The 111,584-nt window shown below is 72.8% G+C and carries 113 protein-coding genes and 3 tRNA genes (2 of these 116 running past the window's edge); 60 read left to right on the top strand and 56 right to left on the bottom strand.

The window, feature by feature from the left end:
* The 8 genes in view from PVK74_RS22335 to PVK74_RS22300 are tightly spaced (at most 23 nt apart) and all read left to right on the top strand, a layout consistent with a single transcriptional unit that may run on beyond the window.
* Positions 1 to 1,380 carry the 3' portion of a TadA family conjugal transfer-associated ATPase gene (locus tag PVK74_RS22335; protein WP_274477136.1) on the top strand. 159 nt of this gene lie to the left of the window's left edge, so 1,380 of the gene's 1,539 nt are visible here — the last part of the coding sequence; the start codon falls outside the window, past its left edge; it ends in the stop codon at positions 1,378 to 1,380.
* Entirely contained in the window at positions 1,323 to 2,276 is a 954-nt protein-coding gene (locus PVK74_RS22330; protein ID WP_420800504.1) for a type II secretion system F family protein, read from the top strand. The genes PVK74_RS22335 and PVK74_RS22330 overlap by 58 nt, the downstream gene beginning before the upstream one ends.
* Positions 2,277 to 2,290: 14 nt before the next feature.
* Positions 2,291 to 3,136 carry a type II secretion system F family protein gene (locus tag PVK74_RS22325; RefSeq protein WP_124779077.1) on the top strand — a complete coding sequence of 282 codons (846 nt, stop codon included), beginning with the start codon at positions 2,291 to 2,293 and terminating at the stop codon, positions 3,134 to 3,136.
* Positions 3,137 to 3,159: 23 nt separating this feature from the next.
* A complete protein-coding gene (locus tag PVK74_RS22320; RefSeq protein WP_013283462.1) occupies positions 3,160 to 3,369 on the top strand; it encodes a hypothetical protein in 210 nt (69 codons plus the stop codon).
* Entirely contained in the window at positions 3,369 to 3,851 is a 483-nt protein-coding gene (locus PVK74_RS22315; protein ID WP_069088178.1) for a TadE/TadG family type IV pilus assembly protein, read from the top strand. Before PVK74_RS22320 ends, PVK74_RS22315 begins: the two co-directional genes overlap by 1 nt.
* A complete protein-coding gene (locus PVK74_RS22310) occupies positions 3,848 to 4,321 on the top strand; it encodes a TadE/TadG family type IV pilus assembly protein (RefSeq protein WP_274477134.1) in 474 nt (157 codons plus the stop codon). Before PVK74_RS22315 ends, PVK74_RS22310 begins: the two co-directional genes overlap by 4 nt.
* Positions 4,318 to 4,749 carry a hypothetical protein gene (locus PVK74_RS22305; protein WP_274477133.1) on the top strand — a complete coding sequence of 144 codons (432 nt, stop codon included), beginning with the start codon at positions 4,318 to 4,320 and terminating at the stop codon, positions 4,747 to 4,749. The genes PVK74_RS22310 and PVK74_RS22305 overlap by 4 nt, the downstream gene beginning before the upstream one ends.
* A 15-nt stretch (positions 4,750 to 4,764) precedes the next feature.
* Positions 4,765 to 5,775, top strand: a complete 1,011-nt coding sequence (locus tag PVK74_RS22300; protein WP_274477132.1) for a LysM peptidoglycan-binding domain-containing protein — start codon at positions 4,765 to 4,767, stop codon at positions 5,773 to 5,775.
* A 1-nt stretch (position 5,776) separates the two neighbouring features.
* Here PVK74_RS22300 and PVK74_RS22295 read toward each other — a convergent pair whose 3' ends face one another.
* Complete coding sequence (locus PVK74_RS22295; protein WP_274477131.1) at positions 5,777 to 6,628, bottom strand: Rieske (2Fe-2S) protein; 852 nt, start codon at positions 6,626 to 6,628, stop codon at positions 5,777 to 5,779.
* 110 nt (positions 6,629 to 6,738) lie between these two features.
* On the opposite strand from PVK74_RS22295, the gene PVK74_RS22290 reads away from it, so the two are divergent.
* The 3 genes from PVK74_RS22290 to PVK74_RS22280 are packed head-to-tail and all read left to right on the top strand — an operon-like array spanning position 6,739 to position 8,175.
* Positions 6,739 to 6,948: a type II toxin-antitoxin system VapB family antitoxin gene (locus PVK74_RS22290; protein WP_030500628.1), complete on the top strand. Its 210-nt coding sequence runs from the start codon at positions 6,739 to 6,741 to the stop codon at positions 6,946 to 6,948.
* Positions 6,945 to 7,370, top strand: a complete 426-nt coding sequence (locus PVK74_RS22285; RefSeq protein WP_274477130.1) for a PIN domain nuclease — start codon at positions 6,945 to 6,947, stop codon at positions 7,368 to 7,370. The genes PVK74_RS22290 and PVK74_RS22285 overlap by 4 nt, the downstream gene beginning before the upstream one ends.
* A gap of 40 nt (positions 7,371 to 7,410) precedes the next feature.
* Positions 7,411 to 8,175 carry a crotonase/enoyl-CoA hydratase family protein gene (locus PVK74_RS22280; RefSeq protein ID WP_274477129.1) on the top strand — a complete coding sequence of 255 codons (765 nt, stop codon included), beginning with the start codon at positions 7,411 to 7,413 and terminating at the stop codon, positions 8,173 to 8,175.
* 4 nt (positions 8,176 to 8,179) lie between these two features.
* Here PVK74_RS22280 and PVK74_RS22275 read toward each other — a convergent pair whose 3' ends face one another.
* Entirely contained in the window at positions 8,180 to 9,664 is a 1,485-nt protein-coding gene (locus PVK74_RS22275) for a dihydrolipoyl dehydrogenase family protein (RefSeq protein ID WP_274477128.1), read from the bottom strand.
* A 92-nt stretch (positions 9,665 to 9,756) separates the two neighbouring features.
* Here PVK74_RS22275 and PVK74_RS22270 point away from each other — a divergent pair, with 92 nt between their 5' ends.
* Entirely contained in the window at positions 9,757 to 10,857 is a 1,101-nt protein-coding gene (locus tag PVK74_RS22270; protein ID WP_274477127.1) for a serine hydrolase domain-containing protein, read from the top strand.
* Positions 10,858 to 11,219: 362 nt separating this feature from the next.
* On the opposite strand, the gene PVK74_RS22265 is transcribed toward PVK74_RS22270, so the two are convergent.
* Positions 11,220 to 12,542: a cryptochrome/photolyase family protein gene (locus PVK74_RS22265; RefSeq protein ID WP_274477126.1), complete on the bottom strand. Its 1,323-nt coding sequence runs from the start codon at positions 12,540 to 12,542 to the stop codon at positions 11,220 to 11,222.
* Positions 12,539 to 13,465 carry a phytoene/squalene synthase family protein gene (locus PVK74_RS22260; protein WP_043327518.1) on the bottom strand — a complete coding sequence of 309 codons (927 nt, stop codon included), beginning with the start codon at positions 13,463 to 13,465 and terminating at the stop codon, positions 12,539 to 12,541. Before PVK74_RS22260 ends, PVK74_RS22265 begins: the two co-directional genes overlap by 4 nt.
* Before the next feature lie 64 nt (positions 13,466 to 13,529).
* Between PVK74_RS22260 and PVK74_RS22255 the strand changes: the two genes are divergently transcribed.
* The 8 genes from PVK74_RS22255 (at position 13,530) to PVK74_RS22220 (ending at position 19,056) form a co-directional block, all read left to right on the top strand.
* Positions 13,530 to 14,684: a polyprenyl synthetase family protein gene (locus PVK74_RS22255; RefSeq protein WP_274477125.1), complete on the top strand. Its 1,155-nt coding sequence runs from the start codon at positions 13,530 to 13,532 to the stop codon at positions 14,682 to 14,684.
* Between the two features lie 29 nt (positions 14,685 to 14,713).
* The gene (gene crtI / locus PVK74_RS22250; RefSeq protein WP_274477124.1) at positions 14,714 to 16,195 is read left to right on the top strand and encodes a phytoene desaturase family protein; all 1,482 of its coding nucleotides are present in this window, start codon (positions 14,714 to 14,716) and stop codon (positions 16,193 to 16,195) included.
* The gene (gene idi / locus PVK74_RS22245) at positions 16,192 to 16,785 is read left to right on the top strand and encodes an isopentenyl-diphosphate Delta-isomerase (protein ID WP_274477123.1); all 594 of its coding nucleotides are present in this window, start codon (positions 16,192 to 16,194) and stop codon (positions 16,783 to 16,785) included. Before crtI ends, idi begins: the two co-directional genes overlap by 4 nt.
* Entirely contained in the window at positions 16,775 to 17,722 is a 948-nt protein-coding gene (locus PVK74_RS22240) for a MerR family transcriptional regulator (protein ID WP_064448346.1), read from the top strand. The genes idi and PVK74_RS22240 overlap by 11 nt, the downstream gene beginning before the upstream one ends.
* Positions 17,723 to 17,797: 75 nt before the next feature.
* Positions 17,798 to 18,583, top strand: a complete 786-nt coding sequence (locus PVK74_RS22235) for a polysaccharide deacetylase family protein (protein ID WP_043327523.1) — start codon at positions 17,798 to 17,800, stop codon at positions 18,581 to 18,583.
* Between the two features lie 143 nt (positions 18,584 to 18,726).
* A tRNA-Glu gene (locus tag PVK74_RS22230) sits at positions 18,727 to 18,799 on the top strand.
* 33 nt (positions 18,800 to 18,832) lie between these two features.
* Positions 18,833 to 18,906, top strand: a tRNA-Asp gene (locus PVK74_RS22225).
* A 76-nt stretch (positions 18,907 to 18,982) separates the two neighbouring features.
* Positions 18,983 to 19,056 (top strand) — tRNA-Phe (locus tag PVK74_RS22220).
* A gap of 63 nt (positions 19,057 to 19,119) precedes the next feature.
* Here the strand turns inward: PVK74_RS22220 and PVK74_RS22215 are convergent.
* On the bottom strand, positions 19,120 to 20,016 hold the full coding sequence (locus PVK74_RS22215) for a LysR family transcriptional regulator (protein WP_113972254.1): 897 nt from the start codon (positions 20,014 to 20,016) through the stop codon (positions 19,120 to 19,122).
* Positions 20,017 to 20,096: 80 nt separating this feature from the next.
* On the opposite strand from PVK74_RS22215, the gene PVK74_RS22210 reads away from it, so the two are divergent.
* From PVK74_RS22210 to PVK74_RS22200, 3 genes are all read left to right on the top strand, one after another.
* Positions 20,097 to 21,332, top strand: a complete 1,236-nt coding sequence (locus tag PVK74_RS22210) for an NAD(P)-binding domain-containing protein (protein ID WP_274477121.1) — start codon at positions 20,097 to 20,099, stop codon at positions 21,330 to 21,332.
* Between the two features lie 168 nt (positions 21,333 to 21,500).
* Complete coding sequence (locus PVK74_RS22205; protein ID WP_064448465.1) at positions 21,501 to 22,466, top strand: TolB-like translocation protein; 966 nt, start codon at positions 21,501 to 21,503, stop codon at positions 22,464 to 22,466.
* Between the two features lie 51 nt (positions 22,467 to 22,517).
* The gene (locus tag PVK74_RS22200) at positions 22,518 to 23,102 is read left to right on the top strand and encodes a GNAT family N-acetyltransferase (RefSeq protein ID WP_209959598.1); all 585 of its coding nucleotides are present in this window, start codon (positions 22,518 to 22,520) and stop codon (positions 23,100 to 23,102) included.
* A gap of 50 nt (positions 23,103 to 23,152) precedes the next feature.
* On the opposite strand, the gene PVK74_RS22195 is transcribed toward PVK74_RS22200, so the two are convergent.
* Entirely contained in the window at positions 23,153 to 23,590 is a 438-nt protein-coding gene (locus PVK74_RS22195) for an ArsI/CadI family heavy metal resistance metalloenzyme (RefSeq protein WP_274477120.1), read from the bottom strand.
* Between the two features lie 297 nt (positions 23,591 to 23,887).
* On the opposite strand from PVK74_RS22195, the gene PVK74_RS22190 reads away from it, so the two are divergent.
* Positions 23,888 to 24,400 (top strand): SRPBCC family protein, encoded by a 513-nt coding sequence (locus tag PVK74_RS22190; RefSeq protein ID WP_043327527.1) that lies wholly within the window; start codon positions 23,888 to 23,890, stop codon positions 24,398 to 24,400.
* A 20-nt stretch (positions 24,401 to 24,420) separates the two neighbouring features.
* Here the strand turns inward: PVK74_RS22190 and PVK74_RS22185 are convergent, their stop codons facing one another.
* Positions 24,421 to 25,125: a DUF2786 domain-containing protein gene (locus PVK74_RS22185; RefSeq protein ID WP_043327528.1), complete on the bottom strand. Its 705-nt coding sequence runs from the start codon at positions 25,123 to 25,125 to the stop codon at positions 24,421 to 24,423.
* Between the two features lie 44 nt (positions 25,126 to 25,169).
* The gene (locus tag PVK74_RS22180; protein WP_043327529.1) at positions 25,170 to 25,559 is read right to left on the bottom strand and encodes a hypothetical protein; all 390 of its coding nucleotides are present in this window, start codon (positions 25,557 to 25,559) and stop codon (positions 25,170 to 25,172) included.
* Between the two features lie 166 nt (positions 25,560 to 25,725).
* Here PVK74_RS22180 and PVK74_RS22175 point away from each other — a divergent pair, with 166 nt between their 5' ends.
* Positions 25,726 to 27,063, top strand: coding sequence for an ABC transporter substrate-binding protein (locus PVK74_RS22175; RefSeq protein ID WP_043327530.1), 1,338 nt, complete (start codon positions 25,726 to 25,728; stop codon positions 27,061 to 27,063).
* Between the two features lie 60 nt (positions 27,064 to 27,123).
* Here PVK74_RS22175 and PVK74_RS22170 read toward each other — a convergent pair whose 3' ends face one another.
* A complete protein-coding gene (locus tag PVK74_RS22170; RefSeq protein ID WP_274477119.1) occupies positions 27,124 to 27,867 on the bottom strand; it encodes an enoyl-CoA hydratase/isomerase family protein in 744 nt (247 codons plus the stop codon).
* Entirely contained in the window at positions 27,864 to 28,721 is an 858-nt protein-coding gene (locus tag PVK74_RS22165) for a 3-hydroxyacyl-CoA dehydrogenase family protein (RefSeq protein ID WP_274477117.1), read from the bottom strand. Before PVK74_RS22165 ends, PVK74_RS22170 begins: the two co-directional genes overlap by 4 nt.
* A gap of 162 nt (positions 28,722 to 28,883) precedes the next feature.
* On the opposite strand from PVK74_RS22165, the gene PVK74_RS22160 reads away from it, so the two are divergent.
* Positions 28,884 to 29,171 carry a hypothetical protein gene (locus PVK74_RS22160; protein ID WP_043327533.1) on the top strand — a complete coding sequence of 96 codons (288 nt, stop codon included), beginning with the start codon at positions 28,884 to 28,886 and terminating at the stop codon, positions 29,169 to 29,171.
* Between the two features lie 53 nt (positions 29,172 to 29,224).
* Here the strand turns inward: PVK74_RS22160 and PVK74_RS22155 are convergent, their stop codons facing one another.
* Positions 29,225 to 30,004, bottom strand: coding sequence for a class I SAM-dependent methyltransferase (locus tag PVK74_RS22155; protein ID WP_210886005.1), 780 nt, complete (start codon positions 30,002 to 30,004; stop codon positions 29,225 to 29,227).
* Positions 30,005 to 30,059: 55 nt separating this feature from the next.
* Between PVK74_RS22155 and PVK74_RS22150 the strand changes: the two genes are divergently transcribed.
* On the top strand, positions 30,060 to 30,458 hold the full coding sequence (locus tag PVK74_RS22150) for a PPOX class F420-dependent oxidoreductase (RefSeq protein WP_043327535.1): 399 nt from the start codon (positions 30,060 to 30,062) through the stop codon (positions 30,456 to 30,458).
* A gap of 71 nt (positions 30,459 to 30,529) precedes the next feature.
* Here PVK74_RS22150 and PVK74_RS22145 read toward each other — a convergent pair whose 3' ends face one another.
* A complete protein-coding gene (locus tag PVK74_RS22145; RefSeq protein ID WP_007073996.1) occupies positions 30,530 to 30,739 on the bottom strand; it encodes a BldC family transcriptional regulator in 210 nt (69 codons plus the stop codon).
* A 256-nt stretch (positions 30,740 to 30,995) separates the two neighbouring features.
* Entirely contained in the window at positions 30,996 to 31,835 is an 840-nt protein-coding gene (locus PVK74_RS22140) for a DUF8083 family protein (RefSeq protein WP_030500602.1), read from the bottom strand.
* Positions 31,836 to 32,009: 174 nt separating this feature from the next.
* Between PVK74_RS22140 and PVK74_RS22135 the strand changes: the two genes are divergently transcribed.
* Together PVK74_RS22135 and PVK74_RS22130 are read left to right on the top strand one after the other, a co-directional pair.
* Positions 32,010 to 33,092 carry a Glu/Leu/Phe/Val family dehydrogenase gene (locus PVK74_RS22135; protein WP_069088136.1) on the top strand — a complete coding sequence of 361 codons (1,083 nt, stop codon included), beginning with the start codon at positions 32,010 to 32,012 and terminating at the stop codon, positions 33,090 to 33,092.
* 292 nt (positions 33,093 to 33,384) lie between these two features.
* Positions 33,385 to 33,600, top strand: coding sequence for a DUF3073 domain-containing protein (locus PVK74_RS22130; protein ID WP_013283429.1), 216 nt, complete (start codon positions 33,385 to 33,387; stop codon positions 33,598 to 33,600).
* Between the two features lie 146 nt (positions 33,601 to 33,746).
* On the opposite strand, the gene amcA is transcribed toward PVK74_RS22130, so the two are convergent.
* From amcA to PVK74_RS22105, 5 genes are all read right to left on the bottom strand, one after another.
* On the bottom strand, positions 33,747 to 33,959 hold the full coding sequence (gene amcA / locus PVK74_RS22125) for a multiple cyclophane-containing RiPP AmcA (RefSeq protein WP_030500600.1): 213 nt from the start codon (positions 33,957 to 33,959) through the stop codon (positions 33,747 to 33,749).
* Positions 33,940 to 35,031, bottom strand: a complete 1,092-nt coding sequence (amcB, locus tag PVK74_RS22120; RefSeq protein ID WP_176722793.1) for a cyclophane-forming radical SAM peptide maturase AmcB — start codon at positions 35,029 to 35,031, stop codon at positions 33,940 to 33,942. The genes amcA and amcB overlap by 20 nt, the downstream gene beginning before the upstream one ends.
* Before the next feature lie 127 nt (positions 35,032 to 35,158).
* A complete protein-coding gene (gene purM / locus PVK74_RS22115; protein WP_043327537.1) occupies positions 35,159 to 36,313 on the bottom strand; it encodes a phosphoribosylformylglycinamidine cyclo-ligase in 1,155 nt (384 codons plus the stop codon).
* A 57-nt stretch (positions 36,314 to 36,370) separates the two neighbouring features.
* Positions 36,371 to 37,888, bottom strand: a complete 1,518-nt coding sequence (gene purF, locus PVK74_RS22110; protein ID WP_030500597.1) for an amidophosphoribosyltransferase — start codon at positions 37,886 to 37,888, stop codon at positions 36,371 to 36,373.
* A 169-nt stretch (positions 37,889 to 38,057) separates the two neighbouring features.
* Positions 38,058 to 38,411 carry a sterol carrier family protein gene (locus PVK74_RS22105; protein ID WP_043327538.1) on the bottom strand — a complete coding sequence of 118 codons (354 nt, stop codon included), beginning with the start codon at positions 38,409 to 38,411 and terminating at the stop codon, positions 38,058 to 38,060.
* Between the two features lie 160 nt (positions 38,412 to 38,571).
* Here PVK74_RS22105 and PVK74_RS22100 point away from each other — a divergent pair, with 160 nt between their 5' ends.
* Positions 38,572 to 40,857 (top strand): carboxypeptidase-like regulatory domain-containing protein, encoded by a 2,286-nt coding sequence (locus PVK74_RS22100; protein ID WP_274477116.1) that lies wholly within the window; start codon positions 38,572 to 38,574, stop codon positions 40,855 to 40,857.
* Positions 40,858 to 40,951: 94 nt separating this feature from the next.
* Here PVK74_RS22100 and PVK74_RS22095 read toward each other — a convergent pair whose 3' ends face one another.
* The 4 genes from PVK74_RS22095 to purS form a co-directional block, all read right to left on the bottom strand.
* Positions 40,952 to 41,701 carry a 2-phosphosulfolactate phosphatase gene (locus PVK74_RS22095; protein ID WP_064448462.1) on the bottom strand — a complete coding sequence of 250 codons (750 nt, stop codon included), beginning with the start codon at positions 41,699 to 41,701 and terminating at the stop codon, positions 40,952 to 40,954.
* Positions 41,702 to 41,711: 10 nt separating this feature from the next.
* Positions 41,712 to 44,384: a phosphoribosylformylglycinamidine synthase subunit PurL gene (gene purL / locus PVK74_RS22090; protein ID WP_187692731.1), complete on the bottom strand. Its 2,673-nt coding sequence runs from the start codon at positions 44,382 to 44,384 to the stop codon at positions 41,712 to 41,714.
* Between the two features lie 64 nt (positions 44,385 to 44,448).
* The gene (purQ, locus tag PVK74_RS22085) at positions 44,449 to 45,132 is read right to left on the bottom strand and encodes a phosphoribosylformylglycinamidine synthase subunit PurQ (protein WP_043327540.1); all 684 of its coding nucleotides are present in this window, start codon (positions 45,130 to 45,132) and stop codon (positions 44,449 to 44,451) included.
* Positions 45,129 to 45,392: a phosphoribosylformylglycinamidine synthase subunit PurS gene (purS, locus tag PVK74_RS22080; RefSeq protein ID WP_043327541.1), complete on the bottom strand. Its 264-nt coding sequence runs from the start codon at positions 45,390 to 45,392 to the stop codon at positions 45,129 to 45,131. The genes purQ and purS overlap by 4 nt, the downstream gene beginning before the upstream one ends.
* A gap of 465 nt (positions 45,393 to 45,857) precedes the next feature.
* Here purS and PVK74_RS22075 point away from each other — a divergent pair, with 465 nt between their 5' ends.
* Entirely contained in the window at positions 45,858 to 46,541 is a 684-nt protein-coding gene (locus PVK74_RS22075; RefSeq protein WP_043327542.1) for a S1 family peptidase, read from the top strand.
* Between the two features lie 12 nt (positions 46,542 to 46,553).
* Entirely contained in the window at positions 46,554 to 47,129 is a 576-nt protein-coding gene (locus PVK74_RS22070; protein ID WP_181373706.1) for a YbjQ family protein, read from the top strand.
* A 101-nt stretch (positions 47,130 to 47,230) separates the two neighbouring features.
* Here the strand turns inward: PVK74_RS22070 and purB are convergent, their stop codons facing one another.
* The 4 genes from purB to PVK74_RS22050 all read right to left on the bottom strand — a co-directional run bounded on the left by purB (position 47,231) and on the right by PVK74_RS22050 (position 52,086).
* Positions 47,231 to 48,655 carry an adenylosuccinate lyase gene (purB, locus tag PVK74_RS22065; protein WP_030500589.1) on the bottom strand — a complete coding sequence of 475 codons (1,425 nt, stop codon included), beginning with the start codon at positions 48,653 to 48,655 and terminating at the stop codon, positions 47,231 to 47,233.
* Positions 48,656 to 48,828: 173 nt separating this feature from the next.
* Positions 48,829 to 50,154, bottom strand: a complete 1,326-nt coding sequence (locus PVK74_RS22060) for a hypothetical protein (RefSeq protein ID WP_274477115.1) — start codon at positions 50,152 to 50,154, stop codon at positions 48,829 to 48,831.
* Positions 50,151 to 50,669, bottom strand: coding sequence for a SigE family RNA polymerase sigma factor (locus PVK74_RS22055; RefSeq protein WP_274477114.1), 519 nt, complete (start codon positions 50,667 to 50,669; stop codon positions 50,151 to 50,153). The genes PVK74_RS22060 and PVK74_RS22055 overlap by 4 nt, the downstream gene beginning before the upstream one ends.
* 124 nt (positions 50,670 to 50,793) lie before the next feature.
* Positions 50,794 to 52,086 carry an acetyl-CoA C-acetyltransferase gene (locus tag PVK74_RS22050; RefSeq protein ID WP_069088131.1) on the bottom strand — a complete coding sequence of 431 codons (1,293 nt, stop codon included), beginning with the start codon at positions 52,084 to 52,086 and terminating at the stop codon, positions 50,794 to 50,796.
* Positions 52,087 to 52,141: 55 nt separating this feature from the next.
* Here PVK74_RS22050 and PVK74_RS22045 point away from each other — a divergent pair, with 55 nt between their 5' ends.
* The 7 genes from PVK74_RS22045 (at position 52,142) to PVK74_RS22015 (ending at position 59,260) form a co-directional block, all read left to right on the top strand.
* Complete coding sequence (locus PVK74_RS22045; protein ID WP_104113529.1) at positions 52,142 to 53,500, top strand: 3-oxoacyl-ACP reductase; 1,359 nt, start codon at positions 52,142 to 52,144, stop codon at positions 53,498 to 53,500.
* Between the two features lie 218 nt (positions 53,501 to 53,718).
* Positions 53,719 to 54,567, top strand: a complete 849-nt coding sequence (locus PVK74_RS22040; RefSeq protein WP_274479307.1) for a MaoC/PaaZ C-terminal domain-containing protein — start codon at positions 53,719 to 53,721, stop codon at positions 54,565 to 54,567.
* An 80-nt stretch (positions 54,568 to 54,647) separates the two neighbouring features.
* Positions 54,648 to 55,406, top strand: coding sequence for an NUDIX hydrolase (locus PVK74_RS22035; protein WP_176722790.1), 759 nt, complete (start codon positions 54,648 to 54,650; stop codon positions 55,404 to 55,406).
* The gene (locus PVK74_RS22030; protein ID WP_274477113.1) at positions 55,403 to 56,386 is read left to right on the top strand and encodes a BUD32 family EKC/KEOPS complex subunit; all 984 of its coding nucleotides are present in this window, start codon (positions 55,403 to 55,405) and stop codon (positions 56,384 to 56,386) included. The genes PVK74_RS22035 and PVK74_RS22030 overlap by 4 nt, the downstream gene beginning before the upstream one ends.
* 10 nt (positions 56,387 to 56,396) lie before the next feature.
* The gene (locus PVK74_RS22025) at positions 56,397 to 57,356 is read left to right on the top strand and encodes a hypothetical protein (RefSeq protein WP_064448329.1); all 960 of its coding nucleotides are present in this window, start codon (positions 56,397 to 56,399) and stop codon (positions 57,354 to 57,356) included.
* A complete protein-coding gene (locus PVK74_RS22020; RefSeq protein ID WP_187692864.1) occupies positions 57,353 to 58,612 on the top strand; it encodes an adenylosuccinate synthetase in 1,260 nt (419 codons plus the stop codon). Before PVK74_RS22025 ends, PVK74_RS22020 begins: the two co-directional genes overlap by 4 nt.
* Before the next feature lie 24 nt (positions 58,613 to 58,636).
* Positions 58,637 to 59,260 carry a DedA family protein gene (locus tag PVK74_RS22015; protein WP_274477112.1) on the top strand — a complete coding sequence of 208 codons (624 nt, stop codon included), beginning with the start codon at positions 58,637 to 58,639 and terminating at the stop codon, positions 59,258 to 59,260.
* 45 nt (positions 59,261 to 59,305) lie between these two features.
* Here PVK74_RS22015 and PVK74_RS22010 read toward each other — a convergent pair whose 3' ends face one another.
* Complete coding sequence (locus tag PVK74_RS22010) at positions 59,306 to 59,944, bottom strand: TetR/AcrR family transcriptional regulator (protein ID WP_030500578.1); 639 nt, start codon at positions 59,942 to 59,944, stop codon at positions 59,306 to 59,308.
* A gap of 78 nt (positions 59,945 to 60,022) precedes the next feature.
* Here PVK74_RS22010 and PVK74_RS22005 point away from each other — a divergent pair, with 78 nt between their 5' ends.
* From PVK74_RS22005 to PVK74_RS21995, 3 genes are all read left to right on the top strand, one after another.
* Entirely contained in the window at positions 60,023 to 60,475 is a 453-nt protein-coding gene (locus PVK74_RS22005) for an SCP2 sterol-binding domain-containing protein (RefSeq protein ID WP_043327552.1), read from the top strand.
* Position 60,476: 1 nt separating this feature from the next.
* A complete protein-coding gene (locus tag PVK74_RS22000) occupies positions 60,477 to 61,691 on the top strand; it encodes an acyl-CoA dehydrogenase family protein (protein ID WP_064447943.1) in 1,215 nt (404 codons plus the stop codon).
* Positions 61,692 to 61,858: 167 nt separating this feature from the next.
* Positions 61,859 to 63,424 (top strand): AMP-binding protein, encoded by a 1,566-nt coding sequence (locus tag PVK74_RS21995; protein WP_166457368.1) that lies wholly within the window; start codon positions 61,859 to 61,861, stop codon positions 63,422 to 63,424.
* A 44-nt stretch (positions 63,425 to 63,468) separates the two neighbouring features.
* Here the strand turns inward: PVK74_RS21995 and purD are convergent, their stop codons facing one another.
* The 3 genes from purD to PVK74_RS21980 all read right to left on the bottom strand — a co-directional run bounded on the left by purD (position 63,469) and on the right by PVK74_RS21980 (position 67,207).
* Positions 63,469 to 64,716 carry a phosphoribosylamine--glycine ligase gene (gene purD / locus PVK74_RS21990; RefSeq protein WP_069088124.1) on the bottom strand — a complete coding sequence of 416 codons (1,248 nt, stop codon included), beginning with the start codon at positions 64,714 to 64,716 and terminating at the stop codon, positions 63,469 to 63,471.
* A gap of 85 nt (positions 64,717 to 64,801) precedes the next feature.
* Complete coding sequence (locus PVK74_RS21985) at positions 64,802 to 65,386, bottom strand: endonuclease domain-containing protein (protein ID WP_274477111.1); 585 nt, start codon at positions 65,384 to 65,386, stop codon at positions 64,802 to 64,804.
* A gap of 531 nt (positions 65,387 to 65,917) precedes the next feature.
* Entirely contained in the window at positions 65,918 to 67,207 is a 1,290-nt protein-coding gene (locus PVK74_RS21980) for an adenylosuccinate synthase (protein ID WP_043327554.1), read from the bottom strand.
* Positions 67,208 to 67,329: 122 nt separating this feature from the next.
* Here PVK74_RS21980 and PVK74_RS21975 point away from each other — a divergent pair, with 122 nt between their 5' ends.
* Positions 67,330 to 68,328, top strand: coding sequence for a diacylglycerol kinase family protein (locus tag PVK74_RS21975; RefSeq protein WP_043327555.1), 999 nt, complete (start codon positions 67,330 to 67,332; stop codon positions 68,326 to 68,328).
* A 74-nt stretch (positions 68,329 to 68,402) separates the two neighbouring features.
* A complete protein-coding gene (locus tag PVK74_RS21970; RefSeq protein WP_274477109.1) occupies positions 68,403 to 70,502 on the top strand; it encodes a MinD/ParA family ATP-binding protein in 2,100 nt (699 codons plus the stop codon).
* Positions 70,503 to 70,553: 51 nt separating this feature from the next.
* On the opposite strand, the gene PVK74_RS21965 is transcribed toward PVK74_RS21970, so the two are convergent.
* The gene (locus PVK74_RS21965; RefSeq protein WP_043327556.1) at positions 70,554 to 70,982 is read right to left on the bottom strand and encodes a DUF3151 domain-containing protein; all 429 of its coding nucleotides are present in this window, start codon (positions 70,980 to 70,982) and stop codon (positions 70,554 to 70,556) included.
* 262 nt (positions 70,983 to 71,244) lie between these two features.
* On the opposite strand from PVK74_RS21965, the gene PVK74_RS21960 reads away from it, so the two are divergent.
* Positions 71,245 to 72,456, top strand: a complete 1,212-nt coding sequence (locus tag PVK74_RS21960; RefSeq protein WP_210869622.1) for an LOG family protein — start codon at positions 71,245 to 71,247, stop codon at positions 72,454 to 72,456.
* A 92-nt stretch (positions 72,457 to 72,548) separates the two neighbouring features.
* Here PVK74_RS21960 and fbaA read toward each other — a convergent pair whose 3' ends face one another.
* Together fbaA and PVK74_RS21950 are read right to left on the bottom strand one after the other, a co-directional pair.
* Positions 72,549 to 73,571 carry a class II fructose-bisphosphate aldolase gene (gene fbaA / locus PVK74_RS21955; RefSeq protein ID WP_043327558.1) on the bottom strand — a complete coding sequence of 341 codons (1,023 nt, stop codon included), beginning with the start codon at positions 73,569 to 73,571 and terminating at the stop codon, positions 72,549 to 72,551.
* Between the two features lie 162 nt (positions 73,572 to 73,733).
* Positions 73,734 to 74,117, bottom strand: coding sequence for a phage holin family protein (locus PVK74_RS21950; RefSeq protein WP_043327559.1), 384 nt, complete (start codon positions 74,115 to 74,117; stop codon positions 73,734 to 73,736).
* A gap of 136 nt (positions 74,118 to 74,253) precedes the next feature.
* On the opposite strand from PVK74_RS21950, the gene PVK74_RS21945 reads away from it, so the two are divergent.
* A complete protein-coding gene (locus PVK74_RS21945) occupies positions 74,254 to 74,463 on the top strand; it encodes a hypothetical protein (RefSeq protein ID WP_030500565.1) in 210 nt (69 codons plus the stop codon).
* A gap of 13 nt (positions 74,464 to 74,476) precedes the next feature.
* Here PVK74_RS21945 and PVK74_RS21940 read toward each other — a convergent pair whose 3' ends face one another.
* Positions 74,477 to 75,523, bottom strand: a complete 1,047-nt coding sequence (locus PVK74_RS21940; protein WP_064447949.1) for an LCP family protein — start codon at positions 75,521 to 75,523, stop codon at positions 74,477 to 74,479.
* Complete coding sequence (locus tag PVK74_RS21935) at positions 75,523 to 76,005, bottom strand: SigE family RNA polymerase sigma factor (protein WP_043327561.1); 483 nt, start codon at positions 76,003 to 76,005, stop codon at positions 75,523 to 75,525. Before PVK74_RS21935 ends, PVK74_RS21940 begins: the two co-directional genes overlap by 1 nt.
* A gap of 167 nt (positions 76,006 to 76,172) precedes the next feature.
* Between PVK74_RS21935 and PVK74_RS21930 the strand changes: the two genes are divergently transcribed.
* The 4 genes from PVK74_RS21930 to PVK74_RS21915 all read left to right on the top strand — a co-directional run bounded on the left by PVK74_RS21930 (position 76,173) and on the right by PVK74_RS21915 (position 82,807).
* Entirely contained in the window at positions 76,173 to 77,747 is a 1,575-nt protein-coding gene (locus PVK74_RS21930; protein WP_274477108.1) for an LPXTG cell wall anchor domain-containing protein, read from the top strand.
* A gap of 217 nt (positions 77,748 to 77,964) precedes the next feature.
* Entirely contained in the window at positions 77,965 to 79,431 is a 1,467-nt protein-coding gene (locus tag PVK74_RS21925; protein WP_274477107.1) for a 3' terminal RNA ribose 2'-O-methyltransferase Hen1, read from the top strand.
* A complete protein-coding gene (locus tag PVK74_RS21920; protein ID WP_274477106.1) occupies positions 79,428 to 81,944 on the top strand; it encodes a polynucleotide kinase-phosphatase in 2,517 nt (838 codons plus the stop codon). The genes PVK74_RS21925 and PVK74_RS21920 overlap by 4 nt, the downstream gene beginning before the upstream one ends.
* Positions 81,945 to 81,967: 23 nt before the next feature.
* On the top strand, positions 81,968 to 82,807 hold the full coding sequence (locus PVK74_RS21915; protein WP_104113383.1) for a DedA family protein: 840 nt from the start codon (positions 81,968 to 81,970) through the stop codon (positions 82,805 to 82,807).
* 173 nt (positions 82,808 to 82,980) lie between these two features.
* On the opposite strand, the gene PVK74_RS21910 is transcribed toward PVK74_RS21915, so the two are convergent.
* From PVK74_RS21910 to PVK74_RS21835, 16 genes are all read right to left on the bottom strand, one after another.
* Positions 82,981 to 83,358: an ArsR/SmtB family transcription factor gene (locus PVK74_RS21910; protein ID WP_007454255.1), complete on the bottom strand. Its 378-nt coding sequence runs from the start codon at positions 83,356 to 83,358 to the stop codon at positions 82,981 to 82,983.
* Between the two features lie 57 nt (positions 83,359 to 83,415).
* Entirely contained in the window at positions 83,416 to 83,955 is a 540-nt protein-coding gene (gene pyrE, locus PVK74_RS21905) for an orotate phosphoribosyltransferase (RefSeq protein ID WP_043327566.1), read from the bottom strand.
* Between the two features lie 143 nt (positions 83,956 to 84,098).
* A complete protein-coding gene (locus tag PVK74_RS21900) occupies positions 84,099 to 84,908 on the bottom strand; it encodes an SDR family NAD(P)-dependent oxidoreductase (protein WP_043327567.1) in 810 nt (269 codons plus the stop codon).
* Positions 84,905 to 85,642, bottom strand: a complete 738-nt coding sequence (locus PVK74_RS21895) for a hypothetical protein (RefSeq protein WP_274477103.1) — start codon at positions 85,640 to 85,642, stop codon at positions 84,905 to 84,907. The genes PVK74_RS21900 and PVK74_RS21895 overlap by 4 nt, the downstream gene beginning before the upstream one ends.
* A 71-nt stretch (positions 85,643 to 85,713) precedes the next feature.
* Positions 85,714 to 86,505 carry a hypothetical protein gene (locus tag PVK74_RS21890; RefSeq protein WP_187692853.1) on the bottom strand — a complete coding sequence of 264 codons (792 nt, stop codon included), beginning with the start codon at positions 86,503 to 86,505 and terminating at the stop codon, positions 85,714 to 85,716.
* A 68-nt stretch (positions 86,506 to 86,573) separates the two neighbouring features.
* Positions 86,574 to 87,572: a hypothetical protein gene (locus PVK74_RS21885; RefSeq protein WP_274479306.1), complete on the bottom strand. Its 999-nt coding sequence runs from the start codon at positions 87,570 to 87,572 to the stop codon at positions 86,574 to 86,576.
* Positions 87,573 to 87,636: 64 nt separating this feature from the next.
* Entirely contained in the window at positions 87,637 to 89,205 is a 1,569-nt protein-coding gene (locus PVK74_RS21880; RefSeq protein ID WP_069088112.1) for a polyamine aminopropyltransferase, read from the bottom strand.
* Entirely contained in the window at positions 89,202 to 89,975 is a 774-nt protein-coding gene (locus PVK74_RS21875) for a hypothetical protein (protein WP_274477102.1), read from the bottom strand. The genes PVK74_RS21880 and PVK74_RS21875 overlap by 4 nt, the downstream gene beginning before the upstream one ends.
* A complete protein-coding gene (locus PVK74_RS21870; RefSeq protein WP_043327571.1) occupies positions 89,975 to 90,397 on the bottom strand; it encodes a DUF350 domain-containing protein in 423 nt (140 codons plus the stop codon). Before PVK74_RS21870 ends, PVK74_RS21875 begins: the two co-directional genes overlap by 1 nt.
* Positions 90,398 to 90,428: 31 nt before the next feature.
* The gene (locus PVK74_RS21865; protein ID WP_043327572.1) at positions 90,429 to 90,854 is read right to left on the bottom strand and encodes a DUF4247 domain-containing protein; all 426 of its coding nucleotides are present in this window, start codon (positions 90,852 to 90,854) and stop codon (positions 90,429 to 90,431) included.
* Positions 90,851 to 91,345 (bottom strand): DUF2617 family protein, encoded by a 495-nt coding sequence (locus PVK74_RS21860; RefSeq protein ID WP_274477101.1) that lies wholly within the window; start codon positions 91,343 to 91,345, stop codon positions 90,851 to 90,853. Before PVK74_RS21860 ends, PVK74_RS21865 begins: the two co-directional genes overlap by 4 nt.
* Position 91,346: 1 nt before the next feature.
* Positions 91,347 to 91,985 carry a DUF4178 domain-containing protein gene (locus tag PVK74_RS21855; protein ID WP_187692849.1) on the bottom strand — a complete coding sequence of 213 codons (639 nt, stop codon included), beginning with the start codon at positions 91,983 to 91,985 and terminating at the stop codon, positions 91,347 to 91,349.
* 85 nt (positions 91,986 to 92,070) lie between these two features.
* Positions 92,071 to 92,445, bottom strand: a complete 375-nt coding sequence (locus PVK74_RS21850) for a hypothetical protein (protein WP_113972281.1) — start codon at positions 92,443 to 92,445, stop codon at positions 92,071 to 92,073.
* Positions 92,446 to 92,609: 164 nt separating this feature from the next.
* Positions 92,610 to 95,201 carry an ATP-dependent chaperone ClpB gene (gene clpB, locus PVK74_RS21845; RefSeq protein ID WP_064447961.1) on the bottom strand — a complete coding sequence of 864 codons (2,592 nt, stop codon included), beginning with the start codon at positions 95,199 to 95,201 and terminating at the stop codon, positions 92,610 to 92,612.
* A gap of 160 nt (positions 95,202 to 95,361) precedes the next feature.
* Positions 95,362 to 95,616 carry a hypothetical protein gene (locus PVK74_RS21840; RefSeq protein WP_274477100.1) on the bottom strand — a complete coding sequence of 85 codons (255 nt, stop codon included), beginning with the start codon at positions 95,614 to 95,616 and terminating at the stop codon, positions 95,362 to 95,364.
* On the bottom strand, positions 95,613 to 95,930 hold the full coding sequence (locus tag PVK74_RS21835; protein WP_396796868.1) for a DivIVA domain-containing protein: 318 nt from the start codon (positions 95,928 to 95,930) through the stop codon (positions 95,613 to 95,615). The genes PVK74_RS21840 and PVK74_RS21835 overlap by 4 nt, the downstream gene beginning before the upstream one ends.
* Before the next feature lie 252 nt (positions 95,931 to 96,182).
* Here PVK74_RS21835 and PVK74_RS21830 point away from each other — a divergent pair, with 252 nt between their 5' ends.
* The 4 genes from PVK74_RS21830 to PVK74_RS21815 all read left to right on the top strand — a co-directional run bounded on the left by PVK74_RS21830 (position 96,183) and on the right by PVK74_RS21815 (position 98,798).
* Positions 96,183 to 96,413 (top strand): winged helix-turn-helix domain-containing protein, encoded by a 231-nt coding sequence (locus PVK74_RS21830; RefSeq protein WP_043327577.1) that lies wholly within the window; start codon positions 96,183 to 96,185, stop codon positions 96,411 to 96,413.
* A 68-nt stretch (positions 96,414 to 96,481) separates the two neighbouring features.
* Entirely contained in the window at positions 96,482 to 96,982 is a 501-nt protein-coding gene (locus PVK74_RS21825) for a cation:proton antiporter regulatory subunit (protein WP_064447962.1), read from the top strand.
* A 5-nt stretch (positions 96,983 to 96,987) separates the two neighbouring features.
* Positions 96,988 to 98,205 carry a cation:proton antiporter gene (locus tag PVK74_RS21820; protein ID WP_043327579.1) on the top strand — a complete coding sequence of 406 codons (1,218 nt, stop codon included), beginning with the start codon at positions 96,988 to 96,990 and terminating at the stop codon, positions 98,203 to 98,205.
* A 164-nt stretch (positions 98,206 to 98,369) separates the two neighbouring features.
* Positions 98,370 to 98,798 (top strand): hypothetical protein, encoded by a 429-nt coding sequence (locus PVK74_RS21815; RefSeq protein ID WP_030500541.1) that lies wholly within the window; start codon positions 98,370 to 98,372, stop codon positions 98,796 to 98,798.
* A 70-nt stretch (positions 98,799 to 98,868) separates the two neighbouring features.
* On the opposite strand, the gene PVK74_RS21810 is transcribed toward PVK74_RS21815, so the two are convergent.
* From PVK74_RS21810 to dnaK, 5 genes are all read right to left on the bottom strand, one after another.
* Entirely contained in the window at positions 98,869 to 99,075 is a 207-nt protein-coding gene (locus PVK74_RS21810) for a hypothetical protein (protein ID WP_043327580.1), read from the bottom strand.
* A 186-nt stretch (positions 99,076 to 99,261) separates the two neighbouring features.
* Complete coding sequence (locus PVK74_RS21805; RefSeq protein WP_030500539.1) at positions 99,262 to 99,702, bottom strand: heat shock protein transcriptional repressor HspR; 441 nt, start codon at positions 99,700 to 99,702, stop codon at positions 99,262 to 99,264.
* Positions 99,703 to 99,726: 24 nt separating this feature from the next.
* Positions 99,727 to 100,908, bottom strand: a complete 1,182-nt coding sequence (gene dnaJ / locus PVK74_RS21800) for a molecular chaperone DnaJ (RefSeq protein ID WP_043327581.1) — start codon at positions 100,906 to 100,908, stop codon at positions 99,727 to 99,729.
* 79 nt (positions 100,909 to 100,987) lie between these two features.
* Positions 100,988 to 101,722: a nucleotide exchange factor GrpE gene (gene grpE / locus PVK74_RS21795; protein WP_043327582.1), complete on the bottom strand. Its 735-nt coding sequence runs from the start codon at positions 101,720 to 101,722 to the stop codon at positions 100,988 to 100,990.
* 48 nt (positions 101,723 to 101,770) lie between these two features.
* Complete coding sequence (gene dnaK / locus PVK74_RS21790; protein ID WP_043327583.1) at positions 101,771 to 103,642, bottom strand: molecular chaperone DnaK; 1,872 nt, start codon at positions 103,640 to 103,642, stop codon at positions 101,771 to 101,773.
* A gap of 211 nt (positions 103,643 to 103,853) precedes the next feature.
* Here dnaK and PVK74_RS21785 point away from each other — a divergent pair, with 211 nt between their 5' ends.
* From PVK74_RS21785 to PVK74_RS21760, 6 genes are all read left to right on the top strand, one after another.
* On the top strand, positions 103,854 to 105,671 hold the full coding sequence (locus PVK74_RS21785) for a GTPase family protein (RefSeq protein ID WP_064447964.1): 1,818 nt from the start codon (positions 103,854 to 103,856) through the stop codon (positions 105,669 to 105,671).
* Positions 105,672 to 105,688: 17 nt separating this feature from the next.
* Positions 105,689 to 107,347, top strand: coding sequence for a GTPase (locus PVK74_RS21780; protein WP_209964512.1), 1,659 nt, complete (start codon positions 105,689 to 105,691; stop codon positions 107,345 to 107,347).
* 52 nt (positions 107,348 to 107,399) lie between these two features.
* Positions 107,400 to 108,626 (top strand): hypothetical protein, encoded by a 1,227-nt coding sequence (locus PVK74_RS21775; protein WP_274477099.1) that lies wholly within the window; start codon positions 107,400 to 107,402, stop codon positions 108,624 to 108,626.
* Positions 108,627 to 109,277: 651 nt separating this feature from the next.
* Complete coding sequence (locus tag PVK74_RS21770; RefSeq protein WP_274477098.1) at positions 109,278 to 109,727, top strand: hypothetical protein; 450 nt, start codon at positions 109,278 to 109,280, stop codon at positions 109,725 to 109,727.
* Between the two features lie 613 nt (positions 109,728 to 110,340).
* Positions 110,341 to 111,519 carry a pyruvate dehydrogenase (acetyl-transferring) E1 component subunit alpha gene (gene pdhA, locus PVK74_RS21765; protein WP_030500531.1) on the top strand — a complete coding sequence of 393 codons (1,179 nt, stop codon included), beginning with the start codon at positions 110,341 to 110,343 and terminating at the stop codon, positions 111,517 to 111,519.
* A protein-coding gene (locus PVK74_RS21760) for an alpha-ketoacid dehydrogenase subunit beta (RefSeq protein WP_274477097.1) crosses the window boundary here: on the top strand, positions 111,519 to 111,584 show its 5' portion. Its footprint extends 924 nt past the window's final position; only the first 66 of its 990 coding nucleotides appear in the window; the start codon lies at positions 111,519 to 111,521; its stop codon lies off the right edge, out of view. Before pdhA ends, PVK74_RS21760 begins: the two co-directional genes overlap by 1 nt.

Raw genomic sequence — 111,584 nt, 5'->3', positions numbered from 1 at the left:
GTCCGCGAGCTGCGCCGGGAACTGAGCGAACGGCTCACCCACTGGCAGCGCGGCCGCGAGTTCGACGCCGACGCCGAGGAGGTCGAGCGCGCCCGGCTGGCGGTCACCGTGGTCTCCGCGTACGCCGACTCGGTACGCCGGTCCGGCACGCCGATGGCGGCGGACGAGGAACGGCTGCTGCTCGACCAGGTGACAGCCGAACTCGTCGGGCTGGGCCGGCTCCAGACGCTGCTCGTCGACGACAGCATCGAGGAGGTGCACATCCTCGGCTGCGACCAGGTACGCATCACCCGGCACGGCGGCGGCGTCGACTGGGCCGAGCCGATCGCCGAGACCGACGACGAGCTGGTGGAGATCCTCCAGGCGGCGGCCCGCCGGGCGGGTGCCACCGAACGGTCGCTGTCCACCTCGAAGCCCACGCTCGACCTGCAACTGCCCGACGGCAGCCGCCTGGCCGCCGTGTTCCTGGTCAGCCACCGCCCGTACGCGGTGATCCGCAAGCACAACACGCTCGCGGTGAGCCTGGAGGACATCGCGGGCGGCCGGCCCGACCTGGACGAGATGATCGACCCGCTGCTGCGCGACTTCCTGCGCGCGTCCATGCGGGCCGGGCTGAACATCATGGTCGCCGGGCTCGCCGGGGCCGGGAAGACCACTGTCATCCGGGCGCTGATGGACGAGATCCCGTCCGACGAGCCGTACGTGCTGCTGGAGGAGAGCCGGGAACTGCTGCCGGCCCGGCGTGGGCACAAGCACCGGGCGGTGATGAGCTTCGAGTCCCGGGAGGGGCACGGCGAGCGCGGCGCGGACGGACGGCCGGCGGGTGAGGTCAGCATCGCCGACCTGATCCCGGTGTCGCTGCGGATGGGCGTGCTGCGGATCATCGTCGGCGAGGTGCGGTCCCGGGAGATCGTGCCGATGCTCCAGGCGATGACCACGAGCCGGGGCTCGATGTGCACCATCCACGCGCGTACCCCCTCGGGGGTGAGCGAACGCATCATCGAGCTGGCGCTGTCGCACGGCCGGGAGATGACAGTCGACCAGGCCCGCCGGATGGCCGGCAACGCGCTCGACCTGATCGTCTACGTGACGGTCGAGGACGAGACCGCGATCGGCGGGCGAAAGCACCGGTTCGTGTCGCACGTCGAGGAGGTCATCGGCGTCGGCGAAGGCAACCGGATCACCACGACGACCGTCTTCGGTCCCGGCCCGGACGGCCGCGCGGTCCCCCGTCACCTGCCCGAACGCATCCGCGAGCAGTTGCTGCGCGTCGGCTACGACGCCCGCCTGCTCACCCGGTTCGTCGAGGCCGGCGTGGGCGCGTGGCGGCGGCCCCGGCACACCCGCCTCGGGGCACGGCCGAACGGAGGCCCGGCGTGACGCAGATCGAACTGATCGCCCTGGTCTCCGGCGCGGCCTGCGTGGCCGGGCTGGTGCTGGCGGTGGTCGCGCTCGTCGGCACCCGCCGCCCACCGGGCCCGGCCCCCGGCGCCGGGCCCGGCCTGAGCCGGCTCTGGACCGGTTCCGGCGCGAGCCGCGCCGACCAGCGCCGCTACCAGCTCCTGCTCGGCGCCGCGGTGGTCGCCGGGGCGGCGGCGTTCCTGCTCACCGGGCTGCCGGTGGTCGGCCTGCTGGTGGCGCTCGCGGTGCCGGGCGTGCCGTGGCTGTTCGCGGTGGGCCGGGCCGAGCAGCGGGCCATCGCCCGGGTCGAAGCCGTAGGCGAGTGGACCCGCCGGCTCAAGGACATCTCGGCCACCGGCCAGGGGCTCCAGCAGGCGATCATCGGCACCATCGCCACCGCGCCGGAGGAGATCCAGGAGGAGGTACGCACGCTCGCCGCCCGCCTGCAGGCCGGCTGGCTGGCCCGCTCCGCGCTGCTCGCCTTCGCCGACGAGATCGCCGACCCGGTCGCCGACCAGGTGGTGGCCGCGCTGATCCTGCACCTCACCGACCGGGGTGAGCGCCTCGGCGACGTGCTCGGCTCGATCGCCACCGCCGCCTCGGCCGAGGTGGCGACGCGGCGCGAGGTCGAGGCCAAACGCACCCAGCCCCGGTTCGCGGTCCGCTTCCTCACCGGCATGACGCTGGCGACCCTGGCGTACGGGCTGGTGAACAGCGACTACATCCGTCCCTACGGGACGCTCACCGGTCAGCTCGTGATGGCGGTGCTCGGCGCGGCGTTCGTCGGCCTGCTGGTCTGGGTGCGGTCGATGAGCCAGCCGCCCCGGCCCGCGCGCTTCCTTTCGGCGCCCGATCCGGAGGAGGCAATCGCGTGATCCTCAACTGGCAGATGGCGATCGCGGTCCTCGGCGGGTGCGCGGTCGGGCTCGGGCTGTTCCTCGTCGTACGCGAGGCGCTGCCGGCCACCCCGGCGCTCGGCCCGGCGCTGCGCCGGCTGCACCAGCCGCCCGGCCAGGCCCCGGCCGCCGGCGCCGGACCGGACTGGCTCGGCGGGTTCGCCCGCTGGCTGCGCCCGCCGCACCGGCAGCTCGCGCTGCTCGACCGCACCCCCGAGCAGTACGCGCTGTCGGTGCTGCTCTCCGCGCTCGTCGGGTTCGCCACCCCGGCGGTCGCCTCGGCGGTGCTCTTCGTCGGCGGGGTGGCGCTGCCGCTGGCCGTGCCGGTGGTGGCCAGCCTGGGTCTGGCGCTCGGCGCCGGACTGCTCGCGCACCGCTCGGTCCTCGCCAAGGCCGACGCCGCCCGGGACGAGTTCCGGCAGGCGGTCTGCACCTACCTCGACCTGGTGGCGCTGCAGCTGTCCGCCGCGCACGGCCCGGTGCAGTCGCTGGAACGCGCGGCGGCGGTCTGCGACGGCTGGGTCTTCGACCGGATCCGGGAGGCGCTGCGGCTCGCCCAGCTCCAGATGCACTCGCCCTGGGACGAGTTGCAGGAGCTGGCCGACCGGATCGGCATCCCGGAGCTGGGCGATGTGGGCGCGATCATGCGCTCCTCCGGCAGCGAGGGCGCCCAGGTGCACGAGACGTTGCGGTCCCGTGCCGACTCGCTGCGCGACCAGATCCGTACCGACAACCTGGCCCGGGCCGAGGGGGTCACCAGCAAGTTGGACATCCCCGGCTCGCTGCTGGTGTTCGTCCTGCTCGGCTTCGCCGTCTATCCGTTCCTCGCCCGTCTGTGAACCCCATCGAGAAGGAGACGACCATGCACCTCTACGCCTACCTGTACGTGGCGGTGAGCACCCGCCTCGCCGAGCTGCGCCGGGACTCCGAGCGCGGCGACAGCCCGGTGCCGACCGCGGTGATCATCTTCGGCCTGGTCGCGGTGGCCATGGCGGTCACCGGGCTCGCCCTGGCCAAGGCGAACAACTGGATGAACGCCATCCCGAACAACACGGCGCCGCAGGCCCCGTGATGCCCCGCCCCGCCCGTACGGTCCGGAGCCGGCCGGCGCCCGCCGGCCGGCCCGCCGGTCCGCCCGGTCCGGGGCGGATCGCCGCTGCTCTGCGCGCCCGTCTGGCCGAGGGCGAGCGGGGCGCCAATCCGGTCGAGCTGGCCGTGGTGATGCCGGTGATCCTGGTGATGCTGTTCGGCTCGATCCAGGTCGCCGTCTGGTTCGTGGCCCGGTCCACGGCGCTCAACGCCGCGCAGACCGGTGTGAACGCCCAGCGCACGATCGACGCCGGGCCGGACGCCGGCCGGGAGCGGGCGATCAGCTTCCTGCAGCAGTCCGGGGACTGGCTGGTCGGCTGGGAGCAGACCGGCCCGACGTGCGTCGAGACCGCCACCGCCGTCACCTGCACGGTGCAGGGGCGCTCCCTGTCGGTCATCCCGGGTGTCTCGTTCGCGGTCACGCAGACCGCGCACGGCCCGGCCGAACGCTGGACCACCGGATGAGCGCCGGGCCGCGGCGGGACCGGGGTTCCGTCTCGATCGAGGTGGCGGTGCTCGCGCCCGCCTTCATCGGGCTGATGGTGCTGGCCGGGGTCGCCGGGCGGACCGCGATCGCGGACGAGGCGGTGGAGTCGGCCGCGCACGACGCCGCCCGGGCCGCCTCGCTCGCCCGCAACGCCGACGACGGCGCGGAGGCCGCCGAGGAGGCGGCCCAGGACCAGCTCGGCTGGGCGGGACTGAACTGCACCGGTCCGCCCCAGATCGACCTCGCGGGCTCGGTGGCCGGTACGACGACGAGCTTCGCCGCCGCGTACGCAAGCGCCGCAGGCGTGCCGGCGACCGTGACGGTCACTGTGACCTGCACCGTCTCCTTCGACGACCTGAGCGCGCCCGGCCTGCCCGGCGTGCCCGGCGGCAAGACCGTCTCGGCGAGGTTCACCTCGCCGCTGGACACCTACCGGAGTCGCGGATGACCGGGCGGCGCGCGGCGGAGAACGGCCGGGTGAGTCTCTTCCTGGCCGTGGCGATGACCGGCGTACTGGCGATCATCAGCCTCGCCTACGACGGCGCCGGCCAGCTGCGCACGCTCCAACGCGCGGACAACCTGGCCGCCGAGGCGGCCCGCGCCGGCGGCCAGATGATCGACCGCGCGCGGGCCATCGAGGGCGGCCCGAAGCAGATCGACCAGGTCGCCGCCCGCGCCGCTGTCGCCGCCTACCTCGACGCGGCGGGCGGCGTCCAGGACCACGAGGTCGACTTCCCCGTGGTCGGCGCCGAGACCCAGATCCGGGTGAGCGTGCAGATCACCTACAGCCGGGACCTGCTGAGTCTGTTCGGCGTGCAGAACACCGCCACCGTCACCGGTGAGGCCACCGCTCGGGCGCTCACCGGCCCACCGTAGGAAGGGAAGGCCGCCATGGGCGCACCCCGACGCTCCCCCGTCCGCCGCGCCGGCCAGGTTCTCACCGGCCTCGGCGCCCTCGTCGTGCTCGTCGGCGTGCTGGCCGGCGGGCCGGTCGCGCTGCTGGCGTTCGCCGGCAACCCGCTGCCGGATAACCTGCCCACGTTCGCCGAGATCGGTACGACGCTGACCAGCCGCGACGACGGTCAACTGTTCCTGCGCGCGCTGGCGGTGGTGGGCTGGTTCGGCTGGGCCACGTTCACGTTCTCCGTCGTGGTGGAGTTGCTCGCGGCTGCGGTACGCCGGCCGGCGCCGAAGCTGCCCGGCATGCACCGCCAGCAGAAGGCCGCAGCCGCGCTCGTCGGTTCGGTCGCGCTGATCCTGGCCGCGAGCCCGGCCGCGGCGAGCGCCGCCGCGCTGACCGCCCCGCAGCCGGCGGTCGCCGCTTCTGCCGTCACCGCGCCGAGCCGGGTCGCGCCGCCGGCCCCGGTCGCGTCGAAGGCGGACGACCCGGCCGTGTACCGGGTGGCGAAGGGCGACTACCTGGGCGAGGTGGCCGACCGCTACCTGGACGACTTCGACAGGTACAAGGAGCTGGCCCGGATGAACCGGCTCGCCGACCCGGACCGGATCCGCCCCGGCCAGCTCATCACGCTGCCGGACGGCGCGACGGACTCCGGCGCCCGGCGGCACGCCACCGGACGGCTGGTGGTCACCAAACCGGCCCAGACCGCACCGGTCAAGCCGGGTGGCGGCGGCGCGTCGTCAAGCGCGCCGAAGGCGAAGCCGAAGCCCACCCCGCGGGACGCGACGCCCACCGTGGAGGCGCCGGTCGGTCAGCCGCCGGCCATGTCGGCGGGCGCGTCCCGGCCCACCGCCGAGGAGGGCATCAACCGTCCGCTCGCCATCTCGGCGGTGCTGGCGGTCGCGAGCATCGTGGGCGCGCAGATCGGCGCGCTGCTGGGGTTGCGCAAGCGGCCGGTGCCCGCCCGCGCGGGTTCCAGCGGGCGGCACCGGCGGGACTGAGTCAGGGCAGCCGGGCCTCGACCTGGCCGGACACCACGCGGGTGGGGAGCACGATCTGGTCGTTCGCGGCCGGGCCGTGCACCACCTCGCCGCCGTTGAGCCGGAACGCGCTGCCGTGCCAGGGGCAGACCACGCAGGCGTGGCCGTCGATCTGCTCCACAGTGCCCTCGCCGAGCGGGCCGCTCTGGTGCGGGCAGCGCTCCAGCATCACCGTGACGTCGTCGCCGTCCCGGTAGAGGATCACCGAGACGTCGTCGATCTTCTTGGTGACCAGTTCGTGCCGGGGCAGGCTGCCCAGGTCGCCGACCCGGTGCCAGCCGTCGCTGATCAGGTGCAGCTCGGAGACGCTCTGGCTGGCCTGGGCGCCCTGCTTGTACGCGAGGTGCCCACCCAGGTACGCGCCACCGCTGGCGGCGGACAGACCGAGGTAGGACAGCGCCCGGCCGAGGCCGTGCCGCCCGTTGAGGCGGGCCGCCAGCGAGCCGGCGTACAGCGCCAGGCCGACCGTGTTGGCGGCGGCGTGCACCAGGCCGATCCGGCGCTGGTCGCGGGAGAGCGTGGCCCAGTCGTTGAGCCCGGCGACCGCTGCGGGCAGCGCGCTGACCGTACCGAGGCCCACCAGCGCGGTGGCGGCCCGGCGTTGGCCGGGCAGCAGGTCCACCACGGCGGCGGAGATCCACGCGCCGACCGGCACCTGCACCATCGCGGGGTGCAGCGGATGGCCGAGCCACACGCCGTGCAGCGCGTCGCGTACCCGCTGGGAACGCAGCGTGCCCTGGACGGCGCGCTGCAACCGGTCACCCACCCGGTCGAGACCGGTGGCCTGTTCGATCTTCGTCAGTAGTTCGCGCACCCGTTCCGACTTCCCGGCAGGAGAGCCCCCAAACCGGACGCCCCGGAATTCCCTCGCACAGCCTCCGCGCTGGATATACTCGGGCGGCTGGTCGTATATAGGGAGCCGCGATGACCAAGATCCTGGTGGACGTCGACGACGAGGCGCTGGCGGATGCCGCCGAGGCGTTCGGCACGAAGACCAAGAAGGACACGGTGAACGTCGCTCTCCGCGAGGGCGCGGCGAGACTGCGCCGCGCCCGGGCACTGGCGGAGCTGGCCGAACGCGGGCAGGCCGGTGACTTCGACGAACTGCTCGACAAGGGTGCCTACCGCTCGTGAAGCTGGCCGACTACCTGATCGACACCAGCGCCCTCGTCCGGCTCCTGCGTGATCCCGACGTGCTGGCGCGCTGGGAACAGCAGGTGACAGCGGGTCTGCTCGCCGTGTGCCCGCTGGTCGAGCTGGAATTCCTCTACACCGCCCGGTCGGTCGCCGACCGGACGCGCCTGACCGAGCAGCTCCGGGCCGCCTTCGGCTGGGTGGTCATGCCGGACCGGATCTACGAACGCGCCGCCGAGATCCAGGGCGAGCTGACCGTGCGGGGGACGCACCGCTCGGCGGGCGCGGTCGACCTGCTCATCGCCGCCACCGCCGAGTACCACGGTCTCTCGCTGCTGCACTACGACCGGGACTTCGACCAGGTCGGCGCCGTCACCGGCCAGCCGATGCGCTGGCTGACCCGACCCGGCTCGATCAAATAGGGCGTAGCCACGGCAGCGCCGTCGCGGGCATGCTGAGCCCATGGGGGTACGCGTCGAGCACGCCGGTGCCGTGACCACTGTGATCCTGGACCGGCCCGAGGCCCGTAACGCCGTGGACGGGCCGACCGCACGAGCGCTGGCCGACGCGTTCCGCGCATTCGACGCCGACCCGGACGCGGCGGTCGCGGTGCTCTGGGGCGCGGGCGGCACGTTCTGCTCCGGCGCCGATCTGAAGGCCGTCGGCACGCCGCGCGGCAACCGCGTCGAGCCCGAGGGGGACGGACCGATGGGCCCCACGCGGATGCGGCTGTCCAAGCCGGTGATCGCGGCGATCTCCGGGTACGCGGTGGCGGGCGGGCTGGAGCTGGCGCTCTGGTGCGACCTGCGTATCGCCGAGTCGGACGCGACGCTCGGCGTGTTCTGCCGCCGGTGGGGCGTACCGCTGATCGACGGCGGGACGGTCCGGCTGCCCCGGCTGATCGGCGAGAGCCGGGCGATGGACCTGATCCTCACCGGACGCCCGGTCGGCGCCGACGAGGCGTACGCGATGGGTCTGGTCAACCGGCTCGTCGCGCCGGGTGCGGCCCGCGCGGCGGCCGAGGAGCTGGCCGCCGCTATCGCCCGGTCGCCGCAGACGTGCCTGCGCAACGACCGGGCGGCGGTGCTGGACGGCACGGGGCGGCCGGAGCCGGAGGCGATGGCCACCGAGCTGGCCTACGGCATGGAGTCGCTGGCGGTGGACGGGGTACGCGGCGCCGGCCGGTTCGCCGCCGGGGCCGGCCGGCACGGCGCGCCGGCCGGCTGACGCGTCACTTCAGCGCGCGCAGCGCGTCGGAGATGGCCCGGTGGAACGTCGGGTACGCGTAGATCATGTGCCGGAGCTGGCTGATCGGCACCGCCGCGTGCACCGCCACGACGAGCGCGGAGAGCACCTCGCCGCCGGCCGGTCCGGCCGAGGTGGCCCCGATGAGCACGCCCTGGTCGGCGTCGGCAACCAGCTTGATGAACCCGGCGTTGCCGGTCTTGTGGATCCAGCCCCGGGCCGACGAGGTGAGATCGGCGTATCCGACCTGGACGTTGACGCCGCGCTCGCGGGCCTGCTGCTCGGTGAGGCCGACCGCGCCGACCTCGGGGTCGGTGAACGTGACCCGGGGCAGCGCCCGGTAGTCGGCGACCGGGACGCTGCCCGGCGCGACGCTCGACCCGCCCGCGCTCATCGCGCCGCCGACCGAGCTGACCACACCGGCCGCGCCGCCGACCACGCTCGCGGTGCCGCTGGCGTCCGGGCCGCCCTTGGTACGCCGCATGTGGTCGAGGACGTCGGCCACCACGATGCCGGCCTGGTACATGGCGATGTGGGTGAACGCGCCCTCGCCGGTGAGGTCACCGACCGCCCAGATCCCCTCGGTGACGTGCATCCGGTCGTTCACCGGCAGGTAGCGCTGCCCGGCGTCCACCCCGACCGTGTCCAGGCCCAACTCCTCCAGGTGCGCCTTGCGGCCGGTCACCACGAGCAGCTTCTCGCCGGTGAACTCGGCGCCGTCGGCGTACACGGTGAACGCGCCGCCGTCGTGGCCGACCCGGCCGGCCTTGACCCCGGTGTGGATCTCCACCCCGTCGGCGCGCAGCGCGTCGGCGGCGAGCGCTGACGCCTCCGGCTCCTCGACGGCGAGCACCCGGTCGGCCGCCTCGATGACCGTCACCCGCACGCCGAACCGGGCGAAGACCTGCGCGAGTTCCAGCCCGATCGCGCCGCCGCCGAGCACCAGCAGCGACGCGGGCAGCTCCTCCACCTCGATGGCCTGGTGATTCGTCCAGTACGGCGTGTCGGCCAGCCCGTCGATCGGCGGGACCGAGGGCCGGGTGCCGGTGCCGAGGACCACGCCGTACCGGGCCTGGAACACCTGGTCGCCGACGCGTACCCGGTTCGGGCCGTCGAGCCGCCCGCTGCCCCGGACGAACCGGCCGCCCTTGCCGGTGAAGCGGTCCACCGCCACCTTGTCGTCCCAGGTGTCGGTGGCCTCGGCGCGGATCCGCTTCGCCACCGGCGCCCAGTCCGGCCGCACCTGGGCGGACCCGGCCAACTCGTTGACCCGGTGCGCCTCGGCCAGCGCGTTCGCCGCCCGGATCATCATCTTGCTCGGCACGCACCCCCAGTAGGGGCACTCGCCGCCGACCAGGTCCCGTTCGATGCCGACCACTGTGAGGCCGGCCTCGGCGAGCCGTCCGGCCACCTCCTCGCCGCCGACGCCGAGCCCGACCACTACTACGTCAACCTGTTCCGGCTCCGCCATTCCGCAAGCATTCCGTACCTTCGGGACACCGGCCACCGCACCGGCCCCGAATTCCCGCGCTCGTCACGAACGCGACCGCCTACCGTGGCCGCATGCACACGCGCTTCACCCCGGTCCGGGACTGCTTCCACGACCTGTTCGTCACCGGCCGGGAGACCGGCGCGTCGCTCGCGGTGTGGCACGACGGCGTACCGGTGATCGAGCTGATGGGCGGCACGGCGGCGGCGGTCCCGCCCAGTGCGGTCGCACCGATGGCAGGGGCGGACCGCGCGTGGCGTCCGGACACGCTCGTGGACGTCTACTCGACCGGCAAGCCGGTGGTGGCGCTCTGTCTACTGCTGCTCGTCGACCGGGGCCGGGTCGACCTGGACACGCCGGTGTCGGCGTACTGGCCGGAGTTCCGCACCCCGGCGACCGTCCGGCAGGTCCTCGCCCACACCGCCGGGCTGCCCGCCTTCCCGGTGCCCCGCCCCGCCGCGGCCATCGCCGACTGGGGCCTGCTCTGCGCCGACCTGGCGACGGCCGAGCCGGAGTGGGACCCGGGCGCCGTCGCGGGCGAGCACGCCTGGACGTACGGGCACCTGGTGGGCGAGTTGGTCCGCCGGGTGGACGGGCGGCCGGTGGGCCGGTTCCTGGCCGAGGAGATCGCCGGTCCGTGGCGCCTGGACCTGGCCTTCGGGCTGGGTGAGACCGACCGGCGGCGGTGCGCCGACCTGTCGTACGCCGATCCGGCCTGGCCGGACGCGATGCGCGGCGAGCCGGGTTCGTTGCGGGCGCGGGCGCTGGACAACCCGCCCGGCGGGCGCGACGTCGCGATGGTGAACAGCGACCTCTGGCGGGCCGCCGAGATCCCGGCGGTGAACCTGCACGCCACCGCCGCCGGGCTCGCCCGGCTGTACGCGGGCCTGCTCGCCAGCGGCACCCTGGACGGGGTACGTCTGTTCAGCCCGGAGCTGGTCGCCGAGGCGACGCGGGTGCAGTATTCCGGGCCGGACCTGCTGCTGGACCGGCCGGTGGACTGGACGCTCGGCATGCAGTGGGAGCCGGACGGCAGCTGGGGCATGGGCGGGATCGGCGGCAGCAGCGCCTGGGCCGACCCGGAGCGGGGCTACACCTTCGCGTACGCGACCGCCCGGCTGGCCGACCACGATCGGGTGGAGGAGCTGGTCGAGGCGCTGCACTCCTGCCTCTGACGGTTAGTCACGTTCTGTGATTCCGGCGCGTCGTCACGCAGCGCATTCGGCCGGCAGTCGCGCCTGGCTTCCCCTTTTCCGACTTTGCTCTGCACCCATTGGCGCAGCACCGAGTTGAGCAGCGGATTTCCGCTAGGTCCGAAATCCGCGAGAGGCCCGCACCGGTCACGTTCCGCAACGGGTGCGGATATGGCTGCAGAGCAAAGTCGGCGGAGGTGGATAGGCGCGGGCTAGAGGTGCAGTCACCCGCAGTAATCGTGGGCGCCGTGCTGCGGCCCGCGCGGGCCGCCAGCGACGTTGGGCTCGTGTGACGTTCGCGCTCGTGCGCGGGCGGCGGGCGGCGGGCGGCGAGGGGGAGGGCGTCAGCGGAGCCAGACCGGGTCGGCGCCGGGCACCTCCAGCGGCGGCGGGTAGTCGAGCGTGCGACGCACAGCGTCGGGCAGCCGCCACGGCTGGTGCACCGCCTTGCCCGCCACCGATTCCAGCTCCGGCACCCACCGCCGCACGTACGCGCCGTCGGGGTCGTAGCGCTCGGCCTGCCGTACCGGGTTGAAGCCGCGGTACGGCCGGGTGTCGTTGCCGGTGCCGGCCACCCACTGCCAGTTGCCGGAGTTGTTGACCCGGTCGCCGTCGAGCAACCACCGGAAGAAGACTTCCAGGCCGGGCCGCCAGTCCAGCCCGAGGTGCTTGGTCAGGTAGCCGGCGGTGATCAGGCGGGCCCGGTTGTGCATCCAGCCCTCGGCGCGCATCTGACGCATGCCGGCGTCCACGATCGGCATGCCGGTCCGTCCCTCGGTCCAGGCGTCGAGCGCGTGCTCGTCGTACCGCCAGTCCTCCCGGGCGCCCCGCCGGTAGGCGGCCGTGGACAGGTCCGGGAATCCGGCGACGACCTGGTGGTAGAAGTCGCGCCAGCAGAGCTGCCGGACGAACGGGCCGTCGCGGTCGCCGGCCCGGGTCGCCACCGCCAGCGGGGAGACGCAGCCGAAGCGCAGGTACGGGCTGAGCCGGGAGGTCTCGTCGCCGGCCATGTCGTCGTGGATGTCGTCGTACCGGTCGAGGGTGGGCAGCCAGGCGGTGAGCCGGCGGCGGGCGGCGTTCTCCCCGCCCACGGCGGCGGCCGGGCTGTCGCCCTTCGGCGGGTCGGGCAGGCGGCCCGGGTCGACGCCGTCGGGCAGCCGGACCCGCTTCGGCGCGGCCAGTTCGTCCCGCAGGCGCACGCCCTGCCAGGCGCGGAAGTAGGGGCTGAACACGCGGTAGTGGTCGCCGCCGCTCGGGCGCAGCGCGCCCGGCTCGACGATCGTCAGGCCGGGGAACAACCGCAGGAACATGCGGTGCCGGTCGCACTCGGCGCGCAGGCGGCGTTCCCGGCGGCGGGCGTAGTGGCTCACGTCGGCGGAGAGCCCGACGCCCTCGGCGCCCACCTTCCGGGCCAGCTTCACCGTCTCGGCCACCGGGTCGCCGCGCCTGATCACCAGGTCGCCGCCGCGCTTGCGCAGCGCCTCGCGCAGGTCGGCCAGGCTCTGGTGCAGGAAGCGGGTGCGGTTCGGCGAGAGCTGCTGCAACTCCGGGTCGAGCACGTAGAGCGGCACCACCCGCTCGAACGCGGAACAGGCGGCCGCCAGCGCCGGGTGGTCGTGCACCCGCAGGTCGCGGGTGAACAGCACGACCGCCGTCCGGCCGGTCATCCGGCCAGGGCCGGTTCCAGCGCCGGGCCGGGCACCTGAACCGGCGTGCCGGGCGGGGTGAGCAGCGCCCGCGCGGCCACCGCCATCCGGCGCCGCTGCGGCACCAGGGCCCGGCGGACGAAGACGTCGTAGTCCTGCGCGGCGACCTCGTCCAGGATGCCGCCGTAGAGCGCGTACGCGGTGCGCATGCACGCCTGCGAGGCGGGGTTGAGCAGCGGGATGCCCGGCGCGGCGGCGAGGTAGTGGGCCTGCGCGCGGGTCACCTCGTACTCGATCAGCTCGCGGATGCGCGGCGTGGTGCGACCGGCGGCCTTGGCCGCGACGAGGTCGGCGCGGGTGACGTCGAACTTGGCCAGATCCTCGTCGGGCAGGTAGGTCCGGCCCCGGTCGAGGTCCTCGGCGACGTCCCGGATGAAGTTGGTGAGCTGGAAGGCGAAGCCGAGCTGGCGGGCGGGCTCCCGGGCGGCGGCCGGGTCGGAGCTGCCCAGGATCGGCAGCATCATGGTGCCGATGACGGCGGCCGAGCCCTCCATGTAGTCGAGCAGGTCGTCGTAGGTCGGGTACGACATCACCGTCAGGTCCATCGCCATGCTGCGCAGGAACGACGCGAAGTCGTCGCGGTCCAGGTCGAACACGGCGATGGTGTGCAGCACGGCGGGGAGCAGCGGGTCGTCGACCGACGCGCCGTGCAGCCCGGCCACGAATCGATCCGACCACTCGCGCAGCCGGGCCGCGCGCTCGGCGGGCGGCAGGTCCTCGGTGCGGTCGACGATCTCGTCCGCGTAGCGGGTGAATCCGTACAAGGCGTGCACATGTCGCCGTTTCCAGGCGGGGAGCAGCCGGGTGGCGAGATAGTAGGTACGGCCGTGACGCCGGTGCAGCTCGCGGCAGCGGTCATAGGCGGCGGCCAGATCCACGTCCATCGGCCCTCCTCAGTTTCGACGCAGCAATCGACGCAACTCGTAACCCTAGGGTACGCTCGCCCACATGGCCAACGACGCAGTTGCGGGTAATGCGCTCCGCGTCGCGCCGGCTCAGGCCGGGGCGACGGACGATCCGGTCCGCGGCGTACTGGCCGCGTTCACGAAAGACCTGATCAAAGGGGTCGATGAGACGCTGGTGGCGTTCCTGGCCGCGGAAGTCGATTCGCTGACCGAGATCGACGCAGCGATGGGTGCATTCGCCGCAACCGCGCGCGACTGCGTGCTGGCCGGCGGCAAACGGGTCCGGCCCACGTTCGCGTACTGGGGATGGCGGGGCGCTGTCGGCGGGGAGGAACCGATGTGTTCGGCGCTCCCGGCCCTGTCCGCCCTCGAACTGCTGCACACGTTCGCACTCGTGCACGACGACGTGATGGACGCCTCCGACACCCGGCGCGGGCTGCCGACCGCGCACCGGGCCGCCGCCGCCCGGCACCGCGCCGCCGGGCACGCGGGCGACCCCGACCGGTACGGCGAAGCGGTCGCCGTACTCATCGGCGACCTCTGCATGGTGTGGGCCGACCGGCTCATGGGCCACGCGGCGGTCCCCGCCGAGCGGCTGCTCGACGTGCGCCGCTGCTACGACCAGATGCGGGTGGAGACGGTCGCCGGGCAGTTCCTGGACGTGCTCGGCGAGAACGACGCGGGGAACTGGACGGTCGACCGGGCGCTACGGGTGGCCCGGTACAAGACCGCCAGCTACACCGTCCAGCGGCCGCTGCTCTTCGGCGCCTGCCTGGCCGGCACCGACCCGGACGACCCGCTCATCGCCGCGTACACCCGGTACGGGCTGGCCGTCGGCGAGGCGTTCCAGCTCCGCGACGACCTGCTCGGCGTCTACGGCGACCCGGAGACCACCGGCAAGCCGGCCGGGGACGACCTGCGTACCGGCAAGCCGACCGCGCTGCTGATGCTGGCCCGGCAACTCGCCGACCCGGCGCAGCGCCGGGCGCTGGACCGGGCCGGCTCGGTCACCACGGCACGCGACGTGGACCGGCTTGCCGACGTGGTCCGCGACACCGGCGCCACCGCCCGGGTGGAACGGATGATCGCCGACCGGGTCACCGAGGCGCTCGCCGCGCTCGGCACCGCACCGATCGACGAGACCGCGCGCACCGCGCTGACGGGTCTCGCCACCGCCGCCACCGCGCGGCGGGCATGATGAGCAACTTCGCGAGCAAGGGGGCCGGAATGCGTACCGTCAAGGGACGGACCGACCGGGTGGTGGTGGTCGGCGCCGGGCTGGGTGGACTGGCGTGCGCGCTGCACCTGGCCGGCAGCGGCCGGCAGGTGACGGTGCTGGAGCGCGAGCCGGTGCCCGGCGGGCGCGCCGGGCGGCTCAGCGTCGACGGGTACGAGTTCGACACCGGCCCGACCGTCCTCACCATGCCCGACCTGATCGCCGAGGCGCTCGGCGCGGTCGGCGAGGAGCTGACCGACTGGCTCGACCTGAGCCCGCTCGACCCGGCGTACCGCGCCTACTACCCGGACGGGTCGACGCTCGACGTCATCACCGACACCACCCGGATGGCGGCCGAGATCGCGCGTGTCTGCGGTCCCCGGGAGGCGGACGGCTACCTGCGTTTCGTCGACTACGCCCGCAACCTGTGGCAGTGGGAACGGGCCGACTTCATCGAGCGCAACCTCGACGCGCCGACCGACCTGCTCACCGGCAACCTGCTGAAGTTGTTCGCCAACGGCGCCTTCCGGCGGCTCCAGACGAAGATCAACCAGTTCTTCCGCGACCCGCGTACCCAGCGGATCTTCTCCTTCCAGGCCATGTACGCGGGCCTGTCGCCGCACGACGCGCTGGCGATCTACGCGGTCATCGCGTACCTCGACTCGGTGGCCGGTGTCTGCTTCCCGCGCGGCGGCATCCACGCGGTCTCCCGCGGGATGGCCGGCGCGGCCGAGAAGCACGGCGTGCAGTTCCGGTACGGCACCACGGTGACCCGGGTGGAGACCGCCAACGGCCGCGCCACCGGCGTGATCACCTCCGACGGCGACTTCGTCACCGCCGACACGGTGGTGCTCAACCCCGACCTGCCGGTCGCCTACGAGGACCTGCTGCCGCCCAGCCGGCAACGCAAGCTCACCTACTCGCCGTCCTGCGTGGTGCTGCACATCGGTTCGACGCAGGGCTATGGCAAGATCGCCCACCACAACATCCACTTCGGGCGCTCCTGGAAGGGGACGTTCGACGAGGTGATCCGCCGAGGCGAGCTGATGACCGACCCGTCGCTGCTGGTGACGAACCCGAGCCGCACCGACCCGTCGGTGGCGCCGGCCGGGAAGCACACCTACTACGTGCTGGCGCCGGTGCCGAACCTGGAGCGGGCGCCGTTCGACTGGACGGGCGACCTCACCCAGCGGTACGCCGACCAGCTCGTAGGCACGCTGGAGGAACGCGGATACGTCGGCTTCGGCGACGGCATCGAGGTGATGCGGGCCGTCACCCCGGCCGACTGGGCGGCGCAGGGCATGGCCGCCGGCACGCCGTTCGCCGCCGCGCACAGCCTCTTCCAGACCGGGCCGTTCCGCCCCTCCAACCTGCACCGGAAGCTGGACAACGTGGTCTTCGTCGGCTCCGGCACGCAGCCGGGCGTGGGGGTACCGATGGTGCTGATCAGCGGCAAGCTCGCGGCGGCCCGGATCACCGGGGCGACGGCATGAGCGAGCGGGAGGAACACCTGGTCGAGCTGGTCGGCGACGACGGGCAGGTGCTCGGCGAGACCACCGTGGCGACCGCCCACCAGCCACCCGGCCGGCTGCACCGGGCCTTCTCGGTGCTCCTGGTCGACCCGCAGGGGCGGGTGCTGCTGCAGCAGCGGGCCGCGGTGAAGACGCGGTTTCCGCTGCGCTGGGCGAACTCCTGCTGCGGGCACCCGCTGCCGGGCCAGTCGCTGGCCGAGGCCGCCAACCGGCGGCTCGGCGAGGAACTCGGCGTCGGCCCGGTCGAGCTCACCGAGGTGGGCGTCTACATCTACTACGCCGAGGACCCGGCGACCGGCCGCGTCGAGTTCGAGTACGACCACGTGCTGCGCGCCGACGTACCCGCCGACCTGGTGACGCGGCCCGATCCGGACGAGGTGGCCGAGCTGCGCTGGGCCGACCCCGGCGCGGTGGTGGCCGACCTGGACGCCGACCCCCGCGCGTACGCCCCGTGGCTGGGCGGCGTGGTCAACCGGCTGCTGCATCCGGCGGGCCCGGCCCGGCCGGGCGTCGCGGCCTCCGAGGCACCGGAGCGGTCGGGTGGCCGATGAGGCGCTGAGCGCGGGGGCCGTGGCACGCCGGTTGGGTGTGGCGGTCACCACGCTGCGCACCTGGCACCAGCGGTACGGCCTCGGTCCCAGCGAGCACGTGCCGGGCCACCACCGGCGCTACACGCCCGCCGACCTCGCCCGCCTGGAGATCATGCGCCGGCTGACCACCGAGGGGGTGGCGCCCGCCGAGGCGGCCCGCTGGGCCCGGCAGGCCCCGGCCGTGCCGCCGCCGGACCGGCTCGCGCTCAAGGCACGGACCTCGGCGGTACGCGACGGCGGCGGCACGACCATCCCGGTCGGCCGGGCCGGCCCCGCCGCACGGGGGCTGGCCCGTGCCGCGATGCGCCTGGACTCGGTGACCATCGCGCGGACCATCGCCGAGGCGCTCGCCGCCGACGGGGTGGTGGCGACCTGGGAGGGGCTGCTCCGGCCGGTGCTCACCGGGATCGGGGAACGGCACGCCGCCACCGCCGGCCTGATCGAGGTGGAACACCTGATGTCCCGGTGCGTCTCGGTGGCGTTCGCCACGGTGATCCGGGCCCACCCGAACGGCGGACCGCCCCGGATCCTGCTCTCCTGCGCCGACGAGGAACAGCACTCGTTGCCGCTGGAGGCGCTCGCCGCCGCGCTCGCGGAGGCCGGTGTGAGCTGTCGCATGCTCGGCGCCCGGGTGCCGTTGCCCGCCCTGGTGGAGGCGGTCAACCGGACCGGGCCGGCGGCCGTGGTCCTCTGGTCGCACACCCGCGCGACCGCCGACCCGTGCCAGCTCACCGCGCTGCTGACCGTCCCCCGCCGGCCGCTGCTGGTGCTCGCCGCCGGGCCCGGCTGGCGGGCCGACTCGCTGCCGGCCGGGGTGGTCCGGCCGGTGGATCTGGCCGAGGCGCTCTCCCTCGCCCTGGCGGTACGGGACTCGCTGGACCAGTCGACGAAGGGCTGACGGCCCTTTTCGCTCCGGGGCGCGTCCACTACGGTCGGAAAGTCCGTCTGACCCCGACCCCTCCGGGAGCGACGAATGCGTCCACGCGCCCTGCCGGCGCTCGCCCTGGGCCTGGTGCTCCTCGTCACCGCCTGCGGCGAAGCCGGCAAGTCACCCGATCAGGCGGCGGCCTCGCCGTCGGTCTCGGCGTCGCCGTCGCCCGTGACGAAGCCCTCACCGACCCCGACCGCCACCCCCAGGAAGCCGAAGCTGCGCCCGGTGCCCAAGAAGCTCCCGGCGGGCCTGCACCGGGCCAGCGGGAGCAGCGGGGTGGCGCTCACCTTCGACGACGGACCGGATCCCCGCTACACCCCGCAGATCCTGGCCCAGCTCCGGGCGGCCCGGGTCACCGCGACGTTCTGCGTGGTCGGCCAGCAGGCCAAGCGCTACCCGGAGCTGGTGGCCCGGATCGTCCGCGAGGGTCACCAGCTCTGCAACCACAGCTGGCACCACGACGTGAACCTCGGCCGGCGGTCGGCCACCGAGATCCGGGCCGACCTGGAACGGACCAACGACGCCATCCGCGCCGCCGCGCCCAAGGCGCCGATCACCTGGTTCCGCCAGCCCGGCGGCCGGTGGACCGCCGAGGAGATCGTGGTGGCCCGGCAGATGGGCCTGCGCCCGCTGCACTGGAGCGTGGACCCGCAGGACTGGGACCACCCGCCGGCGAAGACGATCATCAAGCGGGTGAAGGGCGCCACCCGGAACGGCTCGATCGTGCTGATGCACGACGCGGGCGGTGACCGGGCCCAGACGATGGCCGCGTGCCGGCACCTGATCCCGGACCTGAAGCGGCGGTACGGCATCGCGCGACTACCCTGACCTGCGGTTTTGCCCGGCGTCGCGGCCATGCCCATACCGGTTTGGCCGTCCGTGCAGACATGACATATGCTTCTCCTGCCTCCGGCGGGGCCGGATGGGAGCAAGTCCGCTTGAAGTTGCGAGTGTGCAATGATGGCGGGGCCGCCCTCATCGTCTAGCGGCCCAGGACGCCGCCCTTTCAAGGCGGTAGCACGGGTTCGAATCCCGTTGGGGGCACGGTCCGGCTCGCGCCGGATGCAACACCAGCCAGGTCCTGTGGAGCAGTTGGAGTGCTCGCCGCCCTGTCAAGGCGGAGGTCGCGGGTTCAAGTCCCGTCAGGACCGCAAGCGCTGACGCCGCGCAGCTCAATGCGCGGCGTTCTGCGTATCGGCTCATGCGGTAGCATGTGCCGAGCACCACGGCCAGGTAGCTCAGTTGGTACGAGCGTCCGACTGAAAATCGGAAGGTCGGCGGTTCGACCCCGCCCCTGGCCACATAGCCTTTCGCCGGGCTACAGGAACGCCGACCAGCGGATACGCAGGTCGGCGTTCTGCTTTTCAGCCCAGATGGGCCGCCTCCGCCCGCAGGTGCTCCAGGAAATGCGTGACTGCCGGCGGCGGCGTCCTGCCCCGCACGGTCGCCGCGAATATCTGCCGTACCGACTCGTCGTCCGGGTGCAGGCGGAGCAGGGCGATGTCCGGCGGGGTTCCGCGTACCGCCAGGGCCGGAACCAGGGCCACCCCCAACCCGGCGGCGACGCATCCCAGCTTGCCGGTCCACTCGGCCGCGACGATGTCGATGCGCGGCGAGAAACCGCTGGGCAGGCTTGCGCGGAGCAGGCTGTTCTCCGCGGTGGCCGAGCCCACGACGAACGCTTCCGGGGCGAGGTCCGCCAGGCGCACCGAGCGGCGGCGCGCCAGCCGGTGGTCACGCGCGACCGCGACCAGGAGCCGCTCGTCGAGCAGGTGTCGCAGGTCGAATCGTTCGCGGTCCAGCTCGCCCGTGGGCGAGGTGCTGACCACTGCCACATCCGCCTCCTCGGCGAGCAGGCGCTCCAGCAGCCGCGGCGTCACGCCCTCGACCAGCGAAAGCGAGACCTCCGGGTAGGCCGAGCGGAACGACGCCATCGCCCGGGGTACGAGGGCCGCGACAGCGGTCGGGAAGGCGCCCACACGCAGCCGCCCTCGGCCGAGCCCGCGCAGGTCGTCGAGGTCACGCCGGGCCGCGGCGAGCCGGTCGAGGACCGCCTCGGCGTGCGGGAGCAGCTCTCGTCCCTCCTCGGTGAGGGCGACGCCGCGGGGCAGCCGGTCGAAGAGCCGGGCGCCGATGTCGGCCTCGAGCGCGGCGATCTGCCGGGAGACAGCCGACTGGGTGAAGCGGAGTGCGCGGGCGGCGGTGGTGATCGAGCCGTGCCGCGCGACGGCGCGGAACACCTCCAGCAGCTGAGTCTCCATGGGCAGGCATGGTAATCACGCATGGCAGGCATGCAAGACATTCGTTTGTCGCATTGCTTTCACCGGCCTAGCGTTACCGCGTGAAGATCATCGCGGTCCTCGGGACCGGGCACATGGGTACGCCGATCGCGCGCCGCCTCCTGGCCGGCGGCAACCGGGTCAGAGTGTGGAACCGCAGCCCGGAGCGCTCGGAGCCGCTCGCGGCGGTCGGCGCGACGGTGGCCGCGAGCCCGTCCGCCGCGGTCGACGGAGCCGAGGTCGTCGTCGTCATGCTCGCCGACGCCGGCGCGGTCGAGACGGTGCTGTTCGGGCCGGACGGCGCCGCCACCGCGCTCCGACCCGGGACGGTCGTGGTGCAGATGTCGACGATCGGGCCGGACGAAGTCCGAGCGGTGGCCGGCCGGCTTCCGGCGGGCGTCTACCTCCTCGACGCCCCCGTCGGCGGCAGCGTCAACGCCGCCCGGGCCGGCACGCTGGTGATCTTCGCGGGCGGCACTGCCGATGCCGTGGAGAGGGCGGCTCCGGTGCTGGGGCAGCTCGGGACGGTCCGCCACTGCGGTCCGATCGGCGCAGGTGCCGCCGTCAAACTCGTCGCGAACACGGGTTTGGTGACGGCTGTCGCCGCGCTGCACGACGCGCTGGCTGTCGCCGCGGCGCTCGGTGTCGACAGGCAGACCGCCCTCGACGTGCTCGACCGTGGGGCCCTCGGCGGCGCGGTCGGACGGGCCACCGCCCCGGGCGCCTCGTTCGCAGTCACGATGGCGGCGAAGGACGCGCGGCTGGCGCTGCGCCGCCCGGTGCCGGCCCCCGTGCTGGAGGCCGCCCTCGACCTGATGCGGGCCGCGCCGGACCAGGACGCCGATCTCTCCTCCCTCGTCTCCCCCGACTTCTGCGAAGGGACGCTGATGCGCCTCACCCTGGACAACCCCGAATCCGTCGCGGCCCCGTTCGGCGACCGCTTCGCGCACGTCGCCCGGATCGATGTCGGCGGCGGCGCGCTGCTGATGCTCGCCGGACAGGTCGCCGTCGACGACGACGGCGAGGTGGTGGCCCCCGGAGACGCCGGCGCCCAGGCCGAACGGATCTTCGAGATCGTGGGCGGCGTGCTCGCGGCGCACGGCGCGAGCTTCGACGACGTGCTGCACGTCCGCACGTTCATGACGGACCTGGCTGACCTGTCGGCGTACGCGGCCGTCCGGCGCCGACTCTTCACTGGCACACCGCCGCCGGCGAGCACGACTGTCGAGATCAGCAAGCTCTTCCTGCCCGGTGCCGTGCTCGAGGTCGAGGTCACGGCCGTGGTCCGGTCCCGCTAGGTGTCGCGACGATTGCGCTTCCCGGCCGACGGGCCGTATCCACGGCCGGCACAGGTCGCCACCCTGAGTACCTAACGGGTGTACGGTCCCCGGCAACGGCGGCGGCGCCTACGGTGAGCCCGCTGAGTGACGGACGGAATGAGGCAGGTGAGCACCAGAAGGTCGCGTGTGCGGACGCTGCGTACGGCTCTGACGTCGGTCCTCGTACTGGCCGTGATCCTGGTGGGCGGGTGCGGCCGGATCTCGGGGCTCCTGGATTCCGTCTCCCTGTTCCATCCGGTGTGGGCCGCCGACGGCTGGGTCTACTACCTGCGGGAGGTGACCTCGACCTCGGGCTCGGGAGTAGCCGAGGTGTGGCGGCAGCGGCCCGACGGGAGCGGCGAGGAAGCCGTTCTCACGCGCGCCCCGGCGGTGCCCGCCTGCGAAGCGGGCTTGTTCAGCTTCTTGTTCGCCGACCCCGACGGCGACCTCGGGGTGGCCCTCGAATGCGGCTGGGACGGAACGGAGCTGCTCACCTACTCGCCGGCCGACAAGACGTTCGAGCCTCTGGCGTCGACGCGCTTCCTCGCCGGTGCCGCACTCGTGAACGGTGACGGCAGGGGATATGTGCAGGCGCGCCGGAAGTGCGGGCCGGGGGGAATCCAGCTGCTCGCTGACGGGAAGGCGTCTGAGTTCCCCTCTCCGGTGACGGTCGACGGGACAACCTTCAACCTCAGTGGCAGTGATACGGGTTGCGAGTCCATGGTGCTGGTGCGGTCGCCGGCAACCATGGGTGAGCGGCTGTTCTTCATCACCGCACCCGACACCCTCGGCAGGTTGCCGCTGCCTGTCGAGGTGTATCCGTCTGACTTCACCTGGCACCTGACCGAGTGGGACGTCGGATCGGCCACGGCCAGGTTCCTCGCGGAGCTTCCCGGGCTCGCCGACCTGGCGGTGTCGCCGGACGGCAGGTCGGTGATCGCCGCCGTCGCGTCGGATCACGTGGGCGGCGTGTGGTCGGTCGACGTCGACACCGGGAAGAAGACGCGGATCGCCGACGGTGAGCGCGCGTACCACCCGAGCTTCTCTCCGGACGGCAAGCGGTTCGTCTACGTCGAGGCCTTCAGGCGGCTGAGGTTCGCCGAGGCACGGTAGTCGCCGGCCGGCTCACGCCGCGAGGGACGCCCCGCGCCTCGGCCGCACGATATGTTGCACGCTGTGACAGGGCCTGAGATCACCGTTGCGACGCCGGAAGACCGTGGCAGCGTGGTCACCTCGCTGGTCGCGGCGTTCACCAAGGATCCGGTCCTGCGGCACCTGTTCCCCGACCAGGCGACCTATGCGCGTTATGCGGCCGTCTTCTTCGGGCACCTGTTCGACAAGCGGGTGCACAAGGAGACGATCTGGACGATCGGGCACGGCGCGTCGGTGGCGATCTGGGAGCCGCCGGCATCCGGGAGCGCCCCGCCGGACGACGATCTCGCCGCCCAGCTTCCCGCCGACGTGTTGCACCGCGTCCGCGCCTACGACGAGGCGGTGCACGCCGCGCTGCCGTCGGCGCCGTTCTGGTACCTGGGGGTGCTGGGTACGCACCCGGACCACGCCGGCCGCAGGTGGGGCCACGCCGTGATGCGGGTGGGGCTGGACCGGGCCGCCGCGGACGGCCTGCCGGCGATTCTGGAGACCAGCAACCCGGACAACGTCGAGGTGTACCGGCGCGCCGGCTGGGAGGTGGTGCACGCCTTCGCGGAACCGCTGCCCACCTGGGTCATGCGGAATCGCCGCACCTGACCGTACGACAGAGATCCCCACCGGCGGAGACGCCGGTGGGGATCCGCCGTTCAGACGCCGGCGGGCTGCTCCGCAGTGTCCGAGGCGCAGCAGGCGCTCACGGTCACCTTCTCCAGCTGCGGTGAGTCGGCCTTGACCGTGTAGACCTCCCACGGCTCGTCGCCGGGGCCGCGCACCCAGACCTTGTCCTGGAGCGCGTAGCAGCACTCGGTGTCGTTCTCCTCCAGCGTGATCAGGCCGGACTCGGTGAGCCGGCTGGTCGCGGCGTTCACCTCGCCGGTGGTGGCCACCTCGACCCCGAGGTGGTCCATCACCGTCGGCAGGCCGGGCTCACCTTCGAGGAGTACGAGCTTCAGCGGCGGGTTCTCCACCGCGAAGTTGGCGTAGCCGGGGCGGCGCTTGGCCGGCTCGACGCCGAACAGCTTGCTGTAGAAGGCCACGGAGCCTTCGAGGTCGGACACGCGCAGGGCGAGCTGGACGCGGGACATGTGAACCCCCTGTCTAGATGTTTATCGAAGCAGACCCCACCCTGCCCTCTGCTTTGAAGTCTGTCAACCTAGAGAAATGTCGAAACAAGCGCTGCCGGCGCCTCGGCGTCGGAGATCTGCGTCCGGCTCCGAGCGGCGCGGCACCTGGGCCTGGTACCGGGTACGCCCCGAGGCGTTCCGCCAACTCGGCGCGCCTGTCCCACCACACAGCGCTGTCGTGGAGCGGCGTTCCCGGTGTCCGGAAGCGGGCGCAACGGAAGCTGCGCACCGAGACATGAGCCGGTATGGTCCGGACCTATGGGACAGGAGATGGCCGATCCGGATGAGGTCCGGCAGGAATCCGACCGCTTCTCCCTCCGCAGCAACCTGTTCGTCCCGGCGTCGGCCGAGCGGGCGTACGCCGTGTTCACCGGATCGCTCGCCGACTGGTGGGTACGCGAGTACACCTGGTCCGGCCCGCAGGCGCTCGCCGCGCTCGGCATCGAACCCCGGGCCGGCGGCATGCTCTACGAGATCGGCCCGTACGGCTTCCGCAACGACTGGGGCCGCGTGCTGACCTGGGATCCGCCCCGGCGTCTGGTCTTCACCTGGCAGATCGGCCCGGACCGGGTGCCGGTGCCGGACCCTGCCGGCGCCAGCGAGGTGGAGGTCCTGTTCCACCCCGAGGGCCCGGAACTGACCCGGGTCGAGGTCGAGCACCGCTACTTCGACCGGCACGGCGCCGCGGCCGAGGGCTACCGCGAGGCGCTCACGGCCGGCTGGCACGAGTTGCTCTGCCGCTACCTGGCGACGGTCGCCCGCACCGCCTGACCCGTACCCGATGGGCCCGGTCAGCCGGTGATGCCCGGCGTCGCCGCGGCGCCGGGCACGCCGGTGCCGCCGAGGTCGGCGCGGCGGCCGGCGTCCGCGCCCGGCGCGAAACCACCGCCCGCGAGGCGCCGTCGCGGCGCGGTGCGCAACCTGGGGTACGCCTCGGCGACCCGGCGCTGGACGCGGTCGGAACGGTCGGCGAGTACCAGGGCCGTCGAGGGGCCGCCCGCCTCGGCCACCGCGTTCTCCTCGGCTGCGCGCAGCCGCTGCGCGACGACGTACGCGAAGCCGGCCAGCCAGGTACGCCGGAACGCGGCCGGGTGCTCCCCGTCCGGCACGGCGGCTCCCGCCAGTCCGTGCGCGGCCTGCACCAGCAGCGAGGTGAACAGCAACTCGACGCGTTCCAGGTCGCTGGCGAAGCCGAACAGGTGCATGGCGAAACCGTTGCCCTGCCGTCGGCGTACGCAGCGGCAGCGCAACGGTTCGGCGACCGCGGCCAGCAGTCCGGCCTTGTCCCGGGCGTACGGCGCGACCACCTCGACCGTCCGGTCGCCCACCGGGTCGACGGCCGGGTCGCGTGCCGCGAGCAGCGCCCGGTCGACGCCGTAACGGGCGATCAGCTCGGTGGCCTTGGCCATGAACGCGGCCGACTCGGCGGGCGTGCAGGCCGGGTCCTCGGCCTGGGCGAGCAGCTTGCGCACCTTGCTGAGCATCGCCTCGGACATGACCCAGAGCTATCACAGCCGGCGCGCGTCGCGGCGCGGCGGGCTCAGTCGGACCGGCTGCGCAGCGTGGCGATGGTCGAGCCGGCGAGGGTGAGCAGGCAGTCGGGCAGCAGCCCGTCGGCGGCGGCCGCGCCGAACAGCGCCTCACCGGTGTCGGCGTCGTCGTTGGCGCACGCGCTGACGAAGCGGGCCACCCAGCGGGTGTCGTAGTCGGCCTGGTCGATGCCGGGGAAGTCGAGGGCCGCCCCGCCGGCCGGCGCGTCGTCGCCGAGCATGGTGGCGGCCAGGCACCACGCCACCCCGTACGCCCCGGCCAGGCCGGAGCGGTCCACCACCGCGTCGAACGTGCCCACCACCCCGGCGCCGTCGCCGGCGAGGGCGGAACGGAGCACGGCGGTCGCGTCGTCCAGCGTCTGCTGTGCTTCGTCGTTCACCCGCGGAACAGTAGCGCCGGGGGTCAAGCCGTGACCCGGAAATCGCTCGATGAACACGCAGCGTGATTCCCGCAGTCGGGGTGCCGACGGAGCCGACTCCACAGTCCCGCCTACCGCGTGGGCACGCTAAGGTGCGCAGCGGACCTTCGCCGGAGGAAGGACGACCATGCTGAGAACACGCACGTCGCGCGCGGCCCTGTCCATGGCCTGCGCGGCGCTCCTGCTCGCCACGAGCGCCTGCGGGAGCGACGAGCCGGAAGAAGCGCCCGCCACCCAGGTGCGCCTCTATGGCACCGACGGCAACATGCTCAATTCATACCCAGCCGAGCTGAAGGATCGGGCGGATCTGGTGAACGGGATGAAGGGCACCACGCCCCTCACTCCGCTGCCCGAGAGCTTCAAGGAACGACTACTCGCCGTAGACGCGAAGCTGGGTGACTTCCTCTACTCCGCCGAGTCCTACGACGCGGTCGTGATCAGCGCGCTGGCCGCCCAGCTCGCCGGCACCACCGCGCCGGGCGAGATCGCCAAGCAGATCGTCGGGGTCACCACCGGCGGCGAACGCTGCGACGAGGTGGCGACCTGCCTCCAGCTCGCCCGCGCCGGTCAGGACATCCAGTACCGGGGCGTGTCGCTCACCCGGGCCGGGTTCACCGACAACGGCGAGCCGGCCACCGCCAGCTACGGCACCATGCACTTCGACAACCAGAAGATCGACGACAGCAAGACCGAGTTCGTCGGCGCCGGTGAGGAGTCCGGGGCGAGCAGCAAGACGCCGCCGCGCGGTCGCAAGCTGCGCGACGGGAAGGCGAAGGACGCGCCGCTGGTCCTCGGCGGCCTCCTGCCGAAGACCGGTGACCTGGCGCTGGCGTACCCGCCGTTGGCCGCCGGCGCCGCGCTCGCGCTCCGCGAGGTCAACGCCGCCGGTGGTGTGCTCGGTGAGCCGGTGAGGTGGGTCGAGGGCGACGACGGCACCAACCCGGCGGTCGCGAAGGCCACTGTCGCCTCGCACGTCCGGGAGGGCGTCCACGTCATCATCGGCGCCGGTGGTTCCGGCATCTCCCGGGCGGTGCTGCCGGACGTGGTGGCCGCCGGGCGGATCCTGTTCTCGCCGTCGAACACCGACGCGGGGCTGAGCGCGGTGGACGACAACGGCCTCTACTTCCGTACCGCCCCGCCGGACAGCCTCCAGGGTCGCGCGCTGGCCGACGTGATGCTCCGGGACGGGCCGCGCAAGATCGCGATCCTGGCCCGTAAGGACTCCTACGGCGAGGGCCTCCAGGAGAACGTCCGTTCGGAGCTGGAGAAGGCCGGCATCGGCGCGGACCGGGTCAAGCTGCTGACCTACGAGCCGCCGGAGGACCCGAAGACCCCCGTCGACTTCTCCGGCATCGCCCAGGAGATCAAGGCGTACGGGCCGGAGGCGCTGCTGCTCATCGGCTTCGCCGAGTCCGCGCCGGCGATCCCGGCTCTGGCGGACGCCGGAGTCCAGATCAGACGCTGAGAAGCGCCGACGACGAGGGCCGCACCGGGAACACCGGCGCGGCCCTCGTCGTGTTCCGGCTCAGCGCGCCTTGCGCCGGTCCAGGAACTCGGTCATCCGCCGGTGTTTCTCCTCGTCCTCGAAGAGCACCGCCTGGCTGAGCAGGTCGAGTTGCGGGTGCGCGGCCGCCGGGGCGTCCACCGCCAGCTTGGTCAGCCGCAGGGCCAGCGCGGAGCCCTTCGCCATCTCGTCGAGCAGACCGTGCGCGGTGGGCAGCAGCTCGTCCGGTTCGGCCACCACCCGGTTCACCAGCCCGATCCGCAGCGCCTCCTCGGCGTCCACCCGCCGGCCGGTGAAGAGCAGTTCCTTGGCGCGGGCCTCACCGATCAACGCCGGCAGCCGGTAGGTCGCGCCCGCGCCGGCCAGGATGCCCAGCCGCACCTCGGGCTGACCGAAGACCGCGCGGTCCGTGCACACCCGCAGATCGCAGGCGTACGCGAGTTCGGCGCCGCCGCCCAGCGCCGGCCCGTCGATCGCGGCCACGGTGGGCATCGGGAGCGCCCGGATGCGGGCGAAGACGCCCTGGTTGATGGCGGCCAGCGCGTCCAGCCGGCCGCGCTCGCGCAGCTGGGCGATGTCGGCGCCGCCGGCGAAGATGCCCGCCGTCCCGCCGGTGAGCAGCAGCAGCCGGGGGCGTGCCTCCAGGTCGGCGCAGACCGCGTGCAGCTCGGCCACCAGGTCGGCGTCGATCGCGTTGCGTTTCTCCGGCCGGTCCAGCGTGACGACCAGCCGGTCCGGCAGCTCCTCGATCCGCAGCCCGCTCATTTCTTCTGGCCGTCCTTCCAGGTGTAGAAGCCCTGCCCGGACTTCTTGCCGAGCTTCCCGGCGGCCACCATCTCGACCAGCAGCGGCGGCGGCGCGAAGCGGTCCCCGTACGCGGCCTGGAGCGTACGCGCGATGTCGAGCCGCACGTCCAGTCCGACCAGGTCGGTCAGCTCCAGCGGGCCGATCGGGTGCCGGTAGCCGAGCACCATCGCCTTGTCGATGTCGGCCGGGCTCGCCACCTCGTCGGCCACCATCCGGATCGCCTCCAGGCCGAGCGTGACGCCGAGGCGGGAGGTGGCGAAGCCGGGCATGTCGCGTACGACGACGGGGTCCTTGCCCAGCCGGGCGGCGAGCGCGACGGCCGCCTCGGTGGTCTGCGGCGCGGTGGCCGGGCCGACCACGACCTCCAGCAGCGCCATCGCCCAGACCGGGTTGAAGAAGTGCAGTCCGACGAAGTCGGCCGGGCGGTCCAGCCCGGCGGCCAGTTCGGCGATCGGGATGCTGGACGTGTTGCTGCCCAGCAGCGCGGGGTGGCGGCTCTCCGCCTCGCGCAGCACGGCGCGCTTCAGGTCGAGCCGCTCGGGCACCGCCTCCACGATCACGTCGGCGCCCTCGGGCACCTCGGTGAGCCCGGCCCGCAACGTGACGCGCCCGCGGTTGGCGGTGGCGGCCTCCTCGGTCAGCTTGCCGCGCTGCACGCCCCGGTCCCACAGCTCGCCGAGCCGGCGGACGGCCTCGGCGCCCCGCCCGGGGTCGACCTCGACCAGTTCGACCGCGTACCCGGCGCCGGCCGCCACGTACGCGATGCCGAGGCCCATGGTGCCGGCCCCGACGACCACAAAACGACCACTCATCGATGTCCCCTCGCCGCGGCGGGGGCGCGCGGGGTCTCCGCCGCCGGGCCCGTCCGCTCGCTCGTTCCTGCATGGGACCCTATGCAGGGCCGGGCCGCCGGGATGAGTGGGGGCGGAGCGGACGGGGTAAGGACGGCCGTCAACGTCGAAGGAAGGAACGAGATGAGCCAGGCACCGGAGAGCGCGGAGAACACCGAGACGGTCGAGACCCGCGGCGACGAGCGGGTGGACCTGCTCCGCGCGGACACCAACAACGACGGCAAGACCGACGTGTGGGTGGTGGACACCGACGGCGACGGCAAGGCCGACCTGTTCCAGTTCGACACCGACGGTGACGGCAAGGTGGACATCACCATGGTGGACATCGACGAGGACGGCACGCCGGACGAGGTGGTCGACGGCGACGGCGGACTGCCCCCGGAGCAGACCACCCCCACCGTCCAGGTCTGAGCATGTAAGGAAGGGCCCCTTGTTAACGCCTGGGCGCTTGAAAGGGGCCCTTCCTAACGCCGCAGCTCCAGCGTGGCGAGGTAGTACGGGTGGTCGGTGTCGTCCACGTCGGCCAGTCGCCACGGTGAGCCGTGGACCAGCTCGGCGAACTCCTCGGGCGAGCAGACCAGGTAGTCGAACCACCCGGTGCCGAGCAGCCGGTAGCGCAGCCGCAGCCGCAGTTGCCCGCCGATCCGGCCCCGCTGCCGGTTGCGCTCGTGATAGGCGGTGTGCACCGGGTCGGTGGTGCCGTACGGGTCGGTACCGTGGGCGATCACCCGGGCGCCGGGGCGGGCCAGGGCGGCGAGCGCGGCCAGCATCGCGGGCGCCCGTTCCCGCCCCTCGAACAGCCCGAGGTTGTTGCCGAGCAGCAGGAACGTGTCGTAGCGCGGCTCGTCGGCGGTGTGCTCGTCGACGGTGCCGTGGACGAGGTCGCGTACGCCCCGGTGCCGGCTGACCCGCAGCGCGCCCAGCGAGGTGTCCAGGCCGGTGACGGGCACGCCGCGCTCCTGGAGTTCCAGCGCGATCCGTCCGGCGCCTACGCCGACGTCGAGCACGTGCCCGCGTACCCGGTCCACCGCCCGGTGGTCGTGCGGCTGCCACAGCTGCGGCGGGTCCAGGTAGTGCCCGGCGGGCGCGCCGTTGATCAGCCCGTCGTCCCGCTCGATGATCTCGATGACCGGCCGGGGCAGGCGTCCACCGGCCATCGGCCGGGGTCCGATCCCGGTGGCGACCGCGTACGCGTCGCGGATCATCTCGCCGAACACGTCGCCGATCTCGGGTTCCCCGGTCATGCCCGCAACGCTATCCGGGGGTCGGCGGCGCCGTGGCCGCCGTATCCTGGGCGGCGTGACCGACCTGGACCGCCTGGCGGCGGAGAAGTACGTCCTGCTCACCACGTTCCGCAAGGACGGCCGGGCAGTGGCGACACCGGTGTGGGCGGTACGCGACGGTGACTCGCTGGCGGTGTGGACGGTGTCCGACTCCGGCAAGGTGAAGCGGATCCGGCGCGACGGCCGGGTCACTGTGGCGCCGTGCGACGTGCGCGGGCGACCGCACGGCGATGCGGTGCCGGCACACGCGACGATCGCCGATCCGGAGAGCACCCGGCGGGTGCGGGGCCTGCTCAAGCAGAAGTACCGGCTGATCGGGCGGCTGAGCCTGCTCGGCAGCCGGCTGCGCCGGGGCGAGGGGGGCACGGTGGGGCTGCGGATCGTGCTGGACGGCGCGGCCCCCGGACACGATTGAGCCCGGGCACGATTAAGGGCGGCGCCGCGACGGCACCGCCCCTGATCGGAACGCCGGAGAACGCCGGTTCGTCAGTCTCCCTGGCGCTGCTGGGGGATCTGCCCCTGCAGTAGCGCCCGAACCTCTGACTCACGGTAGCGGCGGTGGCCGCCAAGGGTCCGGATGGCGCTGAGCTTGCCAGCCTTGGCCCACCGGGTCACCGTCTTCGGGTCGACACGGAACATCGACGCCACCTCGGCCGGTGTGAGTAGCGGCTCAGGTTCGTGCGTTCGCGATGCCATCGGGGTCACTCCTCCACATGTATAGACATCGGCCGGGGTCCCGCCGGCCGACGCGTCTCCCATGGTCCGGCTAGTCCCCGATGTCCGACATGGGCCGAACGGCTGAAGGTCCCTAGACGGACGGATGAAGCATGCCCGATTTTTACGACTTTTATGCCGCAGAAACTACCTTATTAGGACTCATGATCACGGTTCGTGACGCATCAACTACGAGACACTCTCGTGTCCAAGACCACTTATCGGGGTAAACCGGGCGTCAGTTGCAGCGCTCCAACAGCTGCACCGCGCGCCAGCGGGCGACCAGCTTGTCGTACGCGGCGGACGCCTCCTCGGCCTCGCCCCGGCCCAGTCCGGACAGTCCGGTGGCCACCAGATCGGTCGAGTCGTCGGCTTCGAGCGTCTCGTCCGGCAGCAGTTGAACCAGGCCGCCGTAGTCCAGCTCGACCACCGAGCGCGGGTGGAACTCCTCCAGCCACCGGGCCGCCTCCTCGACCGCCTCGGTGATCGGCGCCTCGCCGATCGACTTGCGCAGCACCGACAGCGCCCGCGACGCGCGGCGGCGCGCCTTGGAGATCTCGGTGCGGTAGCGCAGCGCGCGCCGCTCCGGCTCGGTGACCAGGTGCCGCTCACCCGCCTCGAACAGCACGAACCAGCGCAGCGGCACGCCCCAGGTGGCGATCTGCTCGTGCACCCGGGGCACGCCGTGCTCCAGCACCCGGGCGCCGCTGCGCCAGTCCTCCACCACGGCCTTGGCCTGCCCGGCGAGCACCGGCGGCACGAACGCGTCGGCCAGCACCGAGGGCACGCCGTCGCGGGCGCTCAGCGCCGCCTCGGCGACCCGGATGCGCAGGTTCCAGGGGCAGACCAGCAACGAGTCGTCCGACTCCAGGACGTACGCCTCGTCGGGCAGGTCGGGCAGCCGGGTCCAGCCCGCGCCCAGCGCCTCGATCACGGCGGTCCGTTGTCGTACCGGCCCTTCCAGCGGGGCGATCGCCCGACCCTCGCTGACGTACCGGCGCCAGTAGGACTGCCGGTCCCGGTCGAAGGCGGTCAGCGGCTCGTACACGCGCAGGTATGAAGCGAAGAGCGACGGCACGGCGCGATCCTCCCACGAGACGGGACCGCCCGTCGCCGCCCGTGAGCCCGTGGCGTGACGTGCGCGACAGTACGGTTCGGGCCGATATTAGGCTCAGAGACACCGGCAGCATCCCGCCGGCGTGCCACCAGGTTCCGCTCCCCACAAGGGCGCTCACCGACACAGGAGTCAGCCATGGGCGTATTCGCCAGCACCGACGACCCCGTTTCCACGGGGCATGAGCAGGTCGTGTTCTGCCAGGACAAGCAGTCCGGCCTGAAGGCGATCATCGGGATCTACTCCACCGCGCTGGGCCCCGCGCTCGGCGGGACCCGGTTCTACCCGTACGCCACTGAGGCCGACGCCCTCGCCGACGTGCTCGACCTCTCCCGCGGCATGGCCTACAAGAACGCGCTGGCGAACCTCGACCTCGGTGGCGGCAAGGCGGTCATCTGGGGCGACCCCGAGCAGATCAAGAGCGAGGCGCTGCTGCGCGCGTACGGCCGCTTCGTCGAGTCGCTCAACGGCCGCTACTACACCGCCTGTGACGTCGGCACGTACGTCGCGGACATGGACGTGATCGCGCGCGAGACCCGGTACGTCACCGGCCGCAGCGTGGAGCACGGCGGCGCGGGCGACTCCTCGATCCTCACCGCGTGGGGCGTGTTCCAGGGCATGCGTGCCGCCGCCGAGCACGTCTGGGGCAGCCCGACGCTGGCCGGCCGCCGGGTCGGCGTGGCCGGGCTGGGCAAGGTCGGCAAGTACCTGACCGCCCACCTGCTCGACGACGGCGCCGAGGTCGTGGCGACCGACGTGAACCCGCGCGCCCTGGAGTGGGCGCGCACCACCCACCCGCAGGTCACCCTGGTCGACGACACCGCGGCGCTGGTCGCCTCCGACATCGACGTGTACGCCCCGTGCGCGCTCGGCGGCGCGCTGAACGACGAGACCGTGCCGGTGCTGCGGGCGAAGGTCGTCACCGGAGCGGCGAACAACCAGCTCGCCCACTCGGGCATCGAGAAGGTGCTCGCCGACCGGGGCATCCTCTACACCCCGGACTACGTGGTGAACGCGGGCGGCGTGATCCAGGTGGCCGACGAGATCGAGGGCTTCAACTTCGAGCGCGCCAAGCTGCGCGCCACCCGGATCTTCGACACCACCCGGCAGATCCTCCAGCTCGCCGACGACGAGGGCGTACCCCCGGCGGTGGCCGCGGACCGGCTCGCCGAGCGGCGGATGGCCGAGGTCGGCCGGCTGCGCGCGATCCATCTGCGGTGAAGCTCACCTCCGGGGGCGGAGCGGCGACTCCACCCCCGGAGGCCGTGCGCGTTAAGCTGAGCCTCGGGCCCGTTCGTACCCATTTGTCCGCTGTCACGGCCAGCCCCGGACCTTACCCCTTACCCGGTACACTTGGTGACGGCTGGACCACTGCGACGCGCAGGTCCGGTCGACGGTGACCCGAGGTGCCGAACGATGGCATCCCCATGTACCGTAAGAGCCACGAGAGATGCCTGACGTCATCGGGGCCCGCCTTCGGGCTGCCCCGCATTCTGTGCGAGGGGGTCGAGCCATGGGGCGCGGCCGTGCTAAGGCCAAGCAGACGAAGGTGGCGCGGGAGTTGAAGTATCACTCCCCGAACACCGACCTAACCGCCTTGCAGCGCGAACTGGCGGGTAGTGGGAAGTCTGAGCACAACTTCGACGACGACTACAAAGAGTATGTCGACGACGATGACGAGGACCACGCGGACGACGACCCGGACACCTGGGCTCGTCCGACCCGCTGACCTCCGGTCACATCTGAGCACGCGGTAACCCCCGCGTGCTCACGCATGTGCTCTGCTGAGCCGGCGTACGACCGACGATCAGGGACCTGCCGTGCCGGGGTGCCGCCCCGACTCGCCGGCAGGTCTCTGATCGCGGAACCGAGCCCTCAGCGCGGCCGGTTGTTCCAGTTGTAGAACGTCGGGATGTTCTCGAAGTGGTTCCAGGCGCAGACCGCGTTGGCGCCGTCGCCGCCCGACACCTCCGCCCGCAGCAGCCGCGCCGCCTCCGCCTCACGGAGCAGAGCGGTAAGCCCCGCAGCGGCGTCCCGCACCCGGTCGGCCACTGCCCCCCGGTCGGTGTCACTGATGGTCTCGGGCATGCTCCAACACTCCCTCCAGTAGGCGGATCTTGCTGTTCCGGCAGTGCTCGGTCTCCGTACCGTCGAAACGCCCCAGCTCGAAGTAGCGGTTGGCGGCGTGCCCACCCCCACAGAAGCCGAAGTACGCGCAGGACGTCCGGCACGCCTCCACGCCGGTGAGGAACTCGCCCACCCAGGGCGTGCCGGCCGCGTCGGCGAGGATCTCGCCCAGCGGGGTGGTGAGCACGTTCCCGCTGGTGAAGTCGCCGTAGTGCGGGTCCGTGAAGCCGGCCAGCTCCGGCGAGAGCACCACCACCGAACCGTCGTGCCCGACCGTCGGGATCGGGTCGAGGCGGCGGGGCAGCAGGTCGTCGGCGGTGCCGGCCAGCACCGCGCCCGCGTACCGCAGCGACCACTCCACCTCGCGCAGGTGGATCCGGGGATCACGCCGCCAGGCCGCGACCAGCTCCGCCCAGAACCCGGTGACCGCGCCCGCGTCCCGGGCGTTGGTCCGGGTGTTGACGCCCTCGGTCTCCTCGATGTTGACGCCGAGCACGTCGCAGCCCAGGTCGAGGAAGTAGTCGTACAGCTCGGTCGCCAGGCCCGGCTCCGGCCGGGACACCACAGCCAGCGCCGAGAACGGCACGCCGTGGCGGCGCAGCGCCGCCACCCCGGCCACGATCCGGTCGTACGCGGGCCGCCCGCCCCGGGTGACCCGCTCGGCGTTGCGGGCCCGTGGCCCGTCCACGCTGACGCTGACCCGCACCCGGTGCTCGGCGAAGAACGCGCACCAGGCGTCGTCGATCAGCGTGGCGTTCGTCTGCACGTGGTGCTCGACGTCCGGCCCGAACGGCGCCAGCAGGGCGGCCAGATGCTCCCGGCCGGCCGCGAGCGGCTCGCCGCCGTGCCAGACCACGGAGAAGCGACCACCCGTCGCCCACGGGTTCACCGACGCCGCCACCGCCTCGGCGACGGCCACCGGCATCCGCCGATCGGCCGCCCGAAGCGGCAGGTAGCAGTAGGCGCAGTCGAGGTTGCACAGGGTGGTCGGCTGCATCACCACGTACGACGGGACGGCGGCGATACCCCGCATCCCTTCGGGCGCACGTGCGGCCATCAGCACCTCCCCCGCCTGCCTGAAAACCGAACCTCCAGGCTAGGCCGCGGCGACCGCTCGGGTGAACCCCCGATCAGGTGCCCGGCCGATCGGCGCAGGGTGATCAGCCCCGGGTGTGCTGCCCGACCATCTGCACGTTGCCGGACCCCTCGATGATCTCGCCCGCCTGCCAGGCGTCCACGCCCCGGCCGGTCAGGGTGGCCAGCGCGCGGTCGGCGTCCTCGGCGGAGACGATCGCGAACATGCCGACGCCCATGTTGAACGTCGCCTCCATCTCCGGGTCCTCGATCCGGCCCTTGGTCTGGATCAGGTCGAAGATCGGCTGCGGCTTCCAGGTGGAGCGGTTGACCACGGCGTCGACGTGCTCGGGTAGCACCCGGACCAGGTTGCCGGGGATGCCGCCGCCGGTGACGTGGGCCAGCGCCCGCACCTCGGCCTCGGCGATCAGCTTGAGGCAGTCCTGCGCGTAGATCTTGGTCGGGGTGAGCAGTTCCTCGCCGAGCGTCCGCTGGCGGCCGAAGTCGTCGATCACCACGTCCAGCCGCATCCGGCCGGCGCCCAGCAGCACGTGCCGGACCAGGGAGTAGCCGTTGGAGTGCAGGCCGGAGGAGCGCATGGCGATCACCACGTCACCCACCTCCACCCGCTCCGGGGTGAGGATCTCGCTCTCCTCCACCACGCCGACGCCGGTGGCGGAGATGTCGTACTCGTCGGGGCGCAGCACGCCCGGGTGCTCGGCGGTCTCGCCACCCAGCAGCGCGCAGCCGGCGTACCGGCAGCCGTCCGCGATGCCCGCGCCGATCTCGGCGACCTTGTCCGGCACGACCTCGCCGGTGGCGATGTAGTCGAGCAGGAACAGCGGCTCGGCGCCGCAGGCGACCAGGTCGTCGACGACCATGGCGACCAGGTCGATGCCGACCGTGTCGTGGATGTCGAGCTGCTGCGCGATCACCAGCTTGGTGCCGACGCCGTCGGTCGAGGAGGCCAGGATCGGATTCTTGTACTTCTTCGTGTCCAGCCGGAACAAGCCGGCGAAGCCGCCCAGGTCACCCAGGACCTCCGGGCGCCGGGTCTCCTTGACCTTGGACTTGAGCAGCTCGACCGCGCGGTCGCCCGCCTCGATCGACACCCCGGCGTCGGCGTACGAGACCGAGCGTTTGCGCTGCGTCCGGCCGGACCCCGCCGACCAGGGCTGGCGGTCGCCGCCGGCGCCCGTCGGGCTGGATCCTGCGCCGCTGCGCTCGGACACGTGCGTCACGGTTCTCCCCTTTGTGGTTCCCGCGAGCCCGGAGCGGCCGGACCCGCGTCGGTGGTGCTACGGGTGGTGGGTCGGTGTGGCGACGAGCGGACCGGTCGGCCCGGCCGCCTCGGCGGCGACCCGGCGTCCCACTCCTTCGAGCACGTGCTTGCCGATCAGGTTCCCGGCCGGCAGTTCGATCGGATACTCCCCATCGAAGCACGCCCGGCAGAGCCGGCTCTTCGGCTGCTCGGTCGCGGCGATGAGACCGGGCAGCGATACGTACCCGAGCGTGTCGGCGCCGATCGAGCGCCGGATGCCCTCGTTGTCCAGCCCGTTGGCCAGCAGTTCGGCCCGGGTGGCGAAGTCGATGCCGTAGAAGCAGGGCCAGCTCACCGGCGGCGAGGAGATCCGGACATGGACCTCCAGGGCGCCCGCCTCGCGCAGCAACCGGACGATCGCCCGCTGGGTGGTGCCCCGGACGATCGAGTCGTCCACCACCACCAGGCGCTTGCCGCGTACGTTCTGCCGCAGCGGGTTCAGCTTCAGCCGGACGCCGAGCGCGCGCAGCGTCTGCGAGGGCTGGATGAAGGTGCGCCCGACGTACGGGTTCTTCATCAGGCCCTGGCCGTAGGTGATGCCTGATTCCTCGGCGTAGCCGATCGCGGCCGGCGTGCCGGACTCCGGCACCGGGATCACCAGGTCGGCCTCGACCGGGTGCTCCTTGGCGAGCTGACGGCCGATCTGCACCCGCGCGGCGTGCACGTTACGGCCGGCGATGGTGGCGTCCGGCCGGGCGATGTACACGTACTCGAAGAGGCAGCCCTTGGGCTCGGGCGCGGCGAACCGGCTGGAGCGCAGCCCGTTCTCGTCGATGGCGATCAGCTCGCCCGGCTCGACCTCGCGGACCACGCTCGCGCCGACGATGTCCAGCGCGGCGGTCTCGCTGGCCACCACCCAGCCGCGTTCGAGCCGGCCGAGCACCAGCGGGCGTACGCCGTGCGCGTCGCGCGCCGCGTAGAGCGTCGACTCGTCCATGAACACGAAGCTGAACGCGCCGCGCAGTTGCGGCAGCACCTCCAGCGCCGCCGCCTCGACCGACAGGTCGGGCCGGCTGGCCAGCAGCATCGTCACCAGCGAGGTGTCGTTCGTCGAGCCGTCCGAGTCGAGCCCGCGCACTGCGGCCTCGCGCTGCAGCTCGGCGGTGTTGACCAGGTTGCCGTTGTGCGCCAGCGCGATGGTGGTGCCGGCGCTGGTGGCGCGGATCGTCGGCTGGGCGTTCTCCCAGGTCGAGCCGCCGGTGGTGGAGTAGCGCGCGTGCCCGATCGCGACGTGCCCGCGCAGGCTCGCCAGCGTCGGCTCGTCGAACACCTGGGCGACCAGGCCGAGATCCTTGTAGACCACGACGCCGGAACCGTCGCTCACTGCGATGCCCGCGGCCTCCTGGCCCCGGTGCTGGAGGGCGTAGAGCCCGAAGTAGGTGAGGTTGGCGACCTCTTCCCCGGGGGCCCAGACGCCGAAGACGCCGCACGCGTCCTGGGGGCCGGGTCGCTCGGGGTCAAGGTCGTGGCTCAGCCGGCCATCGCCTCGGGGCACCTGCCGCTCCCTCTTGGTGGGGTCTGGACTGGCCTGGCGGAGTCGGGGGTCAGCTCCGCACGCTATGGGCCGGGACCGTCGTCGGCTCTCAGTGTACGCGAACAGCAGTCGATACCGACAGTCACGGAGTCCCCGCTCAGGGTGAGTGCAGTTTGCGGCGGTCCGCCGGCTAAATCGGAAGGTACGCGGAAAGGTCGGCCCGGTTGCCCGACACCCGTACGCGACCGTCGGTGACCGCTCGCGCCCAGTCGAGGCGTCCGGTGGCGAGCGCCAGCCACGTCGGCGGGTCCATCTCCACCACGTTCGGGGGCGTGCCGCGGGTGTGTCGTGGACCACTCACGCACTGCACCGCACCGTAGGGTGGGACGCGCACCTCCACCGATCGGCCGGGGGCGCGATCCGTGAGGGCAGCCAAGAGGGTCCGGACCGCCTCCCGGAGGACCGGCCGTTCGGGCGTACGCCCCTCGTCCAGCGCCGCCAGGGCGGCGAGTACCGCTTCGGAATAAGCGTGCGGAGAGGACACGACGGGACGATACGACCCGGCAGAACGCCGCCCTGCGGCGGCCCTGGGTAGAGATGATCCGGTCAGACAAGGCATAGTTGCCGACGGCGTTATTCGTACCGTGAGTGATCAACCTCGGCCGAGCGGCCGGCGGAGAGATCAGACCCGGAAGGCGGTGGACGTGTCAACACACCGACGTGCCTGGAAGCAGCGGGCCGGTGTGGTCGTAGCGCTGGTCTTCGGCGCCCTGCTCACCGTCCCCGCCACCCCCGCCCTCGCGGCGAACCCGGACGTGCAGATCACCAGCCTGTCGAGGGACTCGCTGTCGAGCGGTCAGTCGACGCCCATGAGCTTCACCGTCAAGAACAACAATGACTCGCCCAGCGTTTTCAGCGTCAGCGTCGACACCTTCGACGGTCTGAAGTGCCAGGGCGATTGTCGAGTACCAGCTCGCTCCATCGGCGGCGGCGAGTCGGCGACCTTCAACGTGACCCTCACCGCCGACAATCTTCCGCCGGGCGACAACAAGTCCGGGCAGGTCCGGGTTTCCGCTCGTGCCGGCGGCGGCGACCAGGGCGGCGACTCGCGCGACATGAGGGTGAGCGGTCCGGACGCGCCGCAGCAGCCGCAGACCGTCAAGACGGTGTCCGGCAAGGTGGTCAACGCGGACGGCGACCCGATCGAAGGTGCCCTCGTCATGCTGCGCGACAGCGCGGGCAAGGAGCGCCGTACCAACACCAGCGGCAACGGCAACTTCAGCTTCAGCGGCTCCGACTCCAACCCGATCGCGCCCGGCCGGATCGAGGTGGGTGCCTCGACCGACGGCGCCACCCCGGTCGCCAGGTCGATAAACGCCAGCGCCGGCCAGTCCGTGACCGGCGTCCGGCTCAGCATTCAGCTGCGGGCGTCGGCGAGCCCGAGCGCCACCCCGTCGGCGAGCGAGTCCGCCCCGCCGTCGGACGAGCCGCTCGAGGAGGACCCGGCCGACACCCCGGCCACCGACGCGCCGGCCGCCCAGGAGCCGACCGCGAACGAGGACTCCGGGGGCATGGGCTCCTGGCTGCTGATCCTGCTCGGCGGCCTGTTCGTCGCCGTCGGTGTGGGCACCATCGTGCTGCTCTACATGCGGCGCAAGAACGAGGGCGACGACGGTGACGGCGACGGCCCGGGTGGACCGGTCGGTCCGGGTGGCCCCGGCGGCGCCGCCGCGGCCGGCGCGATCCCCGCGGCCCGGGGCGCCTACCACGGCACCGACGACCAGACCCGCGTCGTGAACGGCATGGGCGCCGGACCGGCGGCGACGATGGTCGGCGGCCCGTCGATCAGCGACGCCCCCACCATGCTCCAGCGGCCGGTCGTGGACGACGTCCCACCGGACCCGTACGGCGCACCGCCCGGACCGGCGTACGGCGTCGGCGCGGGACAGGCCGGGTACGGCTACGGCGACGACGCGCCCGGGCAGGGCGGCTACGGCGCCGGCAACGGCTACGGCGACGCGCCCGCCTCCGGTGGCGGATACGGCACCGCGCCCTCCTCGGGCGGCGGCTACGGCAACGGTCCGTCCTCCGGGGCCGGCTACGGCAGCCCGGACTACGCCGCGGGCGCCGCGGCCGGCGCGGCCGGATACGCGGCCCAGGGCGGCGGCTACGGCAACGAGCGCTTCGACGAGCCCACCGGCCGCTACACCGGCGACAGCACGCAGTACGCGCCGGCGGCCGACCCGTACCCGACCAGCACCTACCAGCCGGAGCAGGACCGCGGGTACGACCAGTCCGGCCCGGCCGGGTACGGCCGCGGCGCGGAGCAGGGTGACGGCTACCGCTCCGGCGGCGGGTACGGCGCCGCCTCGGGTGGCTACGACAACGCGCCCACCGGCGGCTACGACAGCGGCCGCCAGCAGGGCGGTTACGGCGACGCCCCGGCGGGCGGCTACGGCGGCGCCGGTGGCTACGGCGACGCCCCGGCCGGCGGGTACGGCGACGCGGGCTACGGCGGTGGCCGGGCCACCGGTGGATACGGCGACGCCCCGGCTGGTGGCTACGACAGCGCGCCCGCAGGCGGGTACGACGCCCCGGCCGGTGGCTACGACGCCGGCCGCCAGCAGGGCGGCTACGGCGACGCTCCGGCCGGTGGATACGACAGCCCGGCCGGTGGCTACGACGCCGGCCGCCAGCAGGGCGGCTACGACAACGCCCCGGCCGGTGGCGGCTACGGCAGCACCGGCGGATACGACGGCGGGCACCAGGCGGGCGGATACGGCCAGCAGGGCGGCGGATACGGCGACGGCTACGGCCAGTCCCCGCAGGGTGGCTACGGCCAGCAGGGTGGTTACGGCCAGGAGCCGCCGCAGCAGCGCGGTGGCGGCTACGACAACGCCTACCCCAACGACCCGGCGCAGGCCGGTCGCGCCCGCCCGGACGCGCAGGGGGACCGCGGCGGCCGGCGTCTCGACTGGCTGGACGACTGACAGCCACCAGCACGCACGACTGTGGCCGCCCGCGTTCGCGGGCGGCCACAGTCGTTGGTTGATACCCCGTCGAGCGGGTGGTGGAGCCGGTGACTCAGGCGGCGGCGAAGTAGTCCTGGCGCAGCACCGGCACCACGTCGGAGACGCCGACCTCGGTCGCGACGTCGACGTCCTCGGCGAAGCCACCCTCGGCGAGTTCCCGGCCGGACACGCACCCCCGCACCGCCGCCGGCACATCAGGGGTGCTGGCGAGCGCGGCCAGCGCCATCGCTGCCTCCACCGAAAGTCCGCCGGGCACCCCGGCGAGCGCGTCGAGCACGCAGGCCGCGCCGAGCTGGTCCTCCACGCAGGGCCGCAGTGACCCGTCGGGCCAGCGCTCCCCGGCCGCCACCACACCCACGGGAGCGTCGGTCGAGCCGTACCCCTGGGTGCGGAGCCAGCGCCCGACGGCGCGCGCGTTGCGCAGGCAGGCCGCGACCACCGGCACTCCGGTGGCGCTCGCGGCGGCGCTGATTGCCGAGCCGTTCGGCGACGGCAGCACCAGGTCGGCGACGACGGGCGCGGCCCGCAGCGCCGCCGGGGAGAGCGACCACGGGTGCTCCGCTGTCGTCCTCCGGCGGCCCACCGCGGCTACGGCGCCGACCCGGCGGGCGTAGTCGGCGGCCTGCTCGCCCCACGGGAACGGGTGTACCCGCATGCCGCGGCTCACCGCCACCTCCACGGCGGTGGTGAACGACAGCACGTCCACCACCACCAGGGCGGCGCAGACCCGGCCGAGCTCCGCCGCCCCGGTCAGTCCCCAGTCGAAGCGGGCACCGGCGCCGGGCTGGGCGAAAACGGCCAAGGCCGGGGCCTCAGCGCCGGTCCGGCGCCGGCTCACCGGGAGCCGGGCCGTCGGACCCGTCGGCAGGCGCCGAAGCGTCCTGCGCCGGGGTCGCGTCGGCGGCCGGCGCGGTCTCGTCGGAATCCGCGTCGGACGCGGCCGGAGCGGAGTCGGTGGCGGCCGGCGCGGGCGCCTCGGCCGGCGAGGCGTCCGTGCCCGTCTCGGCGATCGGCTCGGAGGCGACCTCGGCCGGGTCCACGCCGACCGGCTGCTCGGCGGTGGCCGGAAGCACGGTGGTGGTCCCGGTACGGGTCGCCGCCACCTCCACCCGCGCCGCCTCGGCCGCGCCGAACAGGCGCGGCAGCGTGCCGCTGTGCGCCTCGCGCAGCTCGTCCAGGCCGATCCGGAACTGGCCGTGCACCTCCAGCGCGCCGGAGGCCGGGTCGGTGACGCCGATGAACTCCCACGGCACGCCACGCTCGGCGCAGAGGGCGGTGAACGCCTTCTCGTGCCCGCGCGGCACCGACACCAGCGCCCGGCCGGCGGACTCGCTGAACAGGAACACGAACGGCATCGAGCCACCGGCGAAGTGCTCCGGCACCACGACCCGGGCGCCGACGCCGCGGCGCAGGGCCGACTCGACCAGGCTCTGCGCCAGGCCGCCGTCGGAGAGGTCGTGCGCCGAGCTGAGGTGACCGACGCGGGCCGCCTCGGCCAGCAGCTCGGCGAGCTGCCGCTCACGGGCCAGGTCGACCTGCGGCGGGATGCCGCCCAGGTGCTCGTGGGTCACCCAGGCCCACTCCGAGCCGGACAGCTCGACGTGCGTCTCGCCCAGCAGGAAGAGCTGGTCGTGGTCGCCGGCCGCGCGGGGCACGAAGCCCATCGGCACCCGGTTCGCCACGTCGTCGAGCACGCCGAGCACGCCGACCACTGGGGTCGGGTGGATGGCCGCGGCGCCGGTCTGGTTGTAGAAGCTGACGTTGCCGCCGGTCACCGGGATGCCCAGCTCCAGGCAGCCGTCCGCCAGGCCGCGTACGGCCTCGGCGAACTGCCACATCACGCCCGGGTCCTCCGGCGAGCCGAAGTTCAGGCAGTTGGTGACCGCGATCGGCTTCGCGCCGGTCACCGCCACGTTCCGGTACGCCTCGGCCAGCGCCAGCTTCGTCCCGTGGTACGGGTCGAGGCGGGCGTACCGGCCGTTGCCGTCGACGGAGAGCGCGACGCCGAGGCCGCTGCGCTCGTCGATCCGGATCACGCCGGAGTCCTCCGGCTGGGCGAGCACGGTGTTGCCGAGCACGTAGCGGTCGTACTGCTCGGTGACCCAGGTCTTGTCGGCCAGGTTGGGCGACGCGATCATGCGCAGCACGGTCTCCCGGAGCGCCTCCGGGGTGTTCGGCCGGGGCAGCGTCTCGGCGCGGTCGGCCTGGAGCAGGATCAGGTCGGCCGGCTCGCGCATCGGCCGGGCGTAGACCGGGCCGTCGTCGACGAGCGAGCCCGGCGGCACGTCCACCACGAGCTGGTCGCGCCAGGTGACGACCAGGCGGCCCGGCTGGCCGTCCGGGGACGGCGCGGTGACCTCGCCGATGGCGGTGGCCCAGACGCCCCACTTCTCGGCGGTCTTGAGGACCGCGTCGAGCTTGTCCGGCGACACGACGAGCAGCATCCGCTCCTGGGACTCGCTGGCCAGGATCTCGTGCGGCTCCATCGACGGCTCGCGCAGCGGCACCCGCTCCAGCCACACCCGCATGCCGGTGCCGGCGGAGGCGGCGGTCTCGGTGAGCGCGCAGGTCAGGCCGGCGCCGCCGAGGTCCTGGATGCCGACGACCAGTTCGGCGTCGTACAGCTCCAGGCACGCCTCGATCAGCAGCTTCTCCATGAACGGGTCGCCGACCTGCACGGACGGGCGGCGCTGCTCGCTGCCCTCGTCGAAGGTGGCGCTGGCCAGCACCGACACGCCGCCGATGCCGTCGCGGCCGGTCTTGGCGCCCATCAGGACCACGATGTTGCCGGGGCCGGTGGCGTCCTTCTTCTGCAGGCGGTCGACCGGCAGCACGCCCAGGCAGAGCGCGTTGACCAGCGGGTTGCCCTGGTAGCAGGGGTCGAAGACGACCTCGCCGCCGATGTTGGGCAGGCCGAGGCAGTTGCCGTAGCCGCCGACGCCGGCGACCACGCCGGGCAGCACCCGGGCGGTGTCCGGGTGGTCGGCCGCGCCGAAGCGCAGCGGGTCCATCACGGCGACCGGGCGCGCGCCCATGGCGAGGATGTCGCGGACGATGCCGCCGACGCCGGTCGCCGCGCCCTGGTACGGCTCGACGAAGCTCGGGTGGTTGTGCGACTCGACCTTGAAGGTCACCGCCAGCTCGTCGGAGACCTGGACCACGCCGGCGTTCTCCCCGATGCCGGCGAGCAGCCGGTCGCTCGGCGGGGCCTTCTCACCGAACTGGCGCAGGTGCACCTTGCTCGACTTGTAGGAGCAGTGCTCGCTCCACATGATCGAGTACATGGCCAGCTCGGCCTGGGTGGGCCGGCGGCCGAGGATGTGCCGGATCCGGTCGTACTCGTCGTCGCGGAGGCCCAGCTCGGCGTACGGCTGAAGCTCTTCCGGCGTCTCGGCGGCCCGGGGGACGGTGTCCACGCCCGGCGCCCACTCGTCGGTCGGGCCGCCCTGCGGCTCCCGCAGGGCCGGGTCCGGATGGGTGGTCATGACGTCTCCTTGTTGCGCTCGCCGCCCGTGCGGCGGGTGAGCCGACCGATGATCACGGCCACCATCACGCCGGCGCTCCCACCAGGTGCTTGAGCACCGAGGTGAAGAAGCCGAGGCCGTCCAGGGACGGGCCGGTGAGCGCCTCCACCGCGTGCTCGGGGTGCGGCATGATGCCGACCACGTTGCCGGCCTCGTTGGTGATCGCGGCGATGTCGCGCAGCGATCCGTTGGGGTTGCCGCCGACGTAGCGGGCGACGACGCGGCCCTCGCCCTCCAGCCGGTCGAGCGTCGCGGCGTCCGCGACGTAGCAGCCCTCGCCGTTCTTGACCGGGACGAGCACCTCCTGGCCCGGCTGGAACGCGTTGGTCCAGGCGGTGCCGGTGGCCTCGATCCGCAGGACCTGGTCCCGGTTGCGGAAGTGCAGGTGCTGGTTGCGGGTGAGCGCGCCGGGCAGCAGGTGCGCCTCGCAGAGGATCTGGAAGCCGTTGCAGATGCCGAGCACCGGCAGGCCACCTCGCGCGGCCTGGACGATCGTCTCCATCACCGGGGCGAACCGGGCGATGGCGCCGCAGCGCAGGTAGTCACCGTAGGAGAAGCCGCCGGGCAGGACGACCGCGTCCACCCCGTGCAGGTCCGGGTCGCCGTGCCAGAGCCGGACCGCCTCGGCGCCGGCGATCCGCACGGCGCGGGCCGCGTCCCCGTCGTCGAGCGAGCCGGGGAAGGTCACCACACCGACCCGGGCGGTCACGACTGCGCGCCCGCGGTCTCGTCGGTGTTTACCACGCGGACGGTGAAGTCCTCGATGACCGGGTTGGCCAGCAACTTGTCGGCGATCTCGCGGGCCCGGTCCAGGTCCGGTTCGCCGGTGAACTCGATCTCGATCCGCCTGCCGATCCGAACCGAGGCGACGTCGCTGACGCCGAGCCGGGGCAGCGCGTTCGCGACGGCCTGGCCCTGCGGATCGAGGATCTCGGGCTTGAGCATGACGTCGACTACGACGCGAGGCACGGGGCACTCCTGACTGTGTACGCAGTTGGGTGCCGGCCCACTATCGGGCGAGCGCAGCCAGCCTACCTGGCAGATACCGCCCGGCCCGAACCGGCCGGGGGCAGTTCCGGCAGTGCCGGGCGGGACCGGCGACGCCGGCCGGGCACCGTTGCCCGTTCGTTGCTGCGTCGATGCGAATTCGTTGCGCTCGGTGCCTGTGGGTGACCCTCCGCACCCCCTTCTACCAGGCATTCTGCTGCGAAACGCCCCAGCTTGGACAGGTATCCGACAGCACGTCGACGCGACACGCGGCGGACGTCACGCCATCGGCGTTTTTCGATTCATCTCTTGTGACACCGCGAGGCACGCCCGTAGCATGCATCGTCAGATGTCGATGCACCCGATCGATGTCTCTCGCCGGCTCCCCCGTCCGGCGGGTGTCATTCTGCCCGGCAACCCCGGGCGTCGCGCAGAAGGAGCCCCGACATGCGCCTCCGTCCCCTGCTCGCCGTGCTGACCACCGCGCTGGCCGGTGTCCTGGCCACCGCCTCCGGCGCCGCCGCCGCGCCGGCCGGCCCGCAGCCGATCATCGGTGGCGGCACCGTCTCGTCCGCGCCCTGGGCCGCCGCCGTCTTCAGCAACGGCTCGTTCACCTGCTCCGGCAGCGTGATCGCGCCCCAGTGGGTGCTCACCGCCCGGCACTGCGTCAGCGGCACCATGTCCGTGCGGGTCGGCAGCGTCTACTACGCCTCGGGTGGCGTCACCCGCACCGTGAGCGCCTCCTACACCCGCTACGACCTGGCCCTGCTGCGCCTGTCCAGCACGGTCAGCACCTCCGCCGTCTCGCTCGCCAGCAGCAACCCGCCGGTCGGCTCCACGAACACCATCTACGGCTGGGGCATGACCTGCTACAGCGGTTGCGGCGCGTCGCCCCAGCTCAAGACCGCGAGCGTACGGGTGACCAGCACCAGCGTCACCGACGCGTACGGCGGCCAGGCGATCCGGAGCACCCGGGTCAACGGCAACGCCTGGCGGGGCGACTCGGGTGGCCCGCAGTTCTACAACGGCCAGCAGGTCGGCGTGGCCTCCACCGCCGACGGCCAGAGCATCCAGAACTACGGCAGTGTCGCGTACAACCGGTCCTGGATCGCCTCGACGGCCGGTGTCTGACGGTTGATGCCGATGCGGCGCGGATCGGCCGGGAGCAGCCCGGCCGTCCGCGCCGCGTCGTTTTTCAGCATGCGATCAGCTGAACACGGCTCCCGAACCACCCGGCCGAGGGCTGACAGCATCGGAAACGTGCTGGTCGTGACGACGGATCAACTGCCTGGCTACGAGATCCGCCAGATCCTCGGCGAAGTGGTCTCGTCGATGGCGAGGACCCGCAACCCGTACCGCGAGGGGGTCAAGAACCTGCGCGGTGGCGCATACGACCCGCTGGCGCCGGACAACCTGACCCGGTGGCGTACCGACTCGGTGGCCCGGCTCGGCGAGGAGGCCCGCCGCCTCGGCGCGAACGCGGTGATCGGCATGCGCTTCGACAGCCGCGACTGCGGCGAGATGTGGATGGAGATCTGCGCGTACGGCACGGCGGTGATCGTCGCGCCCAAGATGCCGGACGTCATGCCGCCGGACCAGCCGGCGATCGCGGCCGAGACCGCCCACGACCCGGAGATCGCCTCCGCCCCGGGCGGCATCGCCGAACCGGCCAGCGCCCCCAACCTGAGTTCCGCAGCCGAAACCCCCACCGGCCCCTGACCCCTCCCACCACCCCGTTGATCAAGGAGTTTGTGTCACTGCGACGCTCCGCGCAGGACACAAACTCCTTGATCACCGAGAAGAGGGCCGGGCCGGGCCGGTCAGAGGATGGGGGGCGGGGAGTAGGTCGCGGCCTGGGGGTGGGTCTGCACTACCCCGGTGATTCGTGCGGTCACGCGGTTGACCTGGTCGGCGGCGGCGCCAACGAAGGCGTTGCGGTCGGCCACCAGGGTGTCGATCTCGGCCCGGGTCAGGCCCAGCCGGCCGTCGGCGGCCAGGCGGTCGAACAGGTCGTTCTCCGCCGCGCCCTTCTCCCGCATGGCCAGCGCCACGGCGACCGCGTGCTCCTTGATCACCTCGTGCGCGACCTCCCGGCCGACACCCCGGCGTACGGCTGCCACCAGGATCTTCGTCGTGGCGAGGAACGGCAGGAAGCGCTCCAGCTCCCGGTTGATCACCGCTGGGTACGGACCGAACTCGTCCAGCACGGTGAGGAACGTCTGGAACAGGCCGTCGGCAGCGAAGAACGCATCAGGCAGCGCCACCCGGCGTACCACCGAGCAGGAGACGTCCCCCTCGTTCCACTGGTCACCGGCCAGCTCGCCGACCATCGACAGGTAACCCCTGATGATCACCGCGAAGCCGTTCACCCGCTCCGACGAGCGCGTGTTCATCTTGTGCGGCATGGCGCTGGACCCGACCTGGCCCGGCTTGAAGCCCTCGGTGACCAGCTCCTGGCCCACCATCAGCCGGATCGTGGTGGCCAGCGACGACGGCGCGGCGGCCACCTGGGCCAGCGCGGAGAGCACGTCGAAGTCCAGCGAACGCGGGTAGACCTGGCCGACGCTGTCCAGCACCCGGCTGAAGCCCAGGTGCCCGGCGACCCGGCGCTCCAGCTCGGCCACCTTCCCGGCGTCGCCGTCGAACAGGTCGAGCTGGTCGGCGGCGGTGCCCACCGGCCCCTTGATCCCCCGCAGCGGGTAGCGGCCGATCAGGTCCTCCAGCCGCTCGTACGCGATCAGCAGCTCCTCCGCGGCGGACGCGAAGCGCTTGCCGAGCGTGGTGGCCTGCGCGGCGACGTTGTGCGACCGGCCGGTCATCACCAGCGCCGAGTACTCGCCCGCGTGCCAGCCCAGCCGGGCCAGCGTGGCGACCACCCGGTCCCGGATCAGCTCCAGCGAGGCACGGATCTGGAGCTGCTCGACGTTCTCGGTGAGGTCCCGGGAGGTCATCCCCTTGTGCACGTGCTCGTGCCCGGCGAGCGCGCTGAACTCCTCGATCCGGGCCTTCACGTCGTGCCGGGTGACCCGCTCCCGCGCCGCGATCGAGGCCAGGTCGACGTCGTCGACCACCCGCTCGTACGCCTCGACCACACCGTCCGGCACCGGCACGCCGAGATCACGCTGGGCCTTGAGCACCGCCAGCCAGAGCCGGCGCTCCATCCGGACCTTCTCCTCGGGCGACCAGAGGGCGACCAGTTCGGGCGATGCGTACCGGTTGGCGAGCACGTTCGGGATCGTCGTCACGGCCCTCATTCTCGCGTACCCGCCGACCGGCGCCCGGTCGGGTTACGTCACACCTGCTTGCACATTACCGGCGCGTCGATCGCCATCGACGGTGGCGCCATCGCCTGACCCGGTTGCCGCCGCGATCGAAGGCCGGGGCAGCGGTCTCGTTCACTACCGCTGCCCCGTGGCGGCTACCTCAGGGGAGCAAGCGCTATCGCGGGGTCGAAAGCGACGGCCTGCTGCTGCGCGGCGGTCAGCGGGTACTTCCCGCTCGGCGGGTCGCCGGCGAGGGTGACCGAAAGCCACGAGCCGTCCTTGCGCCGGACGTCGATCTCCCGCTCGCCCGCAACGCCCGAACCTTCCCGACGCGTACTGGTGACGGTGCGGTACCGCTCACCGTGCGGCCCGACCCCCGCCTCGCAGCTGTAGACCTTGGTCGGCTTCCCGCAGGTCAGATCCCCGAAGAAGCCTGGATCGGTCCGCCAGATCTGGACCGAGAAGAGTCCGGTCGTGCCGCCGACCAGGAGCCGGCCTTGCCCCCAGTAGGCGTCGGCCGTGTTCTCCCCGCCGCCCTCGTCCCAGACCGACGCGAGGTCGGTCGGGGTCTCAGCGGCACCGTCTGCACCCTTGACCCCTGGTGCCTGCCGTCGCAGCGCCGCGAAAACCGCGTTGTCGATGCGGTTCTGCTCGGCCGGGTCGAACTGGCCGCTGGGCGGGGAAGGGCTCGGCGGCGGAGCCGGCGCCTCGGAGAGCAGCGGCGGCGGGGTCAGCACCACGCCGGGCGGCACCGGGGCCAGTGCGAGGGCCGGGTCGAGCGCAATCGTGGTCTGCTGTTCGACGGTGAGCGGCAGCGCGCCGTCGAGCCGCGACCTGTCACTCATCAAGGTCACTGACACCAACATGTCGCCCGGCAGCAGCACCGTCACGAGTCGCGTACTCGAAACGAGCTGCCGGCCGTTCCGATCCTTGTCGGTCCGGCCGCTAGTCGACATCTGGATCCGCTCGCCGTTCGATCCCACACTGTCCTGGCAGCTCTCCTGATGGGAAATGTAGGCACAGGACATGCGGGTTCGTCGACTCGCGAACCGTTCGATCTGCACCATGAGGTGCCCCTCGACCCCGTCGACCGCGATCCCCCCCTGCCCGAAGTAGTGCTCGATCGTGTTCGGCGGCTTGGCCCCTTGCCGCCACCGCGGCGGGGAGCCCACCCACTTCACCTCGGGCGCCTGGCGGGTCACCGCCGCGATGACCGCAGCGTCCAGGCGCGCGACGTCCTCCGGGGTGCCAGCCACGGTGGTGATCCGCGGGCGCTCAGCGGGGGCCGGCTGCCGCCCGGCCGCCGGCAGCACGAGGGCTGCCGTGGCGATCACACCCAGCACCGTCGCCGCCGCGCCGCCGCAGGCCCCCCAGAGGCGCAACCTGCGATTGCGGCGCTGCCGCCCGATCACCTGGTCGACATTGATCGTCGAGGCGGGCGAGTCGCCGATGGCCTCGTCCAGAACCTGACGGTAGCTCATGCCCACTCCTCCATGGGTCGGCCCGAGGCATTGCTGGCGAGGACGCGGAGCGTGTCGAGACCGCGGGCCGCCTGGCTCTTCACCGTGCCGGGGCTGATTCCTAACGCCTCGGCGGTCTCCTCCACGGACAGGTCGCAGTAGAAGCGCAGCACGATCACCGCTCGCCGCCGCGCCGGCAACTGGTCCAGCAGGGCGAGCAGCGCCTGCCGGTCGGCCAGGGCGGCGTACGGCATCGTCAGATCGACCTGCTCCGGAACCTCGTCGGTCGCCCGCTCGCGCCGCCAGGGTCGCCGCCGCTCGTCCAGCCAGGCGTTTGTGAGCATTCCGCGCACGTACGCGTCGATGTTCTCCGCCGCGCGGACCCGGCGCCAGTGCCGGTAGAGCTTGCCGATCGTGATGGAGACCAGGTCGTCGGCGGTGTGCCACTCGCGGCAGAGGAGGTATGCGGTGCGGCGCAACGACTCCAGCCGGGCGGTGACGAACTGCCGGTACTCGTCTTCCTCGGCCCGGTTCACGTCCCGGAGCCTCTCGTACGCCTCATGCCCAGGTGACGCGGCTGAGCCGCCCTCGGGTTGCTCCGGGCGCCGACGGGAACGTGGAGCAGGGCTGCGGCCGGGACCGCAGCCCTGCCGGAAGCCGTCAGCGCTCCAGGATGGCTGTCACGCCCTGCCCACCGGCCGCGCAGATGGAGATCAGGCCGCGCCCGCTCCCCTTCTGATCAAGCAGCTTGGCGAGCGTGGCGACGATCCGGCCGCCGGTGGCGGCGAACGGGTGGCCGGCCGCCAGCGAGGAGCCGTTGACGTTCAGCTTCTCCCGGTCGATCGAGCCGAGCGGCGCGTCCAGGCCGAGGCGCTCCTTGCAGAACTCCGGCGACTCCCAGGCGGCGAGGGTGGCCAGCACCTGGGAGGCGAACGCCTCGTGGATCTCGTAGAAGTCGAAGTCCTGGAGGCTGAGCCCGGCCCGGGCCAGCATCCGGGGCACCGCGTACGTGGGGGCCATCAGCAGCCCCTCGTCGCCGTGCACGAAGTCGACGGCGGCGGTCTCGGACCAGGAGAACCAGGCGAGCACCGGCAGGTTGTGCGCCTTGGCCCACTCCTCGGACGCGAGCAGGACGGTCGACGCGCCGTCGGTGAGCGGCGAGGAGTTGCCGGCGGTCATGGTGGCCCGCTCGGCGTCCGCGCCGGAGGCGCCGAAGACCGGCTTGAGCGAGCCGAGCTTCTCCAGGCTGGTGTCCGGCCGCAGGTTCTGGTCGCGGGTCAGCCCCAGGTAGGGGGTCATCAGGTCGTCGAAGAACCCCTTGTCGTACGCGGCGGCGAGCCGCTGGTGCGAGCGCAGCGCGAGTTCGTCCTGCGCGGTCCGGTCGACGTTCCAGCGCAGCGCCGTCCGGGCCGCGTGCTCACCCATGGACAGTCCGGTACGCGGCTCGGCGTTGCGCGGGATCTCCGGCTTGAACGGCTGGTGCGGGCGCAGCTTCGCCGCGATCTTGAGCCGTTCGCCGAGCGTACGGGCGGAGTTGAGCTGGAGCAGGGTGCGCCGCATGTCCTCGTTGACGGCGAGTGGCGCGTCCGAGGTGGTGTCGACGCCACCGGCGATGCCGACCTCGATCTGCCCGAGGGCGATCTTGTTGGCGACCAGGATGGCGGCTTCCAGGCCGGTGCCGCAGGCCTGCTGGATGTCGTACGCGGGGGTGTGCGGGTCGAGCCGGGAGCCGAGCACCACCTCACGGGTGAGGTTGAAGTCGCGGGAGTGCTTGAGCACCGCGCCGGCCACCACTTCGCCGACCCGCTCGCCGGCCAGCCCGAACCGGGCGACCAGCCCGTCGAGCGCCGCGCCGAGCATGTCGGCGTTCGACGCGTGCGCGTAGCGCGAGTTGGACCGGGCGAAGGGGATGCGGTTGCCCCCGATGACCGCGACCCGCCGGACACTCTGCACGATCGGCCTCCCTCGAAACTGTTGCCCGAACCCTACTCGCCAGTAGGCTACGCCTATGACCGACAGGTACGCGAGCTTCGTCCAGACGGGGGCCGGTCGCGCGCTGGTCAAGCGCCTCGGGCTGCCCGATCCGCCTCGACTGCGCCGGCACACGCCGGGCGACCCGCTCGTTCCCGGGCCGGTCCTGCTCGGCTCCTCGACCGGCGGCCGGATCGCCGAGCCGACCGGCAAGATCCTGACCGCCGCCGGGGTCGAGCTGGCCGATCCGGTCGCCGCCCACGACGCCGACCGCCGCTTCGCGGCCCTGGTGTACGACGCCAGCGGCATCACCGACTCCACCGGGCTGCGCCAGCTGTACGACTTCTTCCACCCGCAGGCCCGCTCGCTGGTGCCGAGCGGCCGGGTGATCGTGCTGGGCACGCCGCCGGCCGAGTGCGGCTCCCCTCGGGAGGCTACCGCCCAGCGCGCGCTGGAGGGCCTGACCCGCAGCATCGGCAAGGAGTTCGGCCGGGGCGTCACCGCCCAACTGGTCTACGTGACACGCGAGGGTGACGCCGGTACCCCGGTGAGCCTGGAGTCCACGCTCCGGTTCCTGCTCTCCGGCCGGTCCGCGTACGTCTCGGGCCAGGTGATCCGGGTCGGCGCCGGCACCGCCGTCGCGCCGGCCGACTGGGACCGGCCGCTGGACGGGCAGGTGGTGCTGGTGACCGGCGCGGCGCGGGGCATCGGCGCGGCGCTGGCGAAGGTGCTGGCCCGCGACGGCGCGCAGGTGGTGGCGCTGGACATCCCCGCGGCCGGGGACGAGCTGGCCGCCGTCGCCAACGACATCGGCGGCAGCGCGGTGCAGCTCGACCTGACCGCGCCGGATGCGCCGACCCGGCTGGCGGAGCACCTGGCGTCCCGGCACGGGCGGGTCGACGTGGTGGTGCACAACGCGGGCATCACCCGGGACAAGACGCTGGGCCGGATGGACGCCGACCGGTGGGACTCGGTGATCGACGTGAACCTGTCCAGTCAGGAGCGCATCAACGACGTGCTGCTGGAACGCGATCTGATCCCGGCCGGCGGCCGGATCGTGTCGGTCTCCTCGATCGCCGGTATCGCCGGCAACCGGGGGCAGACCAACTACGCGACCAGCAAGGCCGGCGTGATCGGTCTTGTCGACTCGCTCTCCCCGGTGCTGCGCGAGCGCGGGATCAGCCTGAACGCCGTGGCGCCGGGCTTCATCGAGACCCGGCTGACCGCGCGTATCCCGCTGACCATCCGCGAGGCGGGCCGCCGGATGAACAGCATGGCCCAGGGCGGCCTGCCGGTGGACGTGGCCGAGACAATCGGCTGGCTCTCCTGGCCGGCGAGCGGCGCGGTCAGCGGCAACGTGGTCCGGGTCTGCGGCCAGAGCCTCCTGGGGGCGTGATGGCACCCCGTGACCACGAGGACGACGACCTGACCCTGCACGACCTGATCGAGGGCCCCACCCGCGACCTCACGGCCGCCCGAGCCGCCGCCCTGGCCCGCACCAACGCCGCCGCCCGCCCCACCTCCGACGATCATGAAGTTGACGGCACTTCTGGAGATCCACAAGGCAGCCAACCTCATGATCGACGGGGTGAAGGAGCGGTGGGGCGGCGGCGGATGGAGTTGGACGGGCTGCCTGCCAGTGGGGCGCTTTATCGGCGGGCGTTACTCGGGGTCGTTCCGGGGGTTGGGGGGCGGCGCGGGGCTGACGTGCCGGGGCTGGAACTCGCCGTTGGCGGGGTCTCGGTGGATCAGCGGCACCTGGCGGACTACGACCGGGTGTGCGGGTTCCGGCTGACCGACCGGCTGCCGGCGACGTACCTGCACGTGCTCGGGTTCCCGCTGTCGCTGCGGCTGATGACGAGCCCCGGCTTCCCGATCCCGCTCACCGGCGTGGTGCACGTGGCCAACCGGATCACCGTGCACCGGCCGGTCGAGGTCGGCGAGCGCGTCGACTTCCACACGTACGCGGAGAACCTGCGCCCGCACGAGCGCGGCCGCCAGCTCGACGTGGTGCTGGTCGGCTCGATCGACGGCGAGGAGGTGTGGCGCGGCGTGTCCACGTACCTCGGGAAGGAGCGCGCGTCCGGCGGCGGCCCGCGGCGCGACCGGGCTGACCGCCCGGAACCGCCGGCCTTCTCCGCGCAGTGGCGGGTGATGCCCCGCGTGGGTACTGACTACGCGCGCGTCTCCGGCGACCACAACCCGATCCACACCTCGAAGCTGGGCGCGCGGCTGTTCGGTTTCCCGCGCCCGATCGCGCACGGCATGTGGAGCAAGGCCCGATGCCTGGCCGCGCTGGAACCCCGGCTACCGGAGGCGTACACGGTGGACGTGGCGTTCAAGCTGCCGGTGCCGCTGCCGTCGACTGTGGCGTTCAGCGCCTCGCCGAACGGCGCGGGCTGGGACTTCGCGCTGCACAGCGCCCGGGACGGGAGGCCGCACCTGACCGGTTCGGTGCGCTGAGGAAAAGAGGGGACTTGCCGTCCCCTCTTTTCGGCGCTAAGTTGTTCTCAGAGTGAGTTGTTCTCAACCTGAGAGAGTGAGTGACCGTGAACGAGCAGGACTTCCTCGCCGGGTACGACCCGCGGGACTACCCGGCGGTCGCGGTCACCGTCGACGTGGTCGCGCTAACCATCCGCGAGGGCGCGCTGCACCTGCTGCTGATCCGCCGCGGCGCGCCGCCCTTCGCGGGGCACTGGGCGCTGCCCGGCGGCTTCGTCCAGCCGGACGAGGACCTGACCGCCGGTGCCCGGCGCGAGCTGGCCGAGGAGACCGGCCTCGGCGGTGAGCGGCTGCGCCGGGTGCACCTGGAACAGCTCGGCAGCTACGGCGCGCCGGACCGCGACCCGCGCATGCGGGTGGTCTCGGTCGCGCACCTGGCGTTCGCCCCCGACCTGCCCGACCCGGTCGCCGACACCGACGCCGACGAGGCGATCTGGCTGCCGGTCACCGCGCTGACCAGCCGGCAGCTCGCCTTCGACCACGGCCGGATCATCGACGACGGCTTGGAGCGCGCCCGTTCCAAGCTGGAGTACACGCCGCTGGCCACCCGCTTCCTCGCCCCCGAGTTCACGATCACCGAGCTGCGGGAGGTCTACGAGACGGTCTGGGGGCACCCGCTGCACGCCGGCAACTTCCACCGCAAGGTGCTCTCGGTGCCCGGCTTCGTGGAGAGCACCGGCGCCAGCACCGAGCGCGGCGGCGCGCGCGGCGGCCCCCGGGCCAAGCTCTACCGCGCCGGAGACGCCCGGCTGCTGCACCCGGCGCTGCTGCGCCCCGCCCGGGAGGAGACGGTGCGGTGAGGACCGAAGAGGCGATCCGGCTGGTCACTGCCGCGCGTACCGACGCCGACCTGTTCGGCGCCGACGAGCCGGCCCGCCGCTACCGCGAGCTGGTCGGCGCGCTGCACCCCGACCGGCTGGGCGCGGCCGACCCCGACGTACGCGCCGCCGCCGCCGAAGCACTCGTCACGGTCACCACCCGGTGGCGCACCCCGGCCCCCGCGTACACCGGCGACGTCGCCACCCTGCACGAACGCAAGGAAGGGCCCCCTGTTAACGCCTCCGGTAGAGGAGGGGCCCCTTCTTATCACCTGGCCAAGGTGGCCCGGCACCCCGGCGACAACGACCTGATGGCCCGCGAGGCGCGCGCGTTGCGCCGCATCGCCGAGCGCGGCGACGCCAGACACCTCGCATACGTGCCGAAGCTGGTCGACTCCTACCCGGCGCGTGACCCGTCGACCGGCGTGCAGCGGCAGGTCAACGAGCTGGTGACCGTACCCGGGCTGCGCAGCCTCGACGACGTGCGCCGCGCGTACCCGGACGGGCTGGACCCGCGCGACGCGGCCTGGATGTGGCGGCGGCTGCTCGTGGCGCTCGGCCTGGCCCACCGCGCGGGCGTGGTGCACGGCGCGGTGCTGCCCCGGCACGTGCTGATCGAGCCGGACGCGCACGGCCTGGTGCTCGTCGACTGGTGCTTCTCGGCCGAGCCGGGCGGGCTCGTGCCGGCGCTGGTGCCCGGCCACGAGGACTGGTATCCGCCGGAGGTCGCCGCGAAGCGGCAGTGCGGCCCCGGCACCGACATCGCGCTGGCCGCCCGCTGCATGACCTGGCTGATGGGCGACCGCGCGCCCCGCGAGCTGCGCGCCTTCGCCGACGGCTGCCAGGGCGCCGCGCTCGCCACCCGGCCCGACGACGCCTGGCGGCTGCTGCGCGAACTGGACGAGGTGCTGCACCGGCTGTACGGGCCGCGCACCTTCCGACCCTTCACCCTCAACCCGTAGGGAGGCTGCCATGGGCAGTGGAATCTGGTCCACCGACGTGTACGACGCCGCCGACCGCTACCGGCGCCGCACCGGCAAGAGCGCGTTCTCGTACAGCGACAGCGGCGCTCGCAAGGTGCACCCGGCGCTCGACCCGCGCGACGCGCTGCGGGAGAGCCGCGACTCCGCCGAGCACCCGCAGTCGACGCCGATCGCCGTGCTGTTCGACGTCACCGGCTCGATGGGGCACGTGCCCCGGGTGCTGCAGAGCAAGCTGCCGCAGCTGCTCGGCCTGCTGCTGCGCCAGGGGTACGCGAGCGACCCGCAGATCATGTTCGGCGCGATCGGCGACGCCACCTGCGACCGGGTGCCGTTGCAGATCGGGCAGTTCGAGTCCGACAACCGGATGGACGACGACCTCGGCCGGATCGTGCTGGAGGGCGGCGGAGGCGGCCAGATGATGGAGTCGTACGAGCTGGCGCTGTACTTCATGGCCCGGCACACGGCCACCGACAGCTGGGACAAGCGCGGCCGGCGCGGCTACCTGTTCATCATCGGCGACGAGCTGGCGTACGCGGGGGTGAAGCGCGCGGAGGTGGCCCGGCTGATCGGCGACGACCTGAGCGAGGACGTGCCGGTCCGGCAGATCGTGGACGAGGTGACCGCGCGCTGGGACACCTACTACCTGCTGCCCGCCGGCAGCCACTACGCGGGCAACCGCAAGGTGCTGGACTTCTGGCGCGGCCTGCTCGGGCAGAACGCGGTCGAGCTGGACGACCTGGACGCGGTCTGCGAGACGATCGCGCTCACCGTCGGGCTCGGCGAGCAGGCCATCGACCTGGACGCCGGGCTGCGCGACCTGGACCGCGCCGGCTCCACCGCCACCCGGACCGTCTCGAAGGCGCTCGCCCGGCTCGGCTCCGGCCGCCGCGCGGTGGCGACGCTGCCGTTCAGCCCGGCCGACGGCGGAAGCGGGGTCACCCGGCTGTGAACCACGTGATGGTGGTCGACCTCGGCTACGGCGACGCCGGCAAGGGCACAGTGGTGGACCTGCTCTGCGCCACCCGGCAGGTGCACACGGTGATCCGGTTCAACGGGGGCGCGCAGGCGGCGCACAACGTCGTCCTGCGCGACGGGCGGCACCACACGTTCGCGCAGTTCGGCGCCGGGACGTTCCGTCCGGGCGTACGGACGCACCTGGCGCGGCACGTGGTGGTGGACCCGCTGGCGCTCGCCGCCGAGGCCGACCACCTCGCGTCGGTCGGCGTACCAGACGCGCTCGACCGTCTGACTGTGGACGGGGAGGCGCTGCTCGCCACCCCGTACCACCGGGCCGCCAACCGCGCCCGGGAGATCGCCCGGGGAGCCGACCGGCACGGCTCCTGCGGGCTCGGGGTGGGCGAGGCGGTCGCGTACGGCCTCGCCCACCCCGACGAGGCACCCCGGGTGGCGGACTGCCGCCGCCCGGCGGTGCTGCGCCGGCGGCTGACCGCGCTGCGGGACCGGCTCACCGCCGAGCTGGGCCCGCTGGACGCGCCGCCGGTCCAGGACTGCCTGCCCGCGTACGCGGCCTTCGCGCGCCGGGTGGCGATCGTCGACCGGACCTGGCTGGCATCCGCGCTGCGCGAGGGCACCTGCGTGTTCGAGGGCGCGCAGGGGGTGCTGCTGGACGAGTGGCACGGCTTCCACCCGTACACGACGTGGAGCACCACGACGTTCGCCAACGCCGAGACGCTGCTCGCCGAGGCGGGGATGGCCGGTACCGCGCAGCGGCTCGGCGTGCTGCGCACGACCACCACGCGGCACGGTCCCGGGCCGCTGGTCACCGAGGACGTGACGCTGCCGTTCCGCGACCGGCACAACGGGACGAACCCCTGGCAGGGCCGGTTCCGGTTCGGGCACTTCGACGCGGTCGCCCACCGGTACGCGCTGGAGGTCGCCGGTGGGGTGGACGGGCTGGCGCTGACCCACCTCGACCTGGCCGGGTCCGAGCTGCGGATCTGCCGCCGGTACGAGGGCCTGGACCGGCTCGTCCCCGGCCCGGCCGGTGACCTGGACCGGCAGGCGGCGCTCACGCAGCGGCTGCTGCGGGCCCGGCCGGTGCTGGACTCGGCGCCCGCCGACTGGGCGGGGGCGGTCTCGGAGGCGCTGGGGGCGCCGGTGGTGCTCACATCGCGCGGGCCCACGGCCGAGGAGAAGGAAGGGCCCCTTGTTAACGCCTTTTGTATGGGAAGGGCCCCTGCTTAACACCGCACCACCGAGCATGGGTGCATGAGGGACGCGCTCGACCTGCTGCACCACACGGTGACCTCACCGTGGGTGTACCTGGTGATCATCGCGGTCACCGCTGTCGACGCGTTCTTCCCGGCGGTGCCCGGCGAGACCGTGGTGATCACGGCAGGGGTCTTCGCGGCGGGCGGCGAGCCGGACCTGGCGCTGGTGATCGTGACCGCCGCGTTCGGCGCGCTCGTCGGCGATCACGTCTCCTACGCGATCGGGCGCGGCGGCGGCGCGCACCGGCTGGCCCGCTTCCCGGCGGACAGCAGGCGGCGGGCCGGCTCCGAGTGGGCCCGCCGGGCCGTCGACAGGCGCGGCGGGATGATCCTGACCACCGCCCGGTACGTCCCCGGCGGCCGCACCGCCGTCACGCTGACCATGGGCGCGGTCCGCTATCCGGTGCGGATGTTCCTGCTGTACGACGCGCTGGCCTGCGCGACCTGGGGGATCTACTGCACGCTGCTCGGCTACTTCGGCGGCCTGGCGTTCGAGCACAACCCCGTCTCCGGGCTCCTCGCCGGGGTCGCCATCTCGCTCGCGGTCACCGGTCTGTTCGAGGCCGCCCGCTGGGGCCGGCGGCGGGCACACCGGCGAGCCGCCGCGCGCCGCGACTGTTAAAAAGGGGCCCTTCCACTACCGGAGGCGTTAAGAAGGGGCCCTTCCTTACACAGCGCCGGGGTGCCAGGTGGCGCCGCGCAACAGTTGGTCGGCGCCGAGCCAGGCCACGTTCATCATCCGGGTCGCGGTCTTGCCGGCATCGGCCTCCGGGTGGTCGGCCAGCCAGTCGGCGAGCGACTCGGAGGCGCCGACGAGCGCGTACGAGACCACCTCCAGGTCGGTGGCGCCGACCTCCCGTCCGGCGGCGCGCAGCGCGTGGTCGAGCATCCCGGCCACCACCTCGACCAGCCGTCCCCGCATGGCGGCGAGTTCGGCGGCGAACGGCTGCGAGCCGCGGGCCTGCCGGTAGAGCACGGCCCAGCCGTCCCGGTGCGCGCCGACGAAGCCGAAGAACGCGCGCAGCCCGCGCCAGAGCCGCTCGTCGGCGGGCAGGTCGGGGGCGGCGGCGCCGGCGATGGCCTCCATCATCCGGGTGCTCTCGCGGTGCAGGCAGGCGATGAAGAGTTCTTCCTTGGTGCCGAGGTAGGCGTAGACCATCGGTTTGGAGATGCCGGCGTCGTCGGCGATCTCGTCCATGCTGGCGGCGTGGAAGCCGCGGCGGGAGAACACCTTCACCGCCGCGTCGAGCATCTGCTGCTCGCGTACGGCTCGGGGGAGGCGCTTGAAGGTCGGCGTGCTGGACACTCTTGCGAGCATACCTACCCGTGCGTAGGGTTACGCCAGAGTAACCAAGCTGGCCCCGCCCGAGAGGTGCATTTCCTGATGACTGACTTCGACCCGGCCAACTTCGCGAACGTCGGCCCCAAGGAGTTCGCGCAGCTGGTCAAGTCCACGCCGGACGCCAAGATCGCCGAGATCATGTCCGGCGAGTCGCGCGGCAAGATCCTCAGCGAGGTCTTCAACCGGATGCCCACGCTGTTCCGCGCCGACCGCGCCGGTGCCACCAACGCGGTCATCCACTGGAACATCACCGGCCGCCCGGACGGTGGCACCGACACGTACGAGATCGTCATCGAGAACGGCGCCTGCACCGTCTCGGAGACCGCCACCCGCGACCCGAAGCTGAGCCTCACCATGGGCCCGGTCGAGTTCCTGAAGATCGTCTCCGGTGGCGCCAACCCGGTGATGATGTTCATGACCGGCAAGCTGAAGGCCAAGGGCGACCTGGGCCTGGCTGCCAACATCGCCAACCTGTTCGACATCCCCAAGGCCTGACATGGCCGAGTTCTCGCTCGACCTGAACGAGGAACAGCGGGATCTACGCGACTGGGTGCACGGCTTCGCAGCCGAGGTCGTGCGCCCGGCCGCGGCCGAGTGGGACGCCCGGGAGGAGACCCCGTGGCCGATCATCCAGGAGGCGGCGAAGGTCGGCCTGTACGGCTTCGAGTTCCTCGCCACCTGCTGGGCCGACCCCACCGGCCTCTCCCTGCCGATCGCCAGCGAGGAACTCTTCTGGGGTGACGCCGGCATCGGCCTGAGCATCTTCGGCACCTCGCTCGCGGTCGCCGCGATCTACGGCGCCGGCACCCCCGACCAGCTCGTCGAATGGGTGCCGCAGTGCTTCGGCGACGTCGACTCCCCGGCCGTCGCCGCGTTCTGCACGAGCGAGCCGGAAGCCGGCTCCGACGTCGGATCGATGCGTACCCGCGCCGTCTACGACGAGGCCACCGACGAGTGGGTGCTCAACGGGCAGAAGGCGTACGCCACGAACGGCGGCATCGCCGGCGTGCACGTGGTCACCGCCTCGATCGACCCCGAGCTGGGCTCGCGCGGGCAGGCCGCGTTCGTCGTACCCCCGGGCACCTCCGGTCTGACCGCCACCCGCAAGCTGCGCAAGCTCGGGCTGCGCGCCTCGCACACCGCGGACGTCTTCCTCGACGACGTCCGGGTGCCGGGCCGCTGCCTGCTCGGCGGCAAGGACGCGCTCGACGAGCGTCTGGCCCGCGCCCGGTCCGGGCAGCGCGCCTCCGGCCAGGCGGCGATGCGGACGTTCGAGCTGTCCCGTCCGACAGTCGGCGCGCAGGCGCTCGGCGTGGCCCGCGCCGCCTACGAGTACGCCCTGGACTACGCCAAGGAACGGGTCCAGTTCGGACGGCCGATCATCACCAACCAGGCGGTCGCGTTCGCGCTCGCCGACATGAAGATGGAGATCGACGCCGCCCGGCTCCTGGTCTGGCGCGCCTCCTGGATGGGCCGCAACAACCGGCCGTTCGCCGCCGGTGAGGGCTCGATGTCCAAGCTCAAGGCCGGTGAGGTGGCCGTCTCGGTGACCGACAAGGCGGTCCAGCTCCTCGGCGGCGCGGGTTTCCTGCGCGACCACCCGGTCGAGCGGTGGTACCGCGACGCCAAGATCTACACCATCTTCGAGGGCACCTCCGAAATCCAGCGGCTGGTCATCTCCCGGGCCATCTCCGGCATGCAGATCCGCTGACCGCCGGCGGCACGCCGCCCGGCCCGTGACGACAGGCAGCGCCGTCGCGGGCCGGGCGCCCCCGCCTGGCCGACCCGACCCGCGATCGGGCGCAAGATCACGCAAAACCGGACGGCCGATCCGTCCGGAGCCTGGTCGACGAACCACGAACGCGAAGGAGTTGCGCCTTGGACCTGCCGTTCATCGCCGCCACGCTGACCCGCCGTGGACTACTCACCCCGGGCCGTCCGATCCGGGTCGTCTCGCAGCTCAACGCGCTGCGCCGGTGGGGCTGGAGCCTCGCCGGGGAGCTGCGCCAGGCCGCCGCCCGCGACCCCGGCCGCGTCGCGGTGGTCGACGAGCGCGGCGCCACCATGACGTACCAGGAACTGCTGGAGCGCTCCGAACGGCTGGCCCGCTCCCTCCGGTCCCACCTCGGCGTCCAGGCCGGCGACCGGGTCGGCGTGCTCTGCCGCAACCACCACGGCCTGATCGAGGCGATAGTCGCCGCGATGCTGCTCGGCGCGGACGCCGTCCTGGTAAACACCGGCCTGTCCGCGGCTCAGCTGGGCACCGTGGCCGAGGAACAGGGCCTGCGCGTCCTGGTCCACGACGGCGAGTTCAACGACCGCGTCCTCGGCCTCCCCGCCGAGGTGCACCGGGTCGACGAGCGGCGGCACGAGGAGCTGATCGCCGCCGCGGTCCCCGGCGAACAGCTCCAGCCGCCCGAGCGGGACGGCCGCACCATAGTGCTGACCTCCGGCACCACCGGCGCGCCCAAGGGCGCCCGCCGCCCCACCCCGCACGGCTTCGGCCCGCTGGTGTCCATCATCGACCGCATCCCGCTGCACGCGCGGAACACCACCATGATCGCCGCGCCGATCTTCCACACCTGGGGGTACGCCGCCCTCCAGGTCTCGTTCGCGCTGCGCGCCACAGTCGTGCTGCACCGCCGATTCGACCCCGCCGCCACGCTGACCGCGCTCGTCGCCCAGCGGTGCGACGCGATGTTCGCCGTACCGGTGATGCTGCAACGACTCATGGAGGTCGAGCCGCCGCTGCCCCGGCCCCCGCTCAAGGTGGTCGCGGTCAGCGGATCCGCCCTGCCCGGCAACCTGGCCACCGCCTTCATGGACCGCTACGGCGACGTGCTGTACAACCTCTACGGCTCGACCGAGGTCTCCTGGGCCTCCATCGCCGGCCCACGCGAACTGCGCGCCGCGCCCACCACCGCGGGCCGGCCGCCGCACGGCACCCGGCTGGCGATCCTGGACGAGAACGGCCGCCCCGTCCGGGACGGCGAGGTCGGGCGGATCTTCGTGGGCAACGAGATGCTCTTCGAGGGCTACACCTCGGGCGTCGGGCGGGAGAGCCGCGACGGCCTGCTGGACACCGGCGACCTCGGCCGGCTCGACGCCGACGGCCTGCTCTTCGTCGACGGCCGGGCGGACGACATGATCGTCTCCGGCGGCGAAAACGTGTTCCCGTCCGAGGTGGAGGACCTGATCGCCCGGCTGCCGCAGGTCCGCGAGGTCGCGGTGATCGGCGTACCGGACCCCGACTACGGCCAGCGGCTGGCCGCGTTCCTGGCGCTGCGGCCGGGCGAGACGCTCGACCCGGACGCGGTCCGCGAGTACGTCCGGCGCTACCTGGCCCGCTTCTCCGTGCCCCGGGACGTGGTGTTCGTCAAGTACCTGCCGCGCAACGCCACCGGCAAGGTGCTGAGCCGGGAGTTGCGCCGCTACTTCGACTGACGGACGGCGCCCCGCGAACCGGTCCCGCCGCCGGGCGCCGTCCGTCAGCCGGGAATCGTGATCCGGCCCTCCACCGCACCCGCCGCGATGTCGGTGCGGTGGTGGGAGCCGGCCAGCTCGACCTCGCGTACCAACTCGTAGGCGGCGTCGCGCGCGGCGGCCAGGTCCGGGCCGGTCGCCGTACCGCAGAGGACCCGGCCGCCCGCGGAGCGCAACGTGCCGTCGGCGTCGCGGCGGGTCCCGGCGTGGATGATCCCGGCGCGGTCCGCGCCGGTGATCACGTCACCGGTACGCGGGCCCGCCGGGTAGCCCTCGGCCGCCACCACGACTGTCACCGCCGCGCCGTCGCGCCACCGCAGCGGCGGGTGCGCGCCGAGCGTGCCGGTGGCGGCGGCGTGCAGCAGCCCACCCAGCGGCGTCTCCAGCAGGGCGAGCACCACCTGGGTCTCCGGGTCGCCGAAGCGCGCGTTGAACTCGATCACGCGCGGGCCGGACGGGGTGATCGCCAGGCCCACGTAGAGCAGGCCGGCGAACGGGGTGCCCCGGTCGCGCAGCTCCGCGAGCGTCGGGTGCACCACGTCGCGCATCACGTCGTCCACCAGGTTCGGCGGGGCCCACGGCAGCGGCGCGTACGCGCCCATCCCGCCCGTGTTCGGGCCGGTGTCGCCGTCGCCGACGCGCTTGAAGTCCTGCGCGGGCAGCAGCGGCACCGCCGCTTCACCATCGGTCACCACGAACAGGGAGACCTCGGGACCGGACAGGTACTCCTCGATCACCACCCGGCCGCACTCCGCGGCGTGCCGCTCGGCGGCGGCCCGGTCGTCGGTGACCACCACGCCCTTGCCGGCGGCCAGCCCGTCGTCCTTCACCACGTACGGCGCGCCGAACTCGTCCAGCGCCCGCGCCACCGCAGCCGCGTCCTCGCAGGTGTACGCGCGCGCGGTCGGGACACCGGCAGCCGTCATCACGTCCTTCGCGAACGTCTTCGAGCCCTCCAGCCGGGCCGCCTGCGCGCTCGGGCCGAACACCGCGATGCCCTTGGCGCGTACCGCGTCGGCGACGCCCGCCACCAGCGGCGCCTCCGGGCCGATGACCACCAGGTCCGCCGCGACCTCGACGGCGAGGGCCGCCACGGCCGCCGGGTCGGTGGGTGTCACCTCCCGAAGCGAGGCGACCTCGCCGATCCCCGGATTCCCCGGCGCTGCGACGAGCGCCTCGACAGCCGGATCCCCGGCGAGTCCGAGCGCGAGAGCGTGCTCCCGCCCACCACCACCCACAAGAAGTACGCGCACGACCCCGCATCCTACTGACCACCCCACCCCACCCCGTTGATCATGAAGTTGGCGGCAGGATGTGAGATCGAAATCGCCGTCAACTTCATGATCGATCCCCGCTCCTCGCGGCCAGTGCCGCGCGGACGACCTGGGGGATGTAGTCGGGGCGGAGGGTGTCGGGCCAGGTGAATCTGAGGACGGTCCAGCCGGCGTTGGTCAGGCGGTTCTGCCGCTGCCGGTCGTCGAAGAGCGCACCGGGCGTGGAGTGCGGATCTCTCCCGTCCGCCTCGGCGATCACCCGGGCCGCCCGCCAGCCCATGTCACCGATGCCGAGCAGGTAACCATCGGCGTCGCGCACCTCGATCTGGAGCGCGTCGGGCGGAACGCCGTCGTCGACGCACCGCAACCGGGTACGCGTCTCCAGCGGAGACTGGGCGCCGCCGTTCGCCTCGGCCAGATGGCGACGCGCGTTCACCACACCCCTCCGGCCCGCGATCAGTGCGGGGATGGCGCCGAACTCACCCTCGTCGATCACTCCCTGGTTGAGCGCCGAGTCGAGCAGGGCTACCGCGTAGTAGCGGCGCACCCGAAGGACGAGTCCCGCGAGCGTGTGCGTGGGAGTTGTCACCGGAATGCCGTCGACAGTCGTCAGCGCCTGCTCGGGATGCTCGAACTGGTGCAACGTCACGGCAGGATCCCTGACGCGGGCCGGCCGGGCGGCCCGACCCGGCAGCGCGACGTGAATCGCACCCGTTCTCGGCAGCCCCGCGATCCCGTGCAGCTCGGCGGCCGTCCCGAGAACGGCGTGCGCTGCCGGGCCCAGCGACAGGACCGCCGCCCTGATCTGACGACGCCGCTCCGAGCCGTCGGGTCCGGAGCGCTCGACGGCGTAGGTCGCACGAGCCAGCCGCCGCCACCGGCGCGAGGTCAGGAGATTGTCGATCTCGTGCCTGCTGTAGCCGGCCCGGAGCGCCTGCACACGGGTGACAACGCCGCCCTGGTCACGCGCGATCTGCCGGATCACCCAAGCCCGTTCCACCCACCGAGCGTCCCCGCGCACCCCACCCACGCGAAGCCCCTGTGGACAACCCACCCCACCCTGTGGATAACCCACCCCCTCGCCCTCGCCCTCGCCCCGTTGATCATGAAGTTAGCGGCGATGTGGATCTACAAAACAGCCGCTAACTTCATGATCAACGGAGTGGTGCAAAGGGCGGGGTTAGGGGAGGAGGGGGTGGCGGAGGACGTTTTCCTCTCGGCCCGGGCCCACACCCACCACGCTCACCCGGGTACCGGTCAGCTCCTCGATGCGGGCGATGTAGCGCCTCGCGTTCTCCGGGAGCTCGTCCTCGGTGCGCGCCTTGGTGATGTCCTCCCACCAGCCGTCGTGCTCTTCGTAGATCGGCGTGGCGTGGTGGAAGTCGGTCTGCGTCATCGGCATGTCGTCGAAGCGCTCGCCGTTGATCTCGTACCCGACGCAGATCGGCACCTTCGCCAGGCCGGTCAGCACGTCCAGCTTCGTGACCACCAGGTCGGTGACGCCGTTGAGGCGGCACGCGTACCGGGCCACCACCGCGTCGAACCAGCCGCAGCGGCGCTCCCGGCCGGTGGTGGTGCCGTACTCGTGGCCGACCTTGCGCAGGTGCTGCCCGTTGTCGTCGAACAGCTCGGTCGGGAACGGGCCGGAGCCCACCCGCGTCGTGTACGCCTTGCTCACCGCGATGACCTTGGTGATCGCGGTCGGCGGGATGCCCGCGCCCACGCACGCCCCGCCGGCCGTCGGGTTCGACGAGGTGACGAACGGGTAGGTGCCGTGGTCCATGTCGAGCATGGTGGCCTGGGCGCCCTCCAGCAGCACGGTCTCGCCGCGGTCGAGCGCGTCCCAGAGCATCACCCGGGTCTCGGCGATGTACGGGCGCAGCCGCTCGGCGTACTGGAGGTACTCCTCGACCGTCTCCTCGACGTCGATCGCCTTGCGGTTGTAGACCTTGAACAGCAGCTGGTTCTTCTCGCGGAGCGCCAGCTCCAGCTTCTTGCGCAGGATGCCCGGGTCGAGCAGGTCCTGCAGGCGGATGCCCATCCGGGCGACCTTGTCGCCGTACGCGGGGCCGATGCCCCGGCCGGTGGTGCCGATGCGGGCGCTGCCGAGGTAGCGCTCGACCACCCGGTCCAGCGCCCGGTGATGCGGCATGATCAGGTGCGCGTCGCCGGAGATGCGCAGGCGGGACACGTCCACGCCGCGCTCGGCGAGCCCGTCGATCTCCTGCAGCAGCACCTTCGGGTCGACCACCACGCCGTTGCCGATCACGATCATCGCGCTCGGTGACAGCGCACCGGACGGCATCAGGTGCAGCGCGTACTTCTGGCCGTCCGGCGTGATCACCGTGTGGCCTGCGTTGTTGCCGCCGGAGTAGCGCACGACGTAGTCGACCCGCTCACCCAGCAGGTCGGTAACCTTGCCCTTGCCCTCGTCGCCCCACTGGGCGCCGAGCAGCACGATCGCTGGCATCTCTTCCGCCTCCAGAAGGCTCGGGTGCCAGGTGGCGACCGGTCTGCGAGCCCGGGGTGTCAGGCTAACAAGTAGTGACGGCGGGACCAGCAGGGGTTGGTCGAGAAGCAGGAGGCTCCTTCGTGTACGACGTGGTGCTGCTCACCCTCGGCTCGGAGCGGGACGCTCCCGGTGGTGGCTGCGGCAGCGGCGGCGCCTGCTGCGGCGGCGCGGACGACACCGCCGCCGAGAGCGGCGAGGAGCGCTGCGAGACGCCGCGCGTACCGGTGCTGGCCTGCGCGGACGAGCTGACCGCCCGAGGTGCCCGGGTGACCACGGTGACCGCCCGGTCGGACGCCGAGATCGACGAGGTGCTGGCCCGGCTCGACGGCCCACCGCGCCCCGACGGCCTCACCTGGCCGGACCCCGACGGCAAGACCCGGCTGATCGTCGCCACGGCCAGTGACGGTCAGTTGCGCGCCGTCCTGCGCCGGCTGGTGCGCCGGTACGCTCCGCCGCCGAGCCGCCGCCCCGCGGACCTGGCCGACAACCGGACGGTGCCCGACCTGCCCCCGGTCGGCGTACTCCCGCTCGATCCGGCCCGGTCCGGGACGGCGCGTGACCTGGCCGCGCAGCTCGGGCTGCCCCGGGATCCGGCCGGGGTGGCCGCGGCGGTGCTGGACGGCACGGCCCGGCGGCTGGACCTGCTGCGCAACGACGGCGGCTCGGTGACGCTCGACGGCGCGCTGCTCGGCGCCGCCGACGACGCCGGCCGGCCGCTGCACTGGCGGGCCCGGGTCGAGGTCGACGGCACGGTGCTCAGCGACGGCGCCGAGCCGATCACCGCGTGCGCGATCGGCAACGCGGGCGGGTACGCGCGCCTCGGCGAGGTGGACCTGCTGGGCGGGCCGGACCCGGCCGACGGACGGGTGACGGTCGGCGTCGCCGTACCAGTGGTGACCCGGTCGGCGTTGGGCCGGAAGAAGGTCCGCCTGGAGGTACGGCGGGCGCGGGGACGTGCGGTGGCGGTGGTGCCCCGCGACGAGAAGGTGCCCTTCCTCGACGACGGCGTCGAGGGCGAGCTGAGCCGCAAGCGCTCCTGGTGGACCGAGCCGGGCGCCTGGGCGGTCTGGACGGGCTGACCTCGGTCGATCCCCGTCCGGCTCGCGCCGCTGGCCGTACCGCCTATCCTCGGCGGAAGGAATGGGGAGGAACCGTGGTGCACGACAACGACGACCGGGCCCACGTGCCGGGTCGAGGGCAGGTGCCGGAGCGGGACGTCGAGCCGCTCTGGCCGCCGGAGGAGACCGACGGCGTGGTCACCGCCCCGCCCTGGGCGGCCGTGCCCTGGCCGCTTCCGCCGGCCGACGCCCCCACGCCGTCGACGTCGGACGTCCCGGGGCCACCGGCGCCCGCGGTCGATCTGGACCTGCCGTTCACGCTCGACCAGCCGCCTGCCGGCGCGACGCCGGCCCAGCCGGGCTCACCGGTCACGGCCGCCACGCCTCCCGCGTCGCAGGCAGCGCCCGGCCCGGATCCGGCCGCCGCATATCCCTCGTTGCAGGGCGCGCCCGCTCCCGACCCGGCCGCCACGCGGACACTGCCGGACCCGGCTGACACGCAGACGGCAGCCGACCCGGAGGACACGCGGACAACGGCGCGCTCGGCCGACGCGCGGGCATCGGCCGACGCGGACGGCGAGGCCGCCGGGAACGGCCGGGCCGTGTCTCCGTGGGCCCAGCCGCCGCAGCGGGCCACTGCCGACTCCGCACCGGACCTCGTTCCCGCTGACGGCGACACGCCGGGGTCCGGCACCGACCCGGCGCGGGCCGTCCACGCCGACGGCGCCGTCTCCGGCCGGGCCTCGGTCGCCGGCACTGCGCTCCCGCCGCCCGACACCGCCCCGGTGACCGGCCGGGCGCAGGTCACCGGAGCGTCGTCGCCGGGCACGGGTGAGCCGGCGCCGGAGCCGCCGCGTCTCGGGCCGTTCCCACCGTCGCCGGGCGTGCCGGCGCCGCCGTCGCCCTACGGCAACGGCTACCCGCAGGCCGGCTATCCCCAGGCCGGCTACCCACAGGCCGGCTACCAGCCGCAACCCGGCCAGCCCGGCTGGTACCCGCCGCCCGGCTGGACGCCACAGCCCGGCCCGGCCCAGACCGGCTCGACCCAGACCAGTCCGGCGCAGGCCAGTCCGGCGCAGGCCGGTCCGACGCAGGCAGTCGCGGCGCCCAACGGACCGGCGCACAACGGCCCAGCGCAGACCGGGCCGGCGCAGACCGGCGCCCCGGTGCCACCGCACGTGCCCGCCCCGCCGGTGTCCGGCCCGGCCGCGCCCCAGCCACCGCAGCAGCCGGCGTACCCGGAGCAGGGCTGGACGCCGCAGCAGGCGGCACCCCCGACCGCCGAGGACTTCGCCCGCCGCCGCCAGGCCCGGCCGGTCGACCCGGTGGCCACCATGGGCGTACGCGCGGTGGTCAACAAGATCGGGCTGGTCCGGCTCGCGCCCGGGCGGCACGAGCAGGAGGTGAAGCGCGACATCGAGATGGTCCGCCGCAACTTCGGCGGGCTGCGCCAGGTGACTGTGGTCAACCCGAAGGGCGGCGCCGGCAAGACGGTGGCGATCCTGCTGCTCGCCATGACGTTCGGCCAGAAGCGCGGCGGATACGTGCTGGCCTGGGACAACAACGAGACCCAGGGCACCCTCGGCATGCGGGCGCAGCAGGACTTCCACGCCCGTACGGTGCGCGACATGCTGCGTGACCTGGCGCAGTTCCAGGGGCCGCACGGCCGGGTCGGCGATCTGTCGCAGTACGTCCGCTCGCAGGGCGAGGGCATGTTCGACGTGCTCGCCTCGGACGAGTCGGCGACCGGCGGCGAGATGCTCACCGCCGCCGCGTTCGCGGAGATCCGCGAGGTGGTCAGCCGCTTCTACAAGCTGATCTTCGTGGACACCGGGAACAACGTCCGGGCGCAGAACTGGCAGGCCGCCATGGACGCCACCGACCAGCTCGTGGTGACCATGTCGGCCCGGAACGACTCGGCCGAGACCGCCGCCCGGATGCTCGACCACCTGGAGCAGAGCGGCCGGCAGCGGCTGGTCCGGCAGGCGGTGACAGTGGTGTCGATGCCGCCGTCGCGCAAGGAGATCGACCTGCCCGCGATCCAGGCCCACTTCGCGGCGCGGACCCGGGCGGTGCTGCTGGCGCCGTACGAGCGGCTCATCGACACCGGCGAGCCGCTGCGGTACGGCCAGCTCTCCTCCGCCACCCGGGACGCCTGGCTGAAGATCGCCGCGTCGGTGGCGGAAGGGCTGTAGGACGGGCGCGACGGCCGGTACCCGGGTGGGGACCGGCCGTCGCGGCAGTGGTCAGTCGCCGGAGAGCGCGTCTCCGGCGGCCGGGTCGCAGTCACGGAGGAACTGGGCGCACCGGGCCGCCTCGTCCGCCTCGCCGATCTCGCCCGCCGCGCGGGACAGCACGTAGAGGCAGCGCAGGAAGCCCTGGTTGGGCGCGTGCGACCAGGGCACCGGGCCGTGGCCCTTCCAGCCGCTGCGGCGCAGCTGGTCGAGGCCCCGGTGGTAGCCGGTGCGGGCGTACGCGTACGCCGTGACGACCTGGCCCGCGGCGAGCGCGCGGCCGGCCAGCGCGGCCCAGGCCGCACTGTAGGTCGGGAAGCGGGCCGCGACCTCGGCGTACGCCTCGTCGGTGCCCTGCTCGGCCGCCGCCGCCAGCGCGGCGTCGGCCTCCTCGTGGGCCGGGAGCAGGGTGGCCGGTGGCTCAGGCAACAGGTTCTGCATCGCCCCATTCAACCCGCTTCGCCATCGGGTACGCGAGGGGCCTCGCCCGTACGGTTGGCTGAACGGCTGAGGGTTTCGTCACGCCTGCGGCGGGAGCACACGTACCCGCGGCCCATGCCGCCGACGTGGTTCTTGCACTACAAATACAGATCCGGAGCCTCCCCAGGACCCGGTTACGCAGGAGCCCGGCGGCGTGCCCGCCGGGCTCCTGTCGTTCCCGCCCCCGGTTTCGGCACTTGCCGTGCGGAGGCAGGATGACGGGGTGCCGACCCCACCACCCGCGGACGTCATCGAGCCGCACGCGCCCCACGTCAACGAGATCGAGACCCGCACCGCGTTCGAGCAGCGGCTGGCCGGGGGGACCCTGGCCGGGCTGACCGTGCAGGGCCTCCGCCTCGACCTCGACCCGGTCCCCGACCTGCGCCACGTCGACGTCACCGGCACGCTCTTCGTGGGCTGCCGGTTCGCCGGCCGCGAGGTGGGCGCGGACCTGGTCCGGCGGGGCGCCAACGTGGTCCCGCCGTTCTCCGGGCTGCCCTACCCGACCCAGCCGTCGCACCTCTACACCGCCGACGAGCTGGCCGCCGGGTTCGCCGAGAGCGGGTTCGCCGGGATGTACGACACCCGGGTGTACGCGCACTTCCGGGCGCACGGCGGCGCGCTGCCGGACGTACGCGAGGCGCTCGGACAGCGACTGCACGACCACGGTGTGGACAACGCGCTGGCCGACGCCACCCGGTCGTGGCTGGCCGCGCACGGCCCGCAGTCGGTGGTGGGCGTGATGGGCGGGCACGCGGTGCCGCGCGGCAGCGTCGCGTACCGGATGGCGGCGGTGCTGGGCTGGGAGCTGGCGCGGGCCGACCGCCTGGTGGTGACCGGCGGCGGTCCGGGCGTGATGGAGGCGGCGAACCTCGGCGCGTTCCTCGCTGCGTGGCCGGCCGAGGAGCTGTCCGCCGCGATCGACACGCTCGCCGTCGCGCCGGACTTCACCGACCACGAGCGATACACGGCGGCGGCGCTGGCGGTGCGCAAGCGGTACGCGGACGGCCCGTCGCTGCCGTCGCCCCGTCCGTCGGCGCCCGGCACCGAGTGGGCCCGGTCCGGCGGGCTGGCCATCCCCACCTGGCTGTACGGCCACGAGCCGGCGAACCTGTTCGCGGGCCGGATCGCGAAGTACTTCTCCAACGCCATCCGGGAGGACACGATCCTGCGGCTGGCCCGGGGCGGGATCGTGTTCGCACCAGGCAAGGCCGGCACCGTGCAGGAGGTGTTCCAGGCGGCCACCAAGACGTTCTACGGCACCGACGGGGCGAGCGGGGCGTACGTGTTCCTGGACCGCGCGTACTGGACCACCGAGCTGCCGGTGGAGTCGCTGCTGCGGCCGCTGTTCGCCGCGTCCCCGTTCGGCGACCTGTCGCACACGATCCACCTGACCGACGACGTACGCGACGCCGTCCGCCTGCTGGTGCAGTGAAAGGAAGGGCCCCTTTTTAACGCCTCCGGTAGAGGAAGGGCCCCTTGTTAACGCACGGCGTTAACAAGGGGCCCTTCCTTACACGCGGAGGGTCACTTCATGGTGGTGCCGGTGGAGCGCAGGTGCTCGCAGGCCTCGACTACGCGGGCGGCCATGCCGGCCTCGGCGGCCTTGCCCCAGACGCGCGGGTCGTACATCTTCTTGTTGCCGACCTCGCCGTCGACCTTCAGCACGCCGTCGTAGTTGCGGAACATGTGGTCCGCGACCGGGCGGGTGAAGGTGTACTGGGTGTCGGTGTCGATGTTCATCTTCACCACGCCGTAGTCCAGCGCCTCCCGGATCTCCGAGAGCAGCGAGCCGGAGCCGCCGTGGAAGACCAGGCTGAGCGGCTTGTCCTTGCCGTACTTGGCGCCGACCGCGTCCTGGATCTGCTTGAGCACCTCGGGGCGCAGCTTGACGTTGCCCGGCTTGTAGACGCCGTGCACGTTGCCGAAGGTCAGCGCCGCCATGTAGCGGCCCTTCTCGCCCAGGCCGAGCGCGTCGACCATGGCCAGGCCGTCCTCGACGGTGGTGTAGAGCTTGTCGTTGATGGCGTTCTCGACGCCGTCCTCCTCGCCGCCGACGACGCCGACCTCGATCTCCAGGACGATCTTGCCCTTGGCGGCCTCGGTGAGGAGCTGCTCGGCGATCTCCAGGTTCTCCGCCACCGGCACGGCCGAGCCGTCCCACATGTGCGACTGGAACAGCGGCTCCTGGCCGGCCTTGACGCGCTCCTGCGAGATGGCCATCAGCGGCCGGACGAACTTGTCCAGCTTGTCCTTCGGGCAGTGGTCGGTGTGCAGCGCGATGTTCACCGGGTACTTCTTGGCGACCTCGTGGGCGTACGCGGCGAACGCCACCGCGCCGGTCACCATGTCCTTCACGGACGGGCCGGACAGGTACTCCGCGCCGCCGGTGGAGACCTGGATGATGCCGTCGCTCTCCGCGTCGGCGAAGCCCTTGAGCGCCGCGTTCAGCGTCTGCGAGGAGGTCACGTTGATCGCGGGGTACGCGTACCGGCCGGCCTTGGCCCGGTCCAGCATCTCCGCGTAAGCCTCAGGGGAAGCGATGGGCATGTCGAACGCTCCTTACTTACCGCTCTCGGCCGTGCAGGCCGCTGTCTTCCATGGGCGCGACCGTTCCGGTCGCTCACGTCCACGGGTGCGCCGGACCGCGCTGTCCACCGCGGGCAGTATCCCGTAGGAGCGCGCACGGGGCACAACCGGCCCGGGCGCTGCTCACCGATTCTCCAGCCGGTCCGGCACGACGACGCTGATCAGCCAGCTCACCACCGCCACCACGATGGCGCCCCAGAAGGCGGCCCAGAACCCGTCCACGTGGAACGGGAGCTTCAGCAGACCGGCGATCCAGTCGGTCAGCATGAACAGCAGCGCGTTCACCACCAGCGCGAACAGGCCGAGCGTGAGCAGGTAGAACACACAGCCGAACACCTTGATGAGCGGCTTGAGCACCGCGTTCACGACACCGAAGACCAGCGCCACCACGATCAGGGTGAGCACGTTGTTGCCGGTGTTACGGCCGCTCACCTCCACCCCGGGCACGATCAGCGTCGCGATCCACAACGCGACCGCCGTGATCGCCAGTCGGATCAGAAAGCCCATGGCAACCATCCTGGCACCGGCCGCGCGCCGGGAGCGGGACAATCGCCGACTCCGCGTTCCGCCCGCCGGCGGGCGGCGGCCCGGACCAGCCCGTACGGTGGTGGGGACGATGCCCGCACGGAGACAGGGAGGGACGATGGGTCAGCCCGACGAGGACTTCGCGCCCAGTGACCACCTCGCCCCGGAGGAGCGGGATCTGGAGGCCGAGCCGGCCGACGCGGTCGAGCAGGCCACCACGGTGACCGACGACAGCGACGGCGAGCCGCACCGCGGCCTGGAGGTCGACGACTGGGACGCCATGGAGCAGGCCCGCGTCGTCACCGCCGACGAGGACGACTACCGCTGATCCGGCGCCCGGGTCACCGCAGGCCGGTGACCCGGGCCGGATGGGCGGCGGCCCATTCCCCCAGCCGGTCGGCCCGCAGCGCGTCCAGGAACCCCGGGGTGAGTTCGGGGTCCGCCTCGTACCCGCGACCGTTCCACTCGGCGAGCACCGGGAAGGCGACCGCGACCGGCTCGGCGGCGCCGGCCCGGGCGGTCGCGCCCACCAGCGCCGGCAACGACAGGTCACCGGCGTCGACAGTGACGGCCGGGCCGATCCGGATGAGCAGCCGGTTGAGTTGCGCCGGATCGGTCGCCGTTCCCCGCTCACGCATCTGGCGGAGCAGGCCGGCGGCGTAGCGCGCCGCGTTGCGGTCGCGGTCCAGTCCGCCGTCGCGCAGGCCGTACCGCTGCCGCAGCAGGTCCACCGCCGCCGCGCCGTCGAGCCGCTGGCATCCGGCGGGAAAGCGCCGCTCGGTGTGCACCGAGCGAACCGGCTCCGGCAGGCAGACCGGCACGCCGCCGACCGCGTCGGTCAGGTCACGGGCCCCCGGGTACGTGAGCACCGCGCCGGCGTCGACGCGTACCCCGGTCAGCCGGGCGACCGCCTGGCGGGTCGCCCGGTAGCCGGCCGCCAGGTCGGTGCCCGAACCGGTGGCGCGGGAGAAGGTCGCGTTGAGTTTCTCCGTTCCGCCCGGCGCCGGCACCAGCAGGTCACGCGGGAGCGACACCAGGTAGAGCCGGCTCCGGTCGGCCGGCACGTGCACCAGGAGCACCGAGTCGGCACGGCGGCTGCCGGCCGACTGGTCGACGCCGAGCAGCAGCAGGTTCAGCGCGCCGCCGGGCTCCGGCTCCGGCGTGGCGAGCAGGGGCGCCGCCGTGGGCGCCGGTGGCCGGGGCGCCATGGCGGTGAAGCCGACCAACGCGACGGCGGCGACCGCCAGCGCCGTGCCGGCCAGGCGTACGCGCCGACGGCGCCGACGGCGGGTGATCACCGCCCGGTCGACTGCGGCCCGGACCGGGCCGACGGGCGGGGTCGACTCCTCGAGGCGGGCGAACGCGGCCCGCAGCTCGTCCTCGATCATCAGGAGACCTCCACGAGTTCGGCTCGGAGGGTGGCCAGCGCGCGCGAGATGCTGGACCGGACGGTGCCCACGGCGCAGCCGAGGATCTCGGCTATCTCCCCGTCCGGCAGGTCCTCGTAGTAGCGCAGCACCAGCGCGGCGCGCTGCCGCCGGGGCAGTCGGGACAGCCAGGAGCGGACCTGGTCCCGGTCGACTGCGGACTGGGCGTGGTCGGCGGACGCGGGCACCGAGTCGTCGACGTCGCCGCGCAGCAGCACGCGCCGGGCCCACGAGCCGCGCCGCCAGTCGATGAACTGGTTGGTGAGCATGCGTCGCACGTATCGCTCCGGGGCGTCGCTGCGAGCCACCCGCCGCCAGTGCAGCTGCACCCGGACCATGGTGTCCTGCACCAGGTCCTGGGCCTGGTGCGGGTCTCCGGTCAGCATGACCGCGTACCGCAGCAGGGCGCCCAACCGCGCGTCGGCGAACTCCTCGTACGTCACTGCACCTCCCGGTGTCCGTTTGAAGGACGGTCCCGGGCGGCTGGAACATTGCGGCGGCGACGATCATCCGTTCGGTCAATATTCATCATCTGGGACAACGCGATCCCTTAAGGAATCTTTAAGCTCCGTGGGCTCCACCTGATCACCCCCACGGGAGGACCCTCCACATGCTCAGCAACTCCAGCCGGCGTCTGCTCGCCGGGTTGGGCGTCGCAGGCGCGTTCGTCGCCGCCTCCGCCACACCCGGCTTCGCGGCTGACCCCAAGGTCAAGCTCGGCGTCTACTTCAGCGACACGACGATCGCCGCCGACTCGGACGGCAAGATCGACTACAGCATCATCCGCAGTTCGGCCTCGGTCGTGCTGCACGACCTCACCGTCCGCTACGACCTCACCGGCCTCGCCGGCAAGGTGACCGTCGGCGAGGAGGAGAACACCGGTACGGACTGCACCTCGCCGTCGGCGAACGTGCTCGTGTGCACGACGCCCTGGGAGGTGGAGCTCGACGAGTGGGGTCTGTCCGGCGTCTTCCCGGTGCAGATCAAGCCCACCGGCAAGGCCCAGGACGGCGACACCGGCACGCTCAAGGTGACGCTGTCGGCGAACGGCGTCGACAGCGTGTCGCACGAGGCCAAGGTGCGCGTCGGTGAGGGCGTCGACCTGGCCGCCGGCCCGGAGACCACGGTGTCGGCCGCTCCGGGCAAGGGCTTCACCGCGCCGCTGAAGGTGACGAACGTCGGCGACACCACCGCCAAGGGCGCCGCCGTCGTCTTCTACAACGACTACGGCATGAACGCCGCCAAGCACTACAGCAACTGCACGTACGTCGGTGACGAGCTGCGCACCTGCCGGTTCGACGAGGAGCTCCCCGGCGGCAGCACGTTCGGCGCGACGCTGCCGTACGCGCTCGGCGCGGACACCATGGCGCCCGGCAACCGGTACGGCGAGATCATCTGGATGACGCCGGACGAGTTCGAGGACTTCGAGAACTACCTCGGCAACTACGACGTGACCATCGGCAAGCCGGGCACCGACGGCAAGCTGACGCTGGCCGAGGCCGCCGGCCGCGCCGCCGCGCGGGGTTTCCAGGCCGACCCGCGGCCGGAGAACAACGCCTCGTACCTGCAGGTGAAGGTCACCGGCAACAACAGCACCGACCTGGAGGCGCTCGGCGCGTCGGTCACCGGCAAGGCGGGCGCGACCGTCAAGGCGACGGTGGGGCTGCGCAACAACGGCCCGGCCACGCTCGACTACAGCCGCTCCGGCAGCTCGGTCACGTACCTGACCTTCGACGTGCCGAAGGGCACCACCACGACCGCCGTGCCGGAGAACTGCTTCCCGGTGAAGGGCGACGAGTGGGGTGAGCCGGGCAAGCCGGGCGCGCGTCACTACCGCTGCTACTTCGACTCGTTCCTGAAGGCCGGGGACACCGTGAAGCTGGACTTCGGCCTGAAGATCGACAAGGTGATCCCCAACGACACCGGCCTCGTGAAGATCAACGTGCCGTGCGAGTGCGACGGCGGCTTCTACCGTGACCTGAAGCCGGCCAACGACACCGCCAAGGTCGTCGTCAACGCGGCGCCGGGTGGCGGCGACGGTGGCCAGGGCGGCGGTGACGGCGGCACGCTGCCGATCACCGGTTCCTCCACCGGCCTGATCGCCGGCCTCGGTGCGCTGCTGCTCGCCGCCGGCGCGGTCGGCTACGTGCTGACCCGCCGCCGCAAGACCCGCTTCGTAGCCTGACGAGAAGCACAAAGGTGCCCCGCCGACCCACCGGTCGGCGGGGCACCACCACATAGAAGCAGAACCACCAAGCAGCACAGCTCGACGCGACGGGTACCACGTCAGGTTTCCGGGGGAGCCCGACCCGCGCAGGGATCAAGCCTGACCGCCCGGAGCGGGTCGGGCTCCCCCGGAAACCCCCACGACAAAAACCAGAAAACAACGAGATCATCGACAAGTGCTGCTGACCCTCACCACGACCCACCGCCCCGCGACCGACCTCGGCCACCTCCTGGTGAAGCATCCGGACCGCGTGCAGACCTTCGATCTGCCCGCCGGCGCCGCGCATGTGTTCTACCCGGAGGCGGACGAGGCGCGCTGCACGGCGGCGCTGCTGGTCGAGGTCGATCCACTCAAGCTGGGCGGGGGCCGGAAGAACCGCGCGCCGGAGGGCTTCGCGCTCGGGCAGTACGTCAACGACCGCCCGTACGCCGCCTCCAGCCTGCTCTCGTCGGCGCTGTCGAAGGTGTTCCGCTCCGCGCTGCGGGGCGAGTCGCGTGACCGTCCCGAACTGGCCGCGACCGCGATCCCGCTGACCGTACGGGTGCCGGTGCTGCGCTGCCGGGGCGGCGCGGAGCTGGCGGTACGGATCTTCGCCCCGCTGGGCTGGACCGTGACTGCCACCCCGATCCCGCTCGACGAGACGTACCCGGAGTGGGGTGACAGCCGCTACGTCGACCTGACGCTGACCGGCACGCTGCGGCTCGCGGACGCCCTCAACCACCTGTACGTGCTGCTGCCGGTGCTCGACGACGCGAAGCACTACTGGGTGGCGCCGGACGAGGTGGACAAGCTGCTGCGCGCGGGCGCCGCCTGGCTGGCCGGCCATCCGGAGCGGGCCCTGATCACGCGGCGCTACCTGGCGCACCGCCGGGCGCTCGCAGGCGTGGCGATGGCCCGCCTGACCGAGCTGCGCCTGGCCGACGAGCCGCCCGCCGACGACAGCATCGACCCCGCGCCCGGAGAAGCCCCGGTGGTGGAGGACGTCCGCCGCGCCTCGCTGGCGGTACGGCGACGCGAGGCGGTGCTCGCCGCGCTGCGGGACAGCGGTGCGAGCCGGGTGCTGGATCTGGGCTGCGGTGGCGGCGCGCTGCTGACCGCGCTCGTCGCCGACCGGCGCTTCACCGAGGTGGTGGGCGTCGACGTGTCCGACCGGTCGCTCGGCCTGGCGGCCCGGCGGCTGCGCCTGGACCGGCTGCCGGAGCGGCAGCGGGACCGGATCCGGCTGTGGCAGTCGGCGCTGACCTACCGCGACGACCGGCTCCGGGGGTACGACGCGGCGGTGCTGATGGAGGTCGTGGAGCACCTCGATCCGCCGCGCCTGCCCGCGCTGGAGGACGCGGTGTTCGGTCACGCCCGGCCGGGCACGGTGGTGGTGACCACCCCGAACGTCGAGTACAACGTCCGCTACGAGGGGCTCGGGCCGGGCCGGTTCCGGCACTCAGACCACCGGTTCGAGTGGACCCGGGCCGAGTTCGCGGCCTGGGTGGATCAGGTGGCGGCGGCGCACGGCTACACGGCTGTCGTCGGCGGTGTCGGCGACGACGACCCGGAGGTGGGCGCGCCGACCCAGATGGCGGTGCTCACCCGCGCCGACCGCAACGAGAACACCGGCGACGACCGGAAGGAGGCGACGAACCGATGACCGTCCTGGACATCCCCGAGCTGGCACTGGTGGCGCTCGTCGGCGTCTCCGGCTCCGGCAAGTCCACGTTCGCCCGGCGGCACTTCGCGCCCAGCCAGGTGCTCTCCTCGGACACGTTCCGCGGCCTGGTGGCCGACGACGAGAACGACCAGTCCGCGTCCGCCGACGCGTTCGACGCGCTGCACCACGTCGCCGCCATCCGGCTGCGGCGCGGCCTGCTGACAGTGGTCGACGCGACGAACCTCCAGCCGCACGCCCGCGCCGGGCTGATCCGGGTCGCCCGGGAGCACGACGTGCTGCCGGTGGCGATCGTGCTGGACGTGCCGGAGGCGGTGGCCTGGGAGCGTACCGAGGCGCGCGCCGACCGCACGTTCGGCCGGCAGGTGCTCAACCGGATGCGCCGCGACCTGCGGCAGTCGTACGGGCGGCTGGCCCGCGAGGGCTTCCGCAAGGTGCACGTGCTGCGCGGCGTGGAGGAGATCGACGCCGCGGAGATCCGCTACGAGAAGCTGTTCAACGACCGGCGCGAGCTGACCGGCCCGTTCGACGTGATCGGGGACGTGCACGGCTGCCGTACCGAGCTGGAGGCGCTGCTGTCCCGGCTCGGCTACGTGCTGCGACGCGACGACGCGGGCCGCCCGGTGGACGCGGAGCACCCGTCGGGGCGTACCGCGGTGTTCGTCGGTGACCTGGTGGACCGCGGCCCGGACTCGCCCGGCGTGCTCCGCCTGGTGATGGGCATGGTGGCGGCCGGCCACGCGATCTGCGTGCCGGGCAACCACGAGCAGAAGCTGCAGCGCAAGCTGCGCGGCCGGGACGTCCGGCTGACCCACGGTCTGGCCGAGACGATGGAGCAGCTCGCTGCGGAGCCGCCGGAGTTCGTCGCCGAGGTGGAGACGTTCATCGACGGCCTGGTCAGCCACTTCGTGCTCGACGGCGGCCGGCTGGTGGTGGCGCACGCCGGGCTGAAGGAGGCGTACCACGGGCGGGCGTCCGGCCGGGTGCGGTCGTTCGCGCTCTACGGCGAGACCACCGGCGAGACCGACGAGTACGGCCTGCCGGTGCGCTACCCGTGGGCGCGCGACTACCGGGGCTCGGCGATGGTCGTGTACGGGCACACGCCGACGCCCGAGCCGGAGTGGGTGAACAACACCATCTGCCTGGACACCGGTTGCGTGTTCGGCGGAAAGCTGACCGCGCTGCGCTACCCGGAGAAGGAGCTGGTCGCCGTACCGGCGGTGAAGGAGTGGTACGCCCCGGCCCGGCCGCTGGTCCCGGTCGCGCCCGCGCGGCCGGACACCGTGCTGGACCTGGCCGACGTGACCGGGCGACGCCACGTCACCCACCCGTACGGGTCGCTCACCGTGCCGGCCGAGAACGCCGCCGCCGCGCTGGAGGTGATGAGCCGCTTCGCTGTCGACCCGGGCCGGCTGGTGTGGCTGCCGCCGACCATGGCGCCCTGCTCCACGTCGACTGTCGAGGGGTTCCTGGAGCACCCGGCCGAGGCGTTCGCCGACTACCGGGCGGCCGGTGTCGACCGGGTGGTCTGCGAGGAGAAGCACATGGGCTCGCGGGCGGTGGTGCTCGTGGAGCGGGAGCCGGGCCGGTTCGACGGCGGGGTGGTGCACACCCGTACCGGCAGGCCGTTCTTCGGTCCGCCGCTCGACGGCGAGCTGCTGGCCCGGGTGCGCGCCGCGGTCACCACCGCCGGTCTCTGGGCCGAGCTGGGCACCGACTGGCTGCTGCTCGACGCCGAGCTGCTGCCGTGGTCGGCAAAGGCGAGCGGGCTGATCCGCGAGCAGTACGCCGGGGTGGGCGCGGCCGGGCGGGCGGCGCTGCCGCCGGTGCTCGCCGCGCTGGACTCGGCCGCCGCGCGCGGGCTGCCGGTGGACGGGCTGCGTGACCGGATGGCCGAGCGGGCCGCCGAGGTGACCGCCTACTCGGCGGCCTACCGGGCGTACGTCCGGCCGACCGACGGGCTGCGCGGGGTGACGCTGGCGCCGTTCGCGGTGCTGGCCGGGGCCGGGGTGAGCTACGCCGACCGCGACCACGGCTGGCACCTGGCGCTGGCCGACCGGCTCTGCGCCGCCGACCCGGAGTTCTTCACGCCCACCCGGCGGCGGGTGGTGGAGCTGGCCGACGAGACGGCGGTGGCGGACGCGACGCAGTGGTGGCTGGCGCTCACCGCGGCCGGCGGCGAGGGCATGGTGGTCAAGCCGTACGCGGGCCTGGCCGCCCGTGGTCCGAAGGGCCCGCTGCTCCAGCCGGGGATCAAGTGCCGGGGCCGCGAGTACCTGCGGATCATCTACGGTCCCGGCTACACCGAGCCGGGTCAGCTCGCCGCGTTGCGCCGGCGCTCGCTGGGCCGCAAGCGCGGGCTCGCGCTGCGCGAGCACGGCCTCGGCCTGGCCGCGCTGGACGCCCTGGCCGAGGACGCGCCGCTCTGGCGCCGCCACGAGCTGGTGTTCGCGATCCTCGCCTGCGAGTCCGAGCCCGTCGATCCCCGCCTCTGACGAGGACGCCCGGTCCGGCCGAAATGCCGGACCGGGCCGGGGTACCCTGTGTGGCCGTGGACACAGCAGAGAAGACACGGATGTTCTCCGAGAGCGTGGCGCTGAACCCGCTCGATCCGAAGGACCTCATCCACACCTTCGGCATGATCGGCGTCTGGGTCATTCTCTTCGCCGAGACCGGGCTGCTGGTCGGCTTCTTCTTCCCGGGCGACTCGCTGTTGTTCCTGGCCGGGGTGGCCGCCTCCCCGGTGGCCGACGCCATCTTCGGCGACGGCACCCGCCTGTCCCTGGCCGGGCTGATGATCGGCGGGCCGCTCTGCGCCATCGTCGGCGCGCAGCTCGGGCACTGGCTCGGCGCCCGGTACGGCCGCCGCATGTTCGACAAGCCCAACTCCCGTCTGTTCAAGCGGGAGTACGTGGAGAAGGCCGAGTACTACTTCCAGAAGTTCGGGCCGGCGAAGGCGGTGGTGCTGGCCCGGTTCATCCCGATCGTGCGGACGTTCCTCAACCCGGTGGCCGGCGTGCTCGGCATGTCGGCCCGCCAGTTCTTCGTGTGGAACGTGGTGGGCGCGGTCCTCTGGGTCGACGGCATCCTGCTGATCGGCTACCTGCTGGCCCGGCAGATCTACGACGCCATCGGCGACAAGATCGACAGGTACATCCTGCCGGTGGTCGCGCTGATCATCGTGATCTCGGTGCTGCCGATCTTCTTCGAGTTCCTGCGGGACCGGCGTGCGCGCAAGCGCGGCGAGGCGGTCGCGGTGATCACCGCGGCGACCGTGGCCGGCACCGTGGAGGCGGCTCGCGAGGGCATCGAGGAGCACCGGCCGGGTCACGGAGACGGCGGGCAGCACCGCCGCTGAGCACGGTTCAGACACCGAAGGCCGGCCCTCGGGCGAGGACCGGCCTTCGGCATGACTGATCGAACCGGGTCACACGAACGGCCGCAGCCGTCATCGTGCGCTGATGGCGCCACCCCTCGCACGCCACCGGGCACCCGGCCGGGACGACCCTCTACGGGCCGGCCCGAAAGGTTTCAGCGAGCCTTCTTGGTGGCCCGCTTCCGCGGCGGGGTGAGCAGATCCGCGATCGTGGCGATCGCGGACGGCACCAGCCGGTAGTACGCCCAGACCCCGCGCTTCTCCCGCTCCAGCAAGCCGGCCTCGGTGAGGATTCGCAGGTGGTGGCTGACCGTCGGCTGCGAGAGGCCGAGCGGCGCGGTGAGGTCACACACGCACGCCTCCCCCTCGGGAGCCGACTGGATCAGGCTGAGCAGCCGCAGCCGTGCGGGGTCCGCGAGGGCCTTGAGGACCCCCGCAAGCCGCTCGGCGTCGGCGCGTTCGATCGGCTCGCCGGCAAGCGGCGAGATCTGAGGCATGGTCATTTCAGCCAACGCAGTTCCCACGTATTCCATCCTTCCACCAGCAGCATCGATCCGCCTGCATATCAGCAGATCCGAATCGGCAGACTTTTACGCCACAAGGCCGAGGTCAGCCAACGTATAGGCCGCCCGATAGGGCAATCCGGCGGCTCGCACCGCGTCGCCGGCGCCTCGATCAACAATAACCGCCACACCCACCACTTCGGCCCCCGCCTCGCGTAATGCCTCGACCGCCGTCAAAACACTTCCGCCAGTGGTGGAGGTGTCCTCGACCGCCAGGACCCGGCGACCGGCCACGTCCGGACCTTCGATCCGGCGCTGGAGGCCGTGCGCCTTGCCCTCCTTACGGACCACGAACGCGTCCACCGCGCCGTCGGTGCCGGCCGAGGCGTGCAACATGGCGGCGGCCACCGGATCGGCGCCCAGGGTCAGCCCACCAACCGCGTCGTACGCCCAGTCGGCGGTCAGATCGAGCATGACCCGACCGATCAACGGAGCCGCTTCGTGATGGAGCGTGACCCGGCGCAGATCCACGTACCAGTCCGCCTCGCGGCCCGACGAGAGCACCACCCGGCCGTGGACCACAGCCAGGTCACTGATGAATTTGCGCAGGTCGTCGCGGTCGCCCATGGCCCAAGAGAGTACTTCGCAAGTCTGAGAGCCGTGCTCGGGGTCCGCCCTGGTCAACCCAGTGGGCGACCGATGGGTGGCGATGAGCGGCTACGCTGCGCGACCGTCCATCGAGGTCGGCCGCCGACCGGCCCCGCCGCCGCTCAGCCGCGTCGCCGGTCGACCGCGCCCCGGGTGTCCCGGCGGAAGCCCCGCAGCAGGCGCTTCGGGGCGTACCGCAGCCCGGCGACCGCCACCTTGTACTTCCAGTCCGGGACACTCACGAACTTGCCTTTATGCAGGTCACGGAGCCCTTCGGCGACCACATCGTCGGCACGCAGCCAGGCCCAGGCGGGCAGGCGCGACATGTCGATGCCGACCCGCTCGTGGATGCCGGTGCGGGTGTAGCCGGGGCAGAGCGCCATCACCCGTACGCCGAGCGGCGCGACGGACTGGCCGATCGACTCGCTGAAATTCGTCACCCACGCCTTGCTGGCCGAGTACGTGGATCCCGGCATGGGGACACCGAAGCCCGCAACGGAAGAGACATTTATCACTGCCCCTTGCCCTCGTTCGATCATCGGGCCGAGCGCGGCGTGGGTCAGACGCAGCACCGCGAGCACGTTGAGCCGTACCAGCCGCGCCTCGTCGGCCACCGGCGACCGGACGAACGAGGTGTTCAAGCTGATCCCCGCGTTGTTCACCAGCAGGTCGACCGGTGGGCCGTCGGCAAGCCGGCGCTCGACCGTCGCACAACCGTCCTCGGTGGACAGATCGGCCGCGATCGTCTCCGCGTCGCCGCCGTGCCGGCCGGTCAGCTCGGTCGCGAGCGCGTCGAGCCGGGTGGCGTCCCGGGCCACCAGGACGAGGTCCCAGCCGTCGGCGGCGAGCCGCCGGGCGAACGCCTCGCCGATGCCGAGGCTGGCGCCGGTGACCAGGGCACGGCGCCGGGAGGGGTGGGTGTCACCGGTCATGGGCGGTCCTCGGGAGGCGGCGGTGCGGCCCACGGCGACGCGGGCGGGGCGGACGCGGGCGGGGCGGACGGCTGGTGCAGGCCGGGCGGCGGTCCCCAGGGCGTCGGCCCGGAGACGGGCGCGCCGGACAAGGTGGCGCCGTACCCGGACGGCCGCGCCGGTCCGGTGCCGCTGCGCAGGAACGCGCCGGCCGACGGCAACGTGAGCAGCGCGGCGACCACCAGATAGCCGAGGATCTGCGCCACCGACACCACCGCGTTCACCGGGATCCACCACCCCGGGTAGGCGTCCCCGACCAGCCCGAGCAGGTCGGCGGTGATCCGGTCCTCGGGGCCGAGTTGCAACGGGGCGGCCCGCTGGCCGACCAGCAACGCCAGCCCGCAACAGCCGCAGAGCAGGCCGGTGCCGGCGACGACCCAGGTTCCCACGCGGGCCCCGGACCGGCCGGCGAGCAGGCCGAGCGCCAGCCCGACCAGCAGCAGCGCGGCCAGCACGCCGAGCACGGCGGCGAGGTAGGTCGAGGCGCGCAGCAGCCCGGCCACCTGGTCGATGTCGCCGCCGCTCGCGCCGGTCTCGTCCGCCGCGGCGGCCCGGAACCGGTCCACCGTGCCGCCGGTGACGGCGAGGTTCGCCACCGCGTACGCCACGGCGCCGACCGCCATCGCCAGCAGCACCGCCACCGCGGCGAGGACGGCGCCCGGCCGGCGGGGGGCGGCCCGATCGGGGTACGACACGACTGATCCCTCCGGTAGGCGTCGGATGCAACCTACTCGGAGGGATCGTCGGCGTCGCCTCAATCCGGACGTCAACTTCCGGGTGGCGGCTCCGGGTCGCGGCGCTCGCCCGGCTGACCGGCCGGCCCGGCCGGCGGCTGACCGGCCGACGGCGGCGGACCGCCCGGCGTGGACGGCGGCGGGGTGCCGGGAGCCGGCGGGTACGCCGGGTCGCCGGTCGGGCCCGGGTACGACGGGTACGACGGGTCACCCGCGTGCCCCGGGGCCGCCGGGTACGCGCCGCCCGGTACCGGCGGCTCCCAGCCGGCCTTGGGCTTGCGGAAGAACTCGTTCGCCTTCGGCAGCGCCAGCAGGATCAGCGCGGCCAGCAGGGCGAGCAGCGCCACCAGGCCCAGCAGCAGGTTGACCGGGGTGTACCAGGACGGCAGAGCGTCGTCGAGCCGGCGTTGGATCTCGTCCGGGCTGGGCATGTCACCCGTGGCGGTGCCGCCGGTCATGCCACCGGTGAGGCCGGTGAGCAGCCCGCCGCCGGTGCAGCAGAGCAGGATGCCGCCCAGCACCCAGGTGGTGATCCGGGAGGCGTTCTTGCCCCTGTTGTTCAGCAGCGCGAGCACGACGAGCCCGGCCGCGATCAGCAGCGACACGATCGCCGTGACGATGCTGAACACGTACGCGATGTCGGCGGCCCCCTCGGCCGAGGAGCCCGCGTACGCGTCGGTGAGGACGTCGCGGACGGTGCCCGCGACGGTCAGCGCCACGATCAGGTTCACCACCTGGATCGCGGCGACGAGAATGAGCAGCCAGCTGGAAAGCGTCACCACACTGGGACGCGCGCGGGGCGCGGTGCCCGGAGCATCGGCCATGATTCTCCCTTTCCTGGATCAGGTGACCACCGTAGCGATCTCGCACCAGGTCAGCATGTCGGAACGGCTCACCGGTCCGCGGCGCGGCGCAGCCGGCGGTGCTCGGCGGTGACGACACCGAGCAGCGCCAGGTCGAGCGCGACCGCGGAGACCGCGCCGAACTGGTTGACGGTGAAGTTGAAGACCTGCCCGAACAGCAGGTCGACCAGGAGCGCCAGCTTGAACAGCCGGAACGCCTCGGCCCGGTCGCGGCGCAGCAGCCAGGCGGCCCACAGGCCGAGCACGGCCGTGATCAGCGCGCTGGCGCTGACACCGAGGATCGCACCCCACTCCCGTTCCTCGCCCAGGTGCCCGGTCACGCCGTCGAGGAACACGGCCAGCACGGTGAGCACCGGCTCCACCACCAGATAGACCACCACCGGCCAGATGAGCCAGCGGCGTCCGGCCGCCCAGACGGCGAGACGCCGGGCCCGGTCCGCCGCTCGCTGCCAGAACCGCACCGGCGGCGGCTCCCGGCGGGGTACGGCGTCCAGCAGTTGCGCCACCGCCGTCTCGGTGGCCGGTCCGGTGCCCTGCACGAGACGCAGCACGGCGATCCGCCGCCTGTCGGTCAATCCGCCGGGCAGGCCGCTGAGCACCACGTCCAGCGCGTTGGCGGTGCGTTCGGCGGGGGTGAGCCGGGAGCGGCCGGTGCGCCCGCGTACCGCCTGGGTGAGCAGGACCAGCAGCGCGAACGCGACGTAGATGATGGCGGCGGCGGGGGCGTAGAAGTAGTCGGTGCCGGTGGTGACGAACTTGCCCACCTCGTCGATGAACAGCCCGAACCCGATGCCGCCGATCACCGCTCCGCCGCTGCGGGCGCCACCGCCGAGGAAGACCAGCGGGATGCCCAGACCCACGGCGAGCAGCAGGCCGCCCCAGAGCACGTGCGCGATGTGCAGCCCGCCGCCGCCGAGCTGTGGATAGTCGGCGGCCTTCAGGTACGCGCGTACGGCCAGCACGGTGACCACGCCGGAGAGCACGAACGCCTGGAGGTAGGACCCAGCCTGGATCGCCCGGGTCGGCAGCCGGCGGACCAGCCAGCCGATCCCCGGCCGGTAGCGCGGCGATTCGGGTGGCATGCCCCGAAACCTAGTAGCCGCGCCACTCCTCGCGGGCGTAGTCCAGCACCCTCGGTCGCAACAACGTGTTGGCCGGCATGTCCAGCCGGGCCCGGTCGGCGGGGAACGTGGCGGCTGCGGCCACCACCTCCGGGGTGAGGAAACGCAGCGGCGGCCTGTCGTCCGGCAGCGCCAGTTCCGGCGCCACGTCACCCGGCGCGGCGAGCACGAATCCCCAGTCGCCGAAGCTCGGCACGTCGACGTGGTACGGCACGGTGGCGAAGCCGGCCTCGCGGATCGACCGCTCGATCGACCAGTACGACCGGGGTGCGAAGTAGGGCGACCCGGACTGCACCACGAGCCGCCCGCCGGGGGCCAGCACCGGCCGGATCAGCGTGTAGAACTCGATCGTGTAGAGCTTCGCGGTGGCCGTCTCGTCCGGGTCGGGCAGGTCGGCGATCACCACGTCGAAGCGGTCCGTGGCGGTACGCAGCCAGGCGAATGCGTCCAGGTTGAGCACCCGTACCCGGGGGTCGGTGAGCGAGCCGCCGTTCAGCTCGCGCAGTTGCGGCTCGCGGCGGGCCAGCTCGACCACTGCCGGGTCGAGGTCGACGAGCGTCACCGAACGCACGTCCGGGTACTTGAGGATCTCCCGCGCGGCCAGCCCGTCCCCGGCGCCGAGCACCAGCACGTCGCCGTGCGCCCCGCGCATCGCCGGGTGCACGAGCGCCTCGTGGTAGCGGTACTCGTCGATCGAGCTGAACTGCAGGTCGCCGTTGAGGAACAGCCGCAGGTCGGTGTCGGAGCGGCCGGGCTCGGGCACCGACCGGGTCAGCACGATCTCCTGGTAGCGGCTGCGCTCGGCGTGCACCACCGGGTCGCGGTAGAGCTGCTGGCGGGTGGTCACCTCGAAGTCGTGGGCGGTCACCCAGGCGTACCCGAGGAGCAGGCCGACCACGGCGGTGGCCACGCCCAGCGCGGCCCGCGCCCGGCGGCTGAGGTCGGCGCGGAACACGGTGAAGACGAGCGCGACCCCGGCGACCGCGTTCACCGCGCCCACCACGAGCGCGCCCTTGAGCTGGCCGAAGACCGGGATCAGCAGGAACGGGAAGGCCAGCCCGCCGAGCAGCGCGCCCACGTAGTCGGCGGCGAACAGGTCGGCCACCGCGCTGCCCGCGGACTGTTCCCGGATGCGTTGCAGCATCACCATGAGCAGCGGGATCTCCGCGCCGATCAGCAGGCCGAGCACGAACGCGGTGCCGACGAGCGCCGGGCCGTACAGGTCGAGCCAGGCGAACGCGGCGTAGAGGCCGAGCACGGACAGGCCGCCGAGCAGCGCCAGCGTCAGCTCGATCACCGCGAACGAGACCACCGCCCGGGACTGCAACGGCTTCGCCACCAGCGCGCCGACGCCCATCGCGAAGACCATCACGCCGAGCACGATCGACGCCTGACCGACCGTGTCGCCGATCAGGTAGCTGCCGAGCGCGACCAGCGCCAGCTCGTACACCAGGCCGCAGGCCGCGCAGACGAAGACCGCGAGCAGGACCGCCGCGCGGGCCAGGCGCCACCGCGGCCGTGCGGCCACGTCGGCGGTCACCGTCTGCTCCGGGTACGTCCGGCGGCTCCCGCCCCGGCGCGCTGCGCGGGCACCCGTCCCCGGTGGCTGCGGCGCTGCCGCACGCCCACGGCGATGAACAGCGCGGCGAGCAGGAACAGTCCGACCGAGCTGAGGAGGTAGGCCCAGCGGTCCCGCCAGAAGTCGTTGCCGGCGTCCGGCAGCGGCGCGGCAGCGGTGGACGGCGCGGCGGTGGGCGTCGCGGCCGGCTCGGCGAGCCCGCGTTCGGCGGCGAGCAGCGGCAGGATCGTGGCGGCCCGGGTGACGGCCCAGCCCGGGTCGTCGAGGAACGCGTCCTCGTCCAGCCCGAAGCGACCCAGCCGGGTCTCGATCGCGGCGAGGTCGGCGAACTCGATGTCGTCCGACCCCTTGATTCGGATCGTGGCGGAGTCCTCCGACTCGCTGCTGGACGAGGTGTACCTGACGTTCGCGGAGACCGCGATCCAGCGCGCGCAGCCGGGCGCGTCGACGACTGTGATGCCGTCGCCGAGGTTGGAGCCGACGCTCACCTCGTCGTACACGTCGAGCAGTTCCCAGCCGTAGCAGATGCCCTGGCTGTCGGCGGCGGCCCGGAGGATCGGCACGGTGCCGGAGCGTTCGTCGGCGGCCGGCGCGGGGACGGAGGTGTCCGAGTCGCCGCTGAACGCGCCGACGGCGCAGACGACGACCACGACCCCCACGACCACGGACCAGATCACCGTCTGGCTGCGTTTGTCCTTCCCCGCCGAATGCTGTGCGGGCTTTCCGCTCATCAGATGATTGCGGCTGCGATGATCGCGCCGGTGGCGAGGTGCACGGTGGCCGAGACCCACACCGCCGGGTGCGGCTCCGGATCGACCAGCAGCTCACCGAGCTTGCCCGGAGTGGCGGCGTCGAGCAGCATGAACGCCACCGCCATGATCACCAGGCCGAGGATGCCGTACGCGCCCGCGCCGATCAGCCCCAGCCGGAAGTCGTTGTCGCTGGCCACGATCGCGGCCACCACGATGGTGCCCACCCCGACCAGGTTCGACGAGAGCAACAGCGCCGCGTTGCGGTTGCGCTCGACCCAGATCAGCTCGTGAAGCTTGCCCGGGGTGGCCACGTCGACCAGGACGTAACCGATGGCCATCAGTACGACGCCGACCACGCCGTACGCGAGGGTGACCAGCAGATCGGTGACGAGATGCTGCACAGAAGACTCCAGGGTGAGGGGGCGAAGGGGGCTACTTACCGGAACCGGGGCCGCCGCCCCGGACCGTGCTGCCTCGGCCCCAGCCCCAGCTGTTGCCGACGACGGTGTGGTAGCGGGGGTAGGCGGTGGTCATCTTCTCCAGCAGGATCACCGAGCCGACGGCGAGCGGGAGGATCACCACCGAGTCGTCGTCGTAGCGCAGGTAGACCCCGCTGCCGTCGACGTACTGGTCGGCCGGCTTCCAGGCGTCGGTGATCTGCTTGGACACCTCGCTCGGCGTCTTCCGGGAGGTGTACGCGATCGCGTTCGAGCCGATGTCCCGCCCGGAGGCGCGGGAGAAGTTGTCCTCCACGTAGCCCCGGGGCGAGAAGTTGCCGTAGAAGATCGTGAAGGTGGCGATGAGCGCGCCGATGACGGCGACCGCCACGCCCACCACGAACCACCGTCGGTACGTCACAGCTCCTCCACCACGGTCTCGGTCAGGACCAGCTCGTTCGTCTGGGGGTAGACGTGCCAGGTACGCCAGGCGAGCACGCCGTCCGGCGGCCGGGGCCGGACGGAGAGCGCGGTGACCGCGTCCTCGTCGCCGGGGAAGACCCCGATCAGCGCGTACGGGTCCTCGGCCAGCTCGGCGCGCAGCGCCGCGACCCGGGTACGCAGGCCGTCGCCGTCCGGCCGGAGCACGGTGGCCATGAACCGGTAGCCGGTCGTTTCGTCGTGCAGCGCGTCCGGCAGGTGCGGCGGGCGGCCGGGCAGGCAGGCGACCGTCTCCGTGAGTCCGCCGAGCACCACCTGGTGGGAGGCGCCGAGCAGGCGCAGCCGCAGCCGGGGCAGCCCGGGCAGGTCGATGTCGCGTACGGCGAGCGCCGGCAGCTCCGGGCCGCCGAGGGCCAGGCTCAGATCGGCGGCGCTGGTGTCGACGTAGGGCGCGTCCAGGCAGACGAGCACGTCAGCGCACCGTTTCCGGGCCACCCTGCGGGTAGATCATCACCTCGGCGCGGCGCAGCTCCTCACCGAGGTTGACCTCCCAGCCGGCCTCCCCGTACGCCTCGAACGACAGCCGCGCGCCGCCCGGCGCCTGGTAGTCGTAGTAGCGCATGGTGCCGTGCGGATCGAGGCCGGTGCCCTCGGTCGCGGTGTACCGGGCCTGGCCCGACTCGTCCCAGTTGTAGCGGCGGCCGGCGATCTCCAGCGTCGGGGCGCCCGGCGTGACGGTGGCTGACGGCTCGCTGGTCCAGAGCACCAGCTCCAGGTCCGGGTCGGACTCGACGGAGAGCCAGCGCTTCACCCCGCCCGCGTCGTCGAGCAGGTGCTCCGCCCAGCTCCAGCCACCCTCGACCAGGTGCACCGAGCCCCGCACGGTGTACGGCACCGCGCGGATCTCGACGATGTCGCCGGGCTTGAGCGCGCGCGGGTCGCCGCGCAGCGCGTCGGCGTCCCGGTCCCGGAACGGGTCACCCGGCGCCGCCTTCGTCTTCGGGCCGGACTCCGACCGGGACTTCCGTACCGCGATCACGGCGATCACCACACCGGCCACCCCGACGAGGCACCCCAGCGTGGTCACCACGTACGCCAACGAACCGTTCACGACCGCCTCCCCCAACCTGCTAGGCGGGAACGGTAACAACCGCATGCACGCCTTCTGAAGTCCCGTTCGCTGAGTGTGCGGTCAGCTACTGCTCGCCGCCGGCGAGCCGGTCGGCGGCGTATTCACCCAGCGTGGCGCGGCCCATGAGGCAGCCGGAGAACGTGGTGAACTCGCCGTCGTCGTCGCGCAGCCGCGCCCAGGCGTCCCGCCCGGCGGCCGGGTCGACCGCCTCCAGCAACGTGGCCGCGTACGCCCGGCCGGCGGGGGAACCCTTGCGGAGCAGCTTGTCGACCCGCTTGCGGGCCGCCTCCGGGTGCTCCCGCAACCCCTGTTCCAGCCGTCGGTACGCCTCGGTCGCGGGCAGCACCTGCCCCGCCAGTCCCACCCCGCCGAAGGCGAGGGTGTCCGCGCCGTCGAGTTCCCGCGCCGCCTCGTCCAGTTCCCGCTCCCACACACTCATGCCCCACTATGTGCCCACCCCGCCACCCCCTCCAACCGCAAGGAAGGGCCCCCTTTTAACGCCTCCGGTAGAGGAAGGGCCCCTTGTTAACAACCTCCACGAGCAGGGCGCGGCCGGGAACGGCGAAGGCCCGGCCAGGACGGCCGGGCCTTCGCAGGAGCGGGTCAGGCGGCGGTGACCGCCAGGGACTCCTTGGTGTCGGACAGGTCTACGCGGACCGTGTCGCCGTCGCGGATGTCGCCGGCCAGCAGCGCCTTCGCGAGCTGGTCGCCGATCGCCGACTGCACCAGCCGGCGCAGCGGGCGGGCACCGTAGATCGGGTCGTACCCGTGCTCGGCCAGCCAGGTCCGAGCCGCTTCGGTGATCTCCAGGCCCAACCGGCGGTCCGCCAGTCGGCGGCGCATCCGGTCGAGCTGGATGTCCACGATCGACCGCAGGTCTTCGCCCTGAAGCGCGGCGAACACCACGATGTCGTCGAGCCGGTTGAGGAACTCCGGCTTGAAGTGCGACCGGACCACCGCGAGCACACCTTCCCGGCGCTCGTTCTCGGTGAGCGTCAGGTCGCTGATCACCGACGAGCCCAGATTCGAGGTGAGGATCAGGATCGCGTTGCGGAAGTCCACGGTGCGACCCTGACCGTCGGTGAGGCGGCCGTCGTCGAGCACCTGCAGCAGTACGTCGAAGACGTCCGGGTGGGCCTTCTCCACCTCGTCCAGCAGGATCACCGAGTACGGCCTGCGGCGTACCGCCTCGGTGAGCTGGCCGCCCTCCTCGTACCCGACGTATCCGGGCGGGGCGCCGACCAGGCGGGCCACCGAGTGCTTCTCGCCGTACTCGCTCATGTCGATGCGGACCATGGCCCGCTCGTCGTCGAAGAGGAACTCGGCGAGCGCCTTTGCCAGCTCGGTCTTGCCGACACCGGTCGGGCCGAGGAACAGGAAGCTGCCGGTCGGGCGGTCCGGGTCGGCGACGCCGGCCCGGGCGCGGCGTACCGCGTCGGAGACCGCGCCCACCGCCTCGGCCTGGCCGACGACGCGGGCCCGCAGCGACTCCTCCATCCGGAGCAGCTTGGCGGTCTCGCCTTCGAGCAGCCGGCCGGCGGGGATGCCGGTCCAGGAGGCGACCACCGCGGCGATGTCGTCCGCGCCGACCTCCTCCTTGAGCATCGCGCCGTCGGCCTGGAGCCGGGCCAGTTCCTCCTCGGCCTGCTTCAGCTCGGTCCGCAGCGCCGGGATCCGGCCGTACCGCAGCTCGGCGGCGCGTTCCAGCTCGCCGTCGCGCTCGGCCCGCTCGGCCTCGCCGCCGAGGCGCTCCAGCTCCTCCTTGGCGGTGGAGAGCTTGGTGATGTGGCTCTTCTCGGTCTGCCAGCGTTCGGACAGCGCGGTGAGCTGCTCGCGCTTGTCGGCCAGCTCCTTGCGCAGCCGCTCCAGGCGCTCGGCGGACGCGGCGTCCGGCTCCTTTGCGAGCGCCATCTCCTCGATCTCCAGGCGGCGTACCGCCCGCTCGATCTCGTCCACCTCGACCGGGCGCGAGTCGATCTCCATGCGCAGCCGGGACGCCGATTCGTCCACCAGGTCGATCGCCTTGTCCGGCAGGAAGCGGTCGGTGATGTACCGGTCGGAGAGCGCGGCGGCGGCGACCAGGGCGGCGTCGGTGATGCGTACGCCGTGGTGCACCTCGTAGCGCTCCTTGAGCCCGCGCAGGATGCCGATGGTGTCCTCGATGGTCGGCTCGCCGACCAGCACCGGCTGGAAGCGGCGCTCCAGCGCGGGGTCCTTCTCGATGTGCTCGCGGTACTCGTCGAGCGTGGTCGCGCCGACCATCCGCAGCTCACCGCGCGCCAGCATCGGCTTGAGCATGTTGCCGGCGTCCATCGAGCCCTCGCCCTTGCCCGCGCCGACCACGGTGTGCAGCTCGTCGAGGAACGTGATGACCTGGCCGTCGGAGTTCTTGATCTCCTCCAGCACGGACTTCAGCCGCTCCTCGAACTGGCCGCGGTACGACGCGCCGGCGACCATCGCGCCGAGGTCGAGCGAGACCAGCTTCTTGTCCCGCAGCGACTCCGGCACGTCGCCGGCCACGATCCGCTGGGCCAGGCCCTCCACGATCGCGGTCTTGCCGACGCCCGGCTCGCCGATCAGCACCGGGTTGTTCTTGGTACGCCGGGACAGCACCTGGATCACCCGGCGGATCTCCGAGTCCCGGCCGATCACCGGGTCGATCTTGCCGTCGCGGGCGCTGGCGGTGAGGTCCACGCCGTACTTGGCCAGGGCCTGGTAGGTCTGCTCCGGGTCGGCGGTGGTCACCCGGCGGTCCCCGCCCCGGACGGTCGGGAACGCGGCGACCAGGTTCTCCTCGGTGGCGCCGGAGTTCTTCAGCGCGACCGAGACCGCGCCGCCGACCCGGGCCAGCCCGGCCAGCAGGTGCTCGGTGGAGGTGTACTCGTCGCCCAGCGGCCGCGCGATCTGCTCGGCGGCGCCGATGGCGTTGACGAACTCGCGGGCCAGCGTCGGCTCGGCGATGCTCGACCCACGCGCGGCGGGCAGCGCGTCGACCGAGCGCAGGGCGACTCGGCGCAGCTCGGCCGGGTCGGCCCCGACGGCGCGCAGCAGGCCCGCGGCGGTCGAGCCCTCGGTGTCCAGCAGTGACAACAGCAGGTGCCAGGGCTCCACGGTGGCGTGACCGCGCTGGTTCGCCAGCGCGACGGCACCGGTGATGGCTTCGCGGCTCTTGGTGGTGAGACGTTCCGTGTTCATGGGCTCCCCCGGATCGGCGTGTCCACTGGACATGACACAACCAGAGTTGAGTCTATTCCGCTCAACTCCACCCCTGTGACCTGAGTCACCCTCCGCCGATTCGGCCGGAGAGATCTTGGTACGAAAAGGCCCTCGGAGGGGCCCTTTTCGTACCAAGATCTCAGCGACGCGTGAGGCGCGTGAGGCAAGGGGTCTCGTGGTCGGCGCGCAGCACGCAACGCCGGCCGCCGTCCAGCTTGCGGTCGCAGAAAACCCAATGGCGTACGGCCTGGTCGTCCTCCGTCGACACGGTGATCCCGCCCAACTCCACCACCGCGAGGAACGCCAACGACCGGCCGGCCGTGCGACCGAGCATCTTCGCCCGGGCCAGATCGGCCGCGCGCACCGGCAGATGGATCACGTACCGCCCGGTCACGGCCGCCCGGCCAGGTCGCGCATCGACGGGGCCTGACGGGACTGCCACTCGCGCAACGCGCCCTTGATCCGCGCCGTCTCCTCACGGCTCCGGGCGACTTCGGCGTACGCGGCGGCGAGGTCCCCGGCCACGCGGTCGAGGAACGCGGCGACCTCGGCGGGGTCCAGCCCCCGGCGGCGCGTCGCGAAGCGGCGGCCCCGCACCTGCCAGGGCCGGAGCGGAAGGTACGACGCGGAGCGGTACGCGCCGCCCGGCGCGGAGTCGGGCGGGCGCGCGTTCCGCCGCTTCGGACGTATTCGCAGGAGATTGCGCACGACACTGTCCCTTCTTCCAGGCCAAGGAGACGGGTAAGGCGACACGACTGGCCGCGCACGACCAGTCGCGCCGACCACGGGTGCCAACCGGAGGGCCGGTTTGCCTACCAGGCGTTCCGCCGAGGGCATCCGCACGAGCAACATACAATGCAAAGCATTGCATGACAAGGAGTGAGCATGCTTAGCACGCGAAGTGTTGGCTGACCGGTCTGACTCGTGGGAAGATCTTGGGGCCTACCAGGAGTTGCCGCCATGCCCCGAGTTTCAGACCGTCAGAGAATCGCGCAGGACATCAGAGACAAGATCGCTTCGGGCGAGTACGGCCCCGGCGACAAACTCCCCTCCCTGCGTGAACTGATCGCGCACTACCAAGTGTCCGCAGAGCCGGTCCGGTCGGCGCTGTTGATCCTTCAGGCCGAAGGTCTCGTCGAGGGGCACCAGGGCAAGGGCACCTACGTAACCGGTCGGGACGAGACCCCCTGATCGCACGATGACGGGCGATCGATCGACCCCGGACGCAGCAGGTGCGCGCCCGGAGTAGCCTCACCCGCGTGCGAGTACGTGTCGAACAGACCGCCCTGCCGGGTATCGGCGTACGTCATGACCTGATGACGGAGTCCGGCCGCCGGCTCGGTGTGGTCTCCCACCGCAATGGCCGTCGCGACCTGGTCCTCTACGACCCGGAAGACCCCGACTCCTGTCAGCACGACATCCCCCTGACGGACGACGAGGCGGAGGCGCTCGCCGACATCCTCGGCGCGTCGCTGATGCTGGGTCAGCTCTCCGGGCTGCGCGAGCAGGCCGCCGGGCTGCTGACCGAGCAGATCGCCATTCCGGCCGGCTCGAAGTACGTCGGCAAGCGGCTGGGTGACACCAAGGCCCGGACCCGGACCAGCGCGTCGATCGTCGCCGTGCTGCGTCAGGGCACGGTGAACGTCTCGCCGGATCCCACTTTCCGGTTCGAAGCCGGCGACGTGGTCGTCGTGGTCGGTACCCGCCAGGGGCTCGACGGCGTGACCGCGATCCTCGCCGAGACCGACCCGGACGTCTGACGCGTATGCACGAAACCACAATCCTGCTCATCGAGGTCGGTGCGCTGCTGCTCCTGCTCGGCCTGCTCGGCCGGCTGAGCCGTCGCGTCGGTGTCTCGCCCATCCCGCTCTACCTGCTCGCCGGCCTGGCGTTCGGGCACGGTGGCCTGCTGCCGCTCAACGCCAGCGAGGAGTTCTTCGCCGTCGGCGCCGAGATCGGCGTGATCCTGCTGCTGGTCATGCTCGGCCTGGAGTACAGCGCCAACGAACTGGTGGGCAACCTCCGCTCGGCCGCGCCGGCCGGTCTGATCGACGCGGTGCTCAACGCGCTGCCCGGCTTCGGGTTCGCGCTGCTGCTCGGGTGGGGCTGGGTCGCCGCAGTGGTGCTCGGAGGCGTCACCTGGGTGTCGTCGTCGGGCGTGATCGCCAAGGTGCTCGGCGACCTGGGCCGGGTCGGTAACCGGGAGACGCCGGTGATCCTCTCCGTCCTGGTGATCGAGGACCTGGCGATGGCCCTCTACCTGCCGCTGGTCACCGCGCTGCTCGCCGGGGTCGGCCTGATGAAGGGCGGCATCGCGCTCGCCATCGCGGTGTTCACCGTCGTCGTGGTGCTGGCCGTGGCGATCCGGTACGGCCACCTGATCTCCGCTGCGCTCTCCGCCAAGGACCCGGAGGCGCTCCTGCTCGGGGTGCTCGGCCTGACCCTGCTGGTCGCCGGTATCGCGGCCAAACTCCAGGTCTCCGCCGCTGTCGGCGCGTTCCTGGTCGGCATCGCGTTGTCCGGGCCGGTGGCGCACCACGCCACCGAACTGCTCTCCCCGCTGCGGGATCTCTTCGCCGCTGTCTTCTTCGTGTTCTTCGGGCTGGTCACCAACCCGCTGGACATGCCGCCGGTGCTGCTGCCGGCGCTGGTGCTGGCAGTGGTCACCATGGCGACGAAGGTGGCCACCGGCTACCTGGCCGCCCGCCGGGCGGGGATCGCCGAGCCCGGTCGCTGGCGGGCCGGCCTGGCGCTGACCCCGCGCGGCGAGTTCTCCATCGTCATCGCCGGACTGGCCGTCGCGGCCGCCTACCCGGTGAACCCGAAGCTGGCGGCGCTCGCCACCGCGTACGTGTTGATCACGGTGGTGACCGGGCCGCTGCTCGCCCGGCTGCCCGACACCCAGTGGTTCAAGCAGTGGCTGCGCTCCCGCGCCGCCGCCGCCCGTGCGGCAGCGGCGTTGCCCGCGCCGACCGGGGACTGACCCGCGCCGGGCCGGACCTGCCACAGGCAGATCCGGCCCGGCGTTGTCAAATTGATCCCCGGAAGGTCTACCACTGCTCCGCTCAGCCGCGTTAACGTTTCGGCCCAGCAGCCAGGGTCCGCGGGTGGCCGGTGCCCCCGCCAGCGCAAGCGGAAGGTCGGCCGGTGAGCGTGCAGGAAGATACGTTCCACGGCTTCGCCAATCCGGTCGATCCCTCGCCCGCCGAACTCCGGGCGTGGGCCTATCAACCGGATTCGGTGCCGCTGACCTCGATGCCGCCCGACTGGGACCTGCTGGTCGCCGGTGACCATCTGGTGCAGACGCTGTTCGACCTGGCGATGGACGAGCGCTGCCCGGCCCGGCGGTTCGCGCTGCACTGCCTCTACATCTACGCCGCCGACGGCATCCGGACGAACTTCCGCGCCCATCCCAAACGCCGGTTCCGCAAGCTTGTCGAGCAGGCCGAACGCGCCGGTGACGACCTGATGCGCAACTGGGCGCACAACAGCCGCGTGCTGCTCGCCCGGCCCGACCTGTTCGTCTACCGGGACTGGTGCGAGGGCGGCCTGGTCCGCGAGAACCGCCGCCTCTGACACGTCGCCGGCTTGAACGGCGAACGGGCCGGGATCCCCCGTGGATCCCGGCCCGCACGTCGGCGGATCGTCAGGTCGACCCGCCCTGCTTCTTGCGCCTCTCGTCGTCCCGGGCCCGGTCCACGCCGTGGTCCGTCTGGTCGGCGAAGCGCCCTTCCTTGACCTTGTCGCTGAAGCGCCCCTCGGTGACCCGGTCGAACCGCTCGCGGACGTTCTCGGCCACCTTCTCCAGCCGTTCCTCGGCGCGTTCCGCCACCTTCTTAGCCGGTTCCGCCATGGCTCCCCCTGCCAACTCGGCGTCCGATTTAGGGGTTTTGGCCCTACCGGCGAGCCTAGTCGACAGCGCCCTGCCGCATCCCGCATTCCCCGACGAGCGCCCCGAACCAGGTACGCACGAGGGCCGGACGTACGAAGGCCGGCGCGGCCCCGGGGGAGCGGGGCGCGCCGGCCTTCCGGTGAAAGGTCAGCGGTCGGGAGCGCGGCGTGGTCGCCAGACGACGAGCGCGGTGGACGTGCGGTTGGTCGGCACGAGGTCGCCGCGGGCAAAGCCACCGAGCGACTCCAGCTCGGCGATCCGCCGGTACGCGGCGTCCAGCTCCGCCTCCAGCCGGGCCACCCGCTGCTGCGCCTCTTCGAGCAGCCGCTCCAGCCCGATGATCCGCTTGACCCCGGCCAGGTTGATCCCGTCGTCCTGGCTGAGCCGCTGCACCTCGCGTAGCAGCACCACGTCCCGGACGCTGTACCGGCGACCACCGCCGGACGCCCGGCCCGCCTGCACCAGGCCCAGCCGGTCGTACTGGCGCAGCGTCTGGGGGTGCATCCCCGCCATCCGCGCAGCCACCGAGATCATCAACACCTTGGCCTCGTAGGCCGGGTCACCCGAGCCGACGTACTCCTCCGACATGCCCGCTCACCTCCGCTGCCGCCGTCAACTGAATCGACGTACCCGCGCGTCGAGATGTTCCCGCGCGGCGGGCGGAGTCTGCTCCGCGAAGGTCTCCAGCGCCGCCCGCGCCTCGTCCGAGACCTTCGCCGGGACCACCACGTCGAGCGTGACCAGCAGGTCACCGGCGCGGCCGTCCTTGCGTACGACGCCCTTGCCGCGGGCGCGCAGCACCCGCCCGCTGGGCGTACCCGGTGGCACCCGCAGCGTCACCGTCCCGTCCAGGGTCGGCACGCGCAGGTCGGTGCCGAGGACCGCCTCGGCGTACGTGATCGGGACGTTCAGGGTCAGATCGTCCCCGGTACGCCCGAACAGCTCGTCCGGGCGGACCTTCACCTGCACGAACAGGTCGCCCGCCGCGCCGCCCCGCTCACCGGGCTCACCCCGGCCGGCCAGGCGGATCCGCTGCCCGTCGGCCACCCCGGCCGGGAAGCGCACGTTCAGCGTGCGGGTCTTGGTGACACCGCCGGTGCCGTGGCACTCCGGGCACTTCTCCTCGACGATCGTGCCGACGCCCTGGCAGTTGCGGCACGGCTCGGAGAAGCTGAACGACCCCTGGTTGCGGGTGGTCACGCCGGCGCCGTGGCAGACCGGGCAGGCCACCGGCTGGGTACCCGGCTTCGCACCGTTGCCGTGGCAGGTGTCGCAGACGCCGGGCGCGCGCAGCGTCAGCGGCAGCGTGACGCCGCGGACCGCATCCTCGAAATCGAGCGCCACCTCGGTCTCGACGTCCCGGCCCCGCGCCGGACCGCGCGGACGCGCCGCGCCGCCCCCGCCGCCGGAGAAGATCGAGCTGAACAGGTCCGTGAAACCGCCTCCGCCGAACCGGGTGTCCCCGCCGCCCGCGCCGCCGCCGAACAGGTCGGAGACGTCGAACGGCACGCCGCCCGGCTGGCCCGCGCCGCGGGCGCTGCGGCGGAAGGCGCCCGAGCCGAACAGCGAGCGCATCTCGTCGTACTCGCGTCGCTTCTTCTCGTCGCCCAGCACCGCGTACGCCTCGGAGACGGTCTTGAACCGCTCCTCGGCCCCGGTGTCGCCGGGGTTGTGGTCCGGGTGCGACTCCCGGGCCAGCTTGCGGTACGCCTTCTTGATCTCGTCCGAGGAGGCGGACTTCTCCACGCCCAACGCGGCGTAGTAGTCCTTCTCGATCCAGTCCTTGGAACTCACCGGTCCACCCCCTTCCACGGGTCGAAGCCCGGCCGTCCCGCCCGCCCGGTGGGGGCGGGCGGGACGTCACGGGTCGGCACTACTCCGGGTCCGCGACCGCGACCATGGCGGGCCGCAGCAGCCGCTCGCCGAGCTGGTAACCGCGGCGCATGACCTGTACGCAGGTCGACTCGGTCACGTCGGCGGAGGTCTGGTGCGCCACCGCCTCGTGCCGGGTCGGGTCGAACGGGTCGCCCTTCTCGCCGAACGCGGTCAGGCCGAACTTGCCCAGCGCGGCGGTGAGCTGCTCGGCCACGCTGCCGAACGGGCCCACCAGATCGCCGTGCTCACGGGCCCGGTCCAGGTCGTCCAGGATCGGCAGCAGCGCGCTGAGCACAGTGCCGGTGGCCTGCTCCTGGACCAGGTTGCGGTCCCGGTCGACCCGCTTGCGGTAGTTGGCGTACTCCGCCGTGACCCGCTGGAGGTCGCGGGTGCGCTCCTCCAGGTCGGTGCGGAGCGACTCCAGCTCGGCACCGAGCGGCGCGGTCGCCTCCGTCTCCCCGCTCGGCTCGGCCGGGGAATCGACCACCGTCGGCCCGGTGACCTCGGCCTCGCCGCCGATCTCGTCGACCACGACCTCGGCCTCCTCGACCAGCCCTTCGGCGGGCGCGTCGGCAGCGGCGTCCGCCGCCGAGGCGTCGTTCGCCGGCTGCTCGGTCACCTTGCCGAGCTTGCGCTTGTCGCGGATGACGACCCGGGGTTCGTCGCCGGCGTCCTTGCCGGCGCCCGCCGACCCGGTGGCACCCGGGTCGGCCGCGCGTGGCTTGTCCGTCATGCGGTTACCTCATCCCTCTGCCGTGCGAATCGTGTCCGGGACCGGATGTCACTTCTTGTCCTCGTCCACGATCTCCGCGTCGACCACGTCGTCGTCGCCGCCGGCCTTCGGGCCACCGGTCGCGCCCGCGCCCGCGCCGGCGCCCGGCCCGGCCGCGCCACCCGGCGCCGCCTGCTCGCCCTCCTGCTGCTGGGCGTAGAGCAGCGAGCCGGCCTGCTGGGAGACCTGCGCCAGCTTCTCGTGCGCGGACTTGATCTTCTCGATGTCCTGGCCGCCGAGCGCGCTGCGCAGCTCGCCGAGCGCCTCGTTGAGCTGGTCACGGTTCTCGCTGGGCAGCTTGTCGCCGCTCTCGGCGAGGAACTTCTCGGTCTGCCACTGGAGCGCCTCGGCCACGTTGCGGGTCTCGGCCTCCTCGCGGCGGCGCTTGTCCTCGTCGGCGTGCTCCTCGGCGTCCCGGCGCATCCGCTCGATGTCGTCCTTCGGCAGCGAGGAGCCGCCGGTGATCGTCATCTTCTGCTCCTTGCCGGTGCCCAGGTCCTTGGCGTGCACGTTCACGATGCCGTTGGCGTCGATGTCGAACGTGACCTCGATCTGCGGCACGCCGCGCGGGGCCGGCGGGAGGCCGGTCAGCTCGAAGGTGCCGAGCTTCTTGTTGTAGGCCGCGATCTCCCGCTCGCCCTGGAACACCTGGATCAGCACCGACGGCTGGTTGTCGTCGGCCGTGGTGAAGACCTCGGAGCGCTTGGTCGGGATGGTGGTGTTGCGCTCGATGAGCTTGGTGAAGATGCCGCCCTTGGTCTCGATGCCCAGGCTCAGCGGGGTCACGTCGAGCAGCAGGACGTCCTTGACCTCGCCCTTGAGCACACCGGCCTGGAGCGCGGCGCCGACGGCGACGACCTCGTCCGGGTTGACGCCCTTGTTCGGGTCCCGGCCGGTGAGCTGCTTGACCAGGTCGGTGACGGCCGGCATCCGGGTCGAGCCGCCGACCAGGATGACGTGGTCGACGTCGGAGATCTTGATGCCGGCGTCCTTGACGGCCTGCTCGAACGGGCCCTTGCAGCGGTCCAGCAGGTCCTGCGTCATGCGCTGGAACTCGGCGCGGCTGAGCGTCACGTCGAGGTGCAGCGGGCCGGCCGAGCCGGCGGTGATGTACGGCAGGTTGATGTTGCTGGTGGTGGCGGCGGACAGCTCGATCTTGGCCTTCTCGGCCGCCTCCTTGAGCCGCTGCATGGCCATCTTGTCCTGCGAGAGGTCGATGCCGTGCTCACCGCGGAACGTCTTCACCAGGTGGTCGATGATGCGCTGGTCCCAGTCGTCACCGCCGAGCTGGTTGTCACCGCTGGTGGACTTGACCTCCACCACGCCCTCGGCCAGCTCCAGCAGCGACACGTCGAAGGTGCCGCCACCGAGGTCGAAGACCAGGACGGTCTGCTCCTTGGAACCCTTGTCCAGGCCGTACGCCAGGGCGGCCGCGGTCGGCTCGTTCACGATCCGCAGCACGTTGAAGCCGGCGATCTCACCGGCCTCCTTGGTGGCCTGGCGCTGCCCGTCGTTGAAGTAGGCGGGGACGGTGATCACCGCGTCGGTGATCTGCTCGCCCAGGTACGCCTCGGCGTCCCGCTTGAGCTTCATCAGCGTACGGGCCGAGATCTCCTGCGGGGTGTACTTCTTGCCGTCGATGTCGACGGTCCAGTTGGTGCCGATCTCCCGCTTGACCGAGCGGATGGTCCGGTCGGGGTTGGTCACCGCCTGGCGCTTGGCGACCTCACCGACGAGCACCTCGCCGTTGCGGGCGAACGCGACGATCGAGGGAGTCGTACGCGAGCCCTCTGCGTTGGCGATGACGGTGGGCTCACCGCCCTCGAGAACGCTGACGCAGGAGTTCGTCGTGCCGAGGTCGATGCCGACCGCACGTGCCATGTTCGCTTCCTCGCTTCGTAACGGGTGAGCAGGTCAGACGGCCTGCCCGGGAGGGCCGCCCGGAAGCGACCGCACCACAAGTTGAGTGAACTTGACTCAATAGTGCCACGCCATCGCCAATCCGCAAGTCGAGGTTGAGCCGGCCCGGCGCAACCCGACCGTTACTACTGTCCGGTTGTCTTACCTTGCGTCGGTCGGGCACGCTTTAGCGGTGACGACGCATGGCGATTCCGCCACCCGTGCCGGCGCGCCCGCCGTCGCAGCCCGCACCGGAGCCACCACCGGCGCCGACCAGCCTGCGCACGCCGCGGAGGGCCTGCCCGCCGCGCTCACCGGCCTGCGGTCGGCGATCGGCGCGGCCCGCTTCCCGCTCGCCCTCCCCTCGGCCGAGCCGGCCCGGCACGCCGCCACGAGCCTCACCGACCAGCTCGACGACTACCTGCTTCCCCGGCTGGCCCGGCTCGACGCCCCGCTGCTGGTGGTGGTCGGCGGCTCCACCGGCGCGGGCAAGTCGACGCTCGTCAACAGCCTGGTCCAGGCACGGGTCAGCGCGGCCGGGGTGCTCCGCCCCACCACCCGCTCCCCGGTGCTGGTGTGCAGCCCGACCGACGCGGCCTGGTTCCGGCAGGGCGAGCTGCTGCCCGGCCTGACCCGGACCACCGAGCCGAGCGAGCAGCCGGGCACCCTGCACCTGGTCACCGCACCGGCGCTGCCGCCCGGCCTGGCCTTCCTCGACGCGCCCGACATCGACTCGGTGGTCGACGCCAACCGGGCGCTCGCCGGTCAGCTGCTCGCCGCCGCCGACCTCTGGCTGTTCGTCACCACCGCCGCCCGGTACGCCGACGCCGTCCCCTGGGAGCTGCTGCGCAGCGCCCGCGCCCGGGGCACCGCAGTGGCGATGGTGCTGGACCGGGTCCCCCCGGAGGCCGCCGACGAGGTCGCCGCCCACCTGTCCGAGATGCTCGCCGAGCAGGAGCTGGGCGCCGCGCCGCTGTTCGTGCTGCCGGAGACCTGGGTGGACGGGCAGGGGCTGCTGCCGGACCGGATCACCGCCCCGCTCAGTGACTGGTTCGCCCGGCTCGCCGCCGACGCCGACGCCCGCGCCGCGGTGGTCCGGCAGACGCTCGACGGCGCGCTGGCCGCGCTGCACCCGGTGGTGGAGGCGCTCGCCGAGGCCGCCGACGAGCAGTGCACCGCGGCCGACGCGCTGGACGAACGGGTACGGGCCGCGTACCGGGGCGCCGAGCGGAGCGTCGACCAGGGGCTCCGGGACGGCCGGCTGCTGCGCGGCGAGGTGCTGGCCCGCTGGCAGGAGTTCATCGGCACCGGCGAGTTCTTCCGGGGCCTGGAGGCACGCATCGGCCGGCTGCGGGACCGGGTCGTCGCGGCGGTCACCGGGCGGCCCGCGCCCGCCGCGGAACTGCGTACCGCGATCGAGTCGCAGCTCGTCACGCTGCTGCGCGGCGTGGCCGCCGAGGCGGCGGAGAACGCGTACACCGGTTGGAAGGCGCACCCGGCCGGCGCGGCGCTGCTGGAGCCGGACCTGGCCCACGCCTCGGCCGACCTGCCGGAGCGGGCCGAGCAGCTGGTCCGCGACTGGCAGCGCGGCGTGCTGGAACTGGTCCGGGTCGAGGGCGGCGACCGGCGGTTCGTGGCCCGCACCGCGGCGTACGCGGTGAACGCCACCGGCCTCGCCGTCATGATCGGCGTGTTCGCCTCCACCGCGTTCATCCCCACCGGGCTGGAGGTCGCCGCCGGCACCGGCACGGCGGTCGCCGGGCAGACCGTGCTCCAGGCGATCTTCGGCGACCAGGCGGTGCGGAACCTGGCCCGCAAGGCCCGGATCGACCTGCTCGACCGGACCGGCAAGCTGCTGGCCGAGGAGGCCGAGCGCTTCCTGGCCCGCACCGAGGCCGAGCGCCCGGCCGACAACGCCGGCGCGGCGCTGCGCTGGGCCGCCCTGGAGGTCGAGCGGGCCCGGCACCGGAGCGGCTTGTTCCCGAGCCCCGAGCAGGACGGACGCCAGTGAGTAACGTCGTCGGACGGATGCGGGACGCGCTGCGCGGCGAGCAGCGGGTCGACCCGGACGTGCTCATCGAGCGCCTCCAGGCGATCCAGCGGTTCCTTTCCGCGGTGGACGGCGACGTGCCCGACGCTCAACTGGTCGCCGCGCACACGGTGGTCGAGCGGGCCGGTGACCGGCTCGCCCTCTCCGGCCGGCACACGGTGGTCGCGCTGGCCGGCGCTACCGGCAGCGGCAAGTCGAGCCTGTTCAACTCGCTGGCCCGGCTCGACCTCTCCCCGGTCGGGGTGCGCCGGCCGACCACCGGCGTCGCGCACGCCTGCGTGTGGGGTCCGCTGGACGGCGCGGTCCGGCTGCTCGACTGGATCGGCGTGCTGCCCCGGCACCGGTTCGTCCGGGAGAGCCCGCTGGACGCCGACGACGAGTCGACGCTGCACGGCCTCGTCCTGCTCGACCTGCCCGACTTCGACTCGGTGCAGCACGGTCACCGGCTGGAGGTCGACCGCCTGCTGGGCCTGGTCGACCTGGTGGTCTGGGTGGTCGACCCGCAGAAGTACGCCGACCGCGTGATCCACACCAGCTATCTGCGCGAGTTCCACAGGCACAAGGACGTCACGGTCGTGGTGCTCAACCAGGCCGACCGGCTGCACCCGACCGAGCTGCCCAAGGTCCTCGAGGATCTGCGCCGGCTGCTCGACGAGGACGGGCTGGGCGGGGTGCCGCTGCTGCCCACGGTAGCGGTCGACCCGAACGGGCTGAGCGGCCTGCGGGCCGAGCTGGAGCGTACGGTCGCCGAACGGCAGGCCGCCCTGCGCCGGCTCTCCGGCGACGTGGACGCCGTGGTGGCCGATCTCGAACCGCTCGTCGGGCCGGAACCGCCGAGCAGCAAACCCGGCGACGCCTCGGCGCAGGAGCTGAACCGGGCGCTGGCCGGGGCGGCCGGGGTGCCGACTGTGGCGGCGGCGGTCGAGGGGGCGTACCGGCACCGGGCCGTCAGCAACACCGGCTGGCCGCTGCTGCGGAGCTGGCGCAAGCTACGACCCGATCCGCTGCGCCGGCTGCACCTGCCCGGGCGGGACCCGGACGCGCCGGCGGAGAGCCTGGTCGCGGCCACCTCCGTACCCGATCCGACGGCCGCGCAGCGCTCGGCGCTGACGCTGGCGATCCGCGCGGTGGCCGACCGGAACGGCGCCGGTCTGCCGGCGCCGTGGCCGGCCGCGGTGACCGCGGCGGCCCGGTCCCGGCAGGCCGACCTGCCGGGCGCGCTCGACCACGCGGTCGCCGCGACCGACCTGGGCATGGACCGCCGGCCGGCCTGGTGGCGGGTGGTCGGCGCGCTTCAGTGGGTGGTCACCCTGGCCGCGCTGGCCGGCCTGGTCTGGCTGCTCCTCGGGTACGCGGTGCGCCTGCTCGGCCTGCCCCCGCTGGAACACCCCACGCTCGGCGTGGTGCCGTGGCCGACGGTCCTGCTGCTCGGTGGCCTGCTGGCCGGGCTGCTGATCGCGGCGCTGACCCGGCCGGTGGTCGGGTGGGCGGCCCGCCGGGCCCGGGCGCGGGCCGAGCGACGCCTGCTCACGTCGGTGGGCAGCGTCGGCGAGAAGTACGTGCTGGACCCGGTGTGGGCGGTGCTGACCCGCTACGGCACGGCCCGGGAGGCGCTGCGCGAAGCCGTGCGGCGCTGAACCCGGCGTGCTGACCGGTGTGGGGGCGGCCCGCGCGGCGTAGGGTCGATGCATGGCCACGCCACAGACCCCCTACGACGCGGTTCTGCACGCCGCGCGCGACGTGACGAGGCTCGACTCGGCCCTGGACGCGGAGATGCTCGGCGCCGCGTTGCTGGGCAGCGTCTACGCCGTCGCGGAGCACGACCGGGAACAGGCCGTCCGCGAGTTCGTCACCGGCTTCCTTGCCGCCACGTCCCGGCGGCGCAGCGCCGCCGCGACCACACTGCGCGCCGTCTTCGCCGCCCTGGTGCCCGACGCCGAGGGCGCCGCCCGGGTCCGGCCCGGCGCGTACGCCCCGACGTGGGCCGGCCAGCTCGGCCGGGTGCACGTCACAGGCGCCTGGGCGTACGGCGACGTGTACGGCGACCAGACGTCCTACCTAGCCACGTTCGCGTACGACGACGAGGAACAGGGCGGGCCCGAGCACGCGCTGGTGGCGCTGGTCGACCACAACATCGGCATCACCAAGGACGTCTTCGTCGGCGGCCCGGCGGCCCGGATCGTGGAGCAGGCCCGGGAGATCTGCACCGAGGACGAGTTCACCTGGTTCCGTACCGAGGACCCGGCCCGGATGCACGCCGAGGTGAGCCGCCACCTGGCGGTCACCGACGACCTCGCCGAGCTGCCCGCACAGGGCTCGCTCGCCACCGACCGGGCGCTCGTGGGCGCACGGCTGGCCGCGCTGCCCGGGCCGACCCCGCCGGCCGGTCCGGCGGTCGTGCCGCCGCCCACCGACGAGGAGCGCACCCGCCTGATACGCGCATTCCTCGACTCGCCCGAGGCGTCCCGGTTCGGCCTGCCCGAGGTCGCCGACGGCGAGCTGGCCTCGCTGCACTTCTGCCTCGGCCTGCTGCTCGACCACGCGGCCAGCTTCCCGGACGCCGACCCGATGCGGTGGAGCCCGATGGTCGCCGAGCTGTTCCTGCTCGACTGGGTGCACCGCCGGGCCGTGCTGGACATGGACGACGCGGCGATGCTGCCCCGGGTGCTGCGCGCCTGGGCGGCGTACGCGGCCCGGCAGCGCGGGCTGTCGCAGTCGGCGTCCGCCCGGACGGACGAGGCGATCACCGAGATGGTCCCGGAGTTCGCGCGGCTCTACAGCACCGGTGAGCGGCGCAGCCCGGCCACCGCGGCGGTCGCCCAGCTGATGGCGGACGGCGTGGACCCGGACGACCCGGAGGCGCTCAACGCCTGGATCGAGGCGAACCGCCACCGCCTGACCGACGACCCGGCCTAGGCAGTCGCACACGCATGATCGGCACCACCTCGGCGAGGTGGCGGCATCACCCCGGCCAGAACCACACCACTACGCCGAAGTGGTGTCGATCATGCGGGCGCCGGCCCTCGGTTGCCCCGCCCCTCGTTGATCCACACCACCCCGGCGAGGTGGTTGTATCAAACCGGCCGGAACCACACCAGCACGGCGTAACGGTGTCGATCATGCGGCCCTGGGTGCCCCGCGCGAGGGGCCTCCCCGAACCTCCTTGATCGACACCACCCCGGCGAAGTGGTGTCGATCATGCGCCTGCCGATGCCCTGACCAGCCGGACCTCGTTGATCCACACCACCTCGGCGAGGTGGCTGCATCAGACCGGCCGGGACCACACCACTACGCCGAAGTGGTGTCGATCATGAGGCGCGGGACACCGATGGGCGGACCAGGCCGGAAGGAGCGGACGCGGCGGACGACCCGGCAGGACCCGACGGCCCAGCAGAACCGGACGGATCGGCAGGACCCGACGGCTCGGCGGGACCGGACGGCTCGGCAGGACCCGACGGCCCAGCGGAACCGGACGGCTCGGCAGGACCCGACGGATCAGCGGGACCGGACGTACCCGATGGGCCGGACGGGTCGGACGAACCTGCCGAGGGCGTCGGCTCGACGGACGTGGCGGACGGCTCGGGGCTGGGGCTCGGCTCGGGCGTCGGCGTACCCGGGTCGGACGGCGGATGCGACGGCGACGGTGAGGGCACCGGCGAGGGGTGCGGCGGGCGGACCGGGGTGGGCCGGACCGGCGTGGACGGTGGCGGCGGCGCGGCCACCGGGCGGGACCGGTGGCGGGCGGCGAGGTCGCTGTCGTCGGGCAGGCTCGGCGCGGCCGGGAGGACGGGCCGCGCCGGGGGTACGGAGGTGACGTCGGGGCTGGGCGTGGACGGCACTGCGGGCTGGGTCGCCTGGGGCGGCGGGATCACCACCGGCCCGATCGAGGGTGTCGGCAGGAACGGGGTGCTGGTGTCGGGGAGCGCGCTGTTGCCCACCGTCGCCGATCCGGTGCTGATGGCGGCGAGGATCGGCATCGACGCGGTGCCGGCGAGCAGCGCCACGGTGAGCAGGTAGCCCCGGCTGGGGGCGCCGGCGCCGGGGGCGCGGTGCGCGCCGACGACCCGGCGGTACGGGGAGGCGGGCAGCGCGCGGTGCCGGCCGAGGAAGGGTGAGCCGGGGGGACCCTCTGGTTCGGACACCGGCACACTCCTCACGCGCGAACGGGGACGGGAGAGCACGCGCGGATATCCGGACAAATGCCGCGCAACAGCTCACCGCAAGCTTGACCCAGTGACGCTCAGTTCACCAGTCGCAACCGCGTGTCGACACACATTTTGTACGTCAGCCGATCCCGCCACTGGGGACAAAGACGGCTATCCGTCATGAAGACGATGGAACCTCACCCACCAAGGAGGCCATACTGTGGGCCCGCTCACCTCCTCTGCAATCATTCAGACACGACGGCAACGCAGCCGCCACCTCCGCGTACCCCGCGGCTGGTGCGGAACGGCGCCGGCGCTCCCGGGCCTGGGTCTGTCCCCGACCGACTCCGGCTCACGCCGCGCGGCAACCCCTACCGGGGTCAGGCGCGGTCGCCAGGGACCGACCCGGCATCAGCCGGGCGGGCGCACGAGGTGCTCGGCTCGGGTAACCCCCGGCGCCGGCGCAGACAGACAGGGAGAGACGGATGGCAAAGGGCGACCCCGGGGCCGCCACCCGCAGCAAGCGGGCCGCACCCCGCACCAGGCGCGCCGCCGCGGCCGGTGAACCGGAACTCGTACAGCTGCTCACGCCGGAAGGTGAGCGGATCGAGACCGCGCTCGGCCCGGACGGGACCGAGTACCGCGTCGACTTCACCGACGAGGAGTACCGCGGGCTCTACCGCGACCTCGTGCTGGTCCGCAAGCTGGACGCCGAGGCCACCGCGCTGCAGCGCCAGGGCGAGCTGGGACTGTGGGCCAGCCTGCTGGGCCAGGAGGCGGCGCAGGTCGGCTCCGGCCGGGCGCTGCGTACGCAGGACATGGCGTTCCCGACCTACCGCGAGCACGGCGTGCTCTACTGCCGCGGCATCGACCCGATCATGCCGCTGGGCCTGTTCCGCGGCGTCGACCAGGGCGGCTGGGACCCGAACGAGTTCAAGTTCAACATGTACACGATCGTGATCGGGGCGCAGACCCTGCACGCGACCGGGTACGCCATGGGTGTCGCCATGGACGGCAAGACCGGCGGCGAGGACGGCGAGGCGGTCATCGCCTACTTCGGTGACGGCGCCACCAGCCAGGGCGACGTCAACGAGTCGTTCGTCTGGGCCAGCGTCTTCAACGCCCCGCTGGTGTTCTTCTGCCAGAACAACCAGTACGCCATTTCCGAGCCGCTGGAGCGGCAGACCCGCGTGCCGCTGTACCGGCGGGCCGGCGGGTTCGGCTTCCCCGGCGTCCGGGTGGACGGCAACGACGTGCTCGCGTCGTACGCGGTGACCCGGCACGCGCTGGACAACGCGCGCAACGGCCAGGGCCCGAGCCTGATCGAGGCGTACACCTACCGGATGGGCGCGCACACCACCTCCGACGACCCGACCCGCTACCGCATCGCCAGCGAGGTCGAGGCGTGGCAGGCGAAGGACCCGATCGCCCGGATGAAGGCGTTCCTGACCAAGCAGAAGATCGCCGACGAGTCGTTCTTCACCGAGGTCGACGAGCAGGCCCGCACCGAGTCGGTGCACCTGCGCGAGCGTGTGCTCGCCATGCCCGACCCGCAGCCGGTGAGCATGTTCGACCACGTCTACCCCAACGGCTCTCCCGAGCTGGACGAGCAGCGGGCCCGGTTCACGCAGTACATGGAGTCCTTCGAGGGGAGCGCGCACTGATGGCCACGGAGACGCTCACCCTCGGCAAGGCACTGAACACCGGCCTGCGGCGGGCCCTGGAGAAC

The organism is Micromonospora chalcea (genome assembly GCF_028768405.1).
GTDB classification, from domain to species: domain Bacteria; phylum Actinomycetota; class Actinomycetes; order Mycobacteriales; family Micromonosporaceae; genus Micromonospora; species Micromonospora chalcea.
Note: the sequence above shows the minus strand (reverse complement) of the source record. Positions and strands in the feature narration are given on the sequence as shown.

What these genes read in the sequence shown, in the direction of transcription:
- PVK74_RS22005 (WP_043327552.1), top strand. Translation starts at nt 60,023, where the DNA reads ATGACTGACTTCGACCCGGCCAACTTCGCGAACGTCGGCCCCAAGGAG.
- PVK74_RS21940 (WP_064447949.1), bottom strand. Translation starts at nt 75,523, where the DNA reads ATGATCGAGGACGAGCTGCGGGCCGCGTTCGCCCGCCTCGAGGAGTCG.
- PVK74_RS22045 (WP_104113529.1), top strand. Translation starts at nt 52,142, where the DNA reads ATGACCGACAGGTACGCGAGCTTCGTCCAGACGGGGGCCGGTCGCGCG.
- PVK74_RS22025 (WP_064448329.1), top strand. Translation starts at nt 56,397, where the DNA reads ATGGGCAGTGGAATCTGGTCCACCGACGTGTACGACGCCGCCGACCGC.
- PVK74_RS21910 (WP_007454255.1), bottom strand. Translation starts at nt 83,358, where the DNA reads ATGGAATACGTGGGAACTGCGTTGGCTGAAATGACCATGCCTCAGATC.
- PVK74_RS22215 (WP_113972254.1), bottom strand. Translation starts at nt 20,016, where the DNA reads ATGGAGACTCAGCTGCTGGAGGTGTTCCGCGCCGTCGCGCGGCACGGC.
- PVK74_RS22185 (WP_043327528.1), bottom strand. Translation starts at nt 25,125, where the DNA reads ATGTCCGAGGCGATGCTCAGCAAGGTGCGCAAGCTGCTCGCCCAGGCC.
- dnaK (WP_043327583.1), bottom strand. Translation starts at nt 103,642, where the DNA reads ATGGCACGTGCGGTCGGCATCGACCTCGGCACGACGAACTCCTGCGTC.
- grpE (WP_043327582.1), bottom strand. Translation starts at nt 101,722, where the DNA reads ATGACGGACAAGCCACGCGCGGCCGACCCGGGTGCCACCGGGTCGGCG.
- PVK74_RS22275 (WP_274477128.1), bottom strand. Translation starts at nt 9,664, where the DNA reads ATGGCGGAGCCGGAACAGGTTGACGTAGTAGTGGTCGGGCTCGGCGTC.
- crtI (WP_274477124.1), top strand. Translation starts at nt 14,714, where the DNA reads ATGCGTACCGTCAAGGGACGGACCGACCGGGTGGTGGTGGTCGGCGCC.
- PVK74_RS22075 (WP_043327542.1), top strand. Translation starts at nt 45,858, where the DNA reads ATGCGCCTCCGTCCCCTGCTCGCCGTGCTGACCACCGCGCTGGCCGGT.
- PVK74_RS21890 (WP_187692853.1), bottom strand. Translation starts at nt 86,505, where the DNA reads ATGGCCGATGCTCCGGGCACCGCGCCCCGCGCGCGTCCCAGTGTGGTG.
- PVK74_RS22170 (WP_274477119.1), bottom strand. Translation starts at nt 27,867, where the DNA reads ATGAGCGGGCTGCGGATCGAGGAGCTGCCGGACCGGCTGGTCGTCACG.
- PVK74_RS21950 (WP_043327559.1), bottom strand. Translation starts at nt 74,117, where the DNA reads ATGGGCTTTCTGATCCGACTGGCGATCACGGCGGTCGCGTTGTGGATC.
- PVK74_RS21980 (WP_043327554.1), bottom strand. Translation starts at nt 67,207, where the DNA reads ATGCCAGCGATCGTGCTGCTCGGCGCCCAGTGGGGCGACGAGGGCAAG.
- PVK74_RS22305 (WP_274477133.1), top strand. Translation starts at nt 4,318, where the DNA reads ATGACCGGGCGGCGCGCGGCGGAGAACGGCCGGGTGAGTCTCTTCCTG.
- PVK74_RS21830 (WP_043327577.1), top strand. Translation starts at nt 96,183, where the DNA reads ATGCCCCGAGTTTCAGACCGTCAGAGAATCGCGCAGGACATCAGAGAC.
- PVK74_RS22000 (WP_064447943.1), top strand. Translation starts at nt 60,477, where the DNA reads ATGGCCGAGTTCTCGCTCGACCTGAACGAGGAACAGCGGGATCTACGC.
- PVK74_RS22310 (WP_274477134.1), top strand. Translation starts at nt 3,848, where the DNA reads ATGAGCGCCGGGCCGCGGCGGGACCGGGGTTCCGTCTCGATCGAGGTG.
- PVK74_RS21920 (WP_274477106.1), top strand. Translation starts at nt 79,428, where the DNA reads ATGACCGTCCTGGACATCCCCGAGCTGGCACTGGTGGCGCTCGTCGGC.
- PVK74_RS21775 (WP_274477099.1), top strand. Translation starts at nt 107,400, where the DNA reads ATGGCCACGCCACAGACCCCCTACGACGCGGTTCTGCACGCCGCGCGC.
- PVK74_RS22325 (WP_124779077.1), top strand. Translation starts at nt 2,291, where the DNA reads ATGGCGATCGCGGTCCTCGGCGGGTGCGCGGTCGGGCTCGGGCTGTTC.
- fbaA (WP_043327558.1), bottom strand. Translation starts at nt 73,571, where the DNA reads ATGCCCATCGCTTCCCCTGAGGCTTACGCGGAGATGCTGGACCGGGCC.
- PVK74_RS21875 (WP_274477102.1), bottom strand. Translation starts at nt 89,975, where the DNA reads ATGAGCGGAAAGCCCGCACAGCATTCGGCGGGGAAGGACAAACGCAGC.
- PVK74_RS22260 (WP_043327518.1), bottom strand. Translation starts at nt 13,465, where the DNA reads ATGGACGTGGATCTGGCCGCCGCCTATGACCGCTGCCGCGAGCTGCAC.
- PVK74_RS22195 (WP_274477120.1), bottom strand. Translation starts at nt 23,590, where the DNA reads ATGTCCCGCGTCCAGCTCGCCCTGCGCGTGTCCGACCTCGAAGGCTCC.
- PVK74_RS22255 (WP_274477125.1), top strand. Translation starts at nt 13,530, where the DNA reads ATGGCCAACGACGCAGTTGCGGGTAATGCGCTCCGCGTCGCGCCGGCT.
- PVK74_RS22145 (WP_007073996.1), bottom strand. Translation starts at nt 30,739, where the DNA reads ATGGCATCGCGAACGCACGAACCTGAGCCGCTACTCACACCGGCCGAG.
- PVK74_RS21820 (WP_043327579.1), top strand. Translation starts at nt 96,988, where the DNA reads ATGCACGAAACCACAATCCTGCTCATCGAGGTCGGTGCGCTGCTGCTC.
- PVK74_RS22265 (WP_274477126.1), bottom strand. Translation starts at nt 12,542, where the DNA reads ATGACCGGCCGGACGGCGGTCGTGCTGTTCACCCGCGACCTGCGGGTG.
- PVK74_RS21945 (WP_030500565.1), top strand. Translation starts at nt 74,254, where the DNA reads ATGGGTCAGCCCGACGAGGACTTCGCGCCCAGTGACCACCTCGCCCCG.
- PVK74_RS22235 (WP_043327523.1), top strand. Translation starts at nt 17,798, where the DNA reads ATGCGTCCACGCGCCCTGCCGGCGCTCGCCCTGGGCCTGGTGCTCCTC.
- amcA (WP_030500600.1), bottom strand. Translation starts at nt 33,959, where the DNA reads ATGCCCGAGACCATCAGTGACACCGACCGGGGGGCAGTGGCCGACCGG.
- PVK74_RS22015 (WP_274477112.1), top strand. Translation starts at nt 58,637, where the DNA reads ATGAGGGACGCGCTCGACCTGCTGCACCACACGGTGACCTCACCGTGG.
- PVK74_RS22130 (WP_013283429.1), top strand. Translation starts at nt 33,385, where the DNA reads ATGGGGCGCGGCCGTGCTAAGGCCAAGCAGACGAAGGTGGCGCGGGAG.
- PVK74_RS21810 (WP_043327580.1), bottom strand. Translation starts at nt 99,075, where the DNA reads ATGGCGGAACCGGCTAAGAAGGTGGCGGAACGCGCCGAGGAACGGCTG.
- PVK74_RS22200 (WP_209959598.1), top strand. Translation starts at nt 22,518, where the DNA reads ATGTTGCACGCTGTGACAGGGCCTGAGATCACCGTTGCGACGCCGGAA.
- PVK74_RS22160 (WP_043327533.1), top strand. Translation starts at nt 28,884, where the DNA reads ATGAGCCAGGCACCGGAGAGCGCGGAGAACACCGAGACGGTCGAGACC.
- PVK74_RS22270 (WP_274477127.1), top strand. Translation starts at nt 9,757, where the DNA reads ATGCACACGCGCTTCACCCCGGTCCGGGACTGCTTCCACGACCTGTTC.
- PVK74_RS22070 (WP_181373706.1), top strand. Translation starts at nt 46,554, where the DNA reads ATGCGGCGCGGATCGGCCGGGAGCAGCCCGGCCGTCCGCGCCGCGTCG.
- idi (WP_274477123.1), top strand. Translation starts at nt 16,192, where the DNA reads ATGAGCGAGCGGGAGGAACACCTGGTCGAGCTGGTCGGCGACGACGGG.
- PVK74_RS22165 (WP_274477117.1), bottom strand. Translation starts at nt 28,721, where the DNA reads ATGAGTGGTCGTTTTGTGGTCGTCGGGGCCGGCACCATGGGCCTCGGC.
- PVK74_RS22060 (WP_274477115.1), bottom strand. Translation starts at nt 50,154, where the DNA reads ATGAGCTACCGTCAGGTTCTGGACGAGGCCATCGGCGACTCGCCCGCC.
- PVK74_RS22280 (WP_274477129.1), top strand. Translation starts at nt 7,411, where the DNA reads ATGGGGGTACGCGTCGAGCACGCCGGTGCCGTGACCACTGTGATCCTG.
- PVK74_RS22300 (WP_274477132.1), top strand. Translation starts at nt 4,765, where the DNA reads ATGGGCGCACCCCGACGCTCCCCCGTCCGCCGCGCCGGCCAGGTTCTC.
- PVK74_RS22190 (WP_043327527.1), top strand. Translation starts at nt 23,888, where the DNA reads ATGGGACAGGAGATGGCCGATCCGGATGAGGTCCGGCAGGAATCCGAC.
- PVK74_RS22040 (WP_274479307.1), top strand. Translation starts at nt 53,719, where the DNA reads ATGGAGTTGGACGGGCTGCCTGCCAGTGGGGCGCTTTATCGGCGGGCG.
- PVK74_RS21915 (WP_104113383.1), top strand. Translation starts at nt 81,968, where the DNA reads ATGCCGGACCGGGCCGGGGTACCCTGTGTGGCCGTGGACACAGCAGAG.
- PVK74_RS21780 (WP_209964512.1), top strand. Translation starts at nt 105,689, where the DNA reads ATGCGGGACGCGCTGCGCGGCGAGCAGCGGGTCGACCCGGACGTGCTC.
- PVK74_RS22135 (WP_069088136.1), top strand. Translation starts at nt 32,010, where the DNA reads ATGGGCGTATTCGCCAGCACCGACGACCCCGTTTCCACGGGGCATGAG.
- PVK74_RS21930 (WP_274477108.1), top strand. Translation starts at nt 76,173, where the DNA reads ATGCTCAGCAACTCCAGCCGGCGTCTGCTCGCCGGGTTGGGCGTCGCA.
- PVK74_RS22155 (WP_210886005.1), bottom strand. Translation starts at nt 30,004, where the DNA reads ATGACCGGGGAACCCGAGATCGGCGACGTGTTCGGCGAGATGATCCGC.
- pdhA (WP_030500531.1), top strand. Translation starts at nt 110,341, where the DNA reads ATGGCAAAGGGCGACCCCGGGGCCGCCACCCGCAGCAAGCGGGCCGCA.
- PVK74_RS22320 (WP_013283462.1), top strand. Translation starts at nt 3,160, where the DNA reads ATGCACCTCTACGCCTACCTGTACGTGGCGGTGAGCACCCGCCTCGCC.
- PVK74_RS21805 (WP_030500539.1), bottom strand. Translation starts at nt 99,702, where the DNA reads ATGTCGGAGGAGTACGTCGGCTCGGGTGACCCGGCCTACGAGGCCAAG.
- PVK74_RS21850 (WP_113972281.1), bottom strand. Translation starts at nt 92,445, where the DNA reads ATGAGTGTGTGGGAGCGGGAACTGGACGAGGCGGCGCGGGAACTCGAC.
- PVK74_RS21900 (WP_043327567.1), bottom strand. Translation starts at nt 84,908, where the DNA reads ATGACCGGTGACACCCACCCCTCCCGGCGCCGTGCCCTGGTCACCGGC.
- clpB (WP_064447961.1), bottom strand. Translation starts at nt 95,201, where the DNA reads ATGAACACGGAACGTCTCACCACCAAGAGCCGCGAAGCCATCACCGGT.
- pyrE (WP_043327566.1), bottom strand. Translation starts at nt 83,955, where the DNA reads ATGGGCGACCGCGACGACCTGCGCAAATTCATCAGTGACCTGGCTGTG.
- PVK74_RS22290 (WP_030500628.1), top strand. Translation starts at nt 6,739, where the DNA reads ATGACCAAGATCCTGGTGGACGTCGACGACGAGGCGCTGGCGGATGCC.
- PVK74_RS21965 (WP_043327556.1), bottom strand. Translation starts at nt 70,982, where the DNA reads ATGCAGAACCTGTTGCCTGAGCCACCGGCCACCCTGCTCCCGGCCCAC.
- amcB (WP_176722793.1), bottom strand. Translation starts at nt 35,031, where the DNA reads ATGCGGGGTATCGCCGCCGTCCCGTCGTACGTGGTGATGCAGCCGACC.
- PVK74_RS22315 (WP_069088178.1), top strand. Translation starts at nt 3,369, where the DNA reads ATGCCCCGCCCCGCCCGTACGGTCCGGAGCCGGCCGGCGCCCGCCGGC.
- purL (WP_187692731.1), bottom strand. Translation starts at nt 44,384, where the DNA reads ATGACCACCCATCCGGACCCGGCCCTGCGGGAGCCGCAGGGCGGCCCG.
- PVK74_RS22175 (WP_043327530.1), top strand. Translation starts at nt 25,726, where the DNA reads ATGCTGAGAACACGCACGTCGCGCGCGGCCCTGTCCATGGCCTGCGCG.